A 115,343-nucleotide genomic window follows, 5' to 3' on the forward strand; every position below is an offset into this window, starting at 1 on the left:
TCTTTAACAACCTCCCCAAAATGCAGCTGACTGCATTTCTTTTGTAGTTGGATCGATCTAAAACCGCAGCGTGGTTTTAAACAGCGGCAGGATGCCGCTAACCGCTATAGGCGGCTATACTGGTATCATACTCATAGACACGCCGCGCGTGTTTGAGGGCAGGGCCCCAGCTTCAAAACTCCATTTTCGTTTTGGGGCTGTATGAGTATACAATTACAGGGCCGCTTTCATCTACTGCGCAGTATCTTTCGATTCATCCTGCATAAACGAAAGCGGCCATATTGTCTTTATAACTATGGAATCAGATTATCTGGGCAGATACTGGCCCTGTTCTCTGAGAATATCCTGAAGCTTCTTGACATTTACATCACGAACCTTCACGCCCTCTTGCAGAGCGATTGCAGCGGCAACACCGGCAGCCTGACCCAGTGTGGAGCAATGGGGAACAAGGTTGGACCAGTCATTTGCAAAGCGTGTGGAAGAGAAAGAACGGCCTGCGATGAGCAGGTTATCGATCTTCTGGGGAACGATAACACCATAGGGAACCTCTGTGGGGCTCTGGGAGACGCCGAAGTTAAAGGGAGGAACCACAGAAACAACATCATCGTAATGGTTGGGCTCTTTGATATCCGCATCGGAAAGGGTCTGAATGCCGTGGATACGTCTGCTTCCACGTGTACCGGTCTGCGGAGCAATGTCGATCAGGTGTGCATTCTCAAAGCCGGGCAGGTTTTCCTTCATGTATTCGATCGCCTGGAACATGGTGCGGCGAACGCTCATATCTGTCTCGGTCAAATCCTTAACATCGAGGCAGTATTTGGGAATCCAGTTGTTGATCCAGCACTGGTCGTTTCTGGGGAAGGAATGGGGAGACATGCGGAACCCGACCATCTCCATCAGCTTAACGCTGTGCTTTTTATACCATTCATCGGGATTGGCTGCTTTCCACTTGGCGTATTTATCAAAATCCAATCCGCCAAGACGATAAACGCCTGCTGTGTTGGCGTTTCTCAGGTTCAGATCCCGATCATCGTCATATGTACCGCCTGCAAAAGCAAGGATATCAGCATCGCCTGTACCGTCGATAACGATTTTAGCCATAATGGCTTTGCGGCCTTCTTTGCTCTCGATGATGACGCCCTTGATTTCATCGCCGTCCATAACGGCACCAACGCCCCAGCAGTGCAGGTAGGTTGTGATCGCTTTTTCTTCTTCAACCATCTCATCCAGCACAACCTTGAGCATGTCGGGATCAAGATAGCTGCCATAGTTGACATTGTTGTTAACAGCAAAGCCCCAGTGGCCGTCATATTTATGCATCACTTCAGGATCGGTGCTGCCGGCCTGCTCCGGTCTGGGACCGAAAGCGCCTTTGTCAAGCTTCTCCATCCGGTCAATCCATTCCTGCTGAAGTCCTTTGACCATAACCTGATCGTTGAAAGAGAGGTGAGGAATCAGCACAACAAAACCGCCGGAAACCATGCCTCCCAGATGATTATAGCGCTCTACGAGCACAATCTTTTTGGCGCCTGCTCTTGCGGCCGCAATAGCAGCGGAATGTCCTCCGGGACCAGAGCCGATGACAAGCACATCGGCCTCATCAAATACCGGAATTTCTCTGGAGGGTTCAAGAATTGTTTTCATGATTACAAAGCTTCCTTTCATTGTTGCAAAATTGTTGGCCGGCATTTATTTAGAAAAAAGATTTCTTCCAAAGCTGCCTTTATGAAGCACTTCTAAACCAAATTTATTATCCATAACGATATTATAAAATTTTTTACTATTTTTCAAGGCGCAATATACATAAAAAATCGATATTAAAATATTGAATATAACCAAAATATAATATTTGAAGAAATTATTAAGAGTATGTTAATAATTTAACCAAAAATTAGTTGATAAATTTATACATTTTTTTATTGAGAAAACCTTTGACTTTTGGAATGTTATATATTATCATCAAATCGTATTATCCAACCTTTTATAATATTCGATTGAATTATTCGGCAAAAGGTTTTCTGGCTCGATGTATGTGTGCGTTTTTATAACAGTGTGCACACTTCTTATGGCAACCATTTATTATCCATATTATCCAAATCAAATTGATTGAGGGGTGTTATTTATGGGACAATCCAATTCGTCTCAGCCAGCCGAACAGATCGAGCTCTCCGGTAAAAGAAAAGCACTGTGCGTTCTTGCAATACTAATCTGCGGTTTCGCTTATTGGAGCACGCGCTACAAAGCAAACGCATTGCTGCCGATTATTGCAGGTGATCTGGATGGCATGACCTACTATTCTTGGGCGCCTATGATGTTCTCACTCACCGGTGCTATCGCCGCACCGTTCTGGGGCAAAATGGGCGATATTTACGGCAAGCGCAATATTCTTTTGATTCTGTTGGGCCTTATGGTGGGCGGTGAACTGCTCTGCGTTATAGCCCCAAACATTTTTGTGTTTATTGCCGGTTACGCAATAAACGGCTTTGGCGGCGGTGCTATGCAAGGTACATATATGGCTCTGCTGGGCCAGCTTTTTGCGCCGACAGAACGTGGTAAAGTTGGCGGCACAATACTTTCAATCATGAGCATTGTTTCGCTTACCCTTCCCACAATTGCCGCCGTTATTGCAGAATCATGGACATGGCGGTATGTGTTTGTTCTCACTGGCATAATCTTTTTAATTGCTTTTTTGTTTGTGGCATTCACTGTGCCCAACGTTAAAAAGGAAAATATCAATGTCCGCATTGATGTTATCGGCTTGATTACCCTGACCATTGCTGTCTCCAACTTCCTGCTGGGCCTCTCCTGGGCCGGTTCCAAGTTCGCTTGGACATCCCCCACGATCATCATTATGCTTGTTGTTTCGGCTGTATTCTTTGTGATATTCTTCAAGCATGAGTCCAAAATCCCCGAATATGCCATTGTTTCCACCAAGCTTCTCAAGAACAAGAGCTTTCTTATGTGCGGGTTGATTTCGGTCTTTATGACCTTTGGTCTGACCGGTGTTTCCACCTACCTTTCCCTCTTCATGCAGGGTGTTCAGGGTATTGGTGCAACAATCTTCTCCACCATCAGCATTCCTGCAAGCTTTGTGGGTATCTTCATGGGTGCATTTGCTGGTTTCCTTATGGACAAAACAAAGCATTATAAATGGATGCTGACACTTGCTACATCGGTTACAGTGCTTGTCATGGTTTTCTTTGGCCTGATGCCTGTTTCTGTTCCGATTATTGCAATTGTTGTGGCAAGAATTGTTTACAATGTTGGCGGTGGTTCCTGGATGCCTTCCATCAACACACTGAGCGCCATGGCCTATGTTGATCCGGATGATTATGGCGTTGGCAACGGAACACTCTATTTCTTTGCTTCTTTGGGCAATGCGTTGTCTCCCGCCCTTCTCGGCTCTGTAATCAATTCCTCCTACACCAAAAATATTGCCAAATACACCGTCGATCTTAGCTTGAATGCCGATCAGACAAAGCTTGTTTCTACATCACGTGCACTGGTAAATAACGCAACAATGCAAAAGCTGGCAGAATCCTTCACCGATTCAGCCGCCTATGAGGCAACTGTTACAGCGGTCAAGACCGCTTTGCAAATGTCTTTGCGCAGTGTATTCTTCACCGCAGCTGCTCTTATTTTTATTGGCGTTGTAGCATCACTTATCCTTAAGGAGATTCCGCTGGATCAGGTGAAATACTCCACCACAATGAAAAAGAAATAAGTAAGCCTGACTGCAAATTGTATATTTCCTCCCCTTTATTTTATATGTGTTGGTTGAGAGGACCCCATTTATGTGGAGTCCTCTCACTTTTTTCGATATAATTAGGCAGCATTTTTACTAGACAGCCATGCTTGACATTAGATGGTTTAGATAATAGAATAAAAATATTACCAATTAGCACCAATGCCTGCTTTTTGATCCTGTCAAGCCTATGCCATAGAAAAAATCAAGATACAAGGCTCACTCGCAACCATATTATGGATAAATATTTGGTCGTAAAGGATGTGTGAAAGTATGCCCATCAGCAAAAAGAAAATTGTTTCCAAGATCGGTCAAGGTGAAAGCGATAAGCTTTTTCAGCGGGTTATGGAAACACTGGATAATAACTCATCAATCAATGCACAGGTTAGTTTCTGGCAAAACGAACTGATGATTTTGCATGGAACCAACTATATGAGTTACCGCATGATGCGCTTTATGCGCAAGCACCCACAGGGTGTGGAACCCTCTGTAATAGCGGATTATCTTGCCAGTTCACGCCAGACAATAACCAATATGGCAGATGAGCTTGAGAGCAAGGAGTTTATTATTCGGCAATCTCACCCTACCGATCGCCGCAGAATCCTTCTTATCCTTGCAGAAAAGGGGCAGGAGCTGACCGATTTGCTGGTAAAGGAAATGGATTGCATACAAAGGCGTGTTTTTAAAAATTTTACCCCTGCCGAAATGGAAATGTATTTGGATATACGGCTGAGAATCATACGTTATTTTGAAAACGAAATTAAAAATATCTACCAGTCCCATCAATAAAAGCGGGGCTTGCAGATGCAATTGGCTGGTGAGTTCAGCCTTTTTAATATTCCGCCGCGGCCGTTTTGACCGATTTTCGGAATGCTACCGAGTCAACCGGGGTGTCCTGCTGCAACTCAGTTAATAGTTTTTTGATTTAGACAACAAAAAAGAGGTTATGTTTTTCAGCTACGAAAAACATAACCTCTTTGCTATTTGATGCGTTTGTTAACTTTTAGGGCGTATATAAAGTGCAGGTTTTTGCTAGCATCTCAGGAAAAATCTGGTTTCGCCATAAGCTGCTTTGAGTTATGCCGTCACCCGAATGGTAAACTGTGCCGAAACGCCGTTAGCAGAAGTTACCTGGATAATGGCAAAGCCTGTTTTGCTTGTAGCTGTTACCAGGCCGTTTTCATCCACATCGGCTACGAGTGGCGACAGAGATGTCCATGTGACATGGGGATCAGTTGCGTTGCTCGGGGTGATAACGACAGCAAGCTGAGCGGTTTTGTTCCGCTTAACAGTGGAACTGCCGGTAATCTTGAGAGCGGTAACAGGAACTTCCTCACCTGCTTCTACAAGCCCATCTATAGATGCCTGCAGTGCGGCTGCCGCTGTGTCAACGGTCTCCTGAGTGGCTTGGTTGTCTGCGACTGTGCTCTGGGCTGCTGCGAGGGCTTCGGCAAGGGGTGCCCAGCTCTCTGCGGTGTAGTCAGATTCAGTCAAAGCAGAAGCCTTCGCAATCAAGGCATTCAGTGCGGCCTTATCCACAGGAGTGGATTCTTCGGTTACCGTTACATCAATAACCTCGGTGGCTATTTCATGATTATTGGGCAAGCCATACCAAGTCACCTTGACTTGAGTTTCACCTTTCTTGAGCGCGGAAACCGTAACCGTTTGACTATCGGTGACTGTTTCATGGCTTACAGAGGCAATATCCTTGTTTACAACAGCGATTTTAGCAGACATGACAACATTGGTGTTCATGCTCAGATTGAAATCCTTGGAACTGCCTTTTTCAATTGTCAGCTTATCTGTGGAAAGACCATAATCTGTAGAAGCACCAGCTACGAATACAGTAATGATCTTGGAACCCAACTCCTTATCATTCTGCCCATACCATGTCACCTTAATCTTGGTTTCGCCCTTGCTCAGAGCGGATACGGTAACAGTTTGATCTGCTGTAACATTTGTATGGCTCACAGAGGCAATAGTAGCGTCATCAACCGCAATCGTTGCCTTGATAGCTTCTGAGCCCATGGTAAGATCAAAGCTGTTGGAGCCGCCTGTCTCAATCTCAAGACTGTTTTTGGATACTCCATAATCTGGATCGGGAACAGTTCCAGAAGCCTTGAGGGTAATGGGTCCGTTGTAAACCACAACCTCTGAGCTTCCATTTACCGTTGCCTTCGGGTGGCTGAGGGTTATCTTCACCGCTACCTCCTGATCTGTGGCAGGGCGGCCTGTCAGAGTTCCATCCTTATTGATATAAGGAGAATCCGATTCAAACTTGACGGTATAATCATAGGGAACAGCCAGCTTGATATCCTGCGAAATCTCGGTAGGAATGTTGCCCGGTAAATATTCAGCGACTGCTGCAAAGGCATCGTTGAGCACATCCTGATCGGTTCTGCCGTCTGTATCAGTGATGTCAATGAACTCGCAGTAAGCATCCAGCTCTGCGGCACCATTTGCAAACAAGCCTACCTGAACATTCTTCACCAAGCTTGTTTCGCCGCGCCGTCTTCCGTCGGCGCTCTGAACCTGCTTGAAGTTCAGGCCATCTTCAGAATACCATGCCGTATACTCGGTTCCTTTTCTCTGGAGCTTATAATAGAGAACCAGAGGAGTATCTTCCTGTGGAATTCCCGTTGCGGTGCTGATGCTGCCGTTAGAAGCACCCCCGATTTCCGGAGCCATGGACATGCTGCGGTTGGAGCCCTGATAGCCTACCCGGATGTAGTTATCCTCATCCTCCCAGGCAAGCAGCATCACGTGGCGGTTTCCAATACGGGTGGGGAGATACAGCTTTGTGGTAATGGTCCAGTCGCCGCCGCCGGGTCTGGTAAATACGTTGTTCCAGTTGCGGTTTGTCCCGCTGATGCTGCCGGGAGACATAGCGAGCTTGAGCCCGTATCCCGGGACAGCGGTATAAGAATCTTTATTTTCGTTATTCACTGTCCATTTGTCATCAATTATGCCTTTAACGAAGGAGGATGAAGTAAATTTATCTTCGAAGGCAACGATATACACTTGTTCGGCGATTCCGGTTCCGGATACCTTAATGTATACACTGCCGGGCAATAGGGCGGGATTTATCCCGTTAGGGGCAGGTGCGAAGGAGCCCTCCTTGCCGGTTGCGGAATACTCCACGGTCACGCCATCAATGGCAACTGCCTTGACAGCATACGCAGGGTCATCGGCGGATATATCCGAAACAATCGGGCAGGAATAATGCAGTGTATTTCCATCGAAACCTTCAATGGAGTGGCCGCCAATTGTAATGTCGGTAAGGCCGGCATCTCCCTGCACATAGACTACAAATTCAGTTTCGGCGGATACGCCGTCGGGGGAGGTAACTTTTGCAGTAATGGTGGCTACGCCCGCCTTCTTCATGACAATGGGGCCGGCAGAGAAAGCACCGGAATCTGTTTTATCTCCTACCTGAACCACATCGGGGCGGTTTGAGGCGTATTCAATGGTATAGGATGCGGGAAGCACCTCTTGGACACCAATCTGGGGCAGATTATCCGGATTGTCTATACGGCTTACCTTTCCGGCACTGTCCGGCATGTCCCACGAAGCGGTGGAAGCATTGACATCATCGGGGTTTACACCGATGTCTTTACCGGGAACATTGTTGATAACCCGAGTACCATAAAGCTTTTCGTTGGCCATAGTGACTGCCACGTTGGGCTGAATGGTATTTTCCAGCTCACTTGTGCCAAGGTCAAAGAGAACACGTTCGCTCACGCCGTTTTCTTTGGCATTGTCGCCATGTTGAGTGGGCTTTACAGTGACGATAGAAGGATCTTCACGAATAAAACCATCCGTCACGGTGAATTTCTCGGAAAGATCAACGCCCTCTTTAAGCTCACTTGAGCGGGCAACCCATAAGGTCCATTCGCCTGCTGGCAGAACATAGCATTCTTTGTCTTCATCATACAAAGCCAGATCAGAAACCTTGACAGGAATGGATACAGTTTCACTTCCGTTGGCGGCGATTTCCACCTTTTCAAATCCAACAAGGCGCTTGAGGGGGATTTTTGGATCGGTTCCTGCGCCCGGGGATACGGCGTAAACCTGCGCGACCTGTTTTCCGTCCACATTGTTGGTGTTGCTGATCTTGAACTTGACGTCTATAACACTATCCATTGTGATAGCTGCACCGTTGCCTAAATCCAGAGCGCCGGCAGCTGAGGCACCAAGAATGGATTTTTCGCCATCGGCTTTGGCATAAGCAACATCTGCATAGCTCAAGCCATAGCCAAAGGGATAGATAGTGTCTTCAACATTATACATGTAAGTACGGCCGCCCTTGTTATTAGAGGGATACAGGCTGTAATCGAAGAAACCGGGGGTATCGCTGATCATATCTTTAAGCCAAGTTGCGTTGGTACGGCCGGAGGGATTGTTTTTACCGGTGATGGCTTCGCCAAATCCGGTTCCTTTCCGGAATCCGTTAAAGCTGGACCAGAGAATTGCATCGGCATTGTTGACAATGCCATCCTCCATATGAACAGGGCCATAGGTTTCCATGACCAGAATCAGTTTTTTAGGGTTCTTTGCTTTGACCTGCTTGATGAGCTCCACCTGCGCCTGGGCAAGGTGCAGATCGGTGCGGTCTCCGTCTTCTCGGGAGTCTCCGCTGCCTTGACCAACAACCACAATAGCAAGGTCAAGATTCTCTTCTACGTTATCGAGCGCAATATCCTTTGCATCAAGAGCCGTAAATCTATTGCGGTTAACCGAAGAGCTGTAACCATAGTGGTAGTCGATTTTAAGATTGTCACGTGCAGCCTGATTGTAGGTGGCTTCATCTTTAAATGCAGTCTTAATCGCCTGCTCGATGGTGACAAGATTGCTTTCGTTTGAAAGCCTGGAGGAATATCCACCACGGAAGTTGCTCTGCCCAACAGGGCCGATAATGCCAACCTTGAAGGAACCGGCAGCCTGCTTGATAGACTCCTCTGTGATGGGAAGGGCGTTGTTTTCATTTTTAAGCAATACGATGGTGGATCGGGAAAGCTCATCCGCCAAATCGATTCGTTCCTTGGTCTGGCCTGCGGCGCCGTTGAGATAGCCGCCATTCATGCCAGCGCTCAAGCGGGCGGCGCCCTCGGTGATGTACTTGTTTTCCTGATCAAATTCACCAAGCTGCATCCGCTTGGTCATCAGGCGGTGGGCAGAGACATCCAACTGCTGCTCTGTAAAGAAGCCCTTATCTGTGCGGATCGGGCGTCCATCCTGATTCAACATCATCTTTTTATAATTTGAGGCATAGCTGCCTAAGCCATCGGTCTCTCCTGCGTTACACTGGAGATCCAATCCGGAGGCCATTGCATTGGCATAGGCTTCCCCAAGGGTATAGGGCGATGCTGTAAGAGGATTGGTCTTATGAACATTTCGGTTGAAAGATGTTGCAACCGAATCACAGTCCGAAACAATGTAGCCGGAAAAGCCAAAAACCTGGCGCAGCAAGGTATCCATATAGAAGCTGCTGAAGGAGATGGGGATACCATTCACACTGCTGTAAGCCATCATTACCGATGATACATCGGCTTTATCCACAACAATGCGATAAGGGCGGGTGTAATACTCCCTCATCTCACGCTGGGTGACATTATCGGCGCCGCTGGTATAACGGTTTTTCTCACTGTTATTGGCCGCATAATGCTTAATGGTTGTAACGGCCTGCTTGATGCCCTGACCGTTGCTGTTGGTGACTATGTAATCCCCGTTAATATCTTTGCCTTCAACGCCTTTGACGAAAGAGGCTCCCATGTTGCCTACAAGGAAGGGGTCCTCTCCGTAGCTCTCGTCGTTGCGGCCCCAGCGGGGATCGCGAGCGAGGTTAACAGTGGGTGAGAACATGGTCAAGTTATACTTGTTGCCTTTCACCCTCTCGCGGATTTCGGAGCCGATGGCTACGGCCTCCTGATAATAAAGGTCAGTATCCCAAGATGTACCCATGGAATAACTGGAAGGATAGGATGCGCCGTCTGTTGTGATTCCAAACCATCCCTCCTGGGAATAGCCGTGGAGTGCTTCGTTCCACCACATATAGCTTGCGATGCCCAGCCTCGGGATCGCGCTGGAGTTGTATCCGGCTGTCTGAGATGCTTTTTCTGCCAAAGTCATACGAGCCACCATATCTGCGGCACGTTCTTCATAGGAATAGCTCTCATCTTGATAAATCGGGGGAGTTGCAGGGGCAGCGGTCATGGGCGCAATATCGGCCGCGGCTGCTGTTATCTGCATAGAAGAAAAAGTTGGGCAACAACTAAGGGTAACGACTGTTGCGGTTACTAACGCCAAAAATCTTTTTTTCACCTTCGCTATCTCCTTTGTATTCTCTTTTCTCGGTTTAACATCTCCTGCTTGTGGTGAAGCTTCTTGCCTCATCTGGGAACGTGGGCAGCGGTTCCAGAGAATGTGTTCACTTTCTAATTAAAATTCACGTCCTTTCCCGATTCCCGGTAATAATCTTCCTCTAAAGCACCTCAATGCTTCTAGGCAAAAAGAACATAGCGAAAATGGATGCGCTAAAATGCTCGAGCACATTTAAAAGTAAATAAGAATTAATTCTAAATTTTGTTTTATTTAAACAATATTTACCGATAAATAAAAACTGTTTTTAATAAAAACTATTATTTTAAGTGCTCGAGCACAACTTTGGATCAACCAATGCACTTAAATTTAAAGGATGGCAGCTGTGGGCAAAGTTTTTTGACCACAGCTGGTTTAAAGGCAAAAAGTTGCTGTGTTTCACTCGATTTCGTAAGGCCACTCGCTGATACCGCCCAGATTATACACCTGCTGGTAGCCCATCTTCAAGGCTTCTTCCAAGGCGGTTTGTGCCCGGCCGCCAACGGCGCAATAGAATATAAGCGTTGTAGTTTTATCCGGCACCTGTTTTAAAAGATTTGCACCGATTTCTCCTACCGGAATATGGAGCGCACCGGCAATGTGTCCTTCTGCCCATTCTTCGTCGGAACGCACATCAATGATTATGGCGCCGCGATAGTTGTAATCCTCATAAGCCTGCTCCGGCTTAATGTTATATTGCCGAATATTGTTGGTATCAACAATGCTATGCGTATAATCGGCTCCTACCATCAGCAGTTTTTCATTTCCAAAGATCACATCGTACAAATCCTGTTGGGTATACTCGTCCATTTTGTTGCATTCCGCGCAGTTGGTTATTGTAAGAAGGCGCCCCTTGTTGCAGGCAGCTATAATTTGGTCAAGATTAAAACCCAGGGAATTAATGTTGAGGGGAAAAAGAGTTGATGGGTCGGTGCCGTTAATTTCTGTCAGTGGTTTATAAAACCAGATTTCTCCAGATTCAGTATACATGACAAACGGCCTGTCCGGGTCATCTTTCATTTGGCCAACCACAAAAAATGTATCGCCCATATTTTCTAGGGAGTTAAAGATGCAAAGATCAGCGTAGCCCTCGTAATATTCATTGTAGTTCTTCCAGCTCCATGTGACACCGTCTGTACTAATAAAATAATCGGTCTCTTTGGTAATGGCCATGATCATTTCATCATTTGCCTCTATGGAGATGATATCATTTTGGACCGGCAGCTGTATTTGGCTCCAAGTAGTTCCTTCCGAGGAGGAGAGAATGGTTCCGCGGCTGCCTCCAATGAAAAACGTGTTGTTAAAAGAGGTGGCTGAGTTTAGATCCTCCTTACTATCGGTGTTGATAAGAGAGAAATCTTTTCCGTCAGCGCTGTAAAGGATGGTACCATTATCCCCACAGACCAGAATTTTCCCATCTCCGCTCCACATTCCTTTAAGATCCTGATCGGTGAAAGATTTCTGGTTTTCCGCTATATTGTTCTCATCTATGCGTGTTAACCGCCCTCCAGATCCTGCGGCCCAAAAAAAAGTTCCATCAAAGGCCGCTGAATAATAGGTCCCATCCTTAACGGTCTGCTGGCAATTTTTGTTCACTGTGTCAAGATTTGGCGGACTGACTGGAGGGGCCCAGGTGGTGCAGGCTGAAAAAGAAAAGAGTATACCAATTGTTATTGCAGCCAGGGGTGCTACACGCTTGCTCATTGCTATTCCTCCTCATAAGACATAAATGAAACAAATCGCTTACTATCTACTATGTGCTCGAGCACAATTTTTGACAGTAAACATTTGTTTCATTTTAGCTAAACAAGATGAACGATATTAAGGAATAATATCCAACGTAGAACACTGCTTGGGGCTAAAGCCTGTTGGCAGAAAAAAATTATCATAAAAATATGTAAAAATTACATATTTTTTATGTGAATTACGAATATATTCTATAACTATTGTTTTGGTTTGTCAATAGATGCAAAATAAACTAATTATCTGTGACGTTGCTCAAAATAAACTATAAAAATTTTTATATTTGCCGTAAAACATTATAAGAGCTGTTCTCTTGAAGGAGTGTGCTTCGAACATCTGTAATGCTTGGATAGAATAGGAGAAATATACTTGCATTTCTTGTCTTTCTTAGGGATTGGTGTTTACCACAGCATTAAATCAAAGTTACGTTATTATCATGCAGAAGGATCTAGTTAAGAAATAAGATCTATAGCCAAACAGCAGGCAGAGTTTTAACACCCTGTCTGCTGTTTACTTCGCCCATATATAATTACATAGACCAGCTATGCTAGAGGTGCGGCGGCATACAAATTGGCAACAAGCCCCACGCCAGTTCATCTCCTGCAACTATCTGGTCAGACACTGCTATATGCCTTTTTCTGCCGTATCTAACAACGGTTTTTATATTTAGTTGAAATGATTTTTAGGAATAATAGTCGTTAAAATATATCTACCCCAATAAAGGGGATATTTCCTCTGTATATAAAAGCGTTAGCTTGTGCATAGCCCGTGTGCAGGCAATATAAAGCAGGCTCCTGTCATATTGCGTAAAATAAGTGGCCTCATCCACATAAGGGACTATGACCTCATCAAATTCCAGGCCCTTTGCCATCTGTATGGATGTGATTGATATACCATTGAGAAAATGGGTGCTTTCCGGCGAAATTAAGTTTACATCGCAGTGATACGATAGCTGGTTGTAAAGCATGCTTGCCTCATGATTGGTTTTTGTAATAATCCCAAGCGAGGAATATGTTGTTTGAGAAAAGGCTTCAATCCCGGCTTTTATACGCATAAACTCATCATTTTTATTCTGACATTTAATTATCGTGGGGGCTTCTCCATGACGTTCTATGGCTTCTATTGTTCCTGTATTGTTGATCTGCTGGGCAAAAGAGATAATCTCATAGGTAGAACGATAACTTTTTAATAGTTCAACCAATTCAGCCGTATTGTATAGCTGCCGTATATCGTCTAGTGTATGGAGATGATTGGGGTTGATAAATTGGCCGAAATCCCCCAAAATTGTTTTTTGACATTTAAACAGCAGATTGATTACCGCATATTGGATAGGCGTATAATCCTGCATTTCATCAATAACCAAATGTCGAATTGTTCCGCTCTCCTTTAAACCCTCGTAAGCAGCATGAAGATAAATGAAGGGAAAAACATCAGCCCATTCCAATGTTCTTTTTGCGGGCATAACAAGCATTTCCGGCTTCTCGATATGCCTGTAGAATTCTTTATAGAGGGATAGTGTATCTCTCATTTTTAACATTTTGCTTAAAGCCTTCAGAATGGTTCTGCTTTTTGGAATATCTTCTTCCATGTAATTGTCAGTATCAAAGCGGTCAAAAATATCATCTGCAACCATCTGCAAACGCCGTTTGACAGGGTATTTGCTATAAGCAAGAAAACGTGTTTTTATCGCATCTGCTTTTGCAGTAAAGCGCCCGTAAGTATAGTCGGCAGGTTCAAAAATCATGCCCGGCATTTGGGCAATGAAGCTGTCCATTTGCTTTACGAAATCCAAGGTAGACTTAAAGCGCACACGTTCTGCCCATGTGCTTTCATTTGTTTCCAGCGGGTCTTTGTCTATTTCAAATCCAATGACACCCTCCAATTGCACGTTGGCTATATCAGAAAAGCTTAGCTCACCAATCGGTTCTTCGCCAAGCTCCGGCAAGACATTTGAAATATAATCCCCGAAAACCTTGTTTGGGGACAAGATCGTTATATTTTTTGCGGACAATCTATCTTTGAAATGATACAGCAAAAAGGCAATCCGATGAAGGGCGATGGAGGTTTTCCCGGAGCCGGCAACGCCCTGAATGATAAGCGTGCCTGCTTTTTCGTTACGAATAATTTGATTTTGCTCCTTCTGAATTGTGGCAATAATAGATTTCATTTTTTCATCAGAAGTATGGCTCAATTCTTTCTGCAGAAGTTCATCTTGAATATTGACAGAACTTTCAAGAGCATATTCCAATTTGCCAGCTTTAATTTTAAACTGCCGTTTACGGGTTAAGGCACCTTCTATTCTCCCTTGGGGAGCGTTGAAACCTGCCGGGCCAATTTCATAATCATAGAACATACCGGCGATAGGCGCACGCCAATCCAATATTAATAATTCATTTTCGTGAATGAAAGAAAAGCGTCCAATGTAGTAGGCCGTTGATTCTTCAGCAGTGGCTTCCTGGAAGTCTATACGGGAGAAATAAGGCGACTCCTTTAACTTAGCAATTTTCTCCCGCATGCCTACCGCAAAGGCTCCGGTATTATCAATGCGGTTTAATGCCAATTCATTTTGAAACATTTCGTGCGGGTCAATTTCTCCGCGATTCTCCACCATGTAGCGCTTAAACTCCATGTATTCTCCGTCGAGCCGGCCAACATCGGCATCCGCTTCTTTCAAAGCATCATCCAGTTTGCGATTTGTTTCTTCTAGATGGAGTATTTCATCTGGAAAGGGCATGCTGCCACTTGTATCTTGAGCCGTAGCGCCTTGGTTACTCCGGCTAAATTTCTCTCCTGTGCTCATCGGTTTTCTCCTTCGGCAAAACAAATCGTTGTGTTGGGTAACCGAACTCCACCAGTAACTCGGCCTCTGCAAATCCTAATTCCATAATTGCTTTACGGTGTCCGGTATCTGCTTTATCACCCTCTCTGTATGTGGTAATACTAATTTTCTTTCCTTTGAGCAGTTCGCTCATTGCCTTATCAAGAAATGCTTGAGGAATCCCCTTTTTACGGTAAAGTGGGTGCGTTCCCATAAAATCAATGCTTCCCGTTTTATAGGAAAACAGCATGGCTCCAATTGCAATCTTATTGTCTTTCAATAGCAAGGCTTGTTTGGTTTTGATTCGCTGTTTTAATACCTGTATATATTCATCTTCATGCAGATGTGGAAAACCGTCAATAACCAGCCGAACCAGAAGCATCCAACAGGGTATATCCTCTTCTGATGCAAAATCAATATTCCATTGGGCGTTATCTTCATGATCCAGCATATCGTATCCTGCCTCAAATTCAAATTTTACTTGTAGAGGATAAAATTTTTCATTATCCCGATACTTGTTGGGAGGTTGCTTATACATGGAAGTGAAAATATTTGTAAACGCCTGTTGGCTTTCGTATCCAGCAAGCAGAGCAATATCAAGAATTGGCTTATTTGAAAAAACCAGCAGCTTGGCGGCTTCGGTTAGCTTCCTGCGCTGAACATATTCATGAATGGTGAGCCCAATGGTGTTGGCAAACATACGGTGGAGATGGTGTTTTGAATAATGAACTGCGTTTGCTACAATATCCAAATCGATTTTTTCAGTTAAGTGGGCTTCGATATAATCAATGGCTAAGGCTGTATTCTTGATGCTGTTATTTACCATTTCGTTTGGCCTCCTTTCAACTGATGCTATGCGGATATACCACAGTATACCAAAATCAAGCGATATAATTTTAATTATTCTTGCTCTTTTGAAAATCCCAATAGCTTAATCACCTATCAATAACTAAACAACGGTAAGTAGTGTGCTGTTTTTCCACAAGAAGTGCAGTCGTCTGGCTATCCGGCCTATAAGGACAGCCCGAAACGTCACTAAACAGTTGGTACTTCTTAAAATCCACCTCATGAGCTTCTTTCAGCAGCGTTTCCGGAGTAAAGCAGCAATTCCATATAGAGTATTCCCTCACTCTGCTCTCTGTAATTACAGTGGTTTGCTCAAGTGTTACAATGTCGGAATACTTGTACTGTGTATGCAATGAAAGATACTTTTCAGCACTCCAGAATCCCCCACTCTCATAAACCTTTTTACAGAATATGCACTGACCTTATGTTGCTCTAAGAATTTTTGGTGGGTAAATAATGGAGCACCTGTATTGGTACCCATTTAGGCTACAGAAAGTAAAGAAAAGAAGATTAGGTGATTAAAATCACATCTTTTTTGCATATAGACCCAATATTCTGATTAGGAAAATCCTATATCCGAAAGAATATTCTCTTTCTTATTCTCCTGTTACTATATATTTGGTTGGTGGCGCAGCATCCAGTTGCGCCATTATCCATTTCATTGCCTAAGCTGATAGAATGAGAGGACAATAGGCCTGGCGGTTATCTCCAAGGACTTCGCGTCCGTTGAAAAGTCAGTCAGTCATCCTCTCGCTCGCAGCGTTCGATTTGTGCAGGTAGAGCCGCCATCCGGCGCGTTCGTGTCATCAAACAGATAGAATCGGCAGTGAGAAAAGGATGGTACGCCAATTGTAAATCTGTGATGGGAGCGTGGGGTTATGAACGCAGTCGGGATAGATATTTCCAAAGGGAAAAGCATGGTGTCGGTTCTTCGTCCCTTTGGGGAGCTGGTGGCAAAGCCCTATGAGGTACGCCACACCTCCAGTGAACTCAGCGAGCTGACAAAGCGGCTGAAAAGTCTGGAGGGCGAGACGCGGGTGGTTCTGGAACACACGGGGCGGTACTATGAACCGGTGGCCCAGATGCTGCATGACGCCGGAGTTTTTGTCAGTGCGGTCAATCCGCTGCTCATCAAGGAATACGGGAATAACTCGCTCCGTAAGGTCAAGACGGACAAAGCGGATGCGCTCAAGATTGCCCGGTATGGCCTTGACAACTGGGCCGAATTGCGCCAACATACTCCTATGGATACGATTCGCTACCAACTGAAAAGCATGAACCGGCAATATGGTCTGTACACCAAGAACAAGACGGCGCTGAAGAACAATCTCATTGCCCTGCTTGACCAGACCTACCCCGGAGTCAACGCCCTCTTTGAAAGCCCCGTTCGTGCGGATGGCAGCCAGAAGTGGGTGGATTTCGCCGCGTCCTTCTGGCACGTGGACTGCGTAAGGGGTATAGGACAGATCTCCTTCGTGGAGCGTTACCGCAAGTGGTGCAAGCGGCACGGATACAATTTCAGTACCGCCAAAGCTGCCCAGATTCACGCGGAAGCGAAAGAACTGATTGCCATGCTGCCGAAAAATCCGCTGTCCAAAGTGATGGTGCAGGAAGCAATTACACAACTGGGTACCGTTTCCAAAACCGTGGAGGTGTTCCGCGCGGAGATGAACCGGCTCGCACAGGAGCTTCCTGAATACGAAGTGGTTATGGGGTTGTATGGTGCCGGAAAATCTCTCGGGCCGCAGCTTATGGCGGAGATTGGCGATGTTCGCCGCTTTGCACACAAGGGCTCCTTGACGGCCTTTGCAGGGGTTGACCCGGGCGCAAACCAGTCCGGAAGCTACGAGGCGAAAAGCACGCGTTCGTCAAAGCGGGGCTCTCCGGAACTGCGAAAGACGCTCTTTATCCTCATGACAATCCTGCTGCAAAAAGCGCCCCCAGACGACCCTGTGTTTCAGTTTTTGAACAAAAAACGAGCCGAGGGTAAGCCCTATCATGTCTACATGACCGCTGGCTGTAACAAATTCCTGCGTATTTACTACGGCAGGGTAAAGGAATACATGAATACTCTGGACAAGCCTGTGGATATGGATTCCACTGGGCTATCTCGCTAAACTCGTTCCGCATAGCTTTGGTCGGCGCTACTGGCGGCGGCCTATTAGTGTTCCACCTTTTCGCGTTGCTGTTTTTCTTCATTTTCCTATTGACTTCTTATTTGCAGGCTTATCATAATACCAGCCCTGAGCGTTAACGAGGACATCGTTTATTCCATACGCATATACTGGATTGCAGTGAGGATTGCTGCACCTATTAATATTAATAATAGTAGGAGGTATTTCATGTCAAATAATTATGATTCATCCTATCACTGCAATCCGTGTGATTGCGGCGGATGTTGCTGTGTTGGTCCGCAAGGACCCAGAGGCCCCATGGGCATTCAAGGTCCTGCAGGTCCTCAGGGTATTCAAGGCCCCACCGGCTCAACTGGTGCTAATGGTGCCACAGGTGCCACAGGTGCAACTGGCGCAACAGGCCCCATCGGCCCAACTGGTGCTAATGGTGCCACAGGTGCAACCGGCGTAACTGGCGCAACAGGCCCCACCGGCCCAACTGGTGCTAATGGTGCCACAGGTGCAACAGGCCCCATCGGCCCAACTGGCGCTAATGGTGCCACAGGTGCAACAGGTGTAACTGGTGCAACAGGCCCCACCGGCCCAACTGGTGCTAATGGTGCCACAGGTGCAACCGGTGTAACTGGTGCAACAGGCCCCACCGGCCCAACTGGCGCTGATGGTGCCGCAGGTGTTACCGGTGCAACAGGCGCAACAGGCCCCACCGGCCCAACTGGCGCTGATGGTGCCGCAGGTGTTACCGGTGCAACAGGCGCAACAGGCCCCACCGGCCCAACTGGCGCTGATGGTGCCGCAGGTGTTACCGGTGCAACAGGCGCAACAGGCCCCACCGGCCCAACTGGCGCTGATGGTGCCGCAGGTGTTACCGGTGCAACAGGCGCAACAGGCCCCACCGGCCCAACTGGTGCTGACGGTGCCGCAGGGGTTACCGGTGCAACAGGCCCCACCGGCCCAACTGGTGCTGACGGTGCCGCAGGCGCTACCGGTGCAACAGGCCCCACTGGTTCTACCGGCGCAGACGGCGCGACAGGTCCCACTGGCCCTACCGGCCCAACCGGTGCTGACGGCGCGACAGGTTCCACTGGCCCTACCGGACCAACCGGCGCTGACGGCGTAACAGGTCCCACTGGCCCTACCGGCGCAACTGGTGCAACAGGTCCTACCGGAGCGGCTGTCCAGTTCAGAGGAATTCAGGTACAAAGCACAGTGTTGGGTGGCGCGGATATCACGGCAGGTGCTCCTTTGCTGATGAACAGTGTGCTTATCGACAATAACCCGAATTTCAGTTATAACGCGATCGCAGGTGAAGTTACGATCTCGGCTCCAGGCACTTATTATGCGTCATGGTGGGCATCCGTCGATGGAGCCGCAGGCAGTGTTTTTATAGATATTGCGCTTCAAGTGAACAATACAGGAGATGTAAGCGGTATCATGCCAGTTATTACCGGCCAGGTAAATGGTTCGGCACTGCTGGAAATTATCACAGCGCCGGCAACTGTTCGGTTGGTGAATGCAACTGGTGTAGACATTACTTTGTCTCTCACCCCGGTGCAGGTCAATCTTGTATTGGTAGAAGTGATTTGATATTGGTGGGTTGGTTTTGTTTTTCTTGCCTGATACGAGCGAGGGGAGAAGGATAATCCTTTTCTATCTGCATGCATTCGGATAATATAATGACTAAATTGAGGCCTAGGATACTGTTGTATTAATAAAAGATATTTATCTTCTGGATATAACGAGTATAGACACATACAGTGCAATTTGTAAGTGTTTTAGTTATAACGGTTGATTAAAAATATCAACTAAGGTTTATAATTAATTTTTTCGATGCAGTTGCTGAGATGTCCCCCAAAAGCATGACGAAACAAATTGAGAGAAGTATTGTGGTTGGAAAGGATTTCTGCCACACTAGGCGGCGAGAATAATAATCGCACAAAAAAACAAGACCCTCACAGTCTGGCCGCTGCTGTTGCAGCAGCGGCCAGACATGCGCCTTAGAGATGAAAACGCATCTGCTAAGACCTGTGAGAGCCTTCTTGCCGTAGTTTTATCGTGACTGAAGATAGACTGCAAGAGCTGCATAGGTGTTATCCCCGCTGGCAAAGTGTGATAACGACTGTGGGCTCTTGTGCTTTTTCGGTTCAGATGCCCCATGCCTTTAAATAGATTCGGCAATCGGATTGCTTCGTAAGACCGCTGGATGCTGAGGGGGTACAGGCCTACCGGCTTGAACCAAGTTCTTTCGATTCCTCCCGGATTGTTCCCACGTTCAGCTGTATGATTTTCTCAGGCATAGCTGCAGTCTTCTTTGCAGAATTGTTGTCTCATCAACTCCAATTCTGCCATCTGGCTGCCTTCTATGTCTTTTTTTATTTGCAAGACTTATTGTACCTTTTAGGCTATAGAGCTACCCACATACTGAAAGCGATCCGGGCTAAAGGGCTGCACATCGCAGGAAAGAGGCGTTTCGGTTATCATCTCAGCAAGCAGCTTTCCTGTTATAGGCGCAAGGGCAATGCCATCGCCTTCATGCCCTGTTGCCAGATACACGCCCGGCACTCTGCGGGTGGGCCCAAGAAGCGCTATACCGTCGGAGGTATAGGGCCGCAGGCCCGCAAAGGCCCGAATAACCCCTACATTTTTCAGCAGCGGAAAGAATCGAACGGCCCGGCTGGCAATGGCCTCAATGGCCTCCAACGAATTTGAGCGGTCAAAATCAGCCCATTCGCGGGTTCCGCCAATGAGAAGCCCGCCATCCTTTGTCTGGTGAATGCTTAAAGAAATCCCCATACGCAAAATGCTTGGGTCAGTGATGGCCTCGGGCATAAATTTGATGATGTTGTAGCGTGCGCATTGGAAGGTGCACCCCATAAAATGCCCGATGGGCTCTGTAACCAAAAGCTGGCCTCTTCTGGGCAGAACCGGCAGCTCCAAACCAACCAGCCGCCCCACCGCCTGTGACCATGCGCCGCAGGCTATAACCACCTTGGAGGTTTCAAAAACCTCTCCGTCGGCTGTGATAACAGCGGTAACAGCCCCTGCACTGTTGCGGCGGATTTCGGTTACTTCTGTATGGTTGCGCACAGTGGCCCCCAATCGTTTGGCGGCATGCAGAAAAGCCATTGTCAGGCGGATAGGCTCCACCTTGCCCCCGCAGGGAGCATAAAGGGCACCGTAAAGATCGGGAGCAAGCATAGGCTCCATTTCACAGGCCTCTTTGCCGCTGATCATGCGCATATTGATGCCGCTTTTGCGCTGCTGCTCCCCAATAGCGCAAAGCATATCCCACTGGGCTTTATCCTCGGCGGGCTGCATGCCGCCGCAATTGGCCAAAAATTCTATATCCTCCCCCAATTCATCCGAAAGCCCCTGAAACATCTCAATGGATTTCACCGCCAGATCCATTTGGGGACCCGGCTTTTTGGTGTGATAGCTGACCACCCCATCGGTTGCACCGGCAGAACCTTGGGCATGGTCGGTTTTTTCCAGCAGCAGTATCTTTTGCCCTTGCTTGGCAAGATAATAGGCAACGGAGCAGCCAATAATGCCCCCGCCGATTACCACCACGTCGTATTTAATCATCGCTGCTTCCTCCCAAGGTTCCAAGCTTAATGGGGCGCACTGGGGTACGGCTTTTCTGGGGCAAAATCTCTGCAGGGTTTATGCCGGTTTCCTCCGCAATAATTCTCTGAATAACCCGCTCACAGGTTTTACCCTGACACAAGCCCATGCAGGCATGGGTGCGCCGTTTCACACCATCCACTGTAGTGGCTCCATCCGCCACAGCGGATAAAATCGCCTCACGTGAAATCTCCTGACAACGGCAAATCAACACTTCCTCCTCCACAGGGCGTCACTCTCCTTCCTTTTCCGGAATTGGCAGGCGCTTCATGCTGCGCACAATATCCTGATATTCTTTGGGCACCGCCATGGAAACAACGGTGGTTCCCACAAAAGCCTTGGAGCGCTTCACCGCTAAAATGCGGCCCCTGCAAACCGATTCCCCCATACGGTTGACCGCCTCAACCACATCCCCCACCTTGGGCAGGGGCAAGTATTCAAAGGGGAAGTCAATGGAGGATTCTGTCTCCGAAAAGTTGTTGTCAATAACCGTAATGGCAAGGCCCGGGCAGTTTGCGATGCAGATTCCGCAACCGGTGCATTTTTCTGGAATAAGGGCAGGCAGATTGGTGATGTGATCCCCGATTTGAATGGCGCCCCATTTGCAGGCACCTTCACAGGGGTTGCAGGGAATTTCCTGCACACATTCAATAACTGCGATCCGCCCTTTTTCCCTAAATACCGGATCGGGAAAACCCGGGCTGGCCGCCAGTTCTGCCGGGCTGGGCACCCCGGTAAAAAGAATTCCTTCCTTCATGCCTGCATCCTCCCCATAAAGCTGCCTTGGTCAAATGCCTTCATATCCGCAAGCTGCTGCTCTTTGAAGGCCCGGCGCTTCTGGCCAAAGGGGCCATCCCGCAGCGTATCCAGCCGATGCTGAATCTCCGCCTTTTTGCAGGCAGCTTCCTCATAACTGAGATAGCCCAGCGCCTCGGCAGCGGCAACACCGGCAAGATTGCCCTCTTCCATGGCGGAGGAAGCCTCCTCCACGCCGGTTGCATCCCCCGCTGCATAGACCCCGCAAATGGTTGTTTCCATATTGGAATCATGGAGCGGCACATGGCCCCCAAAGGCAGGAATAAAATCAAAATGGCATCCCGCCTGCCAAAGCAGCTCATTCATCGGGTTCAGACCCACCGCAAGGCAGATCGTATCCGCTTTAAGAAGCTTTTCTGTGCCGGGGATAGGCTGAAATCTTTCATTGACCTGTATGATTTCCACTCCTTCCACACTCTGTTCCCCTAAGGCCCGCTTGACTGTGTATCCCAGATAAAAGGGAACCCCCGCCCGGCGGATTTTACCCGCATGAACACCATAGCCTCCAATGCAGGGCGCACCCTCCACAATGGCTGCCACCTCGGCGCCGGCCTGCATCAGCTGGTAGGATACAATAAGCCCCACATTGCCCGATCCCATCATGACAGCACGTTTCCCCGGCAGAACCCGGTTGACGTTAATCATAGTCTGGGCAGCGCCTGCCCCCATAACACCGGGAAGAGTGGAACCCGGAAAGGGCAGGTAATTTTCCTTGGCGCCTGTGGCTACAATAATCTTTTGGGCCTTGAGAGCAATGTTCTCACCCTTTTTGATCACACCCAGTGTCAAATCCGGCTGAATGCCATAAACAAGACTATCCAACATAACCGAGGCGCCGCAGGCAATGGTCTTTTCCAAGAGCTTCTGGCCGATTTCATAGCCTCTTACACCGGCCTGATGCTCTCTGGAACCAAAAAACTTATGGATTTGCTTAAAAAGCTGCCCGCCCGGTTGGTTGTTTTCATCGATAACCAGCACCTGCGCCCCGGCCATGCGTGCCTGGCAAGCGGCCGATAACCCAGCTGGCCCTGCGCCAATAACGACAACCTCTACCTCCATCTGCTTCATTTGGGTTCCTCCTGTTGCTGAATGGGCGCAGCCCCCTGCTGGCATTCCACCCGCATTCCGCTGTGAACGGGCGTGACACAGGTTCGTGTATTGGGAACACCGTCCACTATCATCATACAGTCGGTGCACCGGCCAATGGCACAAAAAATGCTGCGGGGCTCATGGCGCTTGCTGGTTGTGCGAAACACCTTGATGCCTGCATTTAGAAGCGATGCGGCCACTGGTTCCCCTTCCAGCGCTTTTATGGGCTTTTCGTTGTAATAAATGGTCACGGTTTTTTGGTTTTGGAGCTCCCCTAAAACCGGATGCTGTATAACACGCATGGTTATTTTTCCTCCCTGCTGCCTTCTATGAGGTTTTTATAAGCTTTGAGCACAAAGTTTGCAATCAGGCTGCCCGCTGCCTTGGGCGCAACCAGGCCGGGCAGCGGCGGGGCTGCCAGAAGCTGTACCTTGGGAAGCTGTGCAACAGCAGCCTCCACACAGCTTTGAGCCGTTGTTATATCCAGCAGAACAACAGGCTTCTGCCAGTTTTGCGCCGTTTGATAGGTCACAATTCGGGTTGGAGCGGTACAGATTACAACATCCGCAGGGGTTTGGAGGAGCCACTCCGCTGTGGATACAGCGCCCTCACCGCCCTCTTTGGTTACCATACGCACCGGTAAATGCAGTGCCTGCAACATCCCCTGTGTCGCACGGCCTGTGTGACCTGCGCCGATGATATCATAGTCATACTGGTATAAGCTGCCGGGGGTTTGCCCCAAAAGCATATAGAGAATACCCTCCGCTGTCAGCCGGGCATTGGCCTGCATCACCTCTTCATCGGCAAAGCAATCCACCACCCGAGCCGAAAGCTGCCGGATATAGGGCGTTTCGTGCCCTGTAAAAACCATCACCTGCGAATCCAATGCCCGCAGAAATGCATCCGCATTGATAACGGCTCCATCCAGCAGGCGTATCTGGCCGGTGCGGGGTGTTGTGCCGGGGAGCAGAACAAAATCAAACTGGGCCGAGCGGCGGGAAAGAAGCTGCTGCGCCTCTTGAAAGTTTTTGGCTGTTTCAAGGGTGATGCCCGCATGCTTTAAGTATCGGGAAGCATACTGAAGCCTTGGGTCCCCTATAAAAACAGCGCCTGAGACTTTTTCTGTTTTTTCCATAATCAGCTACCCAAATAAGCATCCCGAACCTGTTGGTTACAGAGAAGGCTTTTGCCTGTATCCGCCAGCACAACCTCCCCAGTTTCCACAACATAGCCCCGGTTTGCAATACGCAGCGCCTGGTTGGCATTTTGCTCAACCAGCAGCACCGTTGTTCCTGTATGGTTGATATCCCGTATGGTTTTGAAAATCCGCCCCGCAATAATCGGAGCCAGACCCATAGAGGGTTCATCCAGCATCAACAGCTTGGGGCGGCTCATCAAAGCCCTTCCCATAGCCAGCATTTGCTGTTCACCGCCCGAAAGGGTTCCCGCCAGCTGGTTCTTGCGTTCTCCCAGTTGGGGAAATGTCTCAAAAATGCCCTCGATATCCTTTTGAATCTCCTTTTTATCCCGACGGGAATAGGCTCCCAGCAGCAGATTATCCAGCACCGAGCTGCGAGGGAACACCCGTCTCCCTTCGGGAACCATGGTCATACCGCTTCGCACAATATGAGCGGGCGGCATCCCCTCGGTGGATTTACCCATAAAATGGATTTCACCCTGTGTCCGGCCGATCTGGCTCATAATGGCTGTCATCAGGGTGGTTTTGCCTGCACCGTTGGCGCCGATCAGCGCCACGATTTCACCCTCTTCCACCTCAAGGCTGAGATCTTTCAATGCATGGATGTTGCCGTAATGTACATGCAGCCCTTTTACCTCAAGTAATTTCATCCGATTCACCCTCTTTGCCAAGATATGCTTCTATCACCTTGGGATCATCCCGCACGCAGGCGGGCAGGCCGTCTGCAATTTTAACACCGTGATCAAAAACCACAACACGGTCTGCAATTTGCATAACCAGACGCATGGCATGCTCAATAAGAATAATGGAATAATGATCCTCTTTGAGCCGGTTTATCACTTCCATCAGCTCATCGGTTTCATGGGGGTTCATGCCTGCGGCCGGTTCATCCAGCAGAATCAGTTTTGGCTCTGTGGCCAGTGCCCGGGCAATCTCCAAACGGCGCTGCATGCCATAGGGCAGGTTTTTGGCCAGCCAATCCTGTTTATCTGCCATGCCAACATAAGAAAGGCATTCTTCTATTACCTGTTGATTGGTTTCAAGCTCCCGCTTGTATCGGCCGTTTCGCAGAAAGGCCGAGAGCATACCGGTTTTCCTGCGGCAGTGCCGGGCGATAACGATGTTCTCCGCCACAGTCATATTCCCAAAGAGGCGGATGTTTTGAAAGGTTCTTGAAATCCCCAGCTTGGTAATGGCATACGGCTTAATGCGGGTGATGTTTTTATCATCAAAGAAAATCTCCCCGGTGGTTGCCGGTGAAATCCCGGTCAACAGGTTATAGAAGGTGGTTTTACCGGAACCGTTGGGGCCGATGATCGCAACAATCTCCCCTTTTTCAATATGAAAATCAATGTCGCTATTGGCCAGCAGCCCTCCAAAAGATTTGGAGACACCTCTTGTCTCAAGCAGCGTTTTTGCCATAATACTTCACCTTTTTAATAAATTCATTCTGGTTCCTCTTTTAAGGGCCAATGCTCACTGCCCGGCACCCTTGCCCCAAATTCCCTGAGGCCGCAGACGCATCATGGTAATGAGAATCAGCCCATACAAAATCATCCACGGGTCAAAAGGAAGCCCCAGAACATCCTTGACCATCTGGAACAGTTCCGGAAGAATGGTCATAACAAAAGCACCCAGAATGGCACCCTTGATACTGCGGGCTCCCCCCACAATAACCATGGTCAAAATCAGGATGGATTGGGTGGAGGAAAGCATCTCCGGGCTGACAAAAGCAGCATAGGTCGCTTGCAGGCTGCCTGCAACCGAGCTGAGAACAGCCGAGAGCATAAACGCCGCCATCTTGTAGTATTTTGTGTTGATTCCCATAGCAACCGCTGCGATTTCATCCTCCCGAATGGCAGAAAAGGCATAGTTGGTGCGGGATTTTGCGATGCGGTGCATAAAAAAGGCGGTTAATGCAACAATCCCAAAGGCCAGCAGGATATAAGCCTCCTTGCCGCTGGGGCCAATCCGCCCGAACTTGGTTCCGAAGAACAAGGGGGCAGGTACACCGGGAATACCGGCCGAGGCCCCCAGTGAAGGGGTATTGATCACAACGTAGCGCAGAACCTCACCAAAGCCATAGGTGATAACCACCAGAAAGGAACCCTTGACCCGCTGGGATACCATAGCCAGTGGAATGGAGACCAACGCCGCAATAGCCATGGCGATGGGAATGGAAATCCAGAAATTGACTGGTGTGTATTTTGTAAGCAGGGTAGTTATGTAGGCCCCAATGCCGAAAAAAGCAGCGTGGCCAAGGGAGGTCTGCCCGATATAGCCTGAAACAAAATTGAGCGCCAGTGTAAGCAGCGAATAAATCAGGCATGAAACCAAAATATGCTTAATATAGGTTGGCACAAGCCTTGTGGAGGTAAAGCTGTCAACAAAACAAACAGCCAGAATAAACAGCAGGGCTGTCAGAAACATGGTGCCGGGGCGGGAGGGCAAACCCAAAACAAATCTTTTAAGCTGACTCCCGCTCCGTTGGGGTTGGTCGATTGCTGTTTCCTGCACATCTTCAAATATTTCCGCATTCATTTCAAACGCCTCCCTTCTATACTTTTTCTTCAAATCGGAAGCCCATCAGGCCGGTTGGTTTGATCAGCAGCACAGCGATCATAATGGTAAAGCCGATGGCATCCTTATAACCGGTGGAGATAAACCCCGCCGTAAGGCTTTCCGCAATACCTAGAATAAGTCCTCCCACCAAAGAGCCGGTGATGGAGCCGATTCCCCCCAAAATGGCAACCGACCATCCTTTAAGACCGGCCAGCGCCCCCATCATAGGGTTAACCGAATAAATAATCCCCACAAACACACCGGCCGCTGCGCCCAGTGCGCCGGATATGGCAAAGGTTACCTTAATGAGCTTTTCACTTTCGGCCCCCATAAGCTCCAAGGTCTGCATATCCTGCGCGGCGGCAAGCATAGCCTTGCCTGTCACCGTTTTGGAGATAAACAGCTGCAAAATCACCATAATCACAATGGTTGCAGCCAAAATTGTCATATGAATGGAGCTGATCGCCAGTGTGCTTCCCCCCATAGAAAAGAGAGAGAGCATTTTATAATCCAAAATACCCGGATATGCCCGAGGGTCCGGTGTAAAAGCGGCTGTTGCCGAATACCGGAGGAAGGTGGAAAGCCCCAGAGCTGTAATAAACCCGGCGGTGAGCATTTTTCTTTTCTTGCGCAATGGCCTATAGCCAAGATGATCAATGAGCATAGCCAGAACAGCCCCCACAGCCATTGCAATAATCAGCGCAGGAAGCAGCGGCATCCCCGCCATACATAAAAAGTAACCGACATAAGCGCCCAGCATATAAACCTCACCGTGTGTCCAGTTCATGACACCCACAATTCCGAACACTGTTGTCCAACCAATGGCGATCAGTGAGTAAATTCCGCCTTGCGCCAGTCCGTTTATGACCTGCTGCAACAATTCCATTGCCGATACCTCCAGCCTATGATGTTATCTTTGCTTTTTCTTTGAACCTTATATTCCCGCACAGCCTGCCCGGCGGTTCCCTTGGAGCAGGCTATACCGGAATACCCTCTTTGTTTATTCAGCCATTACAAAGCTTTTGTCTTTGATTGTCAATGTCAGATAATCCCGAACCCAGTCATTGTCCTCATTAAAGGATACCGTTCCCGTTACACCTTTATAGTTGGTGGTTTTAAGAGCTTCCTTAAAGGTTTCACGGCTCAGCTCGCCGGATGCAAGGGCTCTTTCGGCCGCTTCTGCAATCACATACATCTGGTCATAGGCCAACGCTGCAAAGCCATCCGGTTCCACGCCGTATTTCTTTTTATATTTGGCAACCAGCTCTTGCACCTTTGGGTCCGGGTTGTTGGCCACATAGACCCCGATTACAAAGACACCCTCGGAGGAATCGCCTGCAATCTCAATGGTTTTGGCATTGTATAAACCGGTTCCACCAATAACAGGCACATCCACCCCGTTTTGTTTAAGCTGGCGGATAATAAGCCCGGAATCCGCCATGGTTCCGCAAAGTGCAACGGCATCGGGATTCATCCCCTTTGCAGTGGTAATCTGGGCTGTAAAATCCTGATCGGTGGCAAGATAGGTCAGACTGCCCAGCGTGGTTCCGCCGTTGGCTTCAAGATAACCCTTAAAGCTGTCGCTCAGGCCAATGCCATAGTCGTTGTTGACATAAAAGACCGCTACATTTTTATAGCCCCGGCTTAAAAGAGCCTTTGCCATCTGGGGCCCCACCGCCGCATCCTGAACCGACATGCGGAAGAAATATTCGCTGGAGCCGGTAAGCTGGGGAGAACTGGAGCTGACCACCAGCTCGGGAAGGCCTGCATTGTCCACAATGGGCACCATGGCAAGGGTTGCAGAGGAATTGCAGGAGCCGCCAATTGCCAGAATGGCATCGTTATCGGCAAATTTTTGGGCCCCCGATGCCGCTCTTTGGGGGTCACCTTGGTCATCGTATGTACTGAGCACTATTTTTGCACCGTTAACGCCACCTGCCCCGTTGATTTCATCCATTGCCAGCTCATAGCCCTGCTTCTGGCTGACCCCCATGCTGCCGGAATTGCCGGTCATGGGTGCAACCAAACCGATTTCGATATCCTTGACCGGGGTGATGGGCTGAGCCTGGGAACTTGGCTGAGCGGCGGAGGGCTGCTGTGCACTGGAACTTCCGGCGCTTGCGCTTGGGGCTGCACAGCCCACCAGCATCAGCCCCGCTAAGGCACTTGCTGTTGCGGCATAAAGAAATTTCCTGATTTTCATATCAATACCTCCTAGCTTTTTTATGTTAAATATGGCTTGCGCATATCAAACCCGCCGACAGACAAATGAGGGATTAAAAAGCAAAATAATCATGAAGCATCAGCATAACCGATAAATAGGTTCGCATATAGTGGTCATTTAAATCCCATCCGCAAAGCTGGTTGATTTTATTGATGCGGTGTGTTAGGGTATGGCGGTGTATAAAAAGCCGGGAAGCTGTGGCGGATTGTGCTCCGCCTTGGGCCAGATAGACCCGCAGTGTATGAACATAGCTGGTGCCGTGAGCCCGGTCATAATCCAGCAGGGTATGTAAAACGCTTTGCTTGCCCACCACACTTTGGCGGCTGTTCCGGTTTATGGCATGAAACAATTCAAAAAAAGGCAGGTTCGGAGCGTAGCAGGTGCCCCGTCTGGCTCCCACCCGCAAAAGGGTTTCGCAGCAGCGCAGCGCATCGGTATAGGCTGCATCCAGCATGGTGGGGGAAGGCGTTTTCTGTACGCCGATAAAAAAATTCACGTGCCGCTGCTCGGACATAAAGGTAAGCAGGATAGTCAGCTCAAAGATGCAGTTGTTGATAGAGCTGCCCCTTGGCAGCACCAGACAAAAGACCATGCTGCCCTCCGGCACCGATGCCTTACAAAGAAACGCTCCTTGGGAACTGAGATAGGAACTGATTCGCATCATACCCTCCTCAACATGCTTCATGTTGAGGCTATCATCCGCGACCATAGCCAGCAGGGTATAAACCTGATCCGGCGAAGCAAAAAGAATTGCCTGATCTTCCATCACCGCTTTGAGATATTTCTGGCGGAGAACCTCAATCCAGCTATCCGTTTCCACAGCGCCTAATTCGATTTGTTCAATGAGGGTATGGACAATAGCAGAAAAGGTAAGCTCGGGAGGCAACAACAGCACCGGGATGCCGTATTGCTCTGCCTGAGAGAGGATATAGGAGGGGATCTCGTTGATATAGTAGCCGGTTTGAATGGCTATCCCGCATATATCCCGCTGGTGAAGCGCATACATGAGGCCTTTGTGGCGTTCTTCATCGCTCAGGCGATACCCTGTTGTTACCAGAAGCTCTCCCTTTTGCAGCGATTCCGGTGTATCCAGAATCTCCATGACTGTAACCCATGTAACAGGCTTATCGGCGCCCGGGTAACCGGCCACCAGCTTAATGCCGTTTAACAGATTCTTGGTAACAATGTCCCTCACTCGCAGTGCCAAGCCGCTCACCTCACTCCACAAAAATAGACAAAGGCGTTTATTATCTACATGAAAATAGAATAATAAACGCCTTTGTCTATTTTTGATTTACTTCACGATAGCATAATAAAACTTCAAAGTCAAATAGTATTGTGTGGTTTCCTACAAATTGTTAAACAAAGAACAAAACTGTACTACAAAATGTCCACCATTCTTATCAATTGGACAGAATGTACACCCTTTAGCGAAATAATATACAGATTGGAGATTGCATTCTGCAATTTCTTTGTTTATGATTAAACACAAATTAAAAGGTCTTAGAATGATTGGTGTTTTTTCACAGGATATCCCGCCTGTTTGAAATTCAAAACTGGGGCTTTGAGGGATAAATATGTATAAAGGAGGGCTATTATGTGTAAAATACTGGTCACGGAGCCGATTGATCCGGTCGGAATAAACTATTTGAGGGAACAGGGCTACGAGGTTATCTTGGGCACCGGCCCTGAGGAAGAAACCATCCTGCGGGAAGCAGCCAGTTGCAGCGGCATATTAACCCGCAACGGCAAGCTGACCGAACGGGTGCTCAAGGGCTGCCCCGGGCTGCGAGTTGTTTCTATGCATGGGGTGGGGGTGGATTGCATCGATGTGGATGCCGCCACCAGACTGGGCATTCAGGTGACCAATGCAGCCAACTCCAACCAAAGCTCTGTGGCCGAATATACCATCGGGCTGATCCTTATGCTGGCAAAGAACTCCATTGCTTATAACAACGGACTTAAAAGCGGCAATATGGGGGTACGGCAGCTCTTTGGCAGCGATGTTCGGGGAAAAACGCTGGGCATTATTGGTATGGGCAACATTGGAACACAGGTTGCCCATATGGGGGCAACCGGCCTGCTGATGCGTGTAATCGGCTATAACCGCCGCATTCCCCGGGCCCAAAAGACCGACTTCGGCCTGATTACTCCGGATATGGATGCGGTCATCAGCAATGCGGATTTCCTTTCACTGCATCTGCCGGGCGGTTCTTCCACCCACCGGCTCATTGGCAAACGAGAGCTTTCCCTGATGAATCCCACCGCTTATCTCATTAACACAGGGCGGGGGGAAGTTGTTGACGAAGGAGCGCTTATCGAAGCGCTGCAAGGCAGAAAAATCGCCGGTGCTGCGCTGGATGTATTTGAAGGCAATCTGCCCAAGAAAGATAATCCCCTGCTTTCTATGGAAAATGTGATTGCCACCCCTCATACCGCCGCCTTTACAACCGAAGCTTTGGAGCGGATGGCCTATCAGGCCGCACTGGGTATTGTGGAGGTATTGGAAAACCGCTCCATTACCTATCCCGTTAATAAGCTGGCTGCTTCACAGGCCAAAAGCCAGAGCTTTACCTCGGTGATGAATTTTTTTCGCCATGAGTTTGGCTACTGCTGAAAAAACACTGATCTGAGCAAAGTATAAGGGGGGTCCTCTTTGGCAAGCAGCCGCCTGCCAAAAGAGGGCTTCTTTTTCTGTATGCTCACATAGACTGAAAGGCGCAGAAGGGTTTTCAGTCAGTGGATACAGTCTATACTATGATCATGAGCAGTTTATCCTCCCCCGGGTTGTAGCCACGGTAAAGCAGAAATTGAACCGAACAGCTTGCTTTTACGGGCTGTTTGTCGTAAACTGATTTCAGCAAAGGTGCTTTTTCCGGGTGGAGGAGCATCCTTTTTTACTCTGAAAGAAAGGTGATTCCCTATGCTGGATAGTTTTGTTCGGGTTGCTGCCGCCACTCCGGAAATCCGTGTGGCAGACCCTGCTTATAATGCCAAACAAATCCTCGCCCTGATGGCCCGGGCCGATTCTGAAGAGGTTCAGCTGCTTTGCCTGCCGGAGCTTTGCCTCACCGGCTATACCTGCGGCGACCTTTTTCATCAAAGCGCCCTGCTGACCGAAACAATAAAAGCACTCGAACTTATACGCCGTGAAAGCAGCCGCTATTCCCTGACCACCGCTTTAGGAATGCCGGTTTCTATACAGGGCAAGCTCTATAACACTGCCGTGATTCTTTCCGGCGGGAAGATCGTGGGGATTGTCCCCAAGACCCATCTGCCCGGCTACAGCGAATTTTATGAGCCCCGGCATTTTGTGCCTGCCCCCGATCACAATACTGTCATTTCGCTGTTGGGCGAAAAGATTCCCTTTGGGAGCAAGCTGCTGTTTCAATGCGAAGAATCTTCCGATTTTTTCTTCGCTGTGGAGATTTGCGAGGATTTATGGGCGCCCTGCCCACCCAGCATTTCCCATGCTGTTCACGGGGCCAATGTGATCTTGAACCTTTCTGCCAGCGACGAAACAGTGGGGAAAGCCGCTTACCGGCGCTCGCTGGTATCGGGGCAATCCGCCCGGCTGATTTGCGGCTATGTGTATGCGGGTGCTGGACAAGGTGAAAGTACCACCGATATGGTGTTTGCCGGGCACAACCTGATCTGCGAAAACGGCTCTATTTTAGCGGAATCCCCCCTGTTTGGGGAAGGCTGGGCCTGTTCCGAGTTGGATTTGTGCGCCATGGCCTACGATAGGCGGCGAATGAATACCTTTTCGCCGGAATCGGAGGGCTATGAGATCATTCCCTTTTCAGCAAAACCAAGGTGGCTTTCCCTGGGCCGCAAAATCGATCCCACCCCTTTTGTTCCCTCCGACCCAGCCCTTCGCCGGCAGCGCTGCATGGATATTATGGCCATTCAGGCCGCCGGTCTTGCCAAACGGCTGAGCCATACCGGCGGCAACGGGATTCTGGGTATTTCCGGTGGACTGGATAGCAGCCTTGCCCTGCTGGTGGCCTGCGATGCATTGCGCCTAATCGGCAAAGACCCCAGTGGGCTTCTGGCGGTTACGATGCCCTGCTTCGGCACAACCTCCCGCACGCGGGAAAATGCGCTCCGCCTTTGTGTGGCTGTGGGTGTGCCCTGTCGGGAAATTGATATCAGTCGGCAAACAGAACTGCATCTGCGGGAGCTGGGGCACGATCTCAACCGCCACGACGTGGTCTATGAAAATGCCCAGGCACGTATCCGCACCTTGCAGCTGATGAATTTGGCCAACCAATCCGGCGGCATTGTAATCGGCACAGGGGATCTTTCTGAGCTGGCGCTGGGTTGGGCCACCTACAACGGCGACCATATGAGCATGTATGCTGTCAATGCAGGGGTACCCAAAACCTTGGTGCGGCATTTGATTGAATATGTGGCGGATACCTGCGGGGATGATGCGCTTCGGGCGGTTCTGCTGGATATTCTGGATACACCCATCAGCCCGGAGCTTTTGCCGCCGGATGGGGATTCGATTCTTCAAAAAACCGAGGAACTGGTGGGCCCTTATGAGCTGAGCGATTTTTACCTGTATCATTTGGTGCGGTGGGGCCGCGCCCCAGCCCTGATTTACCGGCTGGCCTGCTTGGCATTCCAGGGGCGCTATACCGAAAAGGAAATTCTGCACTGGCTCAAAATATTTGTGCGGCGCTTCTTTGCTCAGCAGTTTAAGCGGAGCTGCATACCGGACGGCCCTAAAATCGGTTCGGTTACACTCTCGCCCCGGGCAGATTGGAGAATGCCCAGCGACGCGGTGTGCGATGCATGGCTGCAAAGTCTGGAAGAAATCGAGTAAGGCAAAGCCCGCCTATCACAATAGATGGCAAAAAACACACGGCTGCATACCCCATCCGGGGGATGCAGCCGTTAACTTTTGTGGACAAAACCAATGAACTGACAAACAGGCAGTACCCTTTATTGCTTGCTTTCTCTGTAGTTAAGTTTACTTTGACCAAGAAATATCGCCTTTTTGGCCGAAGAGGCCCAATCCCCGGGGGCCATGGGGCGGTATCGGATGCCCCCCTAAAACTTTTTGCAGCGATAAACCGATGCAGCCTAAAACATACCTTCTCCATACCGGCGAACCTTGATACAGGAATCGATGAATTCAATGAGCTGATTGATCCCGAATACCGGCACACCGGAAACCTCCTGAATCAGCCCGGCAAAGGGGGAATAATTCTGGCATTCCAGCAGAATGGCCCCTGTTTCCGGGTAGTTTCTCATATGCTGCTCGGTTACTTCCCGCATACAGTGGCTCAAGGTTTTTAGATTGCCTTCAAGGTGATCCCCTATAATCAGCTGGGAAAGCTCCGAATCCTGGGGGATTCCACTTATACAAACGGGAATATCTTTGGATGACCAGCCCATTTGGAGAAAGATTTCCTCGGTGATCAGCTGGGGAGAAAGGGTGAGAATGCCCACCTTTTGGGTTCGATTGATCATGGCATAGACCATAGGCCCAAGAAGCAGCGTGGAGGTGAAAACCGGAATGCGAACCGCATCCGCCAACTGGCGCTGGAAGCCTGCCAAAAAGCTGCAGCTGGTGGTGATGGCTTTGCAGCCCTCCTTTTCCAAACTTTGTGCGGCGCTGATAAAAGGCTTGAGAAGCTGTTCCTCTGCCTTGCAGTCATCCAGACGAAAGCCCTCCACACCTTCCACCGTTTTATAGCGTACCGGGATGCGAAAGGTTCTTGCGTTGCCAATATCACCAAGGATGCGTGGAAAAACCGTTGGCATCATGAGAATGCCGATATCCTGACCGTAATTGGTATAGCCGCCTTTAATTTCCATAGAGGATATCCCCCTTTCATTGTCGTCAAATTTATATTCAAATGCCTGCCCATGCTAAAAAATCGCATACAGGCTTAGATTGCGCTCTCAGGGCGCAAGGGGTTTGATCTATTATGTACACCCGCTCTATTGCCCGATTAGCAGCCCCCATAGGGGAAGGGTCAGCATCGAGAGTATGATGCTCATAAAAACACAACGGGAGGCGAAATCAGAATCACAGCCGTATTTTTCCGCCAGCATGGCTGTGGTGCTGCCTGCAGGCATAGCCGCCAGCAAAACCGTTACACCCACCAGCAGCGAATCGATTCGCAAAAGGGATAGAACCGCATAAAGGCTAATGGGAATCAGCAGCAGCCGCACCACAGAAAAGTACAAAAGGCGGCGGTCAAGAAGGCTGCCCTTTATATCGGCGGAGGCCAGAATTCCACCAATCACAAACATGGATATTGCAGTGGTGCAGCTGCCGATATAGGCAATGGCATCCCCCAGAAATTCCGGCGGGCGCAGCCCGGTCAGCATCAGAACAAACCCGATGACAACCGCTAGAATACAGGGATGTGTGGCAAGGGTTTTCAGCACCTTTTTCCGGTCGGTGGCAGTGAAGAGCGAAAGCCCGGCCGACCACATAAAAAAGCGGAGCGGAATCAGAGAAATCGAGGCATAAAAGAGCCCCTCGTGCCCAAACACCCCAAAAGCAACCGGGTTGCCCATAAACCCGGCATTGGAGCAGATGGTGGCATATTGAAGGATGATTCTCTGCTCTTTAGGAATGCTTCTGTATAAAAGCTTGCTGAGGATCAGATAAAAAATCTGGGCACAAATGGATATAAGCAAAATCCACCCGGATTTGAGAATCCGATCATAAGTAAATTCAATCAGAAAGGATTGAATGATGCTGCAAGGTAAAATAACAGCGATAAATAAATCCGATACCTTTTTGCGCACCTCAGCGGTGAGAAGGCCCTTTTTTGCAGCCCAAAAGCCAACCCCCATCAAGAGAAACAAGGTCATTTGCAATTTGATCATATCTGCACAAGCCCTTTTACAAAATTTTCCATTCTACTGAGCCCTTCCCGAATATCTTCCTCCGAGGCAGCGTAGGAAATCCGGATATATCGGCCGCAATGGTCACCCAAACCGATGGCAGGCACCGAGGCAACCCCGCATTCTTTCAACAGACGCTGGGCAAACTCCTCGCCGGTAAGCCCGGTTTCGGAAACATCCACCATCACATAAAAGGCACCATAAGGAATCCCACAGCGCAGACCTCCAATGCCCTGCAAGCCTTTGAGCAGCAGCTGCCTTCTGGCAGCAAAGCGCTCCACCATAGCGGATACCGCCGCCTTGGTTTCCGGCAAGCGGATAGAATCCGCCAAGCCCTTTTGAATAAAGGTGGGCGAGCAGGTTGTGGTATATTGATGCATACGCAGAATACGCTCGCACAGGCGGCGATCCGCCGCAATATACCCCAGCCTCCACCCAGTCATGGCATATGTTTTGGAAAAGCCGCTGATGATAATGCTGCGCTCCTTCATCCCCTCCAATGCGCCAATGGAGCAGAATTCTGCCCCATCATACACCAGAGCGGCATACATTTCATCGGATACAACCAGCAGGTCATAGCGGAGAGCCAGCTCCCCGATGGCTTCCAGACAGTCGAGTGGATATACCGCCCCTGTGGGGTTGTTGGGGTTGTTGAGAACCAACATCCGGGTGCGGGGGGTAATCAGCCGTTCCAGCTCAGCCGGTTCTGGGATAAATCCGTTCTCTGCCTTAAGGGGAAGCTCCACCATAACCCCGCCGCAAAAGCGGATCAGATTCTTATAGCTCACAAAGGCCGGTGTGAACACAATCACCTCGTCGCCGGGATCAATAAAGGCTAGGAGCGCATTGTTAATCGCTTCGGCGCCGCTGGTTGTAATGAGAATCTCGGTTTCCGGGTCATAGACTGCGGTGGTTTGCTCGGTAATTTCCTCCGCTAGAACCTGCCGAAGCTGGGGCAGCCCCCGATTGGAGCAATAGTGTGTATAGTTCTCGTTTATGGCCCGGATGGTTGCTTCTTTAACAGGCTGGGGGGTATTGAAATCCGGCTCCCCCGCACTGAATGGAATCACCCAGCGGCCCTCTGCACGAAGCGCAGCCGCCCAATCCAGCATCATACGTATCGGCGAGGGCTCCATGCGGTTAACGGCCGCAGAGCCTTTGTATATTTTTTCCACAAACCTTCACCCTATCCTTTTATAGCCGACAGTTTGTCAGTTCATTTTCGCAGCTGCCGGTCTGCGCATACTGCGCCAGATTTTCCAGCGCCCTAAAGATCATATTTTCAACCGCCTGATCGGTAAAAAAACTGATATGCGCACTGTAATCTACATTATCGCAAGCAATCAGCTTTGTAAACACAGAATCCGGCGCTTCGCCCTGCCCCAGCTTCCGCCGGATAAAAGATTTTTCATTCTCATAAACATCGAAGGCAAAGCCTGCAATTTGGCCGCTTTCCAGCCCTTCCAGAACAGCCTCGTGATCCACCAGCCCGCCCCTTGCCGCATTGACAATGTAAACCCCTTTGGGCATAAGCCGCAGGCTTTCCCTATTGATCATATGCTCGGTTTCGGAGGTCAGCGGGCAATGCAAAAAGAGAATGTCGCATTGGGTATAGAGCTGCTCAAGGGGCCAGTACTGCGCATATGCCTCCACAGCTGGGCTGGGGAAAAGATCATAAGCCCCCACCCGGCAGCCAAAACCATGGAGCAGCCGGGCGGTTTCGAAGCCGATGCGGCCTGTACCGATCACCCCGGCATACAAGCTCCCCAGCTCCTTGCCCCGCAGGCCGTTCAGCCGAAAATCCAGATCGGCAGTCATCTGGCTGGAACGCTTGGTGCGGCGTATGGAATTTAGCGCCATCATAACCGCAAACTCAGCAATGGATCGAGGCGAATAATCAGGGGTGTTGGCGGCTTTGATCCCACGGCGGCCAAGGCTTTCAATATCCAGATGGTCAATTCCCGCCGCCCGGGAGACCACATAGCGAACCCCGTTTTCTTGAAGTATCTCCGCCACAGCATCATCGATCACACAGGGGGTCAGCACCCATATGGCATCGTAGCCTGCTGTTTGGCGAGCATTCTCATATGTAAGGGCTTGCTCCGTAAAATCCATTCTGAACCCGTATTTTTGCTGTACCTCTTGAAAATAGGGCGCTTCCTCCTTGTTAAAGCAATAGTGCAGAACCTTCATGCCTACCTCCGTTCCGCCCGCTAAGGCCGGTTATGGCACAAGCCTTTGCAGACTGCCGCTTTGGAAACGCCTTTGTCTCGCATGCGGGTTGTTTGTATTAAGTTTAAACGCAATATCCGCCCATTTCAATAGCCTTTCTGTATGGGAAAAGAAAAGAATGCTGGCCATTTTGTCCATAGGCAATGGCCAACCGCCCAATATGCCTTTTGCTCTATTGGGCGGCGATACCGAGATTTATAAAATACAGATTAAAAGGCTATGGCTGACCTGTTTGATGTCGGTACTCCTGCTATATCAACGCACCTAAAAAATATATATGATCAAAAGGAGATGTCTCCCGGAGCAACTATTTCCAAAATCGAAACAGTTCAAAACGAGGGCGGCAGACAGGTGAAAAGGACAGCCGATTTTTATAATCTTGATGCTATTATTGCTGTAGGATACCGTGTCAACTCTAAGAGCGCCACGCAGTTTCGGCGCTGGGCAACTGACACTTTAAAAGAGTATATAATTAAAGGCCTTGTCCTCAATGATGATATGCTGATTAAGCAGGATAAAGAATATTTATCGGATTTTGACAAGGCCACAGAGAAATATCTTAAGGAATAGAAACAAGCGGGTATCTCCACTTCGGAGAAGCCCGCTTTCTGCTTTTTCGCTATATTATTCTGACCCCCATAATTTCAGGACATCAGAATTTTTAGCGGGATATGGCAAGATGTGCTGTAAAATAAAAGAAGTCCTGCAACCCGCTATCAAAACGGATTTGCAGGACTTTTGCTTGTGTCATTAGGTCAAAATAGATGCAGTCTGTTCTGAGCTTTTATACTTATTGATCTTCTAGTTATGGTTTTAAAGCGTGGGCTCGCTGGATTCCATCAAAATATTTAACTATGAGGTTAATCAAAACATCTTTTTTGACTTTAGAACCTATTGGCGTAGTATAGAGGATAGAATAAAGATGCTTATACTCTGCCAATGTCAGTGCTAAGGCAGCCTTGTTATCTTCAATCGTTTCATATGTCCCATTTAATAAACCCAGTTTAGAAACATATTCTTGCACCTGTTCAACTGATTCAATATGTTGAATATCCTCTCTGATCAAGCTTCTAGGTCTTTTTTGGTTAGCATCTTCAACATCGTTGATGCCTTTAATGATTTCGGAAAGTTCATCTGGTGTGTACGGAAAGAGATTGTTTTTAAAGACATCTTTTGATGGATATAGTTCTGTATATAGACTCAGTAGTTTGATTAATGCTGTTTTTTGTTTTTGATTCATATGTGCACCTCATATAAGTGCAGCAATCGCATCCGCGATTGGAGCATATTCTTGATGAATATCCCCATTACTTAAAGTGATGGGGATACCATAATTGTTAGGATCAGATCTGTTGTCTAAGTGACGTATATACTCTTTAAAGATATGTTTTCTCCCTGCACTTACGTATGGTGTTCCTGTTATTAATGACTTCACGCCTATAGAAGAAACGGAGACATCAAGTGCCTCCAGGACACGGGTATTAGCTGGTGATGGACGTCTGGACTTAAATATGGTTTCAAGTATTCCTATTAGTTGTGGTCGATCTGAAAAATACATCTTCAAAAGCATTCCACCAATATTTTCGTCATATGCAAATCTTAAGTAAGTACTTTCAATTTCAGTTATATAATCTGCCACACCATCGGTGCTTATCTCATCGCCAACGGTTGGGATAAGATAATAGTCGCACGCAAGGAAAACACTCTGTATTATAAGATTGCTGGTAGGAGGGCAATCAAAAAGTATATAATCATACCCATCATCCTTTAATTGAGCAATATCCTTAAGCATTTGAGGAATAGCTAATACATTAACTGTATTTACTGACAAACGCTCTGATATATCATTTAGCCTGCTATTTTTTAAATCTAGCACGGTTGGAATATAGTCAAGGCACCCACCACTTTTTGAGTATTTTTTTATATTTCGTATAGCGTTTACAATGCAACTTGAATTAGTTGATATATTGCTTTCGAGAATTTGAATGCGGGAAGCACTACTCATATATTCTGCATATAGCTCAATTAAAAAATTCAGAGTATGCTGAACATCTATGTTTTCCAACGTCACTTTAGGTGTAGTAGTATTTGCACATACCTTACTTAACGAAGCTTGCGGATCTAAATCAACAAGCAATACCTTTTTTTTGTGATTCTTTGCAAGTAACGCGCCCAACTCAAAAACGGTCGTAGTTTTCCCTACTCCACCTTTATAATTCCCAAAAAAAATATGTTTTGCCATTTCACTTCTCCTTTTATTATTTACTTGTTAACTACGGCAGAAATACTAAGCTTTATTTAAACAGGCTCTCTCGACACAACTTCTCTCTCCAGCAATGCAAGAAAGTTTTTCAATTCAGCTGTGCTATAATCTGCAAAAGCATCCACTTTTTTATCTTGGCAAAAGAAATAGTCCAAAGTACAATTAAAAAAAGTACAATACTTGATTGCAAGCTCGACTGATATAGCACGCTCACATCTTTCTTGAAGATTAATTGATGGTGCGCTCACATTCCCTATAGCCTTTGATAATTCCTGTACCGTTAGCTTCTTTTGTTCTCTAAGTGCTAACAAGCGATTTTGCGGTATCATGGTTTAGCCCTCCCTCGGACCAAAAAACTTATCACCGTTTAAATGGATCATATGGTCGGGGTTTTCAGCAATCCATACTTCTGTTTCCCAAGCTAAAGAGTCCGAAAATCTTTTATAGGTTTTGAAGTCAAGAAAAGCTGTTACAAAGATTTTTCCAGCTGATACGCCTTGTGTCATCTCATTAATCTCTATGATTCGCTTAGGCTCCATAGGGCCAACACTGGTAACTGATTCAATGAAATAAATCCAGTTTTTATCTTCTCTAAACAATACAACATCTGGCATCTTGTCATGAAGTGTTATTTCAAAACCAAGTTCTTCAAGTTTTTCTACATTCTTTACGAGGTCTTTTTCAATGGTATCGCCAACATAAAGGCATTCACTGTTTGGTGCAAACCTTGGCGCAAATTCTTCAATAATATATTTTTGCAGCTCGTTATGTTTGCCGGGAGAAAAGGTGAAAGCTTCGCCATTAATATTTACAGGCATCTTTTCCATTTTCTTTTTAGAGGCATAAGTATCAATCAAAGTTTGGTGATTGCTTATGAATGCTTCTATTTTTTCGTCCCAATTAGCGCTGCCGTAAGACCGCAACAAGTCCAAAGCCTCAAGAGTAATTCGATACCTATAGTTTGGTGAGTTGGTGGCCATACCGTTATCCTCAATAAGAGCGGCGGTTCTAAAATGATGGATGGCCTGCTTGCGAAAGGTTTCTCTGGAGTTTTCAGCATATTCGACATTATAGTTCTCTTTAGTAAACTGCAAAATATCATGAATGCGTATCCATGCGGATTCTGCAGTTCCCCAATCAGAAGATTCCTTAATTTGAGTCATTGCTAAAAGGACATAGCAGCACAAATCAGCTTGTTGGCGTTTAGGCATTCCAATAGCTTCAAGTATTTTTCTGGCTTCATCAATCTTATTCATAGAAGTAACTCCCCTATCAATGCATCACATATTTCTACAGACAAGCATTGCTTTCTTTTTAATTTGCCTCCAAGAGTGATCAGTGTTTCTTTCGAGGGAACCGGCATAGTGTTTACCTCTGTTGAGTTGACCTGAGTAGAACCATTTAAGATTCTGTAATATAGGTCATAGATAGATGAATTGAAAATTACATAAAGGCCAAAAACCAAGTCTTCACACATGCATGATTTATCAACTGCATCAATAAAGTTGATTTTATTTTGGGTGCTTATGAATTGATAATCTGGTAGACTGTCGGATAAGTAAATGCCACACTGTAACCGCCGTTTCTCTTCCTTGGCCGTAAACCTTTTTACAAAAAGGTAGTTTTTATTTTTTTGTATCATCCCTACCTGCGCATCAGTCATGTATTCAAAGTCTTTTCCGATAGGAAAGACAACATGACCATCTTGAATATGTTGAGAATAAAACAGCGGCACAATATGATCGCCCGGAGCAGTTCGGAGCAATTCACGATTTCGGAAGTCAACAGTCAGTCCAGTTTTCATTTTCAAACCGATATCTTCTAAGTTGTATTGGAATTTATTCAGCTTACGCAAAGCCAACACTTCTTCCTCGGTCGTAAGGAGGTAGACATACAGATTGTTACCACTTATGGCTGTGTCATAAGGCACCGTAAAAGTAAGACTATTTTCGAAATCCTGATTGCTTGCCGAAGATGTAATCATTAGACTTTCTTGAGGTTGCGAAGTCTTAACAAATTTGACTATAATAGTTTCTTGAAGTACTTGCTCATTGTCGAACACCTTATCTCGGCTTACAAACAAATGAATATGTGTAATTCTGGCGTTGCTCAATGCATATTCACGGAATCTTTTGAAATAAGCTCCCGATGTCCACGAGCGTGGAATGATATAAACCATTTCACCACCATTTCTGAGGTTAAATATGCTCATACTAGCGAACAAAAAGTAAAGATTGGGCGCCCCATAGCAAATATTGGGCATTGACAGTGCTTCTGGCGCATCTTTTGGGATTTTTAAATAGGGGGGATTCCCAATCACCCAATCATATTTTTGGCTATCACAAGGTTGGTCAAAAGCCTGCGAGTTGTTATATGCATTCTTCTGGCTCAAAATATAATTATCATCTATGATTTGAAAGTTTATTTTGATTTTCGACTGCTCCTGTAAGTGCTTCATATTTAAGCGAAGCAAGGGAAGTATACAGCTATTATTTTCAAAACACGTTATATTTAAAGTCTTAATAGTATCAACATGTTGTATCCTATCCACTAAAGCTGCAACCAGTATTCCTGATCCTGCTCCCGGATCTAAAATACTAACTTCTTTTTGATCGCCTATATTAAAAAGGCTGGCCATATATATAGCAGTTTCTTTGGAAGTAAAAAACTGACCAATTTTTTTACGTTCTTCTTTTGGTTTAGATGCGAGAAAATCCGCTGTGTTTTTCAAAACAAATTCTAACATATAGCTCTCCATTCGAGATTTATTATCCGTAAATATTTTAACACAAAGTAAACGAATAAGGAAGAGCTAAATTTCGAATTTCAAATTGAAGAATTAAAGCTAAACTGTTAGATTTCTGCTGGTATCATGTAAAGTTCAATTGAGTTGTTTTTCCCCACCACAATCTTTTCAACTTTTTGATTTATTAGGCATTCATTAAAGCTTGCTAACCCTAATGCTTTGCAAATTAGTGCTTTAACATCAACATCAGAAATTGTGGGCGAAAATTTGCATGCAGAAGCTTTTCCTCTTTCTACCCGATCAGCACAGCGCCAGACTATCTCGCCGCTTGGCCTTGTAATACGGCGATAGTTGCTACCGCATTCAGCGCAAACTAAAAGACCACTCAGTACGTTCTGCGAACTGTACCGGGTGGTCTTTCTCTGTGTGGAGCCATCGCTATTTGTTTGTATGTTGGTGCGGGTGTCTTTTTCAAACTGAGTTTCTATAAATAATTCCATCGGAATGGCATAGGGTACATACTTTCCGTTGCTCAGTATTTTATCAATTACAGATCGTGACCATTTTAGTTTGCCAGACGGAGCAGTCACTTGGTCAGCCTCCAGTTCGTTGGCAATGGAACCCAAGCTGGCACCATCAATGTAACGCTGATATATTCTTTGCACCACTTCAATCTGTAAGGCAATCGTCCTCACCATGCCGTCGGGCATTTTTTTAAAGCCATAAGGTATCACCATAGTTGTTCCTTCCTTTCCTTAAAATCATTAATAGCTAATGTCTACTGAACAAAAGTATTTTTGAATCATGCGCAACAAAATCGTTCATATTTACCCATTTTGGCAGAAAAAAGGGCTTGTTTTACCTTTTCGGGTACATTGTAAGTAGCTTGTGAGGGCTTTGCTTCATATACCTCAAGAGGTAAGTGCAAGGGTATAGATAAATATGGCGCAAAAACCTTGCACTTGTATCGCTAAAAAGTGATTGCAAACCCGCATGAAATCAACGTTTATGTATTGTTCAGTAGACATTAGCTATGTTTTTAATCAGAGACGCACACAAAACCTGTGCATATATACATTTGTTTGCGGCCATGTGTTAAAATTAGCAGCAAAAAGCCACTTTGGACATAGAAAAAGACAAACCCATCTGTTAAAAAACAGGTCTGTCTTTCTGTGCCATTTGGTCAAAATAGATGCAGGCTACGGTGCGGACAAAAGAACGCGTATTTCATAAGGAATTCAATTTCTTCCAACTGTCCGTAATAGCCATGTGTCTCCTCCGTACATCCCAGAGATTTGGTACATCAAAGCCAATTCTAAATAATTTTATGTCGATGCACGTTTTATCTTTTAAAATATTATTGATTATACTATGGTTTGAATAAAATCCCGCATCGCTAGTATAGACTCTTGCAACTGTTCAGGCGTATATTTTTGATTATTATGGTTTTCGGGGTGATGAATTTGATGCCTAATATACTCAGTGAGAATTAATCGCTCTTCTCTTAGATTCCCATCTCGCAGCAACTTATTATATCTCATCGTAGTTTTCCCGTTTTTATATGTAGCTAATTGCCCCTCTCCTTCAATAAATCCATATAGTTCATTGTGGTATTCTTCTGTAATTTCCGAAAAGGCTAAAAAATTAACTTCATTCAGGGATGGATACGGTAATTGCCCAGGCAACACAGGAGATACGTTTTTTGCGCCATTATTGGCAGTCACGAGCCGTAGATTTTCAAATTCCAACTGCTTTACCAATGCAGCGCTATGTGTAGTAATGATTATTTGAGTATTTGGAATCTCAGAAAGTGCAATAAATGACCTCACTAATATTTTTTGGTGCTCTGTATGCTGAGACGTTTCGGGTTCCTCAATTGCATAAATAATGCTTGAGCTATTTCGCTCAGCCCTTCTTCGCTCAGCTTCTGCCCTAAAAAAGCTTAATAGAATCAGACGCTTTACTCCGCTACCTCGCTTATTAATAGGGATATCTTCATCGCCAGAAATAGATACCTTTTTAAAGACATCGGACCATTTAAGACTTTCGGCTTGCGGGATGACTGGATTTAAACTGTTAGCTAGCTCGGGATTCATTTCTCTTAACTTGTCCAGAGTTCGTGCAGACACCTCTCTAAGCTTAGTCTCAACCACAGTAGCAATCTCTGTCAGCGGCCCCCTCAACTCAGGATCATTCAAAATCTGCTTTGTTGCCTCCGAAAGAGGATCTTGTACTTCGCTATCGCTATCGCTATTTTTTCTATCAGATTGAAAAAGACTATAAAGAGGCAAAGCAGCCTGCAGTTTCTCCCAAATAGGTTTAGCATCGCCTTTGGTTATATCTATTTCAACTTCAGCCAGTTGCAAATTATCCCGATAATGGTTCCAAATGGACGCCCGCATAACAGCATTTTTAGTCATATCGGCGCACGGAATATCCTGACCATTTATAATCGCTTTAAGCTCAGCATTCTTTTTCAATAGAAGTTCATTACAGCTTGGATTTGTCGGATGAAAAGCTTTAACAAATGCTTTTGCTGTTCCAGCGCTAGGATATTTTTTTATTACTTCTAGTTGCCCAGCTTCATTTAATAAATATTCGGATTCTAGAGTTGTTTCATTAGTAGCGTCAATCAAAACACTTTCAGGCAGATCTTCAAAACAAATAGAAATATGTATTTCCGTATCTCCACCCAAAGCTATCTGCTTATTTATATCATCTTTGTCAATCTTAACCACGCCCTTACCCTCATTGAAAAAGATGTCGAGAGCCTCTAATATGGTAGACTTACCAATATCATTTTTCCCAACAAAAGTAGTGAGATTACAGAAATCAATAGTTACTTCATCGCTGTAGCCTCTAAAATTTTTCATCTTTAACGCTTTTATTTTCATGTAAATCTTCCCTCTCTATACGAATATAAGCTTTACAAATCGGATGCAGATATGAGTTTCTTTGTATTGAAAACCAATTCATTTTTTATCTGGTCAGCATCAAGATGAAAAATATCTTTGAGCACATCAGCTATTGCAAAAGCCTCCCAAGGCATGTAGGGAACTCCATGTTTTTGAGTAAAAGGAGCATCTGTTTCGGGTACGATTTGCGAAAGTGGCATCTTTGAAACAAGATTTTTACCTTTTTCCCCTGAAAGCATTGTAGGACTGACACTGAACCAGCAACCAAGCTCATTGGCTCGTTTAACTTCCTGGACGGTTCCTGAAAACCAATGGAGAATAGGGGTACTAGTGGCCAGATTGCTTTCAATAATATCTAAGACCTCTTTTGCCGCATTTCTTGAGTGAATACTAATTATCCTTCCACCACATTTTTCGGCAGCCGAAATAACTTCTCTGAATAAATCTTTTTGCGCTAGAAAAGAAGATTTATATTGCGCAGAACCATCTATGCCAACTTCCCCGATATATTCACAATGGGGGATATTCGATAACAACATATCAATCTCATTCATTTTTGAGGCGAGAACTTCCGGATGCAAGCCAAGTGCCAACTTAACACAATCGATCCCTGCAAATACTTGCTTCGTTTTTTGCCAAGCACGAGGGCTAGTAGTAACGGCCAGCACATATTTGCAGCATCGTTGGACTTCTGGAAGTAACGCAATAGGATCTTTATATAAATCAAGGTGACAGTGCATGTCAATCATAAAATATCGTAGCCCTCCAGAAAGTTTTTAAGTTCATTAATACCACGCGAAACCACTCCTAAATAGGACTTCCGATCCTCAGGAGAAGCAAATGACAGATTTCCTTTAACTAATTTGTTTATACCGGAAAGTTCAACTTGCTTAACTGCTAACGCAACAGCAGTCAAATCCATAAAGTTTGACTTACTAATATCGTCATAACGATAACCTTTTTGTGTGGTGTCGTGTAGGTCAGCCTCTAAAAATGCTGCTCTGCGTACAAGGCAGGGTACACATACGCCACAGTGCCTGAGGCCATGGCGTCGAAATTTGCCACAGCTGTTCGTTTCAAAAATTAGCTCTTCCATCAGTTGTCTATCTTTGCACTCATTAAGAACCTCACCTTTAGTCTTAAACCTGTAAGGCAAAATTAATTTTGCTTTAATTCCAAGTGCATCCCAGATTTCCTGCAGCAACGCCATATAAATCGGATGGGTCGTTTTGGTGCTTAAGCTTCCGATGCGGTTGGCATCTAGAGGAACATTCAAGCTAATGAAACCGTTTTCTGGTACGATTATTTCTGTAGATTCGCCTGTTTCTGAAGTAGCGGCGGCAGATAAGAGCGCGAAAGCAAAGAAAGCAATGGAGCGGGCACGGGTTGATCCCTCCGGTCCCCTTAGTGTCCCAATACTCCACTGGCAGTGATTGCTTCCACCAAAACGGTTAGCAAAATCAACCTGTCGTTTTGCATCACCAATAATGATCTGCGAAACAAATAGTGGATTTCGCTTTTCAGATAGCAGGTCTATTGCGCCAACCAAGCTATCCATGCCGCCGGAAAGCAGGCAGACGCAGTCATTATCTCGTTGACGTGGCTCATATGTAGCTTGAATGAATGGGCTATTAGCGAGTTGGAAGGTTAGTTTCCAAAAGTCCCCCGTGAGAAACTTAAGCATTTTTTCGATTTTTGTCTTTACCGACATCCATTTTTTGGGCTCAGATAAAAATACAGTTAGATCTATCATTCGTGTCCATCCATCGGGACTATCACCTCTGGGAATCAATTTGTCCACGGCAACCACAGAAAATGCAAAGGCAGCAAAATCAAGCGCCGTAACCGACGGAACTATACCGTGTTTTTTCAATTCATGGGGCAATGAAAGCCCCAATGGCCTGACGTTATCGTAAGAACCGTCTGGGCGCGAAAATAACTCAAAATAATCAACATCGTTGTCAAAGTGATCTGGCACTGATGAGCTTGGATAGCAGATTATCTTTCTCATACTGTCACCTCAAATACTTCGAAAGTTCTTTCTATTGCAGTCATCATCACATTATGTAGGTTTGAAGGCTGCTTGTTTTCTAATTCGTTACGAATATCATTTACCTGAGAACTAATTTCAGATTCTAAATATTCGCGCATATCTTTTAGCCTAGTTATGCGATCACCAAGAGGGACATCCTTTGTTTCAAAACCTCGGCCAATATCAAGCTGAATCTTGCTGAAAGCTTCGTAGCCAAGAAATGAAGAAACCAGCGACCAAACATTGTCATCTGAAAGGGCTGCTATATCAATATCAGGATTCTTGTCAAGCAGGTCACTCAATGCATCAGAAACAGAATTGATTGGAGAAGTTTCATCTAAACTTCCTCCATCACCGCAAATATACCCCGCAATAGCGTCAATCATCCCATACACATCAGTATTTTCTGTCCGGTAATTACTAATGATGCTACTTATTGTGGGCTCATTGCCGTCGCGAAGCGCACTAAAAGAAGAATATAATTTAGACGCAATGCTCGCGGAATGACGCATACGGTTTGCTACATTCCGTGCACCCCCCATACCAGTGCGCGAGTAATTCCCTAACGATTTTCTTAGAGAATCCCGGCTGCCAGTCTTTATGTAATCGCCCAAGTTTTGACGAGCACTCCTAAATCGCGCAGGAGGCGCAAGTAATGGCACTGGAGGTGCTTCTTTTTGGGGGGCAGGCGCGTCAGGAGTCTCTGGAGTCTCTGGATTATCAATATCATCCAACCAAGGGGGGTCAAATGAGACGCCGGATTTTGGTCCACCATGCGATGCAGAGGTTCCCATATTTTATTTTCCTCCTTTCGGCGCAATAGCAGTCTTTACGGGTTGAGGCGTATCCGAATCTTTTTGCCATTTAGTTAGCATTTCTGATGCCCAGGTTTTGTTTCGAAGGAGTGGAATGAAAGACGCTTTCCGAGCTTGTGGCGGAATTGTATCTAATATATTGACTAGCCTACATCCTAAATTTGGGTAAGCCTCGGTAATATGCAATATGGCAATAAGATTTTTCTTATCCCACTGGTTTCCACTACCTCTCCGTCCTAGTCTCGTTAATAATTTCTCAGCTTCACTTTCTCCAATATCTTTAATCCTCTCCACTAGTTCATTAAGTATATCTTTGTCTACTGCGGTTAACGCAGTAAAGATTTCGCTGGCCTTCTGAGAGAGCTCATCATAAGCGGCTAAAGATAGTGACTTATCTCGACTCAAATACAATAACGGCCTAATGTCCATATTCCCAAGTTTCGGTTCAAGCTTTAGCCATTCGGTAATGAATGGGGTCTTCCAGTTTGCATCCTCAGGCTCGTAATCCTCTCCGCTTTCTAATTTAGCTTCTATTTCTTGGAGAAAAACCAGCTTTCCATCTTTTGATTCAACGGATTTTTTAACGAGAGATTCAAACGCAGCAGGTGAAGCGCAACGTTCAAATAGTTGCATCTTGACAAGTCCGCTCAATTCAAGCGACATGCCATTAAGACGAGCCACCTTGTCCCTTATTATTAAATTATTCAAAAAGCGTTTAATGAGCCGGGGATTTCCATTGATATGTTCAGCAGTAACCATAATTCCAGCAAGTTGCTCTGCCATATCTATATACTCCTGCATTTTGCCGATGGAGTCACTATCGAAAACTCCTTCAATTTTAGCCTTAGAGATGCCTCCCTGCCAAGCGTTAGACAGCAAAGTCAGCAAATCAGCTTTAACTTTCTCCCAAGTGCCATCTTTTATCTCACTTCTTCTCTCCAGCAATTCAGCAAATAACATTACAAGATATATTTTTACTTCTGCAACGCCTAAATGCGGGACAGACAAAGGAATTTGAATTAATTTATCAAAATAACTTGTCACCAAGCCTTCGGACAGCTCCACATCAGCAAAGTGCGCCTTTACGCTGTTTCGTATCATTTGCTCATCGGCAGCGATAATGAATGCTGTCCTCTCCACAAAAAGCAAAAGCCGCATTGCTTCTAGTGTCGAAATAGCCGTTGAAGGCAAACAGCGATCCAAGTCATCTACTAAGATAACCAGTGTGATGTTTAGCTCTTTAAGAATTTCAGCAAACTCAGCACGAATCTTCTCTATTTGTTGCGGTGTCGATTTTGACGAGTTTTCTTTAAGCAGTGCTTTCATTTCCGGCGCAAGGGTATTGAATGCTGAGCTAACCGCCTCGCTTTTTTCAGCTCCATCTTCGCCGTCTTTATTTTGAAGAAGGTTAGTAATCGCACCCATTAAAGATGCTACCCCTCCAACAGCGACCCCCCCAGGCACAAAACCCATGGATAGCGGAACGGCCATTTTTGCAACTTGGAGCCAATTGATGCGACTAATGAATCCTTTTACTTTTCCGGTAAGGTCTTTTGCCATGTCGCTACGTTTCTTGCTTTCTTCAAGAAGCTTGTCCGAAACAGCTTGCAATAGAGCTGCTCTGGCATCATCATAGCCTTGGTATAGCCATGCGTTGAATTCTAGAAAAACATAATTTTTTTCTTTATCATCTTTGCCGTTATCCTTCAGCTTTAAAGATTCACCTATCATTTTTACCAGTGACGATTTACCAGCGCCCCAACTGCCGGAAACACCAATAGAAATTGGCTTGGCTCCTGATTCAGAGATCAGTTCGGCAACCGTATTGGCAATTACAGAAAAGTTAAGAAAATCTTGGGTTGTTTCAGCATCATTCCACATATTGTATTTCACTCCTCCAAATCAATATTATCTATATAAACCTGTACCAAATTACTACATAGCCTCACCAATAAATAAAAGGTGAAAAGAGTTTGACAATCATTCAACGATTATCAACATACTTTCTCCGACCATCTTTGGGCTTCGCCGCATCCTTAGGTATTGCCCAAGTAACCCCAAACCGAACAGCACCCGGTATTTTGCCCTGTGCGCAGAGCACCTGCACCCGGCGTGGAGTGATCGCCCATTTCTCCGCCGCTTCTTTCGCTGTCATATAGTCCATTAAAACGTTCCTTTGCCAAATAAATATTGTATATATTATATATCGCAGCAGCGAACAAAGCAATCGAATTTGTGTAAATTATGGAAATATTCACAGTATTATGGTGAAACAGATTGAGAAATATCAGAAATTCTGCCCAAAGGAGAAACGCCTCCAGCTTTGTGGCGGCTTTTCCTGCTATTTCTATTCACTCGGCAGTTCCTGTTCCATTTCCATATTGTTATCAAAGGTGATTCGGATTCGGTCTGCGGATAAAACCACCACCTTGGTGATAATCCCTTTGACCACATCATCACGATATTCCTTTACGCTAAGGTCAATATGTTCCATTGTGTAAAGCAGTTCATGAATTCGGGCTTGCGTGTTTTGAGCGAGCATGGTCTGCTCTTGATGCTCTCCAAGCTGCCCTTGCAGTGCCTTTATCTCCGCAGCGATTTCCTCAAACTTGGTATCGAAGTAATCCGCACCGGCACTGGATTTGGAGCTGAGTTCCACTAAATCCATCATTACGCTCTGCAGTTCGGCGATACGGTTTTGGACAGCCGCTTCATTAAAGCTGTCATCCTCCTGTGAACTGATGGCAAGCCGCAGGCCTGCCTTGAGGGTTTCGATAACATCGGCCTTATCCTCATCCAGCCGGTTCAGGGCGGTAACGATAGCTTGGTGCAACCGGCTTTCCTCAATGGTAGGGGATTCCTTGCAGTATTTAGTACCGTATTCCAAGCGGTTGATGCAGCGCCAGACCACCTTTTTCTTGCCGTTTCTCGCCCAAGTGACCCGGCGATACTGCGTACCGCAGTCACCGCAGCAGAGAAGCTCGGTCAGCGCATATTTGCTGCTGTATTTTCCTTTTTCGGTTTTCACAGCTTTCTTGGCCACCTTGCGCTTCCCGGCTCTCCGGACAATTTCCTCCTGCACAAGGTTGAATAAATCCCTTGAAATAATCGGCTCATGGTTTCCGGTGACATAATATTGCGGGATTTCACCGTTGTTTTTTCGAGTTTCCTTGGTTAAGCAGTCCACCACATAGGTTTTCTGCAGCAGGGCATCGCCGATGTAACGCTCATTCCGGAGCATATACTGCAGTACGCCAACTGACCATTCCTGCTTGCCGGTGGGGGAGAGAATTTCGTCTGCCTCCAGCGATTCCTTTATTTTCCGAACGCTGGCACCGGAGTAATAGTTCCGGAAAATCCGCTTGACGATTTCTGCTTCCTCCGGCACAATTTTGGGCTGACCGTCCTCGCCTTTTTCATAGCCTAAAATACGGGAGTATTGAAAGGGAACCTTTCCGCTTTTGAAGCTCTGGCGCTTGCCCCATGTGACGTTGCGGCTGATGGACTCACTCTCAGCCTGCGCAAAGCCGCTGAGGAAGCACAGCGCCATTTCGCTGGCCATCTCCATCGTATTGATGCCCTCTTTTTCAAAGATGATGGGGATGCCTTTTGCCTTGAGTTTTCGGATATACCCGATGGCATCCAGTGTGTTTCTGGAAAACCGGGAGACGGATTTGGTCAGCACCATGTCGATCTTGCCTTTTTCACACAGTGACATGAGCTTGAGAAACTCAGTGCGCTTTTTGGCGCTGGTTCCGGTAATGCCCTCATCGGCAAAAATACCGGCAAGCTCCCAATCCTTGTTTTTGCTGATTTTATCAGTATAATAAGCAATCTGCGCGGCATAGCTGGACTGCTGTTCTTCCTGTTCGGTGCTGACCCGGCAGTAGGCCGCCACACGCAGCTTTCTCTTTCTTGCATTGGACTTGGTTAAAAGAACATTGGCGGGGATTATATCGACCCTTTTTTGTACAGGTGTTATAGTCTGTGTTTGCATGGCGGTTACTCCTTTCCAACCGGCTTTCCGTTCATCATTCGCAGCCTCAGGCCGCCGTCCGCATCAATGACCACTTGCTTGACGGTATCCTCAAATAGTCCGACTGAAAAGGCATCCAGCGGCGGCTGTTTCTCGAATATCGCCAGCAGCTGGCGGGTTAAGTATTCCGGCTCCGTATCGGCACAGGCCTCATATTTTGCGGCGGCGCAGCCAAATATCAACAGCTTGGTGTAGTCGCTGTCCACCTCGCTTTTTTCCAGCTCCCGGTTAATTTGGTTTTCTGTCCGGGCAACATCAAGGGAATAATGCTCTCGATGCAGTGAAGGAAGCTCCAGCAGGCTCGGATTGCTGATAATCGCATTCAGGATTGCTGTTACGCTCTCCAGCAGAGCTTGGTCGGTGATGCGCGTGGGGGTAATGCGCCCCTCGGCGGCGCAGCACCACGCTTCATAATTCTTGCTTCTGCCATCCCTTTTGTATTTGGCTCCACAAGCCCCACAAATCGCCTTACTGCGGATGCTGTCCAGTTCCTCGGATAAAGGCTCCCCTCGGATTTTCTGCCCGATCAGGGCGGTCACAGCCCCGAACGTATCGACAGGGATAATCGGCGGGAAGTCATCCCTGCCGCAGTAGCGTGAATTCTCCAGCATCCGCTTGACCCTGTGCTTATTCCAGTCGGTGCGGTTCTCCATATAGGAGATTGCTTTGGCGGTGAGGCTTTCGGCAATCCGGCGATAGGACATTCCGGCTTGGTAATCCTCGAAAACCTGCCGTACCACAGAGGCCTCCACTTCATGGATGCACAGCACACCATTTTGGATGTGGTAGCCGAAAGGAAGGTATCGGTTTTTCTTCATCGCCCGAGCACCTCCTTTGGCAGCCGCTCGGTAAAGGCAAAACCACCGATTAAGCAGAATTTCAGTTTATCCTGCTCGGTGACGACAATCTGATTGACAATGCTGTGAAACAGAGTTTCGTCAAAGCCGGTCAGGTACGGCGCTTCCTGTTCCATTAGCTCAATCAGCAGCTTGCAGTCGGAAATCATCTCATCGTCCGCATCGCTTTCCAGCAGCCTGCGGCGGTTGCGCTTTAAAAGGTCGAGCTGTTGATTGATTTCATTGTTTTTCTGCATAAAAATAGCAGAGTCCATGTAACCTTTCGTCCTGAGACGATTCAGTACCAGACTCTGCTTGGTGAGTTCCGCTATTTCCTGATTGATGCTTCCGACTTTTGCATCGCTCATGGTGATTTTGGATTTGAGATCCATCAGCTCTGTTAAGGCGGAGGAGAGAATATAGCGGCTATTCTGTTTTAGCTTGTTAACCATTCGGATAAAGGCCTGTATAATGGCATCTTCCCGGATTTGGCGGATTTCGCAAAGCTCCTTGCTGCGGAAGTGCTTATGGCAGACCCAATAGGTTTTGCCGTTGGTCACCCTGCGGGAGAAGTTCATACCGCATTTGCCGCATTTGATTTTTTGTGAGAATGCATACTGCCTGCCACGACCCTTGCTTGGGCAGAGGGCGTTACGGGTTTTCATCAGCTGCTGCGCCTGCTCAAACTCCGACCGGCTGATGATCGGCTCATGGGAGCTGGTGATGTAATAGCGGTCACGCTCACCCTTGTTGCGCTTGGTTTGAAAGGGCATGGTATTGGTGGTGTAGGATTTCTGCAGCAGGGCATCGCCGATGTAACGCTCACTTTTGAGAATATAGCTGACTGCGGTATACAGCCATTTTATCTCTCCATTCTTGCAAGGGATGCCATCGGCGTTCAATTCGGTTGCTATTTGATCCATGCTCTTGCCGGAGAGGTAGCTTCCAAATATCCGGCGCACCACGGTTGCTTCCTTGGGATTGGGGATCAGGATATTATCGACAAGGTCGTATCCGTAGGGGGCGCAGCAGCAAGTGAAGCTGCCGTTCTGCATCCTCCGGGCGTAGCTCCAGCGCATATTGTTGGAGATGGAGGTGGATTCCTCCTGAGCGATGGAGCTGAAGGCTCCGATGATCATCTCATCGTGCATGTCCGCTGTCTTGAGTCCATCTTCCTCAAATTCCACTTCGATGCCAAGGGCTTTCAGCTCCCGGACGGTGGAGAGGCAGTCGTGGATATTCCTTGCAAACCGGGAAACGGATTTTACAAGGATGCGGTCGATTTTGCTCTTTCTGCAGTCGGAAAGCATCCGCTGAAATTCCTCTCGCTTATCTGAACGGGTTCCGGTGATACCCTCATCGGCATAAATGTCCACCAGTTCCCATTCGTCATTTCCGGCTATCAGAGAGGTGTAATGCTCCATCTGCACGGAAAAGGAATTCAGCTGGTCAGCGGAATCGCTGCTGACTCTGGCGTAGGCGCAGACACGCAGCTTGGGCGGTGCATAGCGGTAAATGGCGTTTACCGGTTCAATAACCTGTACCTGCGGCATGGCGGCACCTCCTTTAGTTTTCGTGTTTTCATGTATGGTGGCTCCTTTCGTGTGAGTTCAATACCTTTTAGGTATTAGCACACACGATACCACATAGATGCGGACATAGCTATCACAAAATTCACTAAATAATCCGGAGCCTCGGCTTGTACTTTTCGACCACAAATCCATCTGCGATTTCAAATTCTTTAAGGCTGATTTTGCCTTGCTCCAGAAGATAGGTGAGGAAGTTGTGCGCCATTAAATAACGGACTTCATTGACCGGTTCTGTTTTCGTCATAGCGTTTCCTCCTATCGCAATTGAAACGGCGGCATTGCAAAATCAGAGAGCTTGATTTCACCCTCCAGCGGAGAGTAAATGCTGATCCCGCAGCCGCTGATTGTTTGAATAAACTCTATTGTCTTTGCCGTATCCCGCCCGATTCGGCTCACCGAATCCACCAGTAAAACCTGAAAACTCCCGGCTTTCGCCGCTTCCAGAACGGCCTGTAGGCCGGGGCGGTTGAAGTTCAGGCCGCTGCCCAAGTCCTGAGAAGAACCGATAACCGTAAAATCCATCTGTGCGGCATAGGTTTCCAGTCTTTCATATTGCCCTTTCAAAGTGCCATGTACATCCTCCGGCGCATCGATGCGGCAGTAAATCCATGCGGATTTCTGATCCATAGAAAATTACTCCTTTCACAAGCGCAGGCTCATTTGAGGTTCCGGCAGCAGGGCATCCAGACCGAAGCTCACGGCTAAGGCTTCATTAATCTGCTGCATCTGTTGTTCACTCAAATGGCCTATGTACTCACGCAGACGGGAACGGTCAATGGTTCGCACCTGCTCCAGCAGCACAAGAGAATTCTGCCGCAGGCCATACTGCTGGCTGCACAGCCGGATGTGGGTAGGCAGATGACCTTTTTCAGTGCGGCTGGTGATGGCGGCCACAATAACGGTAGGGCTGTAGCGGTTGCCGATATTGTTTTGGACAATCAAAATCGGCCTGATACCGCCCTGTTCGCACCCGACAACCGGAGTTAAATCGGCGTAGAACATATCGCCTTTGTAGATACGCATTTCACATTCCTCCTCCTTTTTGCGAAATCATTGTTATACCACAAGGATAAGGACAGCCGCCGATTGTGACCGGGTTACCCGCAGGGCGGCTGTCCTCATAGTTTCTGATATAACAAAACTCTTGTTCTTCGTTTTCTGCTGCTTCTATTCGACACTACTTCCCGAAGCAGAACACCACAGGCAGAGCGCCTGCGGTATAAGGACGATTTCGTCCTTTGGGCAGTCAGCTTAAACCAGCCTTGGTTATTGGCTGTCATGGGACTCTCACCCCCACCGGGTTCTCCGGCGGCTGCACCCATTGCGATGTCTGTGGCTGTGCAGAAGTATCATTATAGGCTGTTCAGGTCATGGCGGGGCAATCCACCACGGATTGCTTTATGGACGGACATTTTTCGCTCGGCACCTTTGATGCTATCGTATTGACGAATAGCTCTGACCTATCCGCAGATGGTCTTGGCGTGTCCTCCAAAGTCGCTTTCCCCTCATCGGAGCTGAACAGCTAACGTATTTAAGCTGCTGGATATGACCGAATGGCTTCGGTATTTTTCAAGGAACACGAGAGAGATAGAAAATCCCCCTCACTTCTATAAAGGAAAAAGTGAGGGGGCGTACAACCGAAAAAATTAGTAATCAATCATTTTTTTCAGTTTGTCCAGTATCTTCTTTTTGCGTTTACTGATGGCCTGTTGCGTGACCAATAGTTCTGCTGCCAGATCTGCTTCCTTTTTATCATTGAAAAACAGTTTATCAATGAGGAAGCGTTCATCTTCCGGCAAGGATTGAAGAGCAATCCACAGTGTTTTCAGTTGCTCCTGATGAATGAGCTTATCCACAATATCCGGCTGAACACGGACGATGAGGTAATCGATGTTGACACCATCGTCTTGGAACCGTTCCAGCGACAGCTCATTCTGGCGGATCAGTTTATTCTGATAACGTTCTGCTTCACGCTCTTTATGGTAGGCACGGTAGATAGCCTCGCTGACCTCTACCCGCTGCCGTTTTACTACGATGGTATATTTTTTGTTCTCTGACATATGCTTGTCCTCCAAATTTTCAAAATGTGATTGAAAACGAAGGACAAGAGGCGGCGACCGGCACCGGGGTATGATTCTGTGCAGAAAAAAAAGAGCATACCTATGGACATGACCGTCCGTTGGTACACTCTTATATAATATTTCATGTTTTATGTGCTCTAATGGTTCGTGTTGGTGGGCATAGTTATCCGCTGAGGAACACAGGTTTTTTTTAACGAATCACCTATGTAAATAGCGGTTATGCAGATTGCTTAATGTCGCTGCAGCAAATGCGCAGCGGTGTAGCCTGTAAAGACCAACACATAAGAAATCCCTCCAAACTTTACGGGTTTGGAGGGATGGTAAAAGATATTCGAGCATGGGGAAAGCCCCGCCAAAGCGCCGTTTTTTTTATTCGGCGGGTATACCAAACTGTTTGCTCTTAACTGCAAATCATCATATTGCATTTAATTAAGATACTGACTACGAATATATAGAATAAGCTACTCAACTGTTTCTATTGATTCCACGATATTCATTTTAGCAATCTTCTTTAACGGGATATAAGTTGCTATTAAACAGGCAAGAATTGAAATAACTGCTGCTTCTGCAATGGAAAGGAGTGGGATTGATACGAGCTGTAATGTATCTGTACCAGCAGAGCTGACGAAAATTGTACAAATATATCCTGCAATAGCTCCAATTATGGAAGCTATAATTCCGTAATATGCCCCCTCCCAAAGAAAGGTTTTATAAAGGCTTCCTGCACTCATGCCGATAGCTCGTTGAACCCCGATTTCGGTTATACGTGTATGGATGTTTGTGTACACCGTGTTAATGATGTTTAGAATACCAATTAATCCCACAAATAAAATCAATCCCCACGCCAGCAATCTGATTTGTTCATAACTTTCCTTAAGCTGTTGATCTGTGTTTGCATAAGAAAGCCATGTGCCGCCGTTTTTACTGCAAAGCTCTTGTACTGCCTGTTCTACGAAAGAACGATCTGCATCCTGTGTAAGTGTTGGATAAAGCTCTGTGTAACCAGGTCTTTGTGTAATCTTATCGTAGACAGTATCAGATACTACAACCTGAATGCCATTGATAAATCCCTCATTTTCAAGCGTAATAGGAGAATCCAGCAATCCAACCACCTTTAAAGAAGTGTCATTTACTACAACATTATCGCCTACCGACAGGACAGTATTCTTTACTTCTGTCCCACCAAAGGAAATGGGGATAGGATTTTGAATGAAACATGCTGCACCATTTGTTAATGCTTGCAAATCTGATTCAGAAAGTGTAGGAACTAAACCTTTCAATCTTTCGCCGTCAATACCGATCATCTGCATCGTTTCGCCCGGCTGTGGCGTGATAGAGGTTTCGATATCTTTCAATTCTCCATTTTCATCCTGCTGATACAGGCTGTATTTTAAAGTGGATATAGACTGAATGCCCAAAACATTTTTTAATTCTACCAGTTCTTCTGGAGAGAATCCAATGGTTTGGCTGGTCATGGAATAATCCCCAAGGTGCATTTTCTGAACATCGTCAGAAACATCCAAAAGTCCTGAAAAACTTTGCAATGCTACGAATACGGTAATACTCATGACAAGAGAAAGAATAGTAACCGCTGTTCTACCTCGGTTTCGCTTCATATTCATTCGTGCATAAAAGGCTTCAAAATTGCGAATATGTTTTGTTTTTCTATTTCGCCGTTTGACGGTGGTTGTTTGCCCCAACATAGCAATTGTGGGTGATACTTTTGCCGCATATCGGGCGGCAGGCATTGCAGAAACCAGCGCAAATATAATTGTAATTCCTGCACTGACTAACAATGGGACTGTTTTGCTTCCCGCATTTTGAGCGATCATCGCTGCAAGCTCTGCTTCAGAGCTTGCTAAAAAGATAGCAGGATTGAAAAAGCCACTTGCAGCTGTTGTCACACCCTGAGCGGATAATCCAAGCAAAATTCCAATCGGAATACCGATGCCACATAGAATCACAAGCTGTAAAGAAACGAGAAGATACAACTTTCCTTTCTCAGCACCAATTGCCCTTAACACACCATATTCTTTGACTCGTTTTATGACTGCAATTTTAAGAATATTGTAGACCACCAGTCCGGCCGCAAGTAGAACCAGCGCACCAATCAGAACACCCGCCAAAGCCATATAAGAAAATCCCGATCCGGTTTCAGTGGTTGCTTCCGATTTATACTCAATTCCAACCGCAGAAAGCATCGTGTCGTTATATTGAATGCAGTATTCCGGTATGTTGTACTGTAAAGCCAAATCATCTATTGTTTTTTGAAATGACTTTTTCTCAGCCGTGCGGATATCAATGGAGTATAGCATATACTTATCAGGCAGCACTTTTTCTGATGTACCTGTGCCGACGATACCCATAACAGTACCGCTTACATAACCCACATAATTTGATTTCAGAATTCCTGTTAGGATAAAGTCGTGGGTGTAGTCATAGCCAGCTTCGGTATCTCTCAAAAGAGAGATGTGAAGATTAAGGGAAATGGTGTCGCCAATTTTACCTTGAAAATCAAGCATATCCAAGATGTTTTGTGGCAAGGCAATTTCCTCTGCCTTTTCAGGAAGTTTTCCACTTTCAAGCTGTGAATCCGATGGATAAGCAGAAAGGGCGTTTCCCATATATTCTCTAAGCAAAACAGATATTTTGCTGTTTTTTATATCTGCCCTTCCGATGGAAATAACACTGCCTGCATAAGCAAGACGAGGATCTACTGATAATTCACTTGCCTGCTCTTTGGTCAGTTGATGCAAGGTTGCATATCTATTTCCATTCAGATTAATTGCTTGGCTTTGCTGCATAGCACTCAAAATACCAATTGACTGCCCAATTACGGTTGTCATCATGGTGGATAGAATCACTGCAATTAAAATTAGTATAGAGGTGACTTTTTGCGCCCATAGTTCTTTCCATGCAAGGGTACGATAGGATTTCATTTCGCTGTCACCTCCGAGAGAACACCGTCCACAATAACAAATTGCCTGTCTGCCATTGTAGCTATCCGGTTATCATGGGTAATAATCACAAGTGTCTTTCCCATTTTGTGCTGTATATTTTTGAGCATTTCCATTACCTCGCCGCCGCTTTTACTATCAAGATTTCCGGTTGGTTCATCGGCAAAAATAATATCCGGCTCAGCAATCAGGGCACGGGCAATGGCTACACGCTGTTGCTGCCCACCCGACAGCTCATGGGGCAAATGGGTTAATCGGTCGCTGATGCCGAGTAAATCCGTAAGCCGTTTCAGATATGTTTCATTAGGCTCTTTCTTGTCAAGTAACAGCGGCATGGTGATATTTTCCTTTGCTGTCAGAACAGGAAGCAGATTAAATTGCTGAAAGATAAAACCAATTCTTTGTCTGCGAAAAGCAGATAGTTCCTTGTCACTGAAGCTGTAAATTTCTTTCCCGTCATAAGAAAGGTTGCCTGATGTGGGTTTATCCAGACCCGAAAGAATATGCAGCAATGTGCTTTTTCCACTGCCCGATGGGCCCATAATCGATATAAAATCACTGGACGCAATTTCTAAGTTAACCTTGTTTAAAGCAATAACTTTGTTTTCGTCGTTGCCATAAATCTTTGAAATTTCTTTGGCTTCAATTATCATAAAAAACACTCTCCTTATTTTTGTTATAAGGAGAGTGTAAAATATAAATCTCAAAAATCTCTCAAGATTGTAAAATTAAAAAACGAGCGGTTACTTTTGCCCCGTTTGGGATGTTTTCTACTTTTAAATTTCCTCCATGTTTTTGGCAAAGTAGGGAGCATACATAAAGTCCCATGCCAAAATGTTCTTGCTCGTCCCGGTTATCATCTCTTAAAAAGGGGCGAATTCCTTTTTGAAGAAGCGCAGGTGAAAAGCCAGTTCCGTCATCAGATACGCATACAATAATTTTTTCTGTATCATAGGACAGGTTTATTTGGATTGTTGTTTCCGCATATCTTAAAGCATTGCTGACAAGATTTTCGATTACGTTTTGAAGAATAGACTTATCGACAGATACTTCAGTATCAACTCTTGTGGAAGTAAACTTTATTTCTATTTTTTCATAATTGCCGAGAAAGGATATGCTTTGTTCTAATTCCTTTAAAAGAACCGACCAGCGTGTAACTTGCGGAGCATAGTTCCAATCCTCTATTTTTTGAGCGGTAGACATTGCTTCTACATAGGTTTCTATTCGGGAAGTGTACTGGGTTATCAGAGAAAGGGACTCTTTCATGTTAGAATAATCCGGTTTCTCACCTGACAAATTCTTCTCCAATAATTTTGCGCATCCTTTTAAAACTGTTACAGGATTTCTTAAATCATGGGAGAACGCAGCATTCAGCCTTTTTCGTTCTTCCATCTGTCTCCAAAGATCTTGGTTATTCGATTGAAGTTCTATGCGCATTGTTTCAAAAGCGGCGCAAAGTTCTCCAAGTTCATCGCTTGAAAGCTTTTCTACCGTAAAATCCAAGTCTTGCTTCCGTATCCGGTCGGCACTGTTTTGTAAAACAACAAGAGGCTTTTTTAACTTAATACGATAAAAGGTAATGTCAGCCAAGACCAATGATACTACCACAAAGAAAAGTGGCAGGGCAAATTGCAAAATATCGAATAATAAATAGTTTGCATTACGATTATTTTCTTCTGTTGTTGCGTTTTGGTATGAAGAAGCAATCTCGCCATTTTCATCTACAGTAATTTCATATTGAGGGTATGATTCGACCTTGCTTCGAAGTTCCACACATGCCACAAAGGATATGGCAGATAATAACAGCCCAACACACAAAAAGAGTGCGCTAATTACAAAAAATGACTGTTTTAAGCTTCTATTTTTCAACCATTCCATTTATAACCCACCCCCCAAACTGTTTCAATATAGCTGTGAAGTGAAAGTGCGGCAAGCTTTGCTCTTATCTTACGAATATGCTCCATAATGGTATCACTATTCCCATCACCATCAAGTCCCCACACCAAATCGTATATTCGTTCTCTATCAAACACCTGTCCTGCATTCATGGATAAAAGTTCGACAATATCAAATTCCTTTTTTGAAAGAAAAACATCGTATTCTTTTATAGTAACCTGCCTCTTGGAATAGTCTATTGCCATATCTTCAAAGAACCGAACAGTCGACTGCTCCTGTCTGCGGTTTTCACGCCTTAAGTGTGCTGTTACCCTTGCACCTAATTCATCAAGGTCAAAGGGTTTTACAATATAATCATCTGCGCCAGCACTGAACCCATTTATCTTGTCGTTCGTTTCAATACGGGCAGTTAAAAATAAAATAGGGCATGTAATATGTTCTCGAATGCGCCGGCAGACGGTAAGGCCATCTATATCAGGCATATTGATATCCAGTAAAATTATATCAGGATTATGTGCCGCTTTTTGTAATGCTTCATTTCCGTTATATGCGGTGTAAACAGAATACCCTGACATTTCAAAATAATTTTTCATCATGGTGACAATACCTTTTTCATCGTCTACCAATAATATCTTTTTACTCATATCTTCAAACCTCCTTTCGCAGAATGCTTTTTATTATCTCAACTAAATCTCAAGATTTCCTCAAGTTTTCTTTAATCGTTTGTCTGCAGGTTTTGGAGCATCCTTGGGGATTGCCCAAGCACGACCGAAGCGAACCGCTCCGTCAATTCTATTTTCTTCACAGAGCTTTTGTATTCTCCGCTTGGAGATTTCCCATTTGCCAGAAGCCTGCTGCACAGATATATAATCAAGCATTTGTATTCCTCCACCATGTATATTGCTTACAGTATATACGCATAAGCGAATAAAATCAACACTTCGTTCGGTATATATATGTTCGTTCTTACAGTCATTAGTGGTTCGTTCTCAATCCTATGCCCATACTGTAAAATTGGGATGGGAGGTGAACTAACAGTGGAGGAATTACTGAACTCATTTGGCCAGACCATAAAGGATGCCCGAATTGCAGCAGGCATGACACAGGATGCGCTTGCGGAACAGGCCGGGGTCACGACAAGGTACATAATGGCCATCGAGAATGAAAACAAACATCCAAGAATGCCGGTGCTGCTCAAGATTATTCGCACCTTGAAAATATCAGCCGATACGATCTTTTATCCTGAAATTCAACATACAGACAGAGAAAAAGAACAGCTTTTGCACATGATCCAGCTGTGCGGTGAAAAGGAAATCAAAATAGCTGCCGCAACCGTCAAAGCATTATTGGATGCCAGATAAGCAGAATCCATCTTCTATCTTCGAGGATGGATTTTCTTCATGTCAAAGAGATAGATTGTCTTTTCTCTGTGTTTAAGAAATCCTTAGAGTGACAGGTTCACTGCATAGGCCATGATGACACATACCATATGCCGCCGACAGGACGCACTGTTCCCTTGGCGGCAGGGTATGTGTTTTTCATTTCACCGTAAACAATAAACTGCTCTTGCCGCCATTTTCCCGCCAGCGCTGTTCCTTTTGAAGATGGCCTGTCTTTTCAAGGTCAGCGATGGCTCTCTGCACTGTGCGGCGGGAGAGCTTCAAGTCCTTTGCAATGGTACCGATGGAAGGGTAACAGGTTCCGTCTTTGTTTGCCCGGTCTTTCAAATAACGGTACACCACTACGGCACGGTGCGGAACATCCGCAGCATAGATAGAGGATAAATAACTCAATCACGAACACCTCCTTAATCCGTGCGCAGAGGCATAGCAGGAGGCTCCGGATCATGCTCCGGTACCAGTGTGTGCAGCGTACCTCCGCTTGGGTCATCGTAGGGAGGCTCCGGCATTTCGGCAAAGTCCTCCTCGTCATAGGCACAGCCCCGCTGGAGGATTTCCTGCTCCAGTTCAAAGCGGTCGGCATAGTGAACCTTTCGGGCGGCACGTTCTTCCACCTCAAAGGTTTTTCCGAACCGGATGCCCCATTTGAGGAACAGCGGCAGCTTGGTGCGCATGGGACAGCAGCCGGTCTTGGCCAAAATAAAATTGCCCTTGGGCAGGGTTTTCAGCTCATCGGGTGTCATCAGAGGCCTTTGGATCATCTGCAGGCTCTGGCTGGGATCATTCTTTCCTCTGCTGATGGAGCCAGACATGACAGTCTTGTTTCCCAGCGCTCTTGAGAGAATATCGGCGCTTTCCGAGTTGGGCGCAAAGCCACCAAATAAAATATCCTGACAGTTATCGATGATGATGGCGGAACCCTCCTTGCCGTAGTTTTTCTCAAGCTGTGCAAAGGACTGGATGATGGGTACCATGCTGATGCGGCGGGAACGGCCTGCGGAGAACATCATCTCCATTGACTGGATTTTCGGGATGGTTCCGATCTCATCGGCAAAGATCATAACCCGGTTGGGGAGCTTGCCGCCGTATTCATCAGCGACTGTGAGCATCTCCCGATAGAGCTGCTGGAGGAATAAAGACACCATAAAATATTTCGTGTTATCTTCCTCCGGCAGCACGATGAAGATTGCACACTTCTCCTTGCAAAAGGTTTCCGTATCCAGCGAGCTGTCAAAACACAGAATCTGCTCCATTTCCGAATCCAGAAAGGCATTGAGGCGTGACATCGCTGTGGACAGCACAGACGCCATCGCTTGGTCGGCGGTATTGAGGGCGGCTCCCGCAAACCACTTTGCCTTGTGGTCGGAGGGCAGCTTATCCATCAACAATTGAAACTGGCTTTTATTTTTCACCGGCGAGGGAGCCAGCAAGTCCTGTATCATTTTGAACACCGATATGATGTGCCGCTTTTCCGGAGGGCAGTATTCCGCAATCAGCAAAATCACCGAGGTAAGTAAGCCCTCAGCAGCATCGTAGAAGAAGGCATTTTGACCGTAGCTTGCCGAGTCCTCGCCGCTGCTGGAAATGATGGTCTTGGCAGTAATCTTGGCATACTTCTCGGCCTTGGCTTTCATGGAGAGGTTCTCCGGATTTTCCATATAGGCATCCATGTAACGGTTCACCAGCTGCAGGATGTTATCGCCGTCCGAGCGGGTGGGGTTGCGCAGATCCAGCACCGATATTTTGTATCCGTAGTATTCCTTTGCGATGCCTGCGTAGTTTCGGAACAGGTCGCCCTTGGTATCGGTGCAGAGCCAGCTCATGCCGGAGGCACAGGCGTATTCGATGTTGGGATAAAGAAAGTTTGCGGTTTTGCCTACACCGGCAGCACCGATCATGAGGCAGTGAATGTCACCCTCATCAATAAGGGCGATGGTAGCACCGGCCTTTTGCTTACAGCCCACCACAAGCCCCTGCAGGGCGGGCAGATTCTGCCCACGTCGCCATTTCTCCGGCTCATAGGGTACATGGGTGTATGTCCGTTTGATTTCGTTTTCTGTGGCGAAGCGGGCGGTACCGTGCTGACCGTCACCGACCGTTTTGGATTTGATGCCGCTAAGAGTGTAGTAATGTGCCAAAAGAGAAAGGCCGCCGATGACGAAGAACATCACGGCGGCTACTGCTATGAGAATATATACTTGGGATGGCATGATAAATTCCTTTCTTCTGTTCGTGAGAATTTGATGGTATAATAAAATCAAAATAGTTCGTTTTCGACGAGTAAGATGACTTAATGGGGGTGGATATATGAGCGAGATTTTAGTTTTTTCCAACAGGGCAGCGTTTCGTGAATGGTTACACAAAAACGGAACAAGCAGTGAAGGTGTATGGTTGCTTTTCGGCAAAAAGGGCGGGCCAACCACGCTTACTGCTACTGAGGCATTGGAAGAAGCCTTGTGCTACGGCTGGATCGACGGACAAATGCAAAGCCTTGACAGCACAAAATACAAAAAATATTTTGCGTGTCGTATGGCAAATAGTAAATGGTCGGATAAGAATAAGGCGTTAGCTATGAAACTTGAGGAGCAAGGGGTAATGACCGATTATGGCAGAGAGAAAATAGCGGAGGCCAAGAAAAATGGTCAGTGGAATGCTCCTAAATCTCCAGTGATTTCAGATGAACAGATAGCAGCTTTATCTGATTTGCTAAAAGAACATGAACCGGCCTATACGAATTTTCAGGCTATGTCCCCATCTGTAAAAAAGACTTATACACGGGCATATTTTGATGCAAAAACAGATGCCGGACGGGATAGCCGCTTGTCATGGATGATTGAGCGCCTCAATAAAAATCTAAAACCCATGTAATAGGTTTTAATAACAGTAGTTCTGCTTTCATCGCATCACCATAGCTGATATTATATGCTTCTGCGAGCATGATGCTTTCAGATCCTCATTCCAATCCTTGTGTGCCGAAACACCGTACACCACATCTTCAAATCCCTGCTCCTTTAAAGTTTTATGAATGCGGCTGGCTGCCTTATGTCCGGCTTCATCATTATCAAGACAGAGTGTTACTCTTTGAAGCTGCGGATACAGCTCCAACAGCTTCAGCACAGGTTGCTCCGACACACCGTTTAGCGCCACATAGCTGGCGTTTTTCCAGTTCTGCGGATGTAGGCTGATGTACGACAGCAGATCGATGGGCGCTTCAAATACAAACAGGTTATGGGGATAAGGATTTTTCGAGATGTAATGAAAGCTGTAAGCCGGATGGCTGCCCTCCACATTGATGCGGAAGCTGCTGCCGGTTGCTGTGCTTTTCTTATGGGCATGACGTACAATGCCTTTTTCATCAAAGCCCACAAATACAACATTGTGGTATTCGGCATCCTCAAACAGCAGCTTTTCTCTGGCAAACTCGGACAGTACCTCCCGGCTGATACAACGCTGCTTGATGAGGTAGGCAAACACCCGGCGCATATCCGTATGAGCTGGCGGCAAAACAAAAGGCTTTCGCTGCTCCGGTTCGCTGCTTTTACTGTGCTGCCGGTATTCCACGCCCTGCTCACCGCCCAGCAGCAGGCTGACCGCCTCCGGGAAAGACAGATTGTAGAGCCGTTTCACAAGGTCGATGGCATAGCTGCCCTCCTCAGAAGCGTGATCGTACCAGCGGTTGCCCCGCACCGTAATGCTGTGATCTTTTGCCAGCCGCTTATCTCTGCCGGAGGGCAGGAGCTTCTCTCCCTGCCGCTGGAGGAAATCCACCAAGTCCACGGAGTTGGCTCGTTCCTTTTGTTCGTCTGTAAAATAAATATAGCCTGACACACTAAAACCTCCCATCATAGATGAATTTGTGGCGCATGGTCATCCCGCTTGTGACCCTGCGCCTGCTTTTTCTCCTGTAGCTTCCGTCTGCGCTTGCGGTCGATTTGACCGGCAGCGATTCCTGCGGTTCTGCGATAATCCTCCCGGAACAGATTTTCCAGCCGGTGCATGAGCCGGGTGGTAGCCAACAACACCGAGGGATTGCGATAACTGCCTATGTTGTCAATCAGGTACTGTGCGTAAATATTGCCCTGCGCCGCAGACATCCCCAGCCAGTAAAGACTCTTTTCCTTGTCACGGGGAACCTCATCGTCATAAAAATACAGCTTACCAAGAGCATACTGAGCAAACTGATTTCCCTGTTCGGCAGAATCTGTCAGCCATCGGATAGCGGTTTCCACATTCCTTGGGACATCTTCCCCTTGGAGATAGAGCTTACCGAGCTGGTAAGCCGCAAACTCATTTTTCTTCTCTGCTGATAAGGTGAACAGTCGGATTGCCGCACCGACATTCTTGGGAACGCCATCACCGGTAAGATACAGTTTCGCCAAGGCATATTGGGCGTAAGTATTGCCAAGGTTAGAGGAGAGAGTGAACCACTTGACCGCTTCCGTAACATTCTTCGGGATATCCATACCGGCGAGATAGAGTTTGCCAAGCTGATAGGCGGCGTACTCGTTTTTCTGTTCTGCGGCGGCAGTGAACATGGCCACGGCCTTTTGAATGTCTTTCTCCACATGATTGCCATCCCGGTACAGCTTACCGAGAGCATACTGCGCTCCGGCGTTTCCAGCATCCGCTGCTTTGGTCATCCAAGCCACCGCCTGCGCAGGGTTTCCTATACTGGTTTCCAGACACACCTTGCCCAGCAAATATTGGGCATTCACATTTCCAAGCTGTGCCGATTTCTCCAGATAGGAAACCGCAGCCTGCACATCCTTATCCGCACCGGTTCCTGTATAGAGCATCTGACCGAGGCGATATTGCAGCTTGTCATCATGACTGTCCTTTTCCAGACGATAAAATCCGATAAAGGCAGCCTTGAAATGCTCATTGGAAGTAGGGGCATCCACCGGTGCGCCAACACCATCACGATACATTTTGGCAAGCTCATAATCCGCATAGGGGTTTCCCTGATCGGCAGACAGCGTATAGAGCCAGAGCGCTTGTGCATAATCCTGCGGAACACCCTGACCACGGTAATACAAACAGCCGAGGGAGTATTGGGCGTACTTGTGATTTTTTTCCACCGCCTCCTGAAACCATGAAGCTGCCTGCCCATAGTCCTGATCAGTTCCGAGACCGGCGGCATACATTTTTCCAATTCGGTATTCCAAATAGGGCTTGGGCTTTTCTGTATCTGCGGATAAAAAGGCGGACAGCGCTTTTTCATACCATTCGTGTGCGGCCTGTAAATCAATTTCACGACCCAAGCCATCGGCGAACATTCTGCCGAGGTCGTGCATAGCAAGGGCATTGCCGGATTCTGCTTCCAGCAGGAACAAGCTGTATGCCTTGTCAAAGTCCTGCGGCACATCCTCGCTGCCGTAGAGATATTTTCTCGCCAGTTTGTATTGCTTGCTCCACTCGGCACGAAAGACGATATCGGCAGGCTCCATGAAGGTTTCCTCCTGCTCACCATACGTAGGCTCCGGCAGCTCCGGTTCCGGTGCATCTTCATCCTCAAATGAAACATGGTGACCACCCAGCTTTAACGCGTCGGCGATCACCATATTTTTGATACTTTTAAATTGTTTCTGCTGAGAGAGCGGAGGAAGGGGCGGCAGCTTATTCATGTAAGTCTTGAGGATTTCATTCTGCCAGTCGTTCCATGCCCGGTACAGCTTATCAATCCGTTCCTCCTTGGCAAGCTCATCCACAATGCGGTCGATGATGGCTTTCACATCTGCCTTGAGGTAACCATAGACCTTTTTGCCGCCGGTATTTTGAAGCCGCCGAGCCAACAGTAGCAGATCTGCTTCAATAGCTTTGTTTTTACAGACACGATCCTGCACCTGTGAAAGCAGCTCTGCCATCACCTCGGCAGCACCCTGCTTAAGCTGGCTGCGGGCTTCGTTTTGATGCTCATAAATGTGAGCGAAGTCCTGACGGAAAATATCATGCGCCAGCTCCGAGCGCATGGCTTCAATGGCAGGCTCGGTAAGGAATCCGTCATTGTCTTTGGCAGAGTAAACCATGAGATGCACATGGGGATGATGGCTTTCATTGTGAAAGGCAGCGTACCAGCACAGATTCTCGCTGTCGATTTTCATATGCTTGCAGAGCATTGCTTTTTTGCTGCGGAGCAAATCCTGCCACTGCTTTCCGCTGTCGTATCCGAGCCTTGCGGCATCCTCCCGGCGCAGGCTGATGACATGAGTCCAGACAGCACCCTTGTGCTTGCACACATCCTCCTGCACCTGAGCCAGCACCACCGGAACGCCTGCATCGGTGAACAGACCATGCTCACCAATCCGCTCCACACGGGGACGGCCTGCGATATAATCCACATAATTTTCACGCTTGCCAATGAGGTTCAGGTTCTGTTCCAAGGCAAGGGAGATAAATTCAGTAGCGTTGCCGATGGCGGGGCTTTCGCAGTAATCGGCATACTCCAGCATATCCTTGGCAGAAGGAATGTCACGGATGAGCTGATTGATGAGCTGCTGCTGTTTGACCGTAGCCGGTAGCAACAGCTTGCTCACGTCAATCTTTTCCACACCCTCACGGGTTCCGATGTACTTCACATAGTTTTCAAGCTGGGCTGGCGGGACATCCCGCATATATTGCGAGGTGAAGATAATTTTAGGCATGGCGGCCTCCTTTCTGTGTTTCGGACAAAAGAAAAGAGGAAACTACACCAAAGCAGCTTCCTCTTTACATTTATATTTCTATAATTGATATATCAAAGACTAGTTGTATAGCCTTTTAAATTCATCAATTGCATAGCTATCTGTCATTCCAGCAATATGATCGCAAATCACACGCATTAGTTTTAATTTACTAATCTTGTCCTTGAAAGCAGGTGATTTTCTAAAACTCTCAAATTTTGTACGGACTGCTCCTTCTCCATTTGATGTAATTGCTCTAATCGCCGACTCTTTTGATTTATATTTGTCTACATCAATTAAGTATTGAATAATGGAATGATTGGGCAGTTGCTGTGGATTGGTATAATAAGCTTGGAAAAGTTTTCTGATGATATACTGCCCTTTTGTATTCATTCGTTGGACAACAAGAGAATTATGAACTTTGGTACCTATAGTTTGTGAGTATTTCCTTAGCAAAGTAAAAATTTTTGATTCTTCTCCATAAGAATCGTAGGAAATAGCCTTTGATATTTCTGGTTCTGTCGGGGAATGTGCAATAAAAAAATCATTGATGTTATCTTTGTTTAACTGATATTTTTCTTGAATTTTTAATAGATTCATTAAGCTTTTTTCTATAATGCGATTAACAAGAGTGTTAACAACAACCCGTGATAAAGAAACTACAAAGCTTTCATCATCCATGATAGCATTTTTCATTCTCAAAAAGAGCTCTCGGTCATTGGAATCCATAATTGAAAAAATATTATCCTTTACGGTTTTACATACCTCTTTACGTGACATAGCATTCCCACGTATGGCATCTTCTAAATCATGGTGCAATTGAGCAATTTCATCTGCTTCGGCCACTACAAATGCCTCAAAAGACCACGCTACCTTTCCCTCGTATCCTTTTATAGCATAGCATTTTTGATACTGTTCATATGCATCGGGTTTTAAGTGTTTTACAGATATTCGATTTTTCTTGTATTCATATGACGAATGTCTCTGTAGCCCCCATAAAGTGTAATTGGTTAAATCCAATCCGTAGTCACCATAAATATTTTCAAGTGCAACAGAAATTCGTACGCTTTGAAAATTATGCTTAAACCCTAAGAAACCTACACACTCCGCATCCTCATCATTATACGGTGTATCATTAACTAATTGACTTTTATTTGGTACCATTATTTCATGGAGGACTTGCTCACCTGCATGTCCAAACGGAGTGTGTCCAATATCATGTCCCAATGCGATAGCTTCTGTGAGATCTCGATCCAATCCTAATGCTTGCGAAATAGTTGCAGCAATTTGAGAAACCTCTAGTGTATGAGTTAAACGAGTTCGCTGATGATCATCAGAACCGGATAAATATATTTGCGTTTTGCCCGACAGTCGCCTAAAAGCCCTTGAATATAACACTCTATCTCTGTCACGCATAAACATAGTACGATATTTCTGCGCCACATTATCTTTATCTGAAGAACGTTGCGCCAACTCTGTAGGGGCAGCAAAAAGCTTCTTATTTAAAAATTCAAAATTCATATACTGCCTCCATGTTCACTCTTTTAATGTAATAAATATTTTACGTTTAGGATATTATACCACTTTCTTAAACAAAATTCACCATGAATGTGTAAATTATGTAAAACAACCTCCGCTCCCGCAGAGGCCGTCCACCTATGTTCTTACAGCGCACCGAGCTTTTTAAACAGCTCCACGCAGTCCTTTGCGCCCTGCACATAGAGGTGCTGACATTCGTGATCGGCAATCAAATTAGTTTTCTCAAAGTAATCGGTGAGAATTTTCTGCTGATCCTCCGGCAGTGATTTTACAATTTCACGAGCCTGCGAGCTGAGAACCTTTACCTCAGAATAGAGCTGCAGCTCACTGTCATCCAGAGTATCCTTACGCTTTTCAATTGCGGCTTCTGTCAGCTCACGGATTGTCATTTCAAAGATTTCACTTTTGTCCATCGCATTTTCATCTCCTTTCGCAACACACCATAAACGAATGTATTTCTATAGTCCATATCCAAAAGAAACAAATTTATCTTACCATTTTAGGTTCGCCGCTTTTGATAGTTATATGCGTCCTCGAAATCAACTGCACCGTTGATCCGTTTGACTTCCTCCACACATTTTAAGTGTAAGCTTTGGAGTGCCTGCTCGTCAACCGCATGGGTATACGCCACCACATGAGAGAGCTTGGAAAGCTCTGTGGCGATTTTGAAATCCATTCTGGCCAGACGGTTTTCCGTATCCCGGATGGTGCTGACGAGGACAGAGGAGAAGCTCTGCAGCAGATAGTTTTCGATTTTCTGCGAGGTGAGATACCCGCAGTAAAACTTCAGCGCCTCAGTGACAAACTCGTTTCGAGATTTCACATTAGCCTGCTCCAGCAGCTTATCGCACCGATCCAGCACTTCCTTTTCGATATAAAAGCCGGTGCGGACTTTTTTCGATTCCTTTGCCATAGTGCCTCCTTTTCTCTGTGAATTCTGCCCCGGTATGCAGTGTAAGCCCCGGAAAAGCCCGGTTTTCCTTGCCTTTTTCTGAAACCAGCATAACAAATCAGGACTTCGGGCAGAAAGTTATGTCACTTCGGAATCCCCGAACGGCTTTGCCGGTCGGTGTTTTTCGGATTTATGCTGCCAAAGCAGCATAAACCCTTTAACCTGCACCACTTTCGACCCTACCGAAATGCCCTCATTCTGAGGATTTATCGCCGCATCCGGGGCTTTCTCACATTCTCTCCACACGGGCGCAACGTGGGCGATACGATGTTAATGGGTATCAGGATGCCACCACGCCTGCCAAAAGGTCACACAGGGCAACACCGCCGCTCACACGCCCGGACTGCGTTTCTGCCTACGCCAGCCTATTGTCAGAGCCACCAGTCGCAGCAGGGCGAACCGGTCTTTTGGGTTTTGCAGCGGCCTCACGGGAGAGCTTATCGTCAATGTACTCACGGGTGGCCTGTGGAACGTGCTTTTCATAGAGCTTCTGGATGGTATCCTCCAGCTCCGTCTGCAAATCCGTATCCTTTTTGCTCATGTGGTAGGTCAGGGCATCCAGCTTTTCGCTGTCAAAGCTGATGGTAATTGTTGCTTTTTTCATGATACTTTCCTCCATTTTATTATTTCATTTGGGGTGACTGTAAGGGGGTATCGCCCTCTTGCGTGACCCATTTTTCATAATCTGATACCGGACAGTACCCGGCAAGCATGGACGAGAATTCCTCCAAGCGGGAGGGCTTTACCTTGTCCAGCTCCATCTGCAAACCGTAGTAGCCGTTGTAAATCTTGACCACCTCAGCATCCAAAACATCAGCCCAAGCCGCTTTCCCGTCATCGGTCAGGGTATTCTCATCCAGCTCCACGATGGTGGCAGGCTGTACCTCCACATCCTTGTGCAGCAGATGGATATCCTCCCAATGTAGATGAAGCAAATCTTTCAGTCTGCTGACCTGAGAGGATGCTTCCGGCAGCTGCTCCGCTTCCTCCGGGTGACCTCCATACTGCGGACAGAAATCGAGGTAATAGCACACGTCGATGCCGCTGTCGCCCAGCTCAACATTTGCCACTTCTTTACGCTCATGGAGCATATCCAGCAAGGTATCCGTACTGTTAAAATCATGCTCAAAGCCGGTTTGCTGTGCCAGCTCATCAAAGCTAATGATCCAGTTGCCCTCGGTCGTATTCTGCGTTCCGGTGGTCACGATGTAGTCCGCTGTGGCTGTCATCAGCTCGTTGAGGTGCTGCAATGCCGGAGAGGTAAGAGCGGAAATGTTGGGGACATAGGAGGCATACCGGCAGTAGCCATAGCTCTCTGATTCCACCAGCAGTCCGTCATTTCTGCCCTCGCCGGTAAGCAGCAGGCAGTGATACACACCTTTGCTGTCACAGTGCATCTGCTCCATATTTTCCTGAATAAAGTTATAATCCCTCATAGGTTTTTGCAGCATAGCTTCAAAAACTTCAGCGGGAAGCCGAATGGTTTTTGATACCTCAAAGCTCCGCAGATCGAAATCCGAGGGCTTTCTTTCAAAGATTGCTTTCATATTACGCCGCCTCCTTTACGGCAAAAACTGTCTTGGATTCACTTTCTTACCGCCGATGCGCACCTCCAGATGGAGGTGGTTTCCGGTGCTTCGCCCGGTGCTGCCCACGGCTGCGATCACATCGCCCTGCTGCACTGTTTGCCCGGAACGAACATATACCTTGGAGCAGTGACCGTATAAAGTGACCATGCCATCTCCATGATCAATAACCACATGGTAACCATAGCCGCTGCTGCCAGAGTCTTTTACATAGCTGACCACACCGGTGCGGGCGGCATGTATCGGTGTTCCTTTTGGTGCGCCCATGTCGAGGCCGGAATGACCCTCGCCGCCACCGCCGCCGAACGGATTCGACCTCCAACCGAATTCTGAGGTGACCATGCTGCGCCAGTTTGCTCCAAGGGGGCTGGCAAAATCACCGCCGCCAGTGTAAATCTCACCGTCAAATACATCACCAGACCATTCATCCTCTCCGATGCTTCCATCTCTCGGCAGACCGTGTCCATAAAGCACACGGCTGTAAATCTGAGCGGCATTTACTTTGTTTTCCTCTGTAATTATTCTGGAGAGGGAGCTTTCAAGATTTGCATATATCTCATTCAGATCGGTAATGGGAACAGCTACCGTATAGGTTTCTTCCGTTTCATTGCCGTTCTCATTGGTGACGATGCGGGTGCGTTCCTCATACCGGACGAAGCAATCCGCAAAGGCTCGGTAATCGGATGCATTCATCCGCAGATTTTCAGCGCCGAAATACAGAGAATAAAAAATGGATTTCATGCGGGTGCTGTCGATGCTACCGCTTTCGATCATGAGAGTAATCGCAGACACAGCTTCATCCAGATCAGAGAAGCTGTCCCGCATATCCTCGATGTACTGCCGGTACTCCGCTGGCACCTGCGAGGAAATGCTGCCGCCGTGAAAGCTCAAATCCACAGCGGAATTGTTGTGGTCTGCGGTACCGGACAGCAGGCTCATGATCATAACGATGATTAAAATAAATGGGGTGAGAATGGCGGCGATGACCACACCTGCCGCTTTCCATGTCCGTTTGTCGGTGGCTGCAGCGATTGCCGCTTTCACCGCAAGAGTGATGGTTGCCGGGTCTGCCATAGAAGCATCACATCCTTTCTATTGACAAAGCGCAACCTATTGCGTATAATAAAATGCAATAGGTTGCGCTTTTTAGATGAGGGAGTATCAAAATGAAAATACCAGAGAATAAACAATATGTCCTGTTTGGCGGCGCTTTTGTATTAGCGAATAAATTGCAGCTGGTGGCTGATAAAAAGACGCACGGACTTTCTACAAAGCAGTGGTTTTTGCTGCGTAATTTAAGCGATTTGCCCGCCGATCCACCTCCCACCATCACTATGCTGGCGAAGGAAACCGACACCTCACGGCAGAATGTCAGCAAGATGCTGGAGGTGCTGCAGCGGCAGGGCTATGTGGCGTTGCAGAACAATGCGGAAGACCATCGCAGTCAAAGTGTTGTGCTGACGGAGTCAGGCGCACAGGTACTACGGCAGGTTGCACAGGAGGCCGTCCCTTTTTTCACCGAACTGTTTTCCGGTATCAGCGAGGAAGAGTGCGCAGTATCCGCCGATGTGGTGATAAAACTTATTGATAATCTCTGCAAAATGCAGGAGGAGATGGAATGACACAAAAGAAGAGAAAATCGATAATATCCATTGTCGCCGTCATTGTGCTGGGACTTACAGCCCTTGTGTTTTTAAATTTACCGAAGCCAGTAACGGCATCGGATGCGTCATTTGATCTAGCACAAATTGCGGATGGTACTTATTCGGGCAGTTGTGACAATGGTCTTGTAAAGGTGCGTGTGGAGGTACTCGTAAAAAACCATGCCATTGTAGAGGTGCGACTTCTGGAGCATGATAATGGCTTGGGCAGCACCGCAGAGATTATTACCGACATGGTCATACAACGGCAAAGCGTAGAGGTTGATGCGATATCCGGGGCAACCATAAGCTCAAAAACAATATTGAAAGCCGTTGAAAACGCTTTATCGGAAGGATGGAAAACGAAATGAATACAGCAGTCATCTATAAATCTCACTATGGTTCCACCGAGATCTATGCCAAGTGGCTTGCGAAGGACTTGGACGCTGATTTGCTTCAAGCCGAACAAGTAAAACCAGCTGATTTGCAAAAATATCAAACCATCGTCTATGGCGGCGGACTCTATGCCGGTGGTGTGAACGGCATCGCCCTGCTGACAAAAAACTTTGAGCTTATTAAAGACAAGGCTCTCTACCTGTTTACTGTAGGAGCGGCTGATGTAACCGACCCGGAGAACCTAAAAAACATTCGAAGTGCCTTAGAGCAAAAGTTGCCTCCTGCCATGCGGGAAAAGTTACACATATACCATCTTCGGGGTGGGATGCGCTATTCTAACATGAGCTTTGTTCACCGCACGATGATGAGTATGATGGTGAAAATGCTGCGAAAGAAACCGGAAAGTGAACTCCGCGCAGAGGATAAAATGATGCTGGAAACCTATGGGCAGGATATTGATTTCACGGATCGAGCGGCCATTGTCCCTCTGGTAACAGACATCAGAGCGGGTGCAAAATCGCAATAATTTCACCACCATTTCTGTTCCCAAAGGCTGAACTGCGCATTTTCTGCAGTCTGCTGCTCCTGCGCCAGCCTGATGGATTTCTCCACCGCCTGATCCAAAAAATCCGTATCAAATCCTGCGGTTTCATAGCCCTCGGCGATGGTGTGGAGATAAAAATCGGAGGGTGCGCCGAACTCCCTGCCGTCATTCATGATATAGACCATCGCATTTACCAGCTTACCGTTCAGCTCTACCTCCAGCATTTCCTTGCGGTAAAAATTCGGATAGCCCTCATAACGGTCGAGGGAAAGCTCATCCTGCGGCCTGATCTTCCATAGAAGCACAGGCACGGAGCTGCCCTCCAGCGGCTCAATGGTAGCAACGGCACCACGGCTGCCGCCACGAAACAGCAGCTCATATCCTTTGACCTCGCTGGCTCCCACCACCTTGGCGGTGGGGCAGCGGAATGCCATCTGCGGCAGATGAAGATTGCTGCCGTAGGCAATGTATAAGCGGTTCTTTGTCATATTTCCTCCTAACATTCACACAAATTTACATATGCATAGTAAAAGCCGGGGCATCTTCTGCCTCGGCTTCGGTTGCTTCTGGAGCGGTCGGCGGGGTTTCCTGCCGTGCCTGTTCCAGTTCTTTTTCTTTTTTCTGCCGCATCCGTTCCTTTTGCTTTTCTGCCTGTGCGGGATCACGCCAAGCAATGCAGCCGTCCAAATTCTTCAGCAGATGCTCACGGGCGGTCTTAAATTCATCCCCAATCAGCCCCAAGCGTAGCAGCCAAGTGCGAAAGGTGTACTTTTCATTGGTGGTCTGTGTCTTGGTGCGGCTGGCACAGCGTTGATTGAGCGCCTGTGCGGATATGGCCATGCACAGCTGAATGTAGGCCTTGATCTTTCCGGCGTGAGTGGTTCCGTTGAACAAACGGAACTCCACCGTTCCTTTCTGGAACACAGAGTGAAGATTCAAACAATGGTACCGGCTGTCATCGTAGTGGATATTGCTGCGGCTCTCGCCGTTGTACCAGATCCGACCGACCTGATCCAGTGTCCGAGGCTTTCTGCGGTTGAGTTCCTCCAGAAACCGATTGTCCACCGGCTTGCACCAGCGGTGCTGTCTGGCCACCGACACCTGCAGCGCCTTGTAGATCAAATCCTCCTTGGCGGCCATGATATTGGTGATGTTCCGCAGGGTATTGGCATCAAAGGGAGAAGCATCCACATGAACATGGATGCCGCAGGAACTGTTGGAGATGGCACCAGCTTCCCGGAGCTTGCGTACCAGCTCCTGTACTTCCTCTATGTCCTCCCAGCGGCAGATGGGGCTGACCATCTCGGTTTTGTATTCTGCTGAGGCCGCTACGGTCTGTCTACCATTTTTTCTCTCCGGAGTAATACTGGCATCACTCATGAATTTCCACTTGCGGCCTTGGGCATCGATAGCGGCGTAGGTGTCGTAGTAGCTGCCGTCATACACAGCTGTTGTGCCGAAATAGGCGGCGGCAATATCAGCGGCAGCCTTGCGGGTAACGCCCGTCAGTTCAACCTCAATGCCGAAGCGCTGGGCTTTCATGTCCATTTTTTCTTTCACCTCCCATTAACGGCCACCCGCCTTTCCAAACAGCTTTGCCTTATGCTCCGGGGCATTGACCATCAGGTTGTAACGCTCGTTTCCGCATTTGTAGAGGCACACGCCACGCTGCGGGTAACGGATCAGGTTGTACTCGCTCTGCTCCAGCTGGAGGGTGTCGATATAAAACTTCGCATCAATATTCCCGGCGTTAAACAGGAACTGATGGGTCGGGATGCTGAACAGGGGCTTGGTGTACTCCCGAATACCCTCAATATTAAAGTCCTCCAGATTCTGCGAGGCGATAATCACCGCCGAATCCTTTTTCCGCACACGTTTGGAGAAGTTGCGGACATATTCCACGGCGGTGAGGTTGGTCAGGAACAGATAGAATTCATCAATGCTGGCGGCAGTGTTGCCGTTGGTCAGAAGCTCGTTGCTCATGTAGGATAAAATGTTGAACAGTAGGGCATTTTTCAGACTCTTGCTGGCCTGCAGCAGTCCTTTCACACCAAAGGTCACAAAGCTGGAATCGGTGATGTTGGTGTGTCCATCAAAGAACTTCGACTCCGCACCCTTGCAGATAGAGTGCAGCCCCAACAGGATATTCTGCAAAAGCTCTGCGGTATAGAGCTGGCGGCTACTTTCATCAAAGGCCTTGTATTCTTCCTCAATCAGACCATACAGGTCTGACAAAATGGGATAGTCCTTGGCGGTCAGGCGGTCGAACTTGGTGCTGTCGCTGATGCCGAACTTGTCATACAGCTTCTGCAGCATGATTTCGATAGTGTCGATCTCCCGATCGGAAAAGTCCTTGTATGTCCTGAAAAAATCCTTGAGAAAGGAAATATGCTGACTGAGCTTGCTGCTGATGCGGAAGGTCTGCGGTGCATCCTTATCCTCCGGGCTGCCGTTTTCATCCCATGTTTTCGGCTCCAGCACATTGATGATGAATTCCCCGGACATAAGGTCGATGAAGCAGCCGCCAAGGTTGTTGGTCAGATCCTCGTACTCCATTTCTGGATCGAGGGCGCACACATTCATGCCGGATTCTCTCAAATTGCACAGGATGAGCTTGAGCAAATACGACTTGCCCTGACCGCTGTTGCCGAGAATGAGAATGTTGGCGTTGGTCTTGTCATCGGCTCGCTTATTAAAATCCACCAGCACATTACTGCCGAACTTATCCCGCCCCACATAAAAGCCATTGCCGTCTGTTTTGCCCGAATAGTTGAAGGGATAGAGGTTCGCCACAGAGCTTGCCGGGAGAACACGCTCGAACTGGTCACGAAACACATTAAAGCCGCTGGGCATCACGCACTGGAAGCCTTGCTGCTGACGTAGCATCAGTCTGTCCACGTTGAGCTTGGAGCGGATGAGCTCGGTCATGACTTCCGTCTGCAACAGCTTCAGTTGATCCAGATCATGCGCCGAAAGCTCAATGTACACAGCCGAGTGGATGAAGGGTTCCCGGTTCCGGTGTGCCTGTGCCACAATGGTCGCCACATCCTGCAGATTGCTTTCGGCCATGACCGTCTGCTGCAAATCATTGGTATTGGATTTGCTCAGTCGGTTTTTGTTGGCGGCGTTGCTGATGATTTTCTTTTCCTCCACCGGCGTGACATGGCGGGTATAGATGCGCAGGGTCACGCTATCCTTTTCTCCCAAGTGCCGGAGGATGGCCTGTTCCTCGGTGGCGGTGGGGTACTCCCGCAGCGCCCACACACAGCGGTAGGTGTTGCCGCAGATGAAGTGATCGGTGTTGAATTTAATTACCGAAGGGGCGATCATATCCAGAAACTCTTGGATTCTGGCATCTTCCTGTGGCGGTGATTGGTTTTTTCTTTTTCTTGCCATCGGCGTTTTTTCCTTTCTGTTTTTGATTTTGGGTATAGCAAAAGCCGCCACATTGCGTGACGGCTTGAGAAAATATAGTGATTATAAATACTGATATTGCTGATATCTTCAATTTTACACAAAATTTCATATTGACGCTTTTCGATTTGGCGCATATAATAGTCATATCGAAGAATATAGATGTGAGGTGTTAATATGGAAAACTACTTAGAAAATACCAAAGTGTTTAAGGCGCTGGGTGACCCCAAAAGAGCTATGATTGTTGATATGCTCTCTTGCGGAGAGCTTTGCGCCTGCATGATTTTAGAGAAATTTGAAATGTCCCAATCGACTCTTTCCCATCACATGAAGCTCCTGTGTGAATGTGGCCTTGTCAAAGGCCGTAACGAGGGCAAATGGACGTATTATTCTTTGGACGAGGAAGCTATCAGCAAAACAAAGCAGTTTTTCTGCTCCATCACCTCTGACAAGGAAAACTGTATCTGTAAAGAAGATACAGGCTGCTGCAAAGGATGTGATGGCAATGAGTAAGGAGAAGAATACCGGTATCGGCTTCTTTGAAAAATACCTGACAATTTGGGTACTTATCTGTATGGCGGCGGGAATTTTAATCGGTAAGTTTTTGTCGGGTATTCCTGAATTCTTAAGCCGCTTTGAGTATGCGCAAATATCCATTCCCATTGCCGTTCTCATTTGGGTGATGATTTACCCCATGATGATGAAAGTGGATTTTCAGTCTATCAAAAACGTCCGTAAGAATCCGCAGGGGCTTCTGATATCCAGCGGAACCAGCTGGCTGATTAAGCCGTTTTTAATGTTTGGCCTTGCCTCCTTCTTTTTTTACGTTGTTTTCAAGGCGCTCATACCAACTGAACTCGCGCAAAGCTATGTCGCCGGAGCCGTCTTGCTGGGTGCAGCCCCCTGTACCGCAATGGTGTTTGTTTGGAGCAATCTGACCAAAGGCGATCCTGCCCATACCTTAGTGCAGGTAGCCGTCAACGACCTGATTATCCTCGTTGCGTTTGTTCCCATCGTATCCTTTCTGCTGGGTGTAACAAATATCTTTGTGCCGTGGGATACGCTGATTCTTTCCATTGTTTTGTTTGTTGTTGTTCCACTTGTGGGTGGTTTTCTTACCCGATATTTCATGGTAAAGAACAAAGGCGAAGAATATTTTACACAAAGGTTTATTCCTAAGTTTGATAATGTGACAACCGTTGGGCTTCTCCTGACATTGGTGATCATCTTTTCTTTCCAAGGAGATGCCATACTGGAAAATCCCCTGCATGTTCTTTTAATTGCTGTCCCGCTGATACTGCAAAACGTCCTCACTGCCGCCTTTGCCTATTGGATGTGCAAAGTGACAAAACAACCCCATAATGTTGCAGCTCCTGCCGCACTCATTGGTGCCTCGGATTTTTTTGAACTATCGGTAGCTGTTGCGATTGCACTTTTCGGGCCGACTTCCCCGGTGGTGCTGGTCTGTACCGTTGGCGTTCTGACAGAAGTGCCGGTCATGCTCTTACTTGTGAGGTTTGTGAATAAAACGAAACACTGGTTTACCAACCCTAATACCGTACATTAAATTATTGGGTTTTACGGCTTGATACTAAAAAATAAATTATTAAGGAGTGTTATCCTATGAAAAAAATGCAAATATTTGAACCAGCCATGTGCTGTGACACCGGCCTTTGCGGTGTGAGTGTTGACCCGGAACTGCTTCGCATTTCTACGGTTTTGAATGCACTGAAAAAGAATGGAGTGGCAGTTGACCGCTTTAATCTAAGCAGTGCGCCAATGGCCTTTGTCAATAACAAAATGATCAACGACTTTATCAATGAAAAGGGTGTTGAGGAGCTGCCTGCTGTTGTGATCGATGAAAATATTGTGATGACTGGCCGCTATCCGACCAACGAGGAGCTTGTTTCTCTGCTGGAGGTTCCCGCAAGCTATTTGACCGAAACAAAATCCATGAAGCAAGGCGGTTGTGGCTGCTCTGGCGGGAATTGCTGCTAAGCAGGAAAGGAGATTCCTCAATGCAATTTTTTGACCCACACAAAATCACCTTAACAAAATACCTGTTTTACACAGGCAAAGGCGGTGTCGGGAAAACATCTGTTGCGTGTGCGACAGCGGTAAATCTTGCGGACAGCGGCAAAAGGGTTCTTCTTGTCAGCACAGACCCGGCATCCAATTTGCAGGATGTGTTTAATACCCCGCTTTCAGGGAGAGTAATCCCTATTGCAGAAGTACACAATCTGGATGTGGCAAACCTTGACCCCATACAGGCGGCGGCAGAATACAGGGAAAGCGTAATTGCTCCCTATCGTGGTAAGCTGCCGGAATCAGTCCTCGCCAATATGGAAGAGCAACTTTCCGGTTCCTGTACGGTGGAAATCGCCGCTTTCAATGAATTTTCTAACTTCATTACCAATAAAGACTTAGTGCAAAAATACGACCATATTCTGTTTGACACCGCACCGACAGGGCATACCCTTAGAATGCTCCAGCTTCCCTCTGCATGGAGTAATTTCATCAGCGAAAGTACGCATGGGGCTTCTTGCTTAGGGCAATTATCCGGGCTTGAAAGCAAAAAGGAAATGTATAAAATGGCGATGGAAACACTGGCAGACGGCTTACAAACAACCTTAATCCTTGTAACCCGACCTGAAACAGCTCCACTCAAGGAAATAGAGAGGGCTTCTCACGAATTGGCGGAGCTTGGTGTACGCAATCAGTCTATGGTAATCAATGGCGTATTGGCAGATTATGATGATACCATCTCACAGAGCCTTTACGATAAACAGCAAAAAGCCCTTGTGAATATACCAAAATCGTTAGAGGAAATCCAAGCCTACATGATTCCCTTACGGGCTTATAATATTACCGGCATAGAGAATGTCAGGTCACTGCTAACAAAGGACAGCTATGTCATCCGTGATGAAACCATCAAAGCAAAGAGCATTCCTCAGCTAAAGGATGTAATTGATGACTTATATCATAGCGGTAAAAAAGTCATTTTCACAATGGGCAAGGGAGGTGTTGGCAAAACCACACTTGCCGCCGCTATCGCTTTAGGGCTTTCCGAAAAAGGCGAAAAGGTGCATCTAACCACCACCGACCCGGCAGCACACTTAAAATTTGTTCTCGATGAAAACAGCGGCATTACCATGAGCCATATTGACGAGCATGCGGAGCTGGCACGATATCAGGAGGAAGTATTATCAAAGGCAAGGGAAACCATGTCGGAAGAAGATATTGCCTATATTGAGGAAGATTTACGTTCTCCCTGCACACAGGAAATAGCCGTATTCCGAGCCTTTGCGGAAGTAGTGGAGCGTGCCGAAAATGAAATTGTTGTCATTGATACCGCCCCCACAGGACATACACTTTTGCTTTTGGATTCTACTTTGAGCTATCACAAAGAGGTTCAGAGGACACAGGGCAATATCCCGGATTCCGTGAAAAAGCTGCTGCCACGTTTGCGAAGTGCTGAAACAGAGGTCATTATTGTAACCTTACCGGAGGCCACTCCGGTTTATGAGGCACTGCGGCTGGAAGAGGATTTGAAGCGAGCCAATATCTCTGCAAAGTGGTGGATTGTGAATTCTTCTCTTTATCATACAAAAACAACAAACGCCCTGTTAGCTGCAAAAGCCAGTAATGAAATTCCGTGGATCAACAGGATAGCAGAACACACAAAAAGCAATTTTGCTTTAATTGCTTGGAGTGCAGATGATATTAAGGGCGATAAGCTGCGAGAGCTATAGGAGGACTTTTATGAATAAGGAAGTAAACAAACCCAAAGTAGCATTTATTTGTGTTCACAACTCTTGCCGCAGTCAAATTGCAGAAGCCCTTGGCAAGCACCTCGCCGCCGATGTGTTTGAAAGCTATTCTGCCGGAACAGAAACAAAGCCGCAAATTAATCAGGACGCTGTTCGGTTAATGAAGCGGCTCTATGGTATTGACATGGAAAAAACACAGCGTTCCAAGCTGCTTTCGGAAATCCCTCCAGTGGATATTGTTATCACAATGGGCTGTAATGTTCAGTGTCCTTTTTTACCCTGCAAGCACCGGGAGGATTGGGGGCTTGACGATCCGACCGGAAAAAGTAATGATGAGTTCATTGCCGTTATACACGACATTGACCAGCGTATAAAAACGCTTAAAACAAGAATCGAAACAGGTTCCCTTTAAGGAATAACAGAAAAACATTTTACTGCGTACAGGATAGCTACATAGATAAGCTATCCTGTACGTTTTTTTACTCATTCAAGATAACCCACCGCTCACCATCGAAATCCTCGAACTTTTCAGTCGTGACGTTCTGCTCAAAATAAACGGCAAGGATACGCTTGATATCCTCCTTGTCCGCTCGCTTTACGGAAAAGCCCTGTTCTTTCAAGGATTTCTCAATGCGGGACAGGTACGGAAACACCTCTTTTTCCTTTTCTTTCCGCAGGCGGATCAGGATTAAAAACTCCCTTGCGGTGGCCATCTGCACCTGTATCCGGTCAAGGAAGGACAGGTCTTTTTCGAGGAGCTTTCGCACCACAGGATTCTGCTCCTGCTCCATGCGGATGCGGAGAAACCGCTTGTTGTCCTCGAAGTTTTCCCGGCTGTTTAAGCACAAAATCTCGATTTCGGCGATTCCTTTGAGAACAGTCATCAAAGCATAAATGCGGGTGCTGATGCTGGCCTCGGACAGCACCGATATATTGCTGGGCTTGATAATGAAATACACCAGTTCTCCATGCCCATAGGTCTGCAGGCTGTATTCGGTGATTTCTTTGGTGCCGATAAGCTGCCGGGTGGAGGCTCGCTGTTTTGCCTCCTGTTTTGCTTTTTTACTCACTTGGCGTGTACCTCCATTCATAGAACTGCTGCTTGGCAATAAAAAAGGCACAGGCATACCGAAGAAAATCCAAAATGCTTGTGTCCTCAAAGCGGATGGTTAAAAAGGCATAGACGGCGGTCAGCACGATGGGCGGCACAAAGCCCAGCTGGGAAACCGCAAGCACAGAGAGAAGCAGCGCCACGCCGATGATGCCGATGTCCTGCAGCTGCCACAGCCATAGGGTTGCTTTTGCTCTTAAGTGATCGGGGTAAATATACATAGGCCGCCTCCTTACATCCGCATGGAAAAACCGGAGCTTTGATTCAGCGACCGTTCCATTTCTTTTGCGGCATAATGCACATTGGGGGAATAACAGGACTCGTTCAGCTGCTTGGCATAGCGTTCAGCCTGTTCCATCGACTCAAACTCCATCGGCTTACCGCCATGCTTGCACCAGCTTTGGGCGGCTCCGCACACCGAACCGGCGCTGCGCATCGCCCACACACCATATTTCTTTTCCATCGCAAAACCTCCTTGGATTTGTTCTGCGGATATCTCCCGGACAGGGATACCCAGCTTTTGTGCTTCCTTAAGCTCCATCGCCATGCCGGTGGAAATTCGGCTGCCGCAAAGCCACAGCTCATCGCAGGCCTCCAGTACACGATACCCCATGCGAAGACCGACTTCTCTCTGGACGGGATCATGGTCGTCCAGAAACTGCGGGTACAAAAGATGGACAGCTACCGGAGTACAATCCTGTTCCATTGCATAGCGGCAGGCCGCTTTTGCAAATTCCACATTCTTTTGTATGTCACCGGCATAGGGTGAGGCAATATAGACCAGCTTATTCTCATTCATTTCGCCACCGCCTGTACTACTGTTTTGGTCATATTTACCGCAGTCTGCGCCGCATACACGGTACTCATGAGGTTGGCTTTCGTACTGGTGTCCAGTCCGAACTGTCCGGCAATGCGGGGAATTTCTCCTGCTGCCAGCATCAAGCCAAGCCCCAGCAGGGCATGGTCTTTGACCACCATGAGTCCGGCAATCAGCACCGTTGCCTGTAAGAATGCCGTTAGGCACAGCCCGATGACCTGTTTGCACCATGAAACAAAGCCGTCAATGTACCCACGGGGAACACTGAACATATATAGGCTCCCCACGGCAATCTGGATGAGGAGAATACCGCCTCGCTTCAGGTTGGCGAAGAACACTTTAATGACCGCATAGCCCATCAGTATCAGTATAAAAATCATCATAATCGGGCTGGTGATGGCTTTCAGACCGCCGAACACACTGCTGGTCATGGCCTGCTCCAGATTCCCCGCATCCTGTAACGATGCGATGATGCCTTGGGCTACTGTGCCGAAGTCGGTTCCGAGTCCGGTAATCCCGGCAGTGAAACTGCCCTGCAGAGACACCGACAGCTTATACAGCTCCACCGGTACCGTGGTGAACAGCCCCACGGCCATAAAGCCTTTGATGGCATTGAGGGCGGTATCCTTGATGCTGCCTCTGCCGGACTGTGATTCAATTCCGCATTCAAAGGCAGCTACCACAAGACCGACACCGTAAAGCGCCCACGCCAGATAGGAAAAGAACAGCACAATGGACTGCACCCAGCTCATTTCGAACAGGTCAGCGCCCATGTTTCCCATCTGCATAAAAAAGTCGCCGAGGAAGCCCACGATTTGACCGTAGATCCAATCCACAATCTGACCGAGGACAGTGTCGGCGACAAAATCCCATATGAACATTTAAATTTCACCTCTTTCATAACTGCCGCTTTCTCCCACACCGGCCAGCTTTTTTTCCCTGATTTATGACTTGACAATTAGTCCTTTCAGAGCTTTAATACCACACAACGGAGGCCGCCGAAATAATGTTAAAGGAGGTACTTGTGTGGCAGATTACAAAAAGCTCTACTATAAAATGTTTAACGCAGCAACCGATGCCGAGAAGCTCATTTCTCAGGCTGCTTGTATCATGCGCACTGCCCAGCAGGAGTGCGAGGAAACATATATGAATGCAGATGAGACCCCGCTGCGTCTGGCGGATAAGCCAGAGGAATAACCCTCCGCTACATCCCCAGCACCTGCCAGATGTATAAGGGAGCTGTTAGCGTGAACACCAAGCAGGCAAACAGGATTGCCGGAGCCGCCCATTCCATCTGGCCATGTTTGCGATATTCAAAATAACATGTGCCTAACTTGGCAAAGAAGAACACGGCAAGAATCAGGTCGATGGCGGGAAACACCACCTTATTGACCACGGTTTTGATCTGCTGGGAGGCCGTTGTCCACGTTCCCTCAATGGCTCCGGCTACATCCCCGGTTCCTGCTGCATAGACCGTTGTACTGAACATCAGGCACAGCAGTAAGCTTACGCACAGGAGCATTGCAATTCGTTTCGATTTCATTGATTTTCCACCTTTCATCATAGGGTTGAAAAAAGCAAGACCGCAGCTTTCGATTGGCTGCGGTCTTGTTTTTTCTCTGTTTTTAATGGGGTTTCTGCGGAGCAATATGCCAGTCCGTCCATAAATTATCCCGGATGGTGACGGTGTCCGTGAGATTCATGGAGAGCATCCCAGCGGGTGACCAGCTGTCTATCAGCCATGTGTATGGGGTATAGCTTCCGTCTGGGAACCAGATGGGTGAAAAATGCGTCCTGCGGCTATAAGTGCTGTAGGGATTCTTCTGGAACTCAAATCGGGCGCTGTAGCCGGAACCCATGCGCTCCAATAGCCGCCAGTAGGTTTGGTACCCGAATTCCGGGAAGTAGGTCACCGCAGTCTGCGCCCCGGTTACCGCCGAGGATTGATTGGTGCTAACTCTGGCAGAAACCGTTTCATTGACCCCATAGCCTGACTTCATGACCTTTCCGCTGGCGGTGGGGCTTTTATCATCGGGCTGAATTGCCATGCTTGCTGACAGGCTGGTCTGATAGCGGTCGAGGTCAAACTCCCACCAGCCCTCGTCTACCCATTCACCGTCATCCTCCCAATGACCGCCGCCGTCACCATCGCTGTACCAATTCCAGTCGCTGTGCCAGACCCAATGCTCCTGCCACCAAGGACGCCACACCGTCCAACTGGCGGAGGATTGCTGCGCCTTGTTGGGAACAGCCGCTTTTCTAAAGCTGTCATTGCGGTCATCCGCTACAGGATTGGGCGGCGGATTCTTATCAAGGTCAACGATATTTAAGTTAATGGTTGCCTTGCTGGAGCTGCCGCCTCCGGACACAGAAACCGTAATGGTCATTTTCTGCGGTGTACTTGGCGTTGTCCAGCGTATCCATGCCAGCTGGCTGTCGCCATCGGGATAGTAGATGTTGCTGACCCGGTGGCTCCTGCCGTTTACATAAAAGGTTGCCGATACCGGATGATCCGGATCGCTCTGGCCGCCGCTGACGGTGATCGCTGTGATGACCTCGGTGTTCACTCGATATTCGTAGTCATACACGGAAACCTCCGGAGGCTCGGCAGGCTTATCCTTAAACCGCACGATGCCAAGACCGAGAGAAGACTTGATTTCTGCATTGGATGCGGCTTTACTTCGGCTGCCTGACCATGCCGGATATCCGAGATCCGCCACCTCCAAAAACATAGCCAGCGGCAGATTCTTATGGGATAAAGATACCATTCTCTTTCGCAAAAGACCGCCGACCTGTTCGTCATACCTGGCGGCTTCCGTGGCTGTGGTGGCAATCATCACACCCTCGAATTTGTAATAGGCGATGGGTTCCAAAAGTAACTTGTATTCGCCGCCGATCAACACATCGAAGTTCATTCCAGTGAGACCGGCAATGCTTCGAATCACCTGTTCATCCGTAAAATAGCTTTTGATGGCTTCGATATTGTTGCTTCCATTTGTGCTGATGATTCGAGGGATAGACTGTGTTGGCTTAATTGCAACATAGCCGCCTTTGACTGGTGATAGTGACCTGCCACCGTTATATTGCAGCTTACTGACCTTTCCAAAATTGTAAATTGATGAGTTCGGTGGTTTGTTTGTTAAGTCAATCGGAGTTGTGACAATAGCGTGATCATCAGATCTCACTACACTCACCCGCACACCCTCATTACCCGGAGTCCACGAGTTGGTGCTGGTGCCATCTCCCATGCCACCGCCGCCCCCATCCACGTTCCCATCACCAACGGCATAAACGGAAACAGGCGAAATCAGACAAAAGAGCAATACCAGCGATAAAAAAGCAGAAAGCAATCGTTTCATTTTTTCTCCTTTCCGCAACAAAAAAAGCACAGCATAAACTGTACTTTTTTATTGCAAATATTTCTTAATCCATTTCGCCGATCTTATTGCCGTTTTCATACATATCGTCAGCGTTTATCACCTGATTGGCACCGCCGTCCGGCACATTATCAAAGCCCGGTAGACCACCGCCACCCTGTGGCTTGTTTTCAGCAGCTGGTTTCTTTTCCGTATCCTCCGGCTTGTATTCCGGCGGTTTGGATGGATTCGTGGTATCCGCATCCTTTGGCAGCTCAGGCTTTGCGGGAGCTTCCGGTTTTACCGGATCGGGCTGGAGCTTCTGCTCCGGCAGATCGGTTTGGGGCGGCAGCGCTTCTGTACTTTTTGGTTCCGATGAAGGCTGTGGGGAAACCACTACTTCTTTTTTCTCTGTGCTATTCTGTATATCAGGAGCCGCATCCGAAGAGCTGACCGGCTCCTGTGAAGAAGCATCCGGTCTTGTGGGTTCCTTAGCAAACCGCATCCCGATGGCAACCACCAGCGCTATGCAGATAACAGCAGCACCCGCAATGGCGAGCCTCCTTTTGGTTTTATCACTCATATAAATAACCTCCTTTGAGAAGTGTAAAATGTTACCTCTTTGTATTTCTCACCATACTACATATTTTTTCGGAAGTCCAGACAATTTCCCGAACAGTTAAAAGACCTCGGTGTATCCCGCCTGAACCTTGAGGCGTATCTTCATGGGAGCCAGCTCCTTGCCGCCGAAATACACCGGAACCTCCAAGAGAATCACCGCATCTGCTTCAAAGCGCTGTGCGTTTTTAGGGGAGGACGGAGCCAGCGGCGCATTTCGGATAGTGACATCCAAGTCGGAAAGTTTGTACTCCAAAGCATCCCCGGTATACTTCACATGGCTACCTCCTACAGCTTCCATACCGAGGACATCGTCCATGTAACCGTAAATATCGCCGGTGTTCACGCTGTAGGAAAAGGAGGAGCCATCCGGTTGGTAGCCGCCGCTATAGCCCTCCCGGACACCGTGATACACATCGGCATAGTTGTCGTTAACTGTCACGATAATGGCATCCTCTAAGGCTTCCTTTACACCGGTGGCGATAATATTCAGCCGAAAAAACTCCATCACGCCGCACAGAATAATGACAAGCGCCAGCGTAATGGCTACCACTAAGGGGAAGCCGTTCCCGGTCTTATCCTTAAGAACCTTTTCTAATTTCATCATTTGTGGTACACCTCGCTTTTCCCAGAGGCCTCCGATCGCAGGGTGATCGGGAACGAACCAAAGCCGCCGAACAGCCCAATGTTTCTTTCTAAGGTCAGAGTCACGGTGATTTCCTGATTCAGCTGGATAGTGCCGGTCTTTGACCATGAAATCCGGGGACTCAGCCCGGTCTGCTCGGTAAGAACTGCCGCACGGCGGCTGGTTTCACTGCCTACCCTGCCGGAGATTTCCGCTTCCCGGCACAGCTCGGTGGCATAGGTGTCCAGCTGATGTTTGGCAATAAACACCGGCAGCACCTGTACCGCCAGCGCAATGACCAGCATAGCGCAAAGGACGAGGACACACACATCAATATATCCCTCGCCACGCTTGGATTTTAAGAGCTTCAGCATAGCTTCACCCCCTGTTCGGGCGGGGCGGAGTCCTGCTCCATCTGTGGAAAATCGCTTAATATATGCCACACATTGTTGCTGTAATCAGAGCTGATGACCTCCTGATTCAAAAGCTCATCAGCGGTTACGAGCCTTGCGCACTCCGAAACACCGGGATGCCCGGTCACGCTCTTTCCCGACAGCAGTTCCTTTGCTGCTTCCGGCGTTAAAAAGACAAACCCGCCCGGTGTCATCAGATCAAAGGACGCCTGCGGATATTTGATCAGCATTTGTTGAACAATCACACTTTCACCCCCTTAAAACATCCCGCCGAGGGACTTGATGATCTCATAGGCAATGATGGCCAGATAGGTAAAGAGGAAGCACATCAGCATGAGAAAAGAAAACACACGGATTTCCGGTGGTATTTTCTGCGCCTCACCCTTGAGCCTCTGCAGCTCCAGCTGCTTGAAATCGTGCGCCAGCATCTGAAAATACACCGTGCTGTCATCCCCACGCAGAACACCGATGAGGCCTCTCACCACATCCGATAGCATGGGCGAATTGAGCCTTGCCTCGAACCGGGTAAGAGCGGCTTCATAGCTTGAGGAGCGCATATCCGCTGCCAGCATGGTCAGCTCCCCAGCAAAGGTTTCCCCGGCATTTTTCTTGTAGTTTTCTATGATGGCCAGTACGTCACGGGAGGCTTTCAGCTCCTGCTCAATATTGGCAACAAAGCGGGGCAGCTCTTTTTCCACGGAGGCTCGCTTTGCAGACAGCTTTTCGTCTGCCTTTTTGCTTTCCTTGAAATACACCATGACCCCAAGGAACACCACCACGGGTACCAGCAGGGGAAAGATAAACCCTGCTGGGATTGCCAGCAGCAAAATTACGCCGGACTTCACCAGCGCATAGGCCTGATAGACCTCCGGCTCCATGTTCATGCCGGTGGCTTTCAGTACATTTTTGAGCCGATGCCTGCGGTATTCATCCATGCGGATCAGCTTGGCGAGCTTTACTGCCCATGTCATGAGGTAGGCTTCCATGCTCTTTGCCGCTTTTTTCTCCGACCTTGTGGTATTCAGCATGGCCTTGGCGGTGCTGAGGTATGGCAGGCGCAGCACGTCCAAAAGAAGAAAAAACAGCCCTGTCGCTAAGGTGATTCCGAATAAAAACAGTAATCCCATCGCCATCACCTCCGATACTCAATTGGTTTGGTTAGTTTAAGGACACAAGCGGTAGATATAAAGATAAGGGCGGCGCTGATGGCCAGAATAATCTGCCCCAGCGGTGTGTGCATCAGCGTGTCGTACCAGCTTTTGTTCAGTAGATACATCAGCGGAATGTTGCCGATGACGAAGATAACCATGATAATAAATTCCTTGCGTGGTTCAAAGACGAGGTATTCCAGCTCGCCGTTGACGATCCGCATATCACTGAGCTTGCCGACAATAGGAGTCAGGGTAACTTTCAGGCTGCGGTCATGCTGGCAGTCGCACAGGGCATCGCACCATTCCCGGAACACTTCGTTATCGATTTTAGTGCGCAGCACCTTGATAGCCTCCAGCACATCGGGATCAATGAGCTTGACCCGCAGGACAAAATCTTTAAACACCTGATGCACCGGCGGGTTTAAATAATGGAGATTTTCCTCCACAGCCGTGAGGATATTCTCGCTTCTCAGGTAGGCTGTGGTTACAATAGATAAAGCCGTTTCCAGTTCGGCGGCGATGTCTTTTTTGAAGTGGCTGGCAGTGAGCTGCACATACCAAAAGGGTAGCATCATAAAGCCAACTGCCATCACCGGAGCCAAGAAGAAATTGCCCATCACGATGGCGATAGCGGCACCAATGGCAAACAGCAGCAGGGAGCAAGCGCAAACCAGAGAGAAGCGATTGCTCCTGCCGGTCATGGCCAGCACCTCCTGCGCCATTTGGATCTGCCGTTTCAGAAATCCCGGCTTCTGGCGGCGCTGTGCCGCTTTAATTTCATCCCTGATGGATTTCTTTTCTCTGGTGAGAAAGGAAAACAGCCCATCGGTGAATTCCATCGGCTTTAGGCTGAGTAAAAGCAAAAAGCCTGTAATCATACCGATACAAGCCAAAAGTTGAATGGTCGTCATACGGAAATTTGCCCTCCTTTCCTGATGGCATTGATGCTTTCCTGCGGCATCCCATTTTCCAGCAGCCGTTTACACAGACTGTCGGAGATGGGATTCACCGTTACATGATGTCCGGTAATAAAAAACTGGTTGTCCTCATAGCGGTTTTCAGTGATTTCATACCGGAACAGGGTGCGGTAATGGCGGCTGTTGTCCGGCAGGATTTCACACTCCATTATTTCCATGAGCCGCCTTTGTTTGTTTTCCAGCTGCTTGCAGAACACCACAATGGGATAAGCCTCGGTGACATAGCCCATGAGGGTTTCATCCGACATATCCACGGCTCGCTTACACAGAGAAACCATGCGGCGGTAGGTGGACTCACAGGAGTTGGAGTGGATGGTGGTGACCACCGCTACGCCGGTTCGGGCTACCTCCTGTGCGGCATTGGCCTCCGCACCACGCATTTCGCCGACCACAACAATATCCGCATTGAAGCGCAGAGAGATGTCCACAAGGTCGATCTGCTCGATGCGGTACAGCTCGTTCTCGCTGTTTCGGGTGAGGGTATGCACCACGGAATTGGTGACTTTTCCGTCCTGTTCCCGGATGAGGGAAAGCTCCCGGCTGCCGTTTTCAATGGTGAAGATTCTCTTGTTGTCGGGGATGGTGGTGAGGAGCCAGCCTGCCACGGTGGTTTTACCGCTGCTGGTAGCCCCGGCGATGCACACCGAAATTCCATAGCGGATGAATTCTGAGAGCAAATCCAGCATTTCTCCAGTTGCCGTGCCTCCATTGATGAAATCTTCCTTTTCCATGTGGTTGGGATTGACGATACGAATGGAGGCGGCAGCGCCGACATTGGCATCCACAATGGGACTTTTCATGACGGCGATGCGAATATTCTCCGCAAGGGTACCTACTACAAGCGGGGACTGATCATCTAAAATGGTGCCGGACACATGAAGCATCCGGCGCAGCACATTAATGCAGTGTTCGGGGCTGTCAAAGTGTTCCGTGAGCTTTTCGCAGCGCCCACCGGCGTATTGGATTTCAATATCCCGCCAGCTGTTGATGTCGATTTCTTCGATGCCGTTTGCAAAGATGTACTTGGTAAGAAAGGAATACTCGGCCATTTCCGTATACAGGGCATCCACCAGCTGTTGCGGTGTCATGCCTTTGACCGCCACACGGCTGTCCTGCACAAATTTGGCAATGTACCGCTTGATATTGGCCTTGGCTTGGTTGGCATTGCCATCCGACAGCAGCTCGCTGTGCTGACCGGCGATGTATTCCTGCACCTGCTGCAGCACACTGTGAAAATCTCCGGTTTCCTGCTCCGGAGTAAAAAACAGATTATGCCTGCTCATACGCCGAACACCTCCTTTGGCACACGCAGCTTTTGCGAAAGCTGCAAGGTTCGCTGCGCTCACGGTGTGCCTCAAAAGGGGGAACTATCCCCCTTTTGGGAACCCCCAGCTCTCCGAGGGGGCTTTGGTAACGAAACATTTTTATACTCATACTCCAAATACCTCCCTTGATATTTTTTGAATTTCCTTTCGGAAGCCCCGGCTGTCTTTCAGGGATAAATCGGCGAACAGATTTCCGGCCAGAACCTGTGCCTCCAGCTCTGGGGAATGCGGGAGGGTAAACACAGCGCTGCCCAGCACCTGTTCCATGTTCTGGCTTGCTTCATTGGATTTCACGTTGCTGACCGCCTTGTACAGCTTGTCAGAGTCAAACCCTGCCATCCGCAGATATTCCTGCTGACTGGACAGATAGCTCACCGATTTCAGGTCGCAGTTAATGAGCCGCATCACCGCATCGGCCTCCAGAATAGCGATGGTGGACAACTCGTCAAAATAGATGGAACTGCCGCAATCGATGATGATATGGCTTTCCATATCACGCAGCACGCTCATCAGCTCCCGGAGCAGCTTTTCGTTCACAGGAGGATAGCAGTTTTCATTTTCTCCCTTTTGCAGGCCGACGACCGCCAGATGACTCATCCGCTTATGGGTGTTGCAATTGTTTTTCACTAAGGACTCCGTAATAGAATTGGCAGCCAGAATACTGCCGAGAGAATGATCGCCCTCCAATTCACCGGGCGGACAGATGCAGGGAAGCATGGGCGTGGTGCAGTCGCATAAAAGCAGCACCACGTTCTTTTTTCTGTCTGCCAGATATTTGGCCAGCTTCACTGCCACGGTGGTCTTGCCGCAGCCGGGGCTGCCCCAAACCGCCAGCACCTGTGCGGCGTTTTCCGGTTCTATCTCCGGAGATTCTATGTTTTCCTTGCGGCTGAACAGGCCGCCTTTTTTGAAGTTCAGCATTTACTCAGCCCCGCTTTCTGCCGGTGCATTCGCAGGGGATTCCGGCTGGCTTTGATCCTCGCTTTCCTGAGATTCCGTTTCCTCCGGGTACAGCTCGGAAAGCACCGAGTCCTGCGCCTCAGTAAATTTCGCCGCATTTTCCTTGCTGCCACGGTAAACGAGGGACACATGAAGAGTTCCGTCCGCTTCCAGCTCGGCAAGAATTTTGCTCTGCTCCGGTGTTACCAGCAGCGTAACGGTAGCAGGCAGCTCCTTTTCATCCTCAGCTTCGGCTTCTTTCTGCTCTCCTGTGTTGGCATCGTAACCGCTGCCTGCAGTGACGGCAATGACCTCCACATACTGCAGCTCCGGCGGGATCACCGTCACACCCTGTTTTTTGTAATCTGGAGCAACGATGGACACGATATCCCCGGAAATCAGCTTGCCGGACAGCCCTGCGGCGAAGCTCTTCACCGATACAGAGATGGCCTGTTTTTTTCCTGTCAGGTTGTAGAGATAGGCGTTCTCCGCAGCCGGGGTATCGGCAATTTTGGAGGCGATGATGTAATCTCCCGGAGCTAAGTCTGCGGAGGCAAATTTACCAATGACGGTGTCCGTCTGCCTGACCACGTCCTCCGGCAAATTATAGCCGCCCACCTCCACGGCCTGCACCATGTCCTTGGTGATGGCCTCTCCGATTTTGATGGGCTTGGTAACCCGCACAATCTCGGTTTTCTGGCTGATGCTTTGGTTGAACAGCGGTGTAATCGCAAAGCAGATTAGAAGCGACAGCACGATGCAAATCACGCCGATGACCGTTCTATTCTTGAAAAAGCTCATAGCTTAAGTCCTCCTTTAAATGAAATAGGCAAGCAGACAGCCCGCCGATAAAAAAGGTGCAAGGGGGAAAGCTTTTTTCGCCTCCCGCCTTTGCACCCTGCAAACAATCCGGTATATGGCTACATAGATGAGCAGCAGGCTGAGTCCGACCATCGCCGCAAGCAGTCCTTTCGGCAGCCCCAGCACCAAGCCGCAGGCCGCCATCAGCTTGATATCGCCGCCGCCCATGCCGCCGAAGAACACGGCGGCCAGTAGGAACGGCAGGGCAATCAGGATTCCCAGCAGCTTGACCGGGGTAAATCCGATTATGGAAATACCTGCGATTCCAAGGCAGCGCCAGTTTGGAACAATACGTTTTGTCAAGTCCGTTACCGATGCCGCACACAGCAGTAGGGTAAAAATGACTACCTGCACAGCGGCCAGCCTATCCGGCATAGTTGAACATATCCTTAATGCGCTGTACGAGGGTCGGCAGCACGGTTTTGTCAAAGAGCATATACAGTCCGGCCAGCACCAAAGCGCCGATGACAACCGCCATCAAAATCTTAATGGCCGTATCCACGAAGCCCTCAGCGTGATTGTTTTCGAGCGCCATTTTTGCCTTAATTGCCAGCATATTGGCCTTATGGGTTACCTTGTTCATGATTCTTTTCATGGTGTTTTACCTCCAAATTTTTTGTTAAGTTACTTACATACCGCCCATCTGCATGGGCGGCTGGGACTGCTCCGAGGCTGCTTCCTGCGGCTGCGCCGGAGCTTGGTTCATGGCTACGGCCTGCTGGTAGCTGTCTAGCACCGCCTTGTGGAGCTGCTCCCGGAACTCTTTAGTCACCGGGAAGCAGATTTCCTTGTAGCCGTTCTCCGTTTTTCGGCTGGGCATGGAGACAAACAGTCCGTCACGGCCTCCCTCCACCACTTTGATGCCCCGGATACCGAGGCAGCCGTCCACCGTTGCCGAAGCATAGGCACGGATGCCGCCGCTGGCTCCGGGTGGGTACATGGAATTGATTTTCACTTCTACATCAGGCATGATTTCTTTCTCCTTTCGCATTTTTGCAATAAAATAACAGCCCCTTTAGAGCTGCATGGTCTGCGTCTGTTCCGGTGGTGCAAAGCCGATTTCCTCAAAGCCGAAGCGGTCGCAGTAGAAGAAGCTGCTGCCGTTTTCATCGTACAGCTCCAGCACATCCGACATGGACAGGGAATGCCCCGCGTAGCCGGGGGGATGGGCTGTGTTGAATTTGGTGTACAGTGCCTCCAGATTGTTGGTTTCCACCTCGCCATCATAGACCGTCTGGTAATCGGACATCTGCGGTTCGCCGAACTCCTTGCAGAAATCCGCAAGGCTGATGAAGCGCATTCGGAGATCCGATTCGGGCTTTAGCTGCCACACCCGGCAGCTTTTCAGCAGTGTGAGTTCTTGGCTATCCCGCTGACCGTTTATAAGGCGGTCATACACACCGTCTGTCCATTTCACCTCGCCGATCTCCTTTTGGCGGCTGAGAAAAGTGTTCAATTCCTCCGACTCAAACAGGGGATCGACTACCGCTTTGCCGCCGCTGACATAACCGGCGGGGTTGCCGTAGTACAGGATGATGTCTTTTTCCATCCGGATATTTCGCATGATATTGCCTCCTTTATGTCATGGTCATGCCTCCATCCTGTGAGGCCTGCAGGAAAGCCTCCATTGCTTCCTCTGTGGGATGCAGGAGTCTGCCGTTTTCCATTTCCAGCACACAGAAATCATCCCGGTCGCAGAGCATGATGCGGTGCTGGTAGGGCTTCTGCATCTCCACATAACTGAGCGCCTCCTGCTCCGTGCAGAGCCACACGCCGGAGGCATAGCGGCCATCGGGCAGAAAGCTGTAGCCGCTGTATTTCGGCTCGTGATTCTTCAAATCCAATGCACCCACCGGCCTGATTTGGGAGAGCTGCAGCTTGGCGCTGTCCGGCAGAAGCTCCGGCTTCAATATGCCGATGACCTCGCTGCGGTTTTTCAGGGCAAACTCCCCGGTACGCAGGGATACCAAGAAAACAGCAGAGCCGCTGGGGTTGGCACCGGCTCCGTTTCCGCAGAGGCAGAAATACAGCTGTCGTTCAGGGTTATCGTGGCTCAAAACGACAACCTTTCCCTGAATATTGCAGCCCAAGCCGGTTGCCGAACAGTCTTTTCCAGTATAGAGAGTATTTCGTTCCATCCGTCAGCCCTCCTTTTTCTGCTGCAGCAGGGTGGTCAGGTCGGAAATGAGGGAGAGCCTCGTATCGTCCGGCATAGTTTTGAACGCCGCACGAACATAGGCTTCCACCGCCTCCGGAGACTGGTCGCCGATTTCGATGATATCCACCTTTTGCACGCTGACTGTGCCGTTTGACAAGCCGAGGCGCACAATATCGCCGTAGTCCATGCCGCTGGCCGTGCGCAGCTCCTTGGGAATCAGCACACGGCCTTTGCTGTCCATCAGCTTGTAGATGGGTTTCTTATTCATTCTCCGCACCTCCCTCCAGCACACAGCGGATGGTATCGTGGCTGACACCGAGGCTGTCGAACAGCTCCATGAGCTGGGACGGCAGCTGTTTCACAGGATCGGCGCTGCCGATGATGATGGCACCGTCCTCGCAGCGGATGTCCAGATCGTCATCCAGCGGAATCCCCGCCGCTTCTAAAAGCGCATGAGGCACCGACAGTTCTACGGATTTCGGTGCTTCCACCGGTTCACTCACATGGTCGATACCATCCTTGGTGAGGAAAAACTCCCCATAGCTGTTAATCTGCTTCACCGGGTGATGGGACAGATACGCCAGATGCACGGTATCTCCGGCAGTGACGCACATGGTGTCCAAAACACCGGGCGGGAGAATGATGCTGCCGTTATCGGCAATCTGGCCTTTCGTTTCAATGATTTTCATAGCATAAGCCTCCTTTTACATCCCCATCTGCGGGGCATTGATTTGTTGTTCTTCTGGTGATTTCAGCTCCGATACAAAGGTGTGCAGCTCATCACCGGTCAGAGAGATGTTGGCGATCTCCATTTCTCGGAGAAAATATGCGGCCTGCTTGTATTCGTCAGCCAGCTTCTGCATTCCCTTGGCGTTGTGGTAGCCGCTGCTGATACGGGTGTATCCCTTGAAAATGCAGTCATAGCTGCCGGTGTTCCCATTTTGCTGTACGGTCAGATACATCCCTGCATTGGTTTGAGCGCTGCAATCCAAATACAGGTCATCGTGAACATTGCCCACCACAAACTGATACCTGCCACCGCTTTCTTCCTCAATGAGAGCTTTCGCCCAGCGGATTTTTTCAAGTCCAGTCATTCTTCGTATTCACCTCCAAAATCAAATAGGTTTAATTGGAACGTATCCTTTTCCCGCTCCTTGGGATCGTAGTTGGTAATGATAACCTCCGGGTACTCGCAACCGCCGTCATACCGCTGTGCCAGATTGCTCAGGCGGGTGACCGGTGTGATGGTATAATCCCGATACAGCTCCCGGATAAAATCGCAGTCGTTGTAGCTGACCATCCATTTGCCCTTACTGCCTGCCAGCGCATCCCGGAGCCGCTGATGGTCGGTTTTGAGAAACTCCACTGCATAGTGACCCTCTGTCATGTAATACGGCGGATCGCAATAAAAAAAGGCATCGTCCCGGTCGTACTGCCGGATCAATGCCTCGAAATCCTTATTTTCCACCACGGTGTCCGCAAGCCTTCTCGATGCCTGCCATATAACGGCGAACACCTTGCGGATGTCAAAGGGCTGGCAGCCGTAAGAGGTGCATCCGCTGCCGTAGCTATAACGTATGAGCTTGAAGAAGGCCGCTGCCCGCCACACATCACTTGGCTCGGCCTGCTCCAACATAATTGCCCTCAGTTCCTCAAACTCAGGCGGCGGGAGGTTCTGCTGCGCCAGCTCCAGTTCTTCTTTCAGGTATTCAGTATCAAATTCATCCTTTTCAAAGAAGCGGCGCAAGACACCAAATTCATGCCGGGAGTTGAGGGGCAGGAAGCCCAGCTCTTTGAGAAATGCCAGTGTTCTGTTTTTTACACAGTAGAACAGGTTTGTAAGGTTTCCGTTGAAATCGTTGTAGACCTCCATACCCTTGCAGTCCGGCGGCCTGCCGAATAAAACCCAGCCCCCACCGCCGAAGACTTCGATGTATCTGCCGAAGTCCTTGGGGAAGAGCCGGTATATGATATTGCGGAGGGCTTTCTTGCCGCCCACCCAGCTGATAAAGCTATTGATATTACATCACCTCCCTCTGAAAAGAAAAAAGAGCCGATAGTCACTACATTTTCAGTGACATCGACTCGTCTGGATTATGGTATTCGCAGGTTTCTTCATTGTACAGATATCCCTCATCGGCCAAATCCACATCGTGAACCTCAGCCGCCAGCTCCAGCGCTTCCTTGGAGCCGCCGGGAGGAATATCGCAGAACATTTCCTCACCATTTTCATATTCCTTTTTCCCTGTGTTGTATCCGAAGTCCTCGTCTGCCCATTTGTGTTCAAAAGATAGATCAGGATATTTTGCCGCCAGTGCAGCAATGACATTTTCCGGACGGCTCCATGCGGTCTGGAACTCGATATGCTCGCCGTCAAAATCCTGCGGGGTATATGCACCATCGTAGCCGTAGCTGTTCCACTTGGTTCCCCAATTGGAAATCGACCAGTCATACCAGTTTTCTTTGCCGTACTTCTCACGCTCGGCCATACCGAGGTTTCCACGAAATATATGCGCAGGCATGGGGACGACCTTATTGAAGTCAATACTGCCGAGACCGATCTTATCATCCTTGATGGCCTCGAACATAGCACTGACCTTTTCCGGATCACCCGACACCCTTAAAATATTGGTTACATGATTCGGCATTACCTCATTCCTCCCATCGTCATGCCAAAGCCAAAGGACTGGCTGCCTTTCAGCTCATCCTCCGGCTTAATAAAGAAGCGGTCGCTGCTATCCCAAAAGCTAAGATACAGCTCACCGTCATCCACTTTGATCTCCCTCTGCTCCAGCCCCTCACCCCAGCCGTCACTAAATTGAGAAGAGAGCCATTCGGTAAGCTCCGCAAGCTCAGAGGGGGAAAGCGTACCATAAGTTTGCACCTCGGTCACACCCCACAGCTCGCCGTTCCATTCTTCAACGGTCGGGTTAATGCTGTACACCTTTCGGCTGAGATCGTCATCAAGGTAAACGGCGAGACCACGCTCACCCTTGCTGGGCAGCTTTTCTTTTTCGATGAGGGCAAGGATTTCATCCTCATATTCCAAAACCTCACCGGCAGATAGGCCATCCCGATAATTGTCAAGATCGCCCCATTCGTTTTTTCGGTAGATATGGGGGAAGAGGGGGCTGAATAGCCGCAGGGATTGCAGTTCATTTTTCATGGTGCATCCATCCTTTCATTTTGATTTTGGGCGCAAAAAAAGCGGCTGTGTTTTTCAGTTACGAAGAACACAGCCGCTTCAAAATTGCCCCGTAGGGTATTGGCTTTATTAAATTGTTTGCCGAACTGATTCCGGCCTAAAACGAGAAACACCCCGCTTTCTTGTTAAAAAGCAGGGTGCATCTATGAAAAACGAGGGTCTTGAATTTTTCATTCAAAACCCTCGTCAGGCCGCATAAACACTGGCTTTTTCAGCTCTGTATCTATTTTGACCTAATCTTCTGGTCTGAGTGGCGGGACTTGAACCCACGGCCTCTACCACCCCAAGGTAGCGCGCTACCAAACTGCGCCACACCCAGACATACCGCTGAACTGAAAGTCAGCTTATAAATAATAGCATAGTCCCGATAAAAAAGCAAGCCCTTTTCTCTAATTTTCCGCCCTTATTTGCAGTTTTGTTTATGTGTTTTGCAGGGCATCAAAAACAGCTGTTTAACCATAAAAAAGGAACCGGGCACAAAGCCCGGTTCCTTTTAACAAGCGAAAGAAACAATCTTATTTCTTGCCGTGTTTGATCGCAGCCTGAGCAGCAGCCAAACGGGCGATAGGCACACGGAAGGGAGAGCAGGAAACATAAGCCAGCCCAACCTTGTGGAAGAACTCAATGGAGCTGGGATCGCCGCCGTGCTCACCACAAACACCGAGCTTCAGTTCGGGGCGGCCCTTTTTGCCCAAGGTAACAGCGGTCTCTACCAGACGGCCTACGCCATTCTGATCCAATCTTGCGAAGGGATCGGATTCGTAGATCTTCTTGTCATAGTAGTGGCCCAGGAAGTTACCGGCATCATCACGGCTGAAACCAAAGGTCATCTGGGTCAGGTCGTTGGTGCCGAAGCTGAAGAAAGCGGCTTCCTTGGCAACTTCATCGGCGGTGACACAAGCTCTGGGAATCTCGATCATGGTACCAACCAGATATTCCAGCTTGATGCCGCTGGCTGCGATAACTTCATCAGCAGTCTTAACAACAACGCTCTTAACAAAAGCCAGCTCTTTCACTTCGCCAACCAGAGGAATCATGATTTCAGGAACCATCTTCCAGTCGGGATGCTTTTTCTGGATGTTAACAGCAGCTTCGATAACAGCTCTGGTCTGCATCTCAGCAATTTCAGGATACGCAACAGCCAGACGGCAGCCGCGGAAGCCCATCATGGGATTGAACTCGTGCAGGCTGGAGATGGTTTGCTTGACAGAGTCAACATCCATGTTCAGATCCTTGGCGAGAGAAGCAATCTCATCAGCGTTGGTGGGCAGGAATTCATGCAGCGGAGGATCCAGGAAGCGGATGGTTACAGGCAGACCCTTCATCGCTTCGTAGATGCCCTCAAAGTCGCCTCTCTGAATGGGGAGAAGCTTAGCCAAAGCGGCTTTGCGCTGCTCAAGAGAGGTGGAAAGGATCATCTCACGCATTGCATGAATACGGTCAGCTTCAAAGAACATATGCTCAGTACGGCACAGACCAATACCTTCGGCGCCAAACTGGATAGCCTGAGTAGCGTCGCGGGGGGTATCAGCGTTGGTGCGGATCTTCAGGCTTCTCTCTTCGTCGGCCCAAGTCATCAGGGTGTTAAAGTAACCACTGATCTCGGCTTCAACGGTGGGCAGAGCCTCGCCATAAATGTTACCGGTGGAACCGTTCAGGGAGATATAGTCACCCTCCTTGATGGTCTTGCCGCCGAGTACAAAGAATTTCGCTTCTTCGTGCATATCGATATCACCGCAGCCGGCAACGCAGCAACGGCCCATGCCACGGGCAACAACAGCGGCGTGAGAGGTCATACCGCCGCGAACGGTCAGAATACCGGAAGCAAGGTTCATACCCTCGATGTCCTCAGGGGAGGTCTCAAGGCGGGCAAGGATAACCTTTTCGCCCTTGTTGAACCAGATAACAGCGTCTTCAGCGTTGAAAACAACACGGCCGCAGGCAGCGCCGGGAGAAGCAGGCAGACCGGAGCCGATGGGCTGGGCAGCCTTAAGAGCCTTGGGCTCAAACTGGGGATGCAGCAGAGCGTCCAAAGATTTGGGATCAACAGACATAACGGCTTCCTTCTTGGAAATCATGCCTTCGTCAACCAAATCGCAAGCGATTTTCAGAGCGGCAGCGGCAGTTCTCTTACCGCCACGGGTCTGGAGCATATACAGCTTGCCGCGCTCGATGGTGAACTCCATATCCTGCATATCACGGTAGTGATTTTCCAGATTCTTAGCGGTAGCAGCAAACTGCTCGTACACCTCAGGCATAATGTCCTTCATCTGATCGATGGTGGAAGGAGTACGGATACCGGCAACAACGTCCTCACCCTGTGCGTTCATCAGGAACTCGCCATACAGCTTGTTCTCACCAGTGGAGGGGTTACGGGTAAAGGCAACGCCTGTTCCGCAGTCATCACCCATGTTGCCGAATACCATGGCCTGCACGTTAACGGCAGTACCCCAAGAGGAGGGGATATCGTTCATGCGGCGATAGTAGTTGGCGCGAGGGTTGTCCCAAGAACGGAAAACAGCCTTCACAGCGCTGATCAGCTGCTCTCTGGGGTCTTCAGGGAAATCGGTTCCCTTCTGCTCTTTGTAGTAAGCCTTGAACTTCTTGACCATATCCTTCAGGTCATCGGCAGTCAGCTCAGTATCCAGCTCAACGCCCTTTTTCTCTTTGATTTCGTCGATGATTCTCTCAAAGTTGCTTTTGGGAACTTCCATAACAACGTCGGAGAACATCTGGATAAAGCGGCGATAGGAGTCGTAGGCAAAGCGGGGGTTGTTGGTCAGCTTAGCAAAGCCTTCCACAACGATGTCGTTAAGACCAAGGTTCAGAATGGTGTCCATCATGCCGGGCATAGAGGCCCGGGCGCCGGAGCGGACAGAAACCAGCAGAGGATCGCTGAGATCACCAAACTTTTTACCAATGGATTCTTCCAGCTTGGCCAAATTTGCAAAGATCTCTTTTTCGATGTCGGCATTGATCTGGCGGCCATCCTCATAATACTGGGTGCAGGCCTCGGTGGTGACGGTGAAGCCGTTGGGAACGGGCATTCCCAGGCCTACCATTTCGGCCAGATTCGCGCCCTTTCCTCCCAAAAGCTCACGCATGGTGGCGTTGCCTTCGGAGAACATGTAGACGAATTTTTTGCTCACTACTTCTACCTCCTGAAAATTTTCTTTATTTTTTGCATCAGTACCTATAGCGGAACAGGGGCAAACAGGCTGTACTGCGCTTTTTCAGCGAAGCCAACCTGAACCGCGAAAGGGGGAAAACATAGAGCTGTTTTCTCCAGCGCAACTATTATAACATATTATACAAGATATTATCCAGTTGTTGCCTGCAAAAATTTACAATTCCATAAATATTTGATGCTTTTGTTTAAAACGCAACATAAACCCTTGCAAATACTAATAAAAATTGCAATAATAAAATTGAGAAATTCCCGAATCCGGGCCGAAAGCAGGACGGGAACCCCTAACGCATACCTCTTCATAAGGGGTGGCGAAAAGCATAAAACAACCAAATGATCGATAAAAGCATACTCCTTTTATATGGGGATTTTTTCTGCATGGAGCACAGCCACAGGTGTGGCGATTTATAGGCTTTTTCACCCTGAGTTTGGCGCGCTTGTACCTTGTAAAAAAGGCGATGCTTCACAAAACTAAAAAATGAGACTGCGGATTTGGCAGGAGCGAGGTTATTCCCTTTGCCTGCCTGCTCGTATACTATTTGAAATGGAGTGATTGTGTGAAGCGAACAGGTTCGGTTATTCTGGCTGCCGGTGACGGCAAAAGAATGGGCTCGGCAAAGCCCAAGGTGCTCTGCGAGGTTCTGTTTCGCCCCATGATTGGCTGGGTTGCCGATTGCTGCAATGCGGCCGGTATTGAGCAAAACTGCGTTGTTCTGGGGAACGGCGCCGATTTTGTGCGCCCTTTTTTGCCTTTTAATTTTGAGGCCGTTTTGCAGCAGGAGCGCTTGGGCACCGGTCATGCCGCCTCTATGGCCCGGGATTTTATCCGGGAAGGGGATTTTGACCATGTGGCAGTGCTCTGCGGGGATGCGCCTTTTATCACCCCGGATTTGCTGCAGGAGGCTCTGACCCTTCACCGGGAACAGGGCAACGGGGTTACGGTAATTACCGCCCGGGTGGCGGACCCCACCGGCTATGGCCGTATCCGCCGGGAAGGAAACCGCCTTGCCGCCATTGTGGAGCAGGCAGATGCCGATGAAGAAACCCTTCGGATTGATGAAATCAACGCAGGGGCCTACTGGTTCCGCAAAGATTTTCTGCTGCGTTTTTTTGATGCGATGGGTAATGACAATGCCCAAGGGGAATATTACCTAACAGATTGTGTGCAGGCGGCTGCCCGCCTCGGTGAGACTGCGGGGGCGTGGCTTTCGCCGACTGCGGATGTGGCGCTGGGAGCCAATACCCGCAAGGGTCTTGCTTTGCTCAATTCCATTGCCCGGGAGCGGGTGCTGGATAAGCTCATGGATGCCGGAGTCAGCATTCCTTTTCCCGATGGCATTGTGGTGGGAGATCAGGTTGAGATCGGCCCGGATACAGTGCTTTTGCCAGGGACTATCATTTTAGGTAAGGTTACCATCGGCAGCGGCTGTGAGATTGGCCCCAACTCCCACATTACCGACAGTGTGATTGGCGATGGCTGCCGGGTTATTTCTTCCTACATTGACCAATCCACCATTGAAGAAAATGTCAAGATCGGGCCGATGTCTAATGTGCGGCCCAACTGCCATATAAAATCGGGAGCAAAAATCGGGGATTTCGTGGAAATCAAAAATTCCGTGATTGGCTCCAAAACGGCGGTAGCGCACCTGACCTATGTGGGGGATTCCGATGTGGGTGACCGGTGCAATTTCGGCTGCGGAACCGTTACTGTCAATTATGACGGGGCGAAAAAATACCGCACCACCATTGGCAACAATGTGTTTGTGGGGTGCAACACCAACCTGATTGCCCCTGTCACCATGGGGGATCGCTCCTACAGTGCCGCAGGCACCACGGTAACACAGGATGTTCCGCCGGGTGCGCTGGTTATTGGCCGCAGCCGCCAGAAGGTGATTGAGGGCTGGACAGAAACCTCTGGAAAAACCAAATAGCTTAAAGTTCTTAGAATGGTGAAAGATTTTTTGGCTGTATCGGTTTGCTTTTGTGCAAACCCATGAAAAACCTGGAATTAGCCCACTTCGCCTTGCTATTTGGAAAAATAGAGCCTATAATCGTTAATGTTTGCTGTATGCCGATGGTTTATATCGGAGGCCTTCTTTGGGGGGGCCTTCGGGTTTCATATACATTATCAAAGAGTGAAAAAGGGAGACGTTGTAATGAATCTGCATGGCAAGGATATCAAAATTTTCTCAGCCAACTCCAATCTTGCAGTGGCAAAGGGTATTGCCAAGAATCTGGGGCTGCCTGTAGGAAAAAGCGAGGTCACAGCCTTTGCTGATGGCGAAATATCGGTTTCCATCGGTGAATCGGTGCGTGGATCGGATGTGTTTGTCATCCAGTCCACCTGTAAGCCTGTCAACAATCATATTATGGAGCTTCTGATTATGATTGATGCCTTCAAAAGGGCATCAGCCGGAAGAATTACAGCCGTTATCCCTTACTTTGGATATGCCCGCCAAGATCGCAAGGCCAAGGCCCGTGACCCCATTTCTGCCAAGCTGGTGGCCGATCTGATCACCGCCGCCGGGGCCGACCGGGTTCTGACCATGGATCTCCATGCTCCCCAAATTCAAGGCTTCTTTGATATTCCGGTGGATCACCTTCTGGGTGTTCCTCTGCTGGCTCCTTATTTCGCTAAGAAATTTAAGGGTCGGGAAGAAAACCTGGTTGTGGTTTCCCCTGATCTGGGCTCTGTAGCCCGGGCCCGCAAATTTGCCGAGCGTGTGGATGCACCTCTCGCCATTGTAGATAAGCGCCGCCCCAAGGCAAATGTTTCCGAAGTTATGAACATCATCGGTGATGTCAAGGATAAAACAGTGATTCTGGTGGACGATATGATTGATACTGCCGGAACCCTCTGCCACTCTGCCGAGGCTCTGGTGAAAATCGGCGGTGCCACCAAGGTGTATGCCTGTGCCACTCACGGCGTTCTCTCCCCGCCGGCTGTGGAGCGCATTCTTGCCAGCCCCATTGACCGCCTTGTTCTGCTGGATACCATTCCCATTCCCGAGCCTGCCATGGATGCTTTGGCCGATAAGCTGACCCTGCTTTCGGTGGCTCCTGTTTTTGCCGAAGCCATTGAGCGCATCTATGAGGATAAGCCGGTTTCCCCTTTGTTTATCTAAGGCAGGCTTCGCCTCTCTCAACGGGCTTAGGTTGGTGATAATCTTTGCCCTTGTGCGCGCTGGCTCTCATAACCCAACCCGTTGGTGAAACCAAAAGCTTCGAGAGAATTGCAACGGATACAACCAAGAGCCGAGCCTAAAAGTTACAGTTAACCCAAGTTCGGCTCTGGGGGGTACCAAGGGGGAGCGAGACGCTTGCATTTTCTACGGAAAAGGCAACGGCCTTTCCTGCTACCAGAGAAGGTTTTTTTCTTTGATGACTTTCTTTTTCAGCCAAAAAGAAAGCCATTGCCTGTGCGGCATAAGCAAAAGAAAACCACGGGTTTATCCCCGCCGGAGGCTGGAGTGGGTTCATGGGGGAACTAGTTCCCCCATGAGGCGCTTCGTGGCTGAAGCTCTGCGAAAGCCACCTCTGCATTTTCCGCAGAAAATGCAAGCGACTGAAAGGATGTGCAAGCCGCACGGCATGAGTGCGGAAGTGAAGAATTTCAACTATGTAGAGCCGTGGTAGGATATTTTATGGAATAATACTTCCATTGCAGTTTTCTCTGTGCCCAATGATAGAGCTTTGTCATCGAGTGGGGCATACCAATCTCCGCAGACTGTAGCTTAAATCGATTTTCTTTTGTGTCCTTTTCTTTTTTCCAAAAGCAAAGGAGGCGTCGCCTCTTTCATCGGGCTTGGGTGGGTAAGAATCGTTGCCGCTGTGCCCGATGATTGTGGTTTTCTTTTGACCGAGCTTTTCAAAATGTAACTCCCAGCGGGGCGGTGCTGCCGTCCCGCCCTGTTTTTATTGAGGTGACCAATGTTTAAAAAGCTGTTTGGCTCCGCCGCCCCGGCCGCCGGTCCGGTGAATTGGCTGGTGGTGGGCCTTGGAAATCCCGGCAGGGAATACGAGCAGACCCGCCACAATGCGGGTTTTATCGCTTTGGATTACATTGCCCGGGAAATGGGGATTCCCCTGAAAAAGGTTCGTTTTAAATCATGGTGCGGCGATGGCACCCTTGCCGGGCAGAGGGTTTTGCTGCTCAAGCCCAGCACCTATATGAACAACAGCGGCGAAGCCGTGGGGGAAGCGGCTTCCTTTTACAAAATCCCCCCTGAAAGAATTGTTATACTGTTTGATGATGTCTCCCTTGAGCCGGGGGCCATGCGCATACGCCGCGACGGCTCGGCCGGGGGGCACAACGGCATCAAAAGCATTTTGCAGCATCTGGGAAGCGACGCATTCCCCCGTGTTAAGATCGGGGTAGGCCAGAAGCCCAACCCCAGTTACGATATGGCGGCGTGGGTCTTGGGCAAGCTTTCCTCCGAGGATACCAAGAAGATGGAGCCTCTCTGGGATGCCATTTACCAGAGCACACAGCTTATTGTAGGCGGCGATATCGCCGAGGCTATGAATCGATTTAACGGCAGGTAAACAATGAAGCAATTCGCAAAGCTCCTTGAAGCAAGCCCCGAATACCGAAGCCTGCTGGCTGGCATCAAAGAGGGCCGATTCCCTCAGATGCTGGCAGGGCTGGCCACCATTCACAAAGCTGATTTTGTCTTTTCCCTGTGCAGGGGTTCAGAAAAATCGGCTCTTGTTGTTGCGCCCAACGAGCAGATGGCACTGCGCCTCTGTGGGGATATCAACGCTCTTTTTGGCTATGAGGCCGCCTTTTTCTACCCGGCCCGGGAGCTGAACTTCCGGGAGGTGGAGGGTGCCAGCCGTGAATATGAGCACGCCCGCCTGCGGGTTCTGGGGATGCTGGCCACTGGGGAATGCCCCATTGTGGTGGCCTCGGTGGAGGGGGCCGTGCAGTATACGCTGCCTCGGGAGGTGCTTACCGCCCGAACCCTCGCCCTTGAACCGGGTCAGGCCCATGATATCACCAAGCTGACCGCTCTTTTGGTCAGCGCCGGGTATGTCCGCTGTGAGCAGGTGGAGGGTGTTTCCCAGTTTTCGATTCGGGGCGGCATTCTGGATTTTTTCCCGCCTCACAGCCCCAGCCCTTACCGTGTGGAATTCTGGGGAGATGAAATTGATACCATCGCCTTCTTTCAGGTGGATACCCAGCGGCGGCTGGATACAGTGGAAAGTGCTGAAATTTTGCCTGCAAGAGAGCTTCTGCTGGATGCCCCCGACCGGTTTATTCCGTTCTTGGAGGGGATAAAGAAGGGCCTTTCAGGCAAATACGGCCAGCGAGCCAAGGAGCACATCGATCGTGATATCGGGCGGCTGGAGGGTGGGCTGTTCCCGGAAAGCCTTGACCGTTACCTGCCTCTGCTGTATGAAAAGCCCACAACTCTGTTCGACTATTGCACCGACCGCCTGCTGTTTGCCTGTGAGCCTGTTTCTATGAAGGAGCTGCTGAAAAACAGCGCATGGCAGCAGCAGGAAGATGTTAAGCTCCTCATGGAGGAAGGTATGCTCTTTAAGGGCTGCACCACCTTTGGGTTGGATTTTGTGGATGTGGCGGGTATTTTTCAAACCAGCTCCACCATTGTTATGGATAACTTCACCCGGCAGGTGCCGGAGCTGCGTCTGGCGGGGCTGCATACAGTCAACGCTGTGCAGCTTTCCTCTTGGAGTGGCGAATACAGCTTCTTGGTGGAGGATCTCACCTCCTACATGGAGCGGGGCTATTGTGTCTGCATTTTTGCCGGAACACCCCGTGCCTGCTCGGCTCTGCTGGCCGATCTCACCCGGGATGGCTTTTCCGCTACCGTGATTCCCGACCCGGGCAAGCTGGTTCCCCGCAGTGTTTTCATTGTGGAAAACAGCCTCAGCGGCGGTTTTGAATACCCAGACCTGCGGCTGGCGGTGATCAGTCAGGCCAAGGGGGTTCAGCCCGCCCGAAAGAAAGCCAAGCGGGATAAACGTGGCCAGAAAATCAAAACCCTTGCGGATTTGCTGCCGGGGGATCATGTGGTTCATGCCTCCCACGGCATCGGGGTTTTCGAGGGCATTGTCAAGCGGGAAATGCAGGGCATTGTGAAGGATTATCTCAAAATCCGCTATGCAGGCACCGATACCCTTTTTGTACCGGTTACCCAGCTGGATCTTGTTTCCAAATACATCGGTGCTTCCTCCGAAGGCGGCAAGGTTCGCCTGAACAAGCTCAACTCGGTGGAATGGCAAAAAACCCGGGCAAGGGTTAAAGCCGCTGTTAAGGATATGGCCAAGGAGCTGATCGCTCTGTATGCCAAGCGGGCCTCTGCCAAGGGCTTCGCTTTTTCGCCGGATAACGATTGGCAGCGGGAGTTTGAGGAGCGCTTTCCCTTTGAGGAAACCGATGACCAGCTCCGCTGCATTCAGGAAATCAAAGAGGATATGCAGAAATCCATGCCCATGGATCGGCTTCTCTGCGGGGATGTGGGCTTCGGCAAAACCGAGGTCGCTCTTCGGGCCGCCTTTAAGTGTGTGCTGGATGGCAAGCAGTGTGCGGTGCTGGTGCCCACCACCATTTTGGCGTGGCAGCACTTCCAGACCTTCAGCAAGCGGCTGGAGGGCTATCCGGTTACGGTTGAGCTGCTTTCCCGCTTTCGTTCCGCCAAGGATCAGGCCGAAACCGTTCGGCGTTTAAAGCGGGGCGAAGTGGACATTATTATTGGTACACACCGTGTGGTGCAAAAGGATATCCAGTTTAAGGATTTGGGGCTTTGCATCATCGATGAGGAGCAGCGCTTCGGCGTGGCTCATAAAGAAAAATTCAAGGAAATGCGGGCGGATGTGGATATGCTCACCCTTTCCGCCACGCCCATTCCCCGCACCCTGAACATGGCGATGTCCGGTATACGGGATATGTCCACCATTGAGGAGGCACCCCAAGACCGCCACCCAGTGCAGACCTATGTGCTGGAGCATGATATGGGTGTTATTGCGCAGGCTATCCAAAAGGAGCTGCGCCGGGGCGGGCAGGTTTTTTATCTCCACAACCGCATTGAATCCATTGATAGCTGCGTTTATAAGCTTCAGGAAATGATTCCCGAGGCCCGTATTGCTTCGGCTCACGGCAAAATCGGGGAGGAAGCTCTTTCCCGCATATGGAAGCAGATGGTGGAGCAGGAAATGGATATTCTGGTCTGCACCACCCTCATTGAATCCGGCATCGATATCCCCAACTGCAACACCCTGATTATCGAGGATGCCGACCGTATGGGTCTTTCCCAGCTGTATCAGCTTAGGGGGCGGGTTGGACGTTCCACCCGGCGGGCCTATGCTTATTTCACCTTCAAGCGGGGCAAGGCTCTTTCCGAAATCTCCACCAAGCGGCTGGCGGCGATCCGGGAATTTACAGCCTTTGGTTCCGGTTTCCGCATTGCTATGCGTGATCTGGAAATTCGAGGGGCAGGCAACATTTTGGGTTCTCAACAGCATGGCCACATGGAAGCGGTGGGATACGACCTTTATCTCAAGCTGCTCAGCGAGGCAGTGGGCGAGGAAAAAGGACAGCCGGCCTCCGCCATGGCCGGGGAATGCCTCATCGATATTCGCATCAGCGCCCATATACCGGAGGATTACATTGATTCTTTGGCCCAGCGCATTGATGTCTACAAAAAAATCGCCGCTGTTACCTCCAAAGAGGACTCCATGGATGTAACCGATGAGCTGATTGACCGATTCGGCGATCCCCCGGAGGCGGTCAAGGGTCTGCTGGATGTGGCGCTGATCCGCAACACAGCTTCTTCACTGGGCTTTATGGAAATATCCCAGCGGGATGACCGAATTCTCATGTACCCGCAAGTGCTGGATATGGAGCTGGCGGCCAAGGCGGCGCAGAAGCTGCGGGGTCGGGTTCTGGTCAGTGCGGGAGCAAAGCCTTATCTTTCGGTGAAAGTTTTGCCGGGCAAGGGGCCCATAGATGCTATCCGAGAGGCGTTGGAGAGCATGAGTTAACAGCTTTTTTCAGAAAAAGAGAATTTTTTAGCCAAAATACGCCAAAATCTGGACATTTGGCCGGACAGGCTGTATAATAAGTTAGTATGCAACCATACGCAATAACAGGAGGACTATGAATGAGTGGAATAAAACGCTGCCTTGCCGTGGTTTTGGCGGGGATTATGCTTCTGGGAGCCACAGCCTGTGGTGCGGGCAATACACAGTGGGCTCTTCGGGCCGATGATCTGGAGGTTTCGCCGGGTGTATATATTTTCGGGCAGATCAATGCTTTTGGCGAGGCTCAAAACATTCTAGCGGCAAAGCAGGTTCTGGCAACCAGTGCCCCAACACTGGATGAAGTTCTCAAGGCCGATATTGAGGGAAAATCCGGAAAAGATTGGATCAACGAAAAGGCCCTGAACTATGCGAAGCAATATTTAGCCGCTGAAAAGCAGTTTGCTGAAAAGGGACTTTCTCTTTCCCCAGAGGTTACCGCAGAAGTGGAAAGCTCGGTTAGCTATATGTGGGAAGCCAATGAGGATCTTTACACCAAGAGCGGTGTTTCTAAGGAATCCCTGCGGAAATACCTGACCAACCAATACAAGCGGGGCGAGATTTTCACGGCCTCGGATATTGCCTTCACCGATGAGGAAATCAAAGAGTATTTCACTAAGGAATATGCCAAGATCAAATACATCGATTTCGCGCTCCCCGCTGAGGGAGAAGAAGGCTATGAAGAGAAGATGGCCGCTGTCCGTGCGGATGTTGAGCGCTATAAGGCACGGGTTGAGGCAGGCGAAAACTTTGAACAGCTGATCTTTGAAAACACTAAGGAATACTATGAATCCACAGGCAGCACCACCGAAGCCAAATTGGCTGAGGAAGGCGAATATGATCTGCTCTTCTCCCGCAGCCAAGCGGTTCAGTATGGCCAGAACTTTGGGCCTGCCGCCTTTGATCTGGAAATCGGTGCGGTTTCCGTTGTGGAAGAGAAAGCCTTTATCTATATCATAAAGCGCATCAGCCCTCTGGATAAACCCGAGGAGTTGGAAAACTACCGCCAGACCCTTGTGAGTGCCATGAACAACGATGCATTCCAGAAGCTGTTGGATGAATGGGTAGCCGGTATGACCTTTACCACCAACGATGCCGCGCTAAAAAAATATACGCCCAACAAACTTAAAATTTCTTAATCCATTTGAATCCGAAGGACAGTTGCCGATAAAAAGGTGCTGTCCTTTTTTTTATGAAAAAAGCTCCAAAAAGATGCAATGGAATTTGTATCAAAGGGCTGTAATGCGGTGCGGGTGTATCCGCATGAAATCATTCTTCATCTTTCTTCGAGATGTTTTTTTCTGTGGGCCTGCCCTGCGCACATAAAAAAGGAACCTGTTTTATGTGCAAATGACCATAGTATGAATTTCTCTTTTTTGGGGAAAATTATATTGCACTTTGTGATGAAAACGTTTATAATATTATCTATATACCTAAGCGGCTTTGGCCAGGGGGCTTCTGGTGCCACTCTGGCGGATTCCCCTAGGATGTGTTCCAGCAGGAATGCCCGAGAAAGCCTTGACTTGTGATGATTAAAAACAGAAGGGACAAAAGTGTATGAAAAAGAGTGTATTTATTTCTGCGGTTGCTTTGTTTGTTGCAGCTGTGGGCGTTGTGATCGCCCTGACTGCTTATTTTAAAAATAAAAACAGCTATCTCTATGAGGATGACGACGATTTTCTCTTTGATGATCCCGATGATCTTGAGTATTATACTTCTGAAGCCGATGATCTCCCCGAAGAGGAAGAGCCTGAGGATGAGGATCTGGATACCCCTGTGCAGGGTTCTGACGAATAAGTTTTTTCCTAGCCATGTAAGAAGCTTTCTTTTACACAGCTTGCCAAGAACCGGCCGCTCGCATTGCGAATGGCTGGTTCTTTTGTCATATTGGCTATCAAAAGCGAAGGCCCCACGCGGCTTTGATTTATGTGGTATATGAAAGGAAATCCATCCAAATGGGGAGGATGTCCACAGAAAAGGTCTACTGCACTTTTGGCGGTTCAGCTGTTTATAGGGTAGAAAAGTCCCCAAAACCTTTTCCTCTTGATGCAAGGGCTTGCTAAGAATACTCACCCATGTTATACTGAAATACACCAACTGATTTGAGGTGACCTGAACTGAAGGTTTCAACAAAAGGGCGCTATGCCCTGCGGATGCTGCTTGATTTGGCAGAAAATAAGGATAAGGGCTTTATTGCCCTCAAGGATATTGCCGAGCGGCAAAACATATCCA

At 48.2% G+C, this 115,343-nt stretch carries 111 protein-coding genes and 1 tRNA gene (1 of these 112 cut by a window edge); 25 read left to right on the forward strand and 87 right to left on the reverse strand.

The features are described 5' to 3' along the window. Positions 1 to 306: 306 nt before the first annotated feature. Positions 307 to 1,644: an FAD-dependent oxidoreductase gene (locus U6B65_11410; protein WRS26929.1), complete on the reverse strand. Its 1,338-nt coding sequence runs from the start codon at positions 1,642 to 1,644 to the stop codon at positions 307 to 309. Positions 1,645 to 2,122: 478 nt separating this feature from the next. Here U6B65_11410 and U6B65_11415 point away from each other — a divergent pair, with 478 nt between their 5' ends. Together U6B65_11415 and U6B65_11420 are read left to right on the forward strand one after the other, a co-directional pair. Beyond that, entirely contained in the window at positions 2,123 to 3,724 is a 1,602-nt protein-coding gene (locus tag U6B65_11415) for an MFS transporter (GenBank protein WRS26930.1), read from the forward strand. A gap of 294 nt (positions 3,725 to 4,018) precedes the next feature. After that, positions 4,019 to 4,534, forward strand: a complete 516-nt coding sequence (locus U6B65_11420) for a MarR family transcriptional regulator (GenBank protein ID WRS26931.1) — start codon at positions 4,019 to 4,021, stop codon at positions 4,532 to 4,534. 288 nt (positions 4,535 to 4,822) lie between these two features. Here the strand turns inward: U6B65_11420 and U6B65_11425 are convergent, their stop codons facing one another. The 4 genes from U6B65_11425 to U6B65_11440 all read right to left on the reverse strand — a co-directional run bounded on the left by U6B65_11425 (position 4,823) and on the right by U6B65_11440 (position 15,489). Beyond that, positions 4,823 to 10,066 (reverse strand): glycoside hydrolase family 3 C-terminal domain-containing protein, encoded by a 5,244-nt coding sequence (locus tag U6B65_11425; protein ID WRS26932.1) that lies wholly within the window; start codon positions 10,064 to 10,066, stop codon positions 4,823 to 4,825. A 435-nt stretch (positions 10,067 to 10,501) separates the two neighbouring features. After that, the gene (locus U6B65_11430; GenBank protein ID WRS26933.1) at positions 10,502 to 11,806 is read right to left on the reverse strand and encodes a rhodanese-like domain-containing protein; all 1,305 of its coding nucleotides are present in this window, start codon (positions 11,804 to 11,806) and stop codon (positions 10,502 to 10,504) included. Between the two features lie 748 nt (positions 11,807 to 12,554). Continuing rightward, the gene (locus tag U6B65_11435) at positions 12,555 to 14,579 is read right to left on the reverse strand and encodes a 3'-5' exonuclease (GenBank protein WRS28949.1); all 2,025 of its coding nucleotides are present in this window, start codon (positions 14,577 to 14,579) and stop codon (positions 12,555 to 12,557) included. Positions 14,580 to 14,622: 43 nt separating this feature from the next. Next, positions 14,623 to 15,489, reverse strand: coding sequence for a helix-turn-helix domain-containing protein (locus U6B65_11440; GenBank protein ID WRS26934.1), 867 nt, complete (start codon positions 15,487 to 15,489; stop codon positions 14,623 to 14,625). An 898-nt stretch (positions 15,490 to 16,387) separates the two neighbouring features. On the opposite strand from U6B65_11440, the gene U6B65_11445 reads away from it, so the two are divergent. Both U6B65_11445 and U6B65_11450 read left to right on the forward strand, forming a co-directional pair. After that, positions 16,388 to 17,626, forward strand: a complete 1,239-nt coding sequence (locus tag U6B65_11445; protein ID WRS26935.1) for an IS110 family transposase — start codon at positions 16,388 to 16,390, stop codon at positions 17,624 to 17,626. A 225-nt stretch (positions 17,627 to 17,851) separates the two neighbouring features. Then, entirely contained in the window at positions 17,852 to 19,228 is a 1,377-nt protein-coding gene (locus tag U6B65_11450) for a hypothetical protein (protein WRS26936.1), read from the forward strand. Positions 19,229 to 20,038: 810 nt separating this feature from the next. Here U6B65_11450 and U6B65_11455 read toward each other — a convergent pair. The 12 genes from U6B65_11455 to U6B65_11510 form a co-directional block, all read right to left on the reverse strand. Then, complete coding sequence (locus U6B65_11455) at positions 20,039 to 21,226, reverse strand: FAD-dependent oxidoreductase (GenBank protein ID WRS26937.1); 1,188 nt, start codon at positions 21,224 to 21,226, stop codon at positions 20,039 to 20,041. Continuing rightward, entirely contained in the window at positions 21,219 to 21,491 is a 273-nt protein-coding gene (locus U6B65_11460) for a (2Fe-2S)-binding protein (GenBank protein ID WRS26938.1), read from the reverse strand. Before U6B65_11460 ends, U6B65_11455 begins: the two co-directional genes overlap by 8 nt. Positions 21,492 to 21,497: 6 nt before the next feature. Then, on the reverse strand, positions 21,498 to 22,022 hold the full coding sequence (locus U6B65_11465; GenBank protein ID WRS26939.1) for a 4Fe-4S binding protein: 525 nt from the start codon (positions 22,020 to 22,022) through the stop codon (positions 21,498 to 21,500). Continuing rightward, positions 22,019 to 23,149, reverse strand: coding sequence for an NAD(P)/FAD-dependent oxidoreductase (locus U6B65_11470; GenBank protein WRS26940.1), 1,131 nt, complete (start codon positions 23,147 to 23,149; stop codon positions 22,019 to 22,021). Before U6B65_11470 ends, U6B65_11465 begins: the two co-directional genes overlap by 4 nt. Then, on the reverse strand, positions 23,146 to 23,472 hold the full coding sequence (locus tag U6B65_11475) for a (2Fe-2S)-binding protein (GenBank protein WRS26941.1): 327 nt from the start codon (positions 23,470 to 23,472) through the stop codon (positions 23,146 to 23,148). Before U6B65_11475 ends, U6B65_11470 begins: the two co-directional genes overlap by 4 nt. 2 nt (positions 23,473 to 23,474) lie before the next feature. Then, a complete protein-coding gene (locus U6B65_11480) occupies positions 23,475 to 24,305 on the reverse strand; it encodes a hypothetical protein (protein WRS26942.1) in 831 nt (276 codons plus the stop codon). Positions 24,306 to 24,307: 2 nt separating this feature from the next. Continuing rightward, entirely contained in the window at positions 24,308 to 25,018 is a 711-nt protein-coding gene (locus U6B65_11485) for an ABC transporter ATP-binding protein (GenBank protein ID WRS26943.1), read from the reverse strand. After that, positions 25,005 to 25,790, reverse strand: a complete 786-nt coding sequence (locus U6B65_11490; protein ID WRS26944.1) for an ABC transporter ATP-binding protein — start codon at positions 25,788 to 25,790, stop codon at positions 25,005 to 25,007. Before U6B65_11490 ends, U6B65_11485 begins: the two co-directional genes overlap by 14 nt. 54 nt (positions 25,791 to 25,844) lie before the next feature. Then, positions 25,845 to 26,909, reverse strand: coding sequence for a branched-chain amino acid ABC transporter permease (locus tag U6B65_11495; GenBank protein WRS26945.1), 1,065 nt, complete (start codon positions 26,907 to 26,909; stop codon positions 25,845 to 25,847). A gap of 16 nt (positions 26,910 to 26,925) precedes the next feature. Further along, complete coding sequence (locus U6B65_11500; GenBank protein ID WRS26946.1) at positions 26,926 to 27,816, reverse strand: branched-chain amino acid ABC transporter permease; 891 nt, start codon at positions 27,814 to 27,816, stop codon at positions 26,926 to 26,928. 114 nt (positions 27,817 to 27,930) lie between these two features. Continuing rightward, entirely contained in the window at positions 27,931 to 29,133 is a 1,203-nt protein-coding gene (locus tag U6B65_11505; GenBank protein ID WRS26947.1) for an ABC transporter substrate-binding protein, read from the reverse strand. Between the two features lie 73 nt (positions 29,134 to 29,206). Further along, positions 29,207 to 30,361: a PucR family transcriptional regulator ligand-binding domain-containing protein gene (locus tag U6B65_11510; GenBank protein WRS26948.1), complete on the reverse strand. Its 1,155-nt coding sequence runs from the start codon at positions 30,359 to 30,361 to the stop codon at positions 29,207 to 29,209. 390 nt (positions 30,362 to 30,751) lie between these two features. Here U6B65_11510 and U6B65_11515 point away from each other — a divergent pair, with 390 nt between their 5' ends. Next, positions 30,752 to 31,771 (forward strand): hydroxyacid dehydrogenase, encoded by a 1,020-nt coding sequence (locus tag U6B65_11515; GenBank protein ID WRS26949.1) that lies wholly within the window; start codon positions 30,752 to 30,754, stop codon positions 31,769 to 31,771. Between the two features lie 306 nt (positions 31,772 to 32,077). Beyond that, positions 32,078 to 33,985, forward strand: coding sequence for an NAD(+) synthase (locus tag U6B65_11520; GenBank protein ID WRS26950.1), 1,908 nt, complete (start codon positions 32,078 to 32,080; stop codon positions 33,983 to 33,985). A 260-nt stretch (positions 33,986 to 34,245) separates the two neighbouring features. Here the strand turns inward: U6B65_11520 and U6B65_11525 are convergent, their stop codons facing one another. The 4 genes from U6B65_11525 to U6B65_11540 all read right to left on the reverse strand — a co-directional run bounded on the left by U6B65_11525 (position 34,246) and on the right by U6B65_11540 (position 38,220). Then, positions 34,246 to 34,983 carry a hypothetical protein gene (locus tag U6B65_11525; GenBank protein WRS26951.1) on the reverse strand — a complete coding sequence of 246 codons (738 nt, stop codon included), beginning with the start codon at positions 34,981 to 34,983 and terminating at the stop codon, positions 34,246 to 34,248. Positions 34,984 to 35,109: 126 nt separating this feature from the next. After that, positions 35,110 to 36,009, reverse strand: coding sequence for an AEC family transporter (locus tag U6B65_11530; GenBank protein WRS26952.1), 900 nt, complete (start codon positions 36,007 to 36,009; stop codon positions 35,110 to 35,112). Then, on the reverse strand, positions 36,006 to 37,202 hold the full coding sequence (locus U6B65_11535; protein ID WRS26953.1) for a pyridoxal phosphate-dependent aminotransferase: 1,197 nt from the start codon (positions 37,200 to 37,202) through the stop codon (positions 36,006 to 36,008). The genes U6B65_11530 and U6B65_11535 overlap by 4 nt, the downstream gene beginning before the upstream one ends. A 19-nt stretch (positions 37,203 to 37,221) precedes the next feature. Then, entirely contained in the window at positions 37,222 to 38,220 is a 999-nt protein-coding gene (locus U6B65_11540) for an NAD(P)-dependent oxidoreductase (GenBank protein WRS26954.1), read from the reverse strand. A gap of 258 nt (positions 38,221 to 38,478) precedes the next feature. Here U6B65_11540 and rhuM point away from each other — a divergent pair, with 258 nt between their 5' ends. Further along, positions 38,479 to 38,829: a RhuM family protein gene (gene rhuM / locus U6B65_11545; GenBank protein ID WRS26955.1), complete on the forward strand. Its 351-nt coding sequence runs from the start codon at positions 38,479 to 38,481 to the stop codon at positions 38,827 to 38,829. Positions 38,830 to 39,064: 235 nt separating this feature from the next. Here rhuM and U6B65_11550 read toward each other — a convergent pair whose 3' ends face one another. The 24 genes from U6B65_11550 to U6B65_11665 form a co-directional block, all read right to left on the reverse strand. Then, on the reverse strand, positions 39,065 to 39,499 hold the full coding sequence (locus U6B65_11550) for a hypothetical protein (protein WRS26956.1): 435 nt from the start codon (positions 39,497 to 39,499) through the stop codon (positions 39,065 to 39,067). Positions 39,500 to 39,508: 9 nt separating this feature from the next. After that, a complete protein-coding gene (locus tag U6B65_11555; GenBank protein WRS26957.1) occupies positions 39,509 to 40,501 on the reverse strand; it encodes a ParA family protein in 993 nt (330 codons plus the stop codon). Positions 40,502 to 40,557: 56 nt separating this feature from the next. Continuing rightward, complete coding sequence (locus U6B65_11560) at positions 40,558 to 40,851, reverse strand: helix-turn-helix transcriptional regulator (protein WRS26958.1); 294 nt, start codon at positions 40,849 to 40,851, stop codon at positions 40,558 to 40,560. Positions 40,852 to 40,854: 3 nt separating this feature from the next. Next, positions 40,855 to 41,778, reverse strand: coding sequence for a BsuBI/PstI family type II restriction endonuclease (locus tag U6B65_11565; protein ID WRS26959.1), 924 nt, complete (start codon positions 41,776 to 41,778; stop codon positions 40,855 to 40,857). Further along, positions 41,775 to 43,268, reverse strand: a complete 1,494-nt coding sequence (locus U6B65_11570) for an Eco57I restriction-modification methylase domain-containing protein (protein WRS26960.1) — start codon at positions 43,266 to 43,268, stop codon at positions 41,775 to 41,777. Before U6B65_11570 ends, U6B65_11565 begins: the two co-directional genes overlap by 4 nt. Positions 43,269 to 43,375: 107 nt before the next feature. Beyond that, a complete protein-coding gene (locus tag U6B65_11575; GenBank protein WRS26961.1) occupies positions 43,376 to 44,005 on the reverse strand; it encodes a recombinase family protein in 630 nt (209 codons plus the stop codon). 627 nt (positions 44,006 to 44,632) lie between these two features. After that, complete coding sequence (locus U6B65_11580) at positions 44,633 to 46,162, reverse strand: ATP-binding protein (protein ID WRS26962.1); 1,530 nt, start codon at positions 46,160 to 46,162, stop codon at positions 44,633 to 44,635. 32 nt (positions 46,163 to 46,194) lie between these two features. Further along, a complete protein-coding gene (qatD, locus tag U6B65_11585; GenBank protein WRS26963.1) occupies positions 46,195 to 46,932 on the reverse strand; it encodes a Qat anti-phage system TatD family nuclease QatD in 738 nt (245 codons plus the stop codon). Beyond that, positions 46,929 to 48,194 carry a Qat anti-phage system QueC-like protein QatC gene (gene qatC, locus U6B65_11590; protein WRS26964.1) on the reverse strand — a complete coding sequence of 422 codons (1,266 nt, stop codon included), beginning with the start codon at positions 48,192 to 48,194 and terminating at the stop codon, positions 46,929 to 46,931. The genes qatD and qatC overlap by 4 nt, the downstream gene beginning before the upstream one ends. After that, positions 48,191 to 49,009 (reverse strand): Qat anti-phage system associated protein QatB, encoded by an 819-nt coding sequence (gene qatB / locus U6B65_11595; protein ID WRS26965.1) that lies wholly within the window; start codon positions 49,007 to 49,009, stop codon positions 48,191 to 48,193. The genes qatC and qatB overlap by 4 nt, the downstream gene beginning before the upstream one ends. 3 nt (positions 49,010 to 49,012) lie before the next feature. Then, positions 49,013 to 50,911, reverse strand: coding sequence for a P-loop NTPase fold protein (locus U6B65_11600; GenBank protein WRS26966.1), 1,899 nt, complete (start codon positions 50,909 to 50,911; stop codon positions 49,013 to 49,015). Positions 50,912 to 51,014: 103 nt separating this feature from the next. After that, positions 51,015 to 51,194, reverse strand: a complete 180-nt coding sequence (locus U6B65_11605) for a helix-turn-helix domain-containing protein (GenBank protein ID WRS26967.1) — start codon at positions 51,192 to 51,194, stop codon at positions 51,015 to 51,017. Positions 51,195 to 51,377: 183 nt separating this feature from the next. Next, positions 51,378 to 53,027, reverse strand: coding sequence for a recombinase family protein (locus U6B65_11610; GenBank protein WRS26968.1), 1,650 nt, complete (start codon positions 53,025 to 53,027; stop codon positions 51,378 to 51,380). A 5-nt stretch (positions 53,028 to 53,032) separates the two neighbouring features. Then, positions 53,033 to 53,884, reverse strand: coding sequence for a recombinase family protein (locus tag U6B65_11615; GenBank protein WRS26969.1), 852 nt, complete (start codon positions 53,882 to 53,884; stop codon positions 53,033 to 53,035). Next, on the reverse strand, positions 53,881 to 55,455 hold the full coding sequence (locus U6B65_11620) for a recombinase family protein (protein WRS26970.1): 1,575 nt from the start codon (positions 55,453 to 55,455) through the stop codon (positions 53,881 to 53,883). The genes U6B65_11615 and U6B65_11620 overlap by 4 nt, the downstream gene beginning before the upstream one ends. Before the next feature lie 124 nt (positions 55,456 to 55,579). Beyond that, positions 55,580 to 55,735: an SHOCT domain-containing protein gene (locus U6B65_11625; protein ID WRS26971.1), complete on the reverse strand. Its 156-nt coding sequence runs from the start codon at positions 55,733 to 55,735 to the stop codon at positions 55,580 to 55,582. 11 nt (positions 55,736 to 55,746) lie between these two features. Then, a complete protein-coding gene (locus U6B65_11630; GenBank protein ID WRS26972.1) occupies positions 55,747 to 56,118 on the reverse strand; it encodes a recombinase family protein in 372 nt (123 codons plus the stop codon). Between the two features lie 15 nt (positions 56,119 to 56,133). After that, positions 56,134 to 56,514 (reverse strand): type II toxin-antitoxin system PemK/MazF family toxin, encoded by a 381-nt coding sequence (locus U6B65_11635; protein ID WRS26973.1) that lies wholly within the window; start codon positions 56,512 to 56,514, stop codon positions 56,134 to 56,136. Positions 56,515 to 57,137: 623 nt separating this feature from the next. Then, on the reverse strand, positions 57,138 to 57,551 hold the full coding sequence (locus U6B65_11640) for a sigma factor-like helix-turn-helix DNA-binding protein (protein ID WRS26974.1): 414 nt from the start codon (positions 57,549 to 57,551) through the stop codon (positions 57,138 to 57,140). A 482-nt stretch (positions 57,552 to 58,033) separates the two neighbouring features. Beyond that, positions 58,034 to 60,511: an FtsX-like permease family protein gene (locus tag U6B65_11645; GenBank protein ID WRS26975.1), complete on the reverse strand. Its 2,478-nt coding sequence runs from the start codon at positions 60,509 to 60,511 to the stop codon at positions 58,034 to 58,036. Beyond that, positions 60,508 to 61,182 carry an ABC transporter ATP-binding protein gene (locus tag U6B65_11650; protein ID WRS26976.1) on the reverse strand — a complete coding sequence of 225 codons (675 nt, stop codon included), beginning with the start codon at positions 61,180 to 61,182 and terminating at the stop codon, positions 60,508 to 60,510. The genes U6B65_11645 and U6B65_11650 overlap by 4 nt, the downstream gene beginning before the upstream one ends. Before the next feature lie 61 nt (positions 61,183 to 61,243). After that, entirely contained in the window at positions 61,244 to 62,407 is a 1,164-nt protein-coding gene (locus U6B65_11655; protein WRS26977.1) for a HAMP domain-containing sensor histidine kinase, read from the reverse strand. Beyond that, a complete protein-coding gene (locus tag U6B65_11660) occupies positions 62,395 to 63,069 on the reverse strand; it encodes a response regulator transcription factor (GenBank protein WRS26978.1) in 675 nt (224 codons plus the stop codon). The genes U6B65_11655 and U6B65_11660 overlap by 13 nt, the downstream gene beginning before the upstream one ends. A gap of 60 nt (positions 63,070 to 63,129) precedes the next feature. Beyond that, the gene (locus tag U6B65_11665; protein WRS26979.1) at positions 63,130 to 63,303 is read right to left on the reverse strand and encodes a DNA-binding protein; all 174 of its coding nucleotides are present in this window, start codon (positions 63,301 to 63,303) and stop codon (positions 63,130 to 63,132) included. A 159-nt stretch (positions 63,304 to 63,462) separates the two neighbouring features. Here U6B65_11665 and U6B65_11670 point away from each other — a divergent pair, with 159 nt between their 5' ends. Next, complete coding sequence (locus U6B65_11670) at positions 63,463 to 63,786, forward strand: helix-turn-helix transcriptional regulator (GenBank protein ID WRS26980.1); 324 nt, start codon at positions 63,463 to 63,465, stop codon at positions 63,784 to 63,786. Between the two features lie 177 nt (positions 63,787 to 63,963). On the opposite strand, the gene U6B65_11675 is transcribed toward U6B65_11670, so the two are convergent. Both U6B65_11675 and U6B65_11680 read right to left on the reverse strand, forming a co-directional pair. Then, positions 63,964 to 64,218, reverse strand: coding sequence for a helix-turn-helix domain-containing protein (locus tag U6B65_11675; GenBank protein WRS26981.1), 255 nt, complete (start codon positions 64,216 to 64,218; stop codon positions 63,964 to 63,966). A gap of 14 nt (positions 64,219 to 64,232) precedes the next feature. Next, positions 64,233 to 66,035, reverse strand: a complete 1,803-nt coding sequence (locus U6B65_11680) for a type IV secretory system conjugative DNA transfer family protein (GenBank protein ID WRS26982.1) — start codon at positions 66,033 to 66,035, stop codon at positions 64,233 to 64,235. A gap of 97 nt (positions 66,036 to 66,132) precedes the next feature. On the opposite strand from U6B65_11680, the gene U6B65_11685 reads away from it, so the two are divergent. Then, positions 66,133 to 66,693, forward strand: coding sequence for a YdeI/OmpD-associated family protein (locus tag U6B65_11685; GenBank protein WRS26983.1), 561 nt, complete (start codon positions 66,133 to 66,135; stop codon positions 66,691 to 66,693). A gap of 27 nt (positions 66,694 to 66,720) precedes the next feature. Here U6B65_11685 and U6B65_11690 read toward each other — a convergent pair whose 3' ends face one another. The 8 genes from U6B65_11690 to U6B65_11725 all read right to left on the reverse strand — a co-directional run bounded on the left by U6B65_11690 (position 66,721) and on the right by U6B65_11725 (position 75,635). Beyond that, complete coding sequence (locus tag U6B65_11690; GenBank protein ID WRS26984.1) at positions 66,721 to 67,653, reverse strand: DUF3991 and toprim domain-containing protein; 933 nt, start codon at positions 67,651 to 67,653, stop codon at positions 66,721 to 66,723. A 14-nt stretch (positions 67,654 to 67,667) separates the two neighbouring features. Next, entirely contained in the window at positions 67,668 to 70,466 is a 2,799-nt protein-coding gene (mobP3, locus tag U6B65_11695) for a MobP3 family relaxase (GenBank protein ID WRS26985.1), read from the reverse strand. A gap of 99 nt (positions 70,467 to 70,565) precedes the next feature. After that, complete coding sequence (gene dgt / locus U6B65_11700) at positions 70,566 to 72,005, reverse strand: dNTP triphosphohydrolase (GenBank protein WRS26986.1); 1,440 nt, start codon at positions 72,003 to 72,005, stop codon at positions 70,566 to 70,568. A 143-nt stretch (positions 72,006 to 72,148) separates the two neighbouring features. After that, positions 72,149 to 72,436 carry a hypothetical protein gene (locus U6B65_11705; protein WRS26987.1) on the reverse strand — a complete coding sequence of 96 codons (288 nt, stop codon included), beginning with the start codon at positions 72,434 to 72,436 and terminating at the stop codon, positions 72,149 to 72,151. Positions 72,437 to 72,522: 86 nt separating this feature from the next. Then, positions 72,523 to 72,936, reverse strand: a complete 414-nt coding sequence (locus U6B65_11710) for a hypothetical protein (protein ID WRS26988.1) — start codon at positions 72,934 to 72,936, stop codon at positions 72,523 to 72,525. Between the two features lie 394 nt (positions 72,937 to 73,330). Continuing rightward, positions 73,331 to 73,579 (reverse strand): DUF6103 family protein, encoded by a 249-nt coding sequence (locus U6B65_11715; GenBank protein WRS26989.1) that lies wholly within the window; start codon positions 73,577 to 73,579, stop codon positions 73,331 to 73,333. 19 nt (positions 73,580 to 73,598) lie between these two features. Further along, positions 73,599 to 74,522: a DUF6329 domain-containing protein gene (locus tag U6B65_11720; protein WRS26990.1), complete on the reverse strand. Its 924-nt coding sequence runs from the start codon at positions 74,520 to 74,522 to the stop codon at positions 73,599 to 73,601. 15 nt (positions 74,523 to 74,537) lie between these two features. Beyond that, positions 74,538 to 75,635 carry a M23 family metallopeptidase gene (locus tag U6B65_11725; GenBank protein ID WRS26991.1) on the reverse strand — a complete coding sequence of 366 codons (1,098 nt, stop codon included), beginning with the start codon at positions 75,633 to 75,635 and terminating at the stop codon, positions 74,538 to 74,540. Positions 75,636 to 75,727: 92 nt separating this feature from the next. Between U6B65_11725 and U6B65_11730 the strand changes: the two genes are divergently transcribed. Genes U6B65_11730 through U6B65_11740 form a run of 3 tightly spaced genes read left to right on the forward strand, consistent with a single transcriptional unit; the run spans position 75,728 to position 77,123 of the window. Next, entirely contained in the window at positions 75,728 to 76,183 is a 456-nt protein-coding gene (locus tag U6B65_11730; protein WRS26992.1) for a MarR family transcriptional regulator, read from the forward strand. Then, the gene (locus U6B65_11735; GenBank protein WRS26993.1) at positions 76,180 to 76,572 is read left to right on the forward strand and encodes an FMN-binding protein; all 393 of its coding nucleotides are present in this window, start codon (positions 76,180 to 76,182) and stop codon (positions 76,570 to 76,572) included. The genes U6B65_11730 and U6B65_11735 overlap by 4 nt, the downstream gene beginning before the upstream one ends. Beyond that, complete coding sequence (locus tag U6B65_11740) at positions 76,569 to 77,123, forward strand: flavodoxin domain-containing protein (protein WRS26994.1); 555 nt, start codon at positions 76,569 to 76,571, stop codon at positions 77,121 to 77,123. The genes U6B65_11735 and U6B65_11740 overlap by 4 nt, the downstream gene beginning before the upstream one ends. Before the next feature lie 2 nt (positions 77,124 to 77,125). Here the strand turns inward: U6B65_11740 and U6B65_11745 are convergent, their stop codons facing one another. Genes U6B65_11745 through U6B65_11755 form a run of 3 tightly spaced genes read right to left on the reverse strand, consistent with a single transcriptional unit; the run spans position 77,126 to position 80,537 of the window. Next, positions 77,126 to 77,629, reverse strand: coding sequence for a gamma-glutamylcyclotransferase family protein (locus U6B65_11745; GenBank protein WRS26995.1), 504 nt, complete (start codon positions 77,627 to 77,629; stop codon positions 77,126 to 77,128). A gap of 25 nt (positions 77,630 to 77,654) precedes the next feature. Continuing rightward, positions 77,655 to 78,689 (reverse strand): amidoligase family protein, encoded by a 1,035-nt coding sequence (locus U6B65_11750; protein WRS26996.1) that lies wholly within the window; start codon positions 78,687 to 78,689, stop codon positions 77,655 to 77,657. Positions 78,690 to 78,707: 18 nt separating this feature from the next. After that, the gene (locus U6B65_11755) at positions 78,708 to 80,537 is read right to left on the reverse strand and encodes a DUF87 domain-containing protein (GenBank protein ID WRS26997.1); all 1,830 of its coding nucleotides are present in this window, start codon (positions 80,535 to 80,537) and stop codon (positions 78,708 to 78,710) included. A 195-nt stretch (positions 80,538 to 80,732) separates the two neighbouring features. Here U6B65_11755 and U6B65_11760 point away from each other — a divergent pair, with 195 nt between their 5' ends. From U6B65_11760 to U6B65_11780, 5 genes are read left to right on the forward strand one after another with little or no spacing between them, the layout of a single operon-like run. Further along, the gene (locus U6B65_11760) at positions 80,733 to 81,068 is read left to right on the forward strand and encodes a metalloregulator ArsR/SmtB family transcription factor (protein ID WRS26998.1); all 336 of its coding nucleotides are present in this window, start codon (positions 80,733 to 80,735) and stop codon (positions 81,066 to 81,068) included. Next, the gene (gene arsB, locus U6B65_11765) at positions 81,061 to 82,122 is read left to right on the forward strand and encodes an ACR3 family arsenite efflux transporter (protein WRS26999.1); all 1,062 of its coding nucleotides are present in this window, start codon (positions 81,061 to 81,063) and stop codon (positions 82,120 to 82,122) included. The genes U6B65_11760 and arsB overlap by 8 nt, the downstream gene beginning before the upstream one ends. A 56-nt stretch (positions 82,123 to 82,178) precedes the next feature. After that, complete coding sequence (gene arsD / locus U6B65_11770) at positions 82,179 to 82,553, forward strand: arsenite efflux transporter metallochaperone ArsD (protein ID WRS27000.1); 375 nt, start codon at positions 82,179 to 82,181, stop codon at positions 82,551 to 82,553. Positions 82,554 to 82,573: 20 nt separating this feature from the next. Beyond that, positions 82,574 to 84,307, forward strand: a complete 1,734-nt coding sequence (gene arsA, locus U6B65_11775; protein WRS27001.1) for an arsenical pump-driving ATPase — start codon at positions 82,574 to 82,576, stop codon at positions 84,305 to 84,307. 10 nt (positions 84,308 to 84,317) lie between these two features. Next, complete coding sequence (locus U6B65_11780; protein ID WRS27002.1) at positions 84,318 to 84,737, forward strand: arsenate reductase ArsC; 420 nt, start codon at positions 84,318 to 84,320, stop codon at positions 84,735 to 84,737. A gap of 67 nt (positions 84,738 to 84,804) precedes the next feature. Here the strand turns inward: U6B65_11780 and U6B65_11785 are convergent, their stop codons facing one another. Genes U6B65_11785 through U6B65_11800 form a run of 4 tightly spaced genes read right to left on the reverse strand, consistent with a single transcriptional unit; the run spans position 84,805 to position 87,134 of the window. Next, positions 84,805 to 85,395, reverse strand: a complete 591-nt coding sequence (locus tag U6B65_11785; protein ID WRS27003.1) for a hypothetical protein — start codon at positions 85,393 to 85,395, stop codon at positions 84,805 to 84,807. Continuing rightward, positions 85,388 to 85,657, reverse strand: a complete 270-nt coding sequence (locus tag U6B65_11790) for a hypothetical protein (GenBank protein WRS27004.1) — start codon at positions 85,655 to 85,657, stop codon at positions 85,388 to 85,390. Before U6B65_11790 ends, U6B65_11785 begins: the two co-directional genes overlap by 8 nt. An 11-nt stretch (positions 85,658 to 85,668) precedes the next feature. Further along, a complete protein-coding gene (locus U6B65_11795) occupies positions 85,669 to 86,235 on the reverse strand; it encodes a DUF4406 domain-containing protein (GenBank protein WRS27005.1) in 567 nt (188 codons plus the stop codon). After that, entirely contained in the window at positions 86,232 to 87,134 is a 903-nt protein-coding gene (locus tag U6B65_11800; protein WRS27006.1) for a conjugal transfer protein TrbL family protein, read from the reverse strand. The genes U6B65_11795 and U6B65_11800 overlap by 4 nt, the downstream gene beginning before the upstream one ends. 145 nt (positions 87,135 to 87,279) lie before the next feature. Between U6B65_11800 and U6B65_11805 the strand changes: the two genes are divergently transcribed. Continuing rightward, positions 87,280 to 87,450 carry a hypothetical protein gene (locus U6B65_11805; GenBank protein ID WRS27007.1) on the forward strand — a complete coding sequence of 57 codons (171 nt, stop codon included), beginning with the start codon at positions 87,280 to 87,282 and terminating at the stop codon, positions 87,448 to 87,450. 7 nt (positions 87,451 to 87,457) lie between these two features. Here the strand turns inward: U6B65_11805 and U6B65_11810 are convergent, their stop codons facing one another. The 24 genes from U6B65_11810 to ppdK all read right to left on the reverse strand — a co-directional run bounded on the left by U6B65_11810 (position 87,458) and on the right by ppdK (position 105,009). Continuing rightward, positions 87,458 to 87,796, reverse strand: a complete 339-nt coding sequence (locus U6B65_11810; protein ID WRS27008.1) for a DUF3852 domain-containing protein — start codon at positions 87,794 to 87,796, stop codon at positions 87,458 to 87,460. A gap of 82 nt (positions 87,797 to 87,878) precedes the next feature. Then, complete coding sequence (locus tag U6B65_11815) at positions 87,879 to 89,612, reverse strand: hypothetical protein (GenBank protein WRS27009.1); 1,734 nt, start codon at positions 89,610 to 89,612, stop codon at positions 87,879 to 87,881. A gap of 64 nt (positions 89,613 to 89,676) precedes the next feature. Further along, positions 89,677 to 90,192: a DUF6550 family protein gene (locus U6B65_11820; protein WRS27010.1), complete on the reverse strand. Its 516-nt coding sequence runs from the start codon at positions 90,190 to 90,192 to the stop codon at positions 89,677 to 89,679. Positions 90,193 to 90,288: 96 nt separating this feature from the next. After that, positions 90,289 to 90,834, reverse strand: coding sequence for a hypothetical protein (locus tag U6B65_11825; protein WRS27011.1), 546 nt, complete (start codon positions 90,832 to 90,834; stop codon positions 90,289 to 90,291). After that, on the reverse strand, positions 90,831 to 91,226 hold the full coding sequence (locus tag U6B65_11830) for a DUF4320 family protein (protein WRS27012.1): 396 nt from the start codon (positions 91,224 to 91,226) through the stop codon (positions 90,831 to 90,833). The genes U6B65_11825 and U6B65_11830 overlap by 4 nt, the downstream gene beginning before the upstream one ends. Next, entirely contained in the window at positions 91,220 to 91,510 is a 291-nt protein-coding gene (locus U6B65_11835; GenBank protein ID WRS27013.1) for a hypothetical protein, read from the reverse strand. Before U6B65_11835 ends, U6B65_11830 begins: the two co-directional genes overlap by 7 nt. Positions 91,511 to 91,522: 12 nt before the next feature. Further along, a complete protein-coding gene (locus U6B65_11840) occupies positions 91,523 to 92,392 on the reverse strand; it encodes a secretion protein F (protein ID WRS27014.1) in 870 nt (289 codons plus the stop codon). Between the two features lie 5 nt (positions 92,393 to 92,397). Then, positions 92,398 to 93,327 (reverse strand): hypothetical protein, encoded by a 930-nt coding sequence (locus U6B65_11845; GenBank protein WRS27015.1) that lies wholly within the window; start codon positions 93,325 to 93,327, stop codon positions 92,398 to 92,400. Beyond that, positions 93,324 to 94,676 (reverse strand): CpaF/VirB11 family protein, encoded by a 1,353-nt coding sequence (locus tag U6B65_11850; GenBank protein ID WRS27016.1) that lies wholly within the window; start codon positions 94,674 to 94,676, stop codon positions 93,324 to 93,326. Before U6B65_11850 ends, U6B65_11845 begins: the two co-directional genes overlap by 4 nt. A gap of 147 nt (positions 94,677 to 94,823) precedes the next feature. Further along, positions 94,824 to 95,639 (reverse strand): AAA family ATPase, encoded by an 816-nt coding sequence (locus tag U6B65_11855; protein ID WRS27017.1) that lies wholly within the window; start codon positions 95,637 to 95,639, stop codon positions 94,824 to 94,826. Continuing rightward, positions 95,640 to 96,458 (reverse strand): RcpC/CpaB family pilus assembly protein, encoded by an 819-nt coding sequence (locus U6B65_11860; GenBank protein ID WRS27018.1) that lies wholly within the window; start codon positions 96,456 to 96,458, stop codon positions 95,640 to 95,642. A gap of 15 nt (positions 96,459 to 96,473) precedes the next feature. Continuing rightward, the gene (locus U6B65_11865; GenBank protein WRS27019.1) at positions 96,474 to 96,893 is read right to left on the reverse strand and encodes an A24 family peptidase; all 420 of its coding nucleotides are present in this window, start codon (positions 96,891 to 96,893) and stop codon (positions 96,474 to 96,476) included. After that, the gene (locus tag U6B65_11870) at positions 96,883 to 97,113 is read right to left on the reverse strand and encodes a DUF6133 family protein (GenBank protein WRS27020.1); all 231 of its coding nucleotides are present in this window, start codon (positions 97,111 to 97,113) and stop codon (positions 96,883 to 96,885) included. The genes U6B65_11865 and U6B65_11870 overlap by 11 nt, the downstream gene beginning before the upstream one ends. 33 nt (positions 97,114 to 97,146) lie before the next feature. Further along, positions 97,147 to 97,488 (reverse strand): SpoVG family protein, encoded by a 342-nt coding sequence (locus tag U6B65_11875; protein ID WRS27021.1) that lies wholly within the window; start codon positions 97,486 to 97,488, stop codon positions 97,147 to 97,149. A 45-nt stretch (positions 97,489 to 97,533) separates the two neighbouring features. Continuing rightward, a complete protein-coding gene (locus tag U6B65_11880) occupies positions 97,534 to 98,082 on the reverse strand; it encodes a YodL domain-containing protein (protein WRS27022.1) in 549 nt (182 codons plus the stop codon). Positions 98,083 to 98,095: 13 nt separating this feature from the next. Beyond that, positions 98,096 to 98,656 carry a hypothetical protein gene (locus U6B65_11885; protein WRS27023.1) on the reverse strand — a complete coding sequence of 187 codons (561 nt, stop codon included), beginning with the start codon at positions 98,654 to 98,656 and terminating at the stop codon, positions 98,096 to 98,098. Positions 98,657 to 98,659: 3 nt separating this feature from the next. Then, a complete protein-coding gene (locus U6B65_11890) occupies positions 98,660 to 98,944 on the reverse strand; it encodes an AbrB family transcriptional regulator (GenBank protein ID WRS27024.1) in 285 nt (94 codons plus the stop codon). Beyond that, entirely contained in the window at positions 98,937 to 99,365 is a 429-nt protein-coding gene (locus tag U6B65_11895) for a hypothetical protein (protein WRS27025.1), read from the reverse strand. Before U6B65_11895 ends, U6B65_11890 begins: the two co-directional genes overlap by 8 nt. Before the next feature lie 15 nt (positions 99,366 to 99,380). Further along, complete coding sequence (locus tag U6B65_11900) at positions 99,381 to 99,770, reverse strand: hypothetical protein (protein WRS27026.1); 390 nt, start codon at positions 99,768 to 99,770, stop codon at positions 99,381 to 99,383. Then, the gene (locus U6B65_11905) at positions 99,767 to 100,675 is read right to left on the reverse strand and encodes a DNA adenine methylase (GenBank protein WRS27027.1); all 909 of its coding nucleotides are present in this window, start codon (positions 100,673 to 100,675) and stop codon (positions 99,767 to 99,769) included. Before U6B65_11905 ends, U6B65_11900 begins: the two co-directional genes overlap by 4 nt. A gap of 64 nt (positions 100,676 to 100,739) precedes the next feature. After that, positions 100,740 to 101,324, reverse strand: coding sequence for a hypothetical protein (locus tag U6B65_11910; protein ID WRS27028.1), 585 nt, complete (start codon positions 101,322 to 101,324; stop codon positions 100,740 to 100,742). Then, positions 101,324 to 101,842 (reverse strand): hypothetical protein, encoded by a 519-nt coding sequence (locus U6B65_11915; GenBank protein WRS27029.1) that lies wholly within the window; start codon positions 101,840 to 101,842, stop codon positions 101,324 to 101,326. Before U6B65_11915 ends, U6B65_11910 begins: the two co-directional genes overlap by 1 nt. Positions 101,843 to 102,123: 281 nt before the next feature. Continuing rightward, positions 102,124 to 102,200, reverse strand: a tRNA-Pro gene (locus tag U6B65_11920). 196 nt (positions 102,201 to 102,396) lie between these two features. Then, on the reverse strand, positions 102,397 to 105,009 hold the full coding sequence (gene ppdK / locus U6B65_11925) for a pyruvate, phosphate dikinase (GenBank protein ID WRS28950.1): 2,613 nt from the start codon (positions 105,007 to 105,009) through the stop codon (positions 102,397 to 102,399). 616 nt (positions 105,010 to 105,625) lie between these two features. Here ppdK and glmU point away from each other — a divergent pair. Together glmU and U6B65_11935 are read left to right on the forward strand one after the other, a co-directional pair. After that, positions 105,626 to 106,999 carry a bifunctional UDP-N-acetylglucosamine diphosphorylase/glucosamine-1-phosphate N-acetyltransferase GlmU gene (gene glmU / locus U6B65_11930; protein WRS27030.1) on the forward strand — a complete coding sequence of 458 codons (1,374 nt, stop codon included), beginning with the start codon at positions 105,626 to 105,628 and terminating at the stop codon, positions 106,997 to 106,999. Between the two features lie 225 nt (positions 107,000 to 107,224). Further along, on the forward strand, positions 107,225 to 108,193 hold the full coding sequence (locus U6B65_11935; protein WRS27031.1) for a ribose-phosphate pyrophosphokinase: 969 nt from the start codon (positions 107,225 to 107,227) through the stop codon (positions 108,191 to 108,193). A 609-nt stretch (positions 108,194 to 108,802) separates the two neighbouring features. Here U6B65_11935 and U6B65_11940 read toward each other — a convergent pair. After that, positions 108,803 to 108,940, reverse strand: a complete 138-nt coding sequence (locus tag U6B65_11940; GenBank protein WRS27032.1) for a hypothetical protein — start codon at positions 108,938 to 108,940, stop codon at positions 108,803 to 108,805. A gap of 58 nt (positions 108,941 to 108,998) precedes the next feature. Here U6B65_11940 and pth point away from each other — a divergent pair, with 58 nt between their 5' ends. The 5 genes from pth to U6B65_11965 all read left to right on the forward strand — a co-directional run. Continuing rightward, the gene (gene pth / locus U6B65_11945; protein ID WRS27033.1) at positions 108,999 to 109,613 is read left to right on the forward strand and encodes an aminoacyl-tRNA hydrolase; all 615 of its coding nucleotides are present in this window, start codon (positions 108,999 to 109,001) and stop codon (positions 109,611 to 109,613) included. A 3-nt stretch (positions 109,614 to 109,616) separates the two neighbouring features. Next, on the forward strand, positions 109,617 to 113,075 hold the full coding sequence (mfd, locus tag U6B65_11950) for a transcription-repair coupling factor (GenBank protein WRS27034.1): 3,459 nt from the start codon (positions 109,617 to 109,619) through the stop codon (positions 113,073 to 113,075). Between the two features lie 119 nt (positions 113,076 to 113,194). After that, positions 113,195 to 114,250: a hypothetical protein gene (locus U6B65_11955; GenBank protein WRS27035.1), complete on the forward strand. Its 1,056-nt coding sequence runs from the start codon at positions 113,195 to 113,197 to the stop codon at positions 114,248 to 114,250. A gap of 418 nt (positions 114,251 to 114,668) precedes the next feature. After that, positions 114,669 to 114,908 (forward strand): hypothetical protein, encoded by a 240-nt coding sequence (locus U6B65_11960; protein WRS27036.1) that lies wholly within the window; start codon positions 114,669 to 114,671, stop codon positions 114,906 to 114,908. Between the two features lie 320 nt (positions 114,909 to 115,228). After that, a protein-coding gene (locus tag U6B65_11965) for an Rrf2 family transcriptional regulator (GenBank protein WRS28951.1) crosses the window boundary here: on the forward strand, positions 115,229 to 115,343 show its 5' portion. The gene runs 326 nt beyond the window's last position; 115 of the gene's 441 nt are visible here — the first part of the coding sequence; its start codon is at positions 115,229 to 115,231; its stop codon lies beyond the right edge, outside the window.

The organism is Oscillospiraceae bacterium MB08-C2-2 (assembly GCA_035621215.1).
In the GTDB taxonomy this organism is placed as follows: Bacteria; Bacillota; Clostridia; order Oscillospirales; family Ruminococcaceae; genus WRAV01.

Excerpts from the sequence above, each read along its gene's own strand:
- U6B65_11410 (WRS26929.1), bottom strand. The coding sequence starts at position 1,644 with ATGAAAACAATTCTTGAACCCTCCAGAGAAATTCCGGTATTTGATGAG.
- U6B65_11415 (WRS26930.1), top strand. The coding sequence starts at position 2,123 with ATGGGACAATCCAATTCGTCTCAGCCAGCCGAACAGATCGAGCTCTCC.
- U6B65_11420 (WRS26931.1), top strand. The coding sequence starts at position 4,019 with ATGCCCATCAGCAAAAAGAAAATTGTTTCCAAGATCGGTCAAGGTGAA.
- U6B65_11430 (WRS26933.1), bottom strand. The coding sequence starts at position 11,806 with ATGAGCAAGCGTGTAGCACCCCTGGCTGCAATAACAATTGGTATACTC.
- U6B65_11435 (WRS28949.1), bottom strand. The coding sequence starts at position 14,579 with ATGCCCTTTCCAGATGAAATACTCCATCTAGAAGAAACAAATCGCAAA.
- U6B65_11440 (WRS26934.1), bottom strand. The coding sequence starts at position 15,489 with ATGGTAAATAACAGCATCAAGAATACAGCCTTAGCCATTGATTATATC.
- U6B65_11445 (WRS26935.1), top strand. The coding sequence starts at position 16,388 with ATGAACGCAGTCGGGATAGATATTTCCAAAGGGAAAAGCATGGTGTCG.
- U6B65_11450 (WRS26936.1), top strand. The coding sequence starts at position 17,852 with ATGTCAAATAATTATGATTCATCCTATCACTGCAATCCGTGTGATTGC.
- U6B65_11455 (WRS26937.1), bottom strand. The coding sequence starts at position 21,226 with ATGATTAAATACGACGTGGTGGTAATCGGCGGGGGCATTATTGGCTGC.
- U6B65_11465 (WRS26939.1), bottom strand. The coding sequence starts at position 22,022 with ATGAAGGAAGGAATTCTTTTTACCGGGGTGCCCAGCCCGGCAGAACTG.
- U6B65_11470 (WRS26940.1), bottom strand. The coding sequence starts at position 23,149 with ATGAAGCAGATGGAGGTAGAGGTTGTCGTTATTGGCGCAGGGCCAGCT.
- U6B65_11475 (WRS26941.1), bottom strand. The coding sequence starts at position 23,472 with ATGCGTGTTATACAGCATCCGGTTTTAGGGGAGCTCCAAAACCAAAAA.
- U6B65_11480 (WRS26942.1), bottom strand. The coding sequence starts at position 24,305 with ATGGAAAAAACAGAAAAAGTCTCAGGCGCTGTTTTTATAGGGGACCCA.
- U6B65_11485 (WRS26943.1), bottom strand. The coding sequence starts at position 25,018 with ATGAAATTACTTGAGGTAAAAGGGCTGCATGTACATTACGGCAACATC.
- U6B65_11490 (WRS26944.1), bottom strand. The coding sequence starts at position 25,790 with ATGGCAAAAACGCTGCTTGAGACAAGAGGTGTCTCCAAATCTTTTGGA.
- U6B65_11495 (WRS26945.1), bottom strand. The coding sequence starts at position 26,909 with ATGAATGCGGAAATATTTGAAGATGTGCAGGAAACAGCAATCGACCAA.
- U6B65_11500 (WRS26946.1), bottom strand. The coding sequence starts at position 27,816 with ATGGAATTGTTGCAGCAGGTCATAAACGGACTGGCGCAAGGCGGAATT.
- U6B65_11505 (WRS26947.1), bottom strand. The coding sequence starts at position 29,133 with ATGAAAATCAGGAAATTTCTTTATGCCGCAACAGCAAGTGCCTTAGCG.
- U6B65_11515 (WRS26949.1), top strand. The coding sequence starts at position 30,752 with ATGTGTAAAATACTGGTCACGGAGCCGATTGATCCGGTCGGAATAAAC.
- U6B65_11520 (WRS26950.1), top strand. The coding sequence starts at position 32,078 with ATGCTGGATAGTTTTGTTCGGGTTGCTGCCGCCACTCCGGAAATCCGT.
- U6B65_11525 (WRS26951.1), bottom strand. The coding sequence starts at position 34,983 with ATGGAAATTAAAGGCGGCTATACCAATTACGGTCAGGATATCGGCATT.
- U6B65_11530 (WRS26952.1), bottom strand. The coding sequence starts at position 36,009 with ATGATCAAATTGCAAATGACCTTGTTTCTCTTGATGGGGGTTGGCTTT.
- U6B65_11540 (WRS26954.1), bottom strand. The coding sequence starts at position 38,220 with ATGAAGGTTCTGCACTATTGCTTTAACAAGGAGGAAGCGCCCTATTTT.
- rhuM (WRS26955.1), top strand. The coding sequence starts at position 38,479 with ATGGCTGACCTGTTTGATGTCGGTACTCCTGCTATATCAACGCACCTA.
- U6B65_11550 (WRS26956.1), bottom strand. The coding sequence starts at position 39,499 with ATGAATCAAAAACAAAAAACAGCATTAATCAAACTACTGAGTCTATAT.
- U6B65_11555 (WRS26957.1), bottom strand. The coding sequence starts at position 40,501 with ATGGCAAAACATATTTTTTTTGGGAATTATAAAGGTGGAGTAGGGAAA.
- U6B65_11560 (WRS26958.1), bottom strand. The coding sequence starts at position 40,851 with ATGATACCGCAAAATCGCTTGTTAGCACTTAGAGAACAAAAGAAGCTA.
- U6B65_11565 (WRS26959.1), bottom strand. The coding sequence starts at position 41,778 with ATGAATAAGATTGATGAAGCCAGAAAAATACTTGAAGCTATTGGAATG.
- U6B65_11570 (WRS26960.1), bottom strand. The coding sequence starts at position 43,268 with ATGTTAGAATTTGTTTTGAAAAACACAGCGGATTTTCTCGCATCTAAA.
- U6B65_11575 (WRS26961.1), bottom strand. The coding sequence starts at position 44,005 with ATGGTGATACCTTATGGCTTTAAAAAAATGCCCGACGGCATGGTGAGG.
- U6B65_11580 (WRS26962.1), bottom strand. The coding sequence starts at position 46,162 with ATGAAAATAAAAGCGTTAAAGATGAAAAATTTTAGAGGCTACAGCGAT.
- qatD (WRS26963.1), bottom strand. The coding sequence starts at position 46,932 with ATGATTGACATGCACTGTCACCTTGATTTATATAAAGATCCTATTGCG.
- qatC (WRS26964.1), bottom strand. The coding sequence starts at position 48,194 with ATGAGAAAGATAATCTGCTATCCAAGCTCATCAGTGCCAGATCACTTT.
- qatB (WRS26965.1), bottom strand. The coding sequence starts at position 49,009 with ATGGGAACCTCTGCATCGCATGGTGGACCAAAATCCGGCGTCTCATTT.
- U6B65_11600 (WRS26966.1), bottom strand. The coding sequence starts at position 50,911 with ATGTGGAATGATGCTGAAACAACCCAAGATTTTCTTAACTTTTCTGTA.
- U6B65_11605 (WRS26967.1), bottom strand. The coding sequence starts at position 51,194 with ATGGACTATATGACAGCGAAAGAAGCGGCGGAGAAATGGGCGATCACT.
- U6B65_11610 (WRS26968.1), bottom strand. The coding sequence starts at position 53,027 with ATGCAAACACAGACTATAACACCTGTACAAAAAAGGGTCGATATAATC.
- U6B65_11615 (WRS26969.1), bottom strand. The coding sequence starts at position 53,884 with ATGAAGAAAAACCGATACCTTCCTTTCGGCTACCACATCCAAAATGGT.
- U6B65_11620 (WRS26970.1), bottom strand. The coding sequence starts at position 55,455 with ATGCCGCAGGTACAGGTTATTGAACCGGTAAACGCCATTTACCGCTAT.
- U6B65_11625 (WRS26971.1), bottom strand. The coding sequence starts at position 55,735 with ATGACGAAAACAGAACCGGTCAATGAAGTCCGTTATTTAATGGCGCAC.
- U6B65_11630 (WRS26972.1), bottom strand. The coding sequence starts at position 56,118 with ATGGATCAGAAATCCGCATGGATTTACTGCCGCATCGATGCGCCGGAG.
- U6B65_11635 (WRS26973.1), bottom strand. The coding sequence starts at position 56,514 with ATGCGTATCTACAAAGGCGATATGTTCTACGCCGATTTAACTCCGGTT.
- U6B65_11640 (WRS26974.1), bottom strand. The coding sequence starts at position 57,551 with ATGTCAGAGAACAAAAAATATACCATCGTAGTAAAACGGCAGCGGGTA.
- U6B65_11645 (WRS26975.1), bottom strand. The coding sequence starts at position 60,511 with ATGAAATCCTATCGTACCCTTGCATGGAAAGAACTATGGGCGCAAAAA.
- U6B65_11650 (WRS26976.1), bottom strand. The coding sequence starts at position 61,182 with ATGATAATTGAAGCCAAAGAAATTTCAAAGATTTATGGCAACGACGAA.
- U6B65_11655 (WRS26977.1), bottom strand. The coding sequence starts at position 62,407 with ATGGAATGGTTGAAAAATAGAAGCTTAAAACAGTCATTTTTTGTAATT.
- U6B65_11660 (WRS26978.1), bottom strand. The coding sequence starts at position 63,069 with ATGAGTAAAAAGATATTATTGGTAGACGATGAAAAAGGTATTGTCACC.
- U6B65_11665 (WRS26979.1), bottom strand. The coding sequence starts at position 63,303 with ATGCTTGATTATATATCTGTGCAGCAGGCTTCTGGCAAATGGGAAATC.
- U6B65_11680 (WRS26982.1), bottom strand. The coding sequence starts at position 66,035 with ATGCCATCCCAAGTATATATTCTCATAGCAGTAGCCGCCGTGATGTTC.
- U6B65_11685 (WRS26983.1), top strand. The coding sequence starts at position 66,133 with ATGAGCGAGATTTTAGTTTTTTCCAACAGGGCAGCGTTTCGTGAATGG.
- mobP3 (WRS26985.1), bottom strand. The coding sequence starts at position 70,466 with ATGCCTAAAATTATCTTCACCTCGCAATATATGCGGGATGTCCCGCCA.
- dgt (WRS26986.1), bottom strand. The coding sequence starts at position 72,005 with ATGAATTTTGAATTTTTAAATAAGAAGCTTTTTGCTGCCCCTACAGAG.
- U6B65_11705 (WRS26987.1), bottom strand. The coding sequence starts at position 72,436 with ATGGACAAAAGTGAAATCTTTGAAATGACAATCCGTGAGCTGACAGAA.
- U6B65_11710 (WRS26988.1), bottom strand. The coding sequence starts at position 72,936 with ATGGCAAAGGAATCGAAAAAAGTCCGCACCGGCTTTTATATCGAAAAG.
- U6B65_11715 (WRS26989.1), bottom strand. The coding sequence starts at position 73,579 with ATGAAAAAAGCAACAATTACCATCAGCTTTGACAGCGAAAAGCTGGAT.
- U6B65_11720 (WRS26990.1), bottom strand. The coding sequence starts at position 74,522 with ATGAAAGCAATCTTTGAAAGAAAGCCCTCGGATTTCGATCTGCGGAGC.
- U6B65_11725 (WRS26991.1), bottom strand. The coding sequence starts at position 75,635 with ATGGCAGACCCGGCAACCATCACTCTTGCGGTGAAAGCGGCAATCGCT.
- U6B65_11730 (WRS26992.1), top strand. The coding sequence starts at position 75,728 with ATGAAAATACCAGAGAATAAACAATATGTCCTGTTTGGCGGCGCTTTT.
- U6B65_11735 (WRS26993.1), top strand. The coding sequence starts at position 76,180 with ATGACACAAAAGAAGAGAAAATCGATAATATCCATTGTCGCCGTCATT.
- U6B65_11740 (WRS26994.1), top strand. The coding sequence starts at position 76,569 with ATGAATACAGCAGTCATCTATAAATCTCACTATGGTTCCACCGAGATC.
- U6B65_11745 (WRS26995.1), bottom strand. The coding sequence starts at position 77,629 with ATGACAAAGAACCGCTTATACATTGCCTACGGCAGCAATCTTCATCTG.
- U6B65_11750 (WRS26996.1), bottom strand. The coding sequence starts at position 78,689 with ATGGACATGAAAGCCCAGCGCTTCGGCATTGAGGTTGAACTGACGGGC.
- U6B65_11755 (WRS26997.1), bottom strand. The coding sequence starts at position 80,537 with ATGGCAAGAAAAAGAAAAAACCAATCACCGCCACAGGAAGATGCCAGA.
- U6B65_11760 (WRS26998.1), top strand. The coding sequence starts at position 80,733 with ATGGAAAACTACTTAGAAAATACCAAAGTGTTTAAGGCGCTGGGTGAC.
- arsB (WRS26999.1), top strand. The coding sequence starts at position 81,061 with ATGAGTAAGGAGAAGAATACCGGTATCGGCTTCTTTGAAAAATACCTG.
- arsD (WRS27000.1), top strand. The coding sequence starts at position 82,179 with ATGAAAAAAATGCAAATATTTGAACCAGCCATGTGCTGTGACACCGGC.
- arsA (WRS27001.1), top strand. The coding sequence starts at position 82,574 with ATGCAATTTTTTGACCCACACAAAATCACCTTAACAAAATACCTGTTT.
- U6B65_11780 (WRS27002.1), top strand. The coding sequence starts at position 84,318 with ATGAATAAGGAAGTAAACAAACCCAAAGTAGCATTTATTTGTGTTCAC.
- U6B65_11790 (WRS27004.1), bottom strand. The coding sequence starts at position 85,657 with ATGTATATTTACCCCGATCACTTAAGAGCAAAAGCAACCCTATGGCTG.
- U6B65_11795 (WRS27005.1), bottom strand. The coding sequence starts at position 86,235 with ATGAATGAGAATAAGCTGGTCTATATTGCCTCACCCTATGCCGGTGAC.
- U6B65_11800 (WRS27006.1), bottom strand. The coding sequence starts at position 87,134 with ATGTTCATATGGGATTTTGTCGCCGACACTGTCCTCGGTCAGATTGTG.
- U6B65_11810 (WRS27008.1), bottom strand. The coding sequence starts at position 87,796 with ATGAAATCGAAACGAATTGCAATGCTCCTGTGCGTAAGCTTACTGCTG.
- U6B65_11815 (WRS27009.1), bottom strand. The coding sequence starts at position 89,612 with ATGAAACGATTGCTTTCTGCTTTTTTATCGCTGGTATTGCTCTTTTGT.
- U6B65_11820 (WRS27010.1), bottom strand. The coding sequence starts at position 90,192 with ATGAGTGATAAAACCAAAAGGAGGCTCGCCATTGCGGGTGCTGCTGTT.
- U6B65_11825 (WRS27011.1), bottom strand. The coding sequence starts at position 90,834 with ATGATGAAATTAGAAAAGGTTCTTAAGGATAAGACCGGGAACGGCTTC.
- U6B65_11830 (WRS27012.1), bottom strand. The coding sequence starts at position 91,226 with ATGCTGAAGCTCTTAAAATCCAAGCGTGGCGAGGGATATATTGATGTG.
- U6B65_11840 (WRS27014.1), bottom strand. The coding sequence starts at position 92,392 with ATGGGATTACTGTTTTTATTCGGAATCACCTTAGCGACAGGGCTGTTT.
- U6B65_11845 (WRS27015.1), bottom strand. The coding sequence starts at position 93,327 with ATGACGACCATTCAACTTTTGGCTTGTATCGGTATGATTACAGGCTTT.
- U6B65_11850 (WRS27016.1), bottom strand. The coding sequence starts at position 94,676 with ATGAGCAGGCATAATCTGTTTTTTACTCCGGAGCAGGAAACCGGAGAT.
- U6B65_11855 (WRS27017.1), bottom strand. The coding sequence starts at position 95,639 with ATGCTGAACTTCAAAAAAGGCGGCCTGTTCAGCCGCAAGGAAAACATA.
- U6B65_11860 (WRS27018.1), bottom strand. The coding sequence starts at position 96,458 with ATGAGCTTTTTCAAGAATAGAACGGTCATCGGCGTGATTTGCATCGTG.
- U6B65_11865 (WRS27019.1), bottom strand. The coding sequence starts at position 96,893 with ATGCCGGATAGGCTGGCCGCTGTGCAGGTAGTCATTTTTACCCTACTG.
- U6B65_11870 (WRS27020.1), bottom strand. The coding sequence starts at position 97,113 with ATGAAAAGAATCATGAACAAGGTAACCCATAAGGCCAATATGCTGGCA.
- U6B65_11875 (WRS27021.1), bottom strand. The coding sequence starts at position 97,488 with ATGCCTGATGTAGAAGTGAAAATCAATTCCATGTACCCACCCGGAGCC.
- U6B65_11880 (WRS27022.1), bottom strand. The coding sequence starts at position 98,082 with ATGCGAAATATCCGGATGGAAAAAGACATCATCCTGTACTACGGCAAC.
- U6B65_11885 (WRS27023.1), bottom strand. The coding sequence starts at position 98,656 with ATGGAACGAAATACTCTCTATACTGGAAAAGACTGTTCGGCAACCGGC.
- U6B65_11890 (WRS27024.1), bottom strand. The coding sequence starts at position 98,944 with ATGAATAAGAAACCCATCTACAAGCTGATGGACAGCAAAGGCCGTGTG.
- U6B65_11895 (WRS27025.1), bottom strand. The coding sequence starts at position 99,365 with ATGAAAATCATTGAAACGAAAGGCCAGATTGCCGATAACGGCAGCATC.
- U6B65_11900 (WRS27026.1), bottom strand. The coding sequence starts at position 99,770 with ATGACTGGACTTGAAAAAATCCGCTGGGCGAAAGCTCTCATTGAGGAA.
- U6B65_11910 (WRS27028.1), bottom strand. The coding sequence starts at position 101,324 with ATGCCGAATCATGTAACCAATATTTTAAGGGTGTCGGGTGATCCGGAA.
- U6B65_11915 (WRS27029.1), bottom strand. The coding sequence starts at position 101,842 with ATGAAAAATGAACTGCAATCCCTGCGGCTATTCAGCCCCCTCTTCCCC.
- ppdK (WRS28950.1), bottom strand. The coding sequence starts at position 105,009 with ATGTTCTCCGAAGGCAACGCCACCATGCGTGAGCTTTTGGGAGGAAAG.
- U6B65_11935 (WRS27031.1), top strand. The coding sequence starts at position 107,225 with ATGAATCTGCATGGCAAGGATATCAAAATTTTCTCAGCCAACTCCAAT.
- pth (WRS27033.1), top strand. The coding sequence starts at position 108,999 with ATGTTTAAAAAGCTGTTTGGCTCCGCCGCCCCGGCCGCCGGTCCGGTG.
- mfd (WRS27034.1), top strand. The coding sequence starts at position 109,617 with ATGAAGCAATTCGCAAAGCTCCTTGAAGCAAGCCCCGAATACCGAAGC.
- U6B65_11955 (WRS27035.1), top strand. The coding sequence starts at position 113,195 with ATGAGTGGAATAAAACGCTGCCTTGCCGTGGTTTTGGCGGGGATTATG.
- U6B65_11960 (WRS27036.1), top strand. The coding sequence starts at position 114,669 with ATGAAAAAGAGTGTATTTATTTCTGCGGTTGCTTTGTTTGTTGCAGCT.